This window comes from Mesorhizobium sp. B264B1B, assembly GCF_020165765.1.
In the GTDB taxonomy this organism is placed as follows: Bacteria; Pseudomonadota; Alphaproteobacteria; order Rhizobiales; family Rhizobiaceae; genus Mesorhizobium.
In genome coordinates, this window is sequence record NZ_JAIUIS010000001.1 from 169658 (window position 1) to 283223 (window position 113566).

Below are 113566 nucleotides of genomic sequence, written 5' to 3' on the forward strand. Positions count from 1 at the left end.
AATAGAACTTCGGCGAATTCCTCGAGCCGGAACATCCAGAACGGAAGGTCGAGCGTCTTGGAATCGACCTTGACGCAATATTCGGGCAGCGACGCGGCGAATTCATTGTGCGGATCGAGGATCAGGATGCGCAGATCCGGCCGCGCCGCGATCGATTTGCGCAGCAGCAGCGAGACGGCGGTGGACTTGCCGACGCCGGTGGTGCCGACAATGGCAAAGTGGCGCGCCAGCGTGTCGTCGATGGCGATGTTGGCGGCGATCGCCTCGTCCTGCGACAGCGAGCCGATGGTGATCGAATGACGCCCGGCCAGATCGTAGACGGCCTGCAGGTCACGGCTGCGGATGCGGTGCGCGATGGCGCCTATATGGGGATAGGTGGTGATGCCGCGGTCGAAGATCGGCTTGGAGCCGGGTTCGGCGCCGTCGCGCACTTCGCCGATCAGCTCGATGCTGACCTCGATGGCGTTCTGGCCTTCGCTGTTCCAGGCGCGATCCGACTTGCCGATCGCATAGACCAGGCCGACGGTGCGTGTCGTGCCGAGATTGACCGAGATCATCTTGCCGACCGTCCACAGGCCGGTCACCGCGCCGTCGACGTCGTCCGCAAAGGCGCTGATGGTGGCGCGGGCGCCGTCGCATTGCACGACATTGCCCAGGATGCGCCTGTCGTTCTGTTCGGCGTTGCGGCGCTCCTGCGATGTCGGTTCTCCGACCGAGGCTTCGCGTTCGACATACATGGACAGGCCAATCCCCATTTTCCCTCACGTCGAAGCCTACAGGAACGGGGTTAAGGTCGAGTGTGGCCGGATGGTGTAGGGAGGATTAAGAAGCCGGCGAAAATTGTCGCGACAAGGCTCTTTTCCAGTTATCAGTTTTCGCTATAATAGACGAATGGATGATATAGCGAACGACATCTCCTCGACAATCGGCAGGCGGATACACGCCGAGAGGACGATACGGGACTGGTCCCTGGCCGAACTCGCCGAGCGCTCCGGCGTCTCCAAAGCCATGCTGAGCACGATCGAGCGTGGCATGACCAGCCCGACGGCAGCGCTCCTGGTGCGGATCGCCGCCGCCTTCGGCATGACGCTGTCGACCCTTATCGCACGCGCGGAATTGCAGGGTGGCGGCTTGCTGCGGGCGAGCGACCAGCCCGTCTGGCGCGATCCCGATACCGGCTATGTCAGGCGGCATCTTTCGCCGGCCGGCGACATGCCGCTCGAACTGATCAGGGTTCATCTGCCGGCGGGCGCCAAGGTCAGTTTGCCCGCGGCGTCCTACGCCTTCATCAAACAGCAGATATGGCTGATCTCCGGACGGCTGGAATTCATCGAGGGCGATCTGGTGCACAGGCTCGAGCCCGGCGACTGTCTGGCGCTCGGCGCGCCGTCGGACTGCACCTTCCATGCGCTCGAGGCGGGCGCCGACTATCTCGTCGCGCTGGTCAGGGCCTGACATCATGCCGAGACGTCCAAAGCGCTCCCACAATGGGGGACCGCCGCTCGACGACTACAAGGGGCCGCCATGGGGCAAGGGCGATCCTTATATTTTCCTGGCCTGGCAGGCCGCGCATGCCAAGGCGTTGAAAGCACCGAGCCGCGACGTCATGCTGATGCGCGTGGACAAGGCGGAACGGCTGGGACTTACCTATGAGGAATACACGCTCGAACTCCTCGAACGCGGACGCCACCTTCAGGAAGAGGACACCGAACGCATCGCCGCGATCAAGGCGGCGCGCAAGGGAAAGCGATTCAGCGCTTTCGATTGACGCCAGTTCGACCGTATCGATCCTTCCATCTCAGCCAGGCAGAACGAGCATGCATTCCATCGAGATCAGAATGTTGACGCAGGACGCGCGGACACAGGCGTTGCTTGGCGATCTTCTGGTCGAAACGGTTGCCGCGGGCGGGTCGGTGAGCTTCATGCATCCGCTGGCGCCGGAAACCGCCCGCAGGTTCTGGGACACGTCGCTGACGGCGGCCGCAAGAGGTGAGCGGGTGGTGCTTGGCGCGTGGGAGGCAGACACGCTGGTCGGCACGGTCACGCTGCTGCTCGACTGTCCGCCCAACCAGCCGCACCGGGCCGAGATCGCCAAGCTGATGACGCGCCTCGATCGTCGAGGCAAAGGCGTGGCGACCCGCCTGATGCAAGCGGCCGAGGCCCTTGCGGTGGAGAGGGGCCGCACGCTTCTGGTTCTGGATACGGCGACCGAAGAGGGGGCGTCCGGGCTCTATGAGAGGCTGGGCTTCACGCTGACCGGGGAAATACCGGACTATGCATTGAAGCCCCATGGCGGGCTGACCGGCACGCTCATCTACTGGAAGCGCATCGGCCGGTGAACGTCATGTCGGAGATGGCTCGCCGAGGCGCGACAGCAGCCATTGGCGGAAATCCTGCTCGGCACCGGTCAGTCGCGCGATCGGTGCCTTGGTCAGAAAATGCCCCGATGTGCTCGGGAGCTCGAAATCGGAAAGCCTGGCCAGGGCCTTGCTTTCGAGTGCCGCGTCAATCAGCGGCCGCGAGCCCAGAAGCACGCCCGCGCCGGCTCGCGCAGCCTCCATCGCAGCCACGAAGCTGTCGAAGCGATGCGAGCGCCTGGGGTGACCGGCCAATCCCGCCGCGGCGAACCATTCCGCCCACATCTCGCGCGCACCAGCGACCAGGAGCAGCGGCAGGGATATCCAGTCGGCGGCACCGGCCAAGGCCGGGGCGGCCACCGGCACAAGCCGCTCGGCGGTCAGCCTGTCGGCTATGCGTCCGGGAAAGGATCCGTTGCCGAAACGGATGTCCAGCGCTGAACCCGGCAGGTCATAGTCGGTCGGGCGATGGATCGTCACCAGGTGGAGGTGGATGCGCGGCAGCGCCTTGGCAAGGTCGGGCAGCTTCGGAACGAGCACCAGCAAAGAGAAGGAGATCGGCGCCCGCAAGGTAACGGTCTCGACGGCGCGGGGCTCGAACAGTTCCGCCGTGCTGCTGCCGATGGTGGCGAAGGCTGATTGGATGTGGGGCAAGTAGGCGGCACCCTCCGGCAACAGTGCGACGCCCCGCGCCAGCCGTGAGAACAGACGCGTCTTCAGCCGCTCCTCAAGCAACCGGATATGCTGACTGACGGCCGCCTGGGTCAGGCCGAGCTCGGCGGCCGCCGCCGTAAAATTCGAAAGCCGCGCCGCTGCCTCGAAGCTGCGCAGCCAGTCGAGTGGGGGCAAGGTGGGGATGGTTCTCGCAGGCATTATGGTTTTGCAGCCATTGACCGAAAAATGATAATTTCAATTATACCTTTCGCTCGGTCAACATGCAATCGAGGCCCCGCTGAGCGGACTGCGGGGCGCAACGGACAGGAACATCTCCATGTTGACCGATGCGCTGATAGGCGACGCAGGAAGAATGATCGAGCTGGGCTGGAAGGACGGGACACGCTGCCGATTCCACGCCATGTGGCTTCGCGACAACGCACTCGACGACAAGACACGCAGCGCCGGCAACGGCCAGCGACTGATCACCATCCTCGATGTTCCAGCCGAGACGCGGATCGGTGCCGCTTCGATCAAGGGCAATGCCGTGGAGATCAGATTCGTGCCCGAGAAGAAGACGGTCAGCTTTCCCGAGGCGTGGCTTCGAGCCAATGCCTATGATCGCGCCGAGGCCCGTCAGTCCGGATGGACCGCCGACGCGGTGCAGCGCTGGACAAGGGCCACGATGCAGAATTCGGTGCCGCGCGCCGGTTATCCGAAGGCAAGCCGCAGCCGCAGTGTGCTGCGGGAATGGCTCTTGGCGGTGAGGGCCTACGGTTTTGCAGTGATGGACGGACTGCCGGCCGAATCCGGCGCTCTGTGCAAGGTCTCCGACCTGTTCGGCTACATTAGGGAGACCAATTACGGGCGCTGGTTCGAAGTGCGCGCCGAGGTCAATCCGAACAATCTGGCCTACACCAATCTCGGCCTCCAGGCGCACACCGACAATCCTTATCGCGACCCGGTGCCGACGCTGCAGATCCTGTCCTGTATCGAGAACACGGTGGAGGGTGGTGAGTCCAGCGTGGTCGACGGGTTCGCCGTGGCGGCCGCCTTGCAGGCCGAGAATCCCGAAGGCTTCCGACTCCTGAGTTCGCATCCTGCCCGTTTCGAATATGCCGGATCGTCCGGCGTGCGGCTGCAGGCGAAGCGGCCTATGATCGAACTCGGGCCGGACGGCGAACTGATCTGCATCCGCTTCAACAACCGCTCGCTGGCGCCGACCATCGACGTGCCTTTCGCCGAGATGGATGCCTACTACGCCGCCTATCGCCGCTTTGCGGAGTTGATCGAGGATCCGGCTTTCGAAGTAACGTTCAAGCTTGAGCCGGGGCAGGCCTTCATCGTCGACAACACCCGCGTCATGCATGCGCGCAAGGCGTTTTCGGGAACCGGCAAACGCTGGCTGCAGGGCTGTTATGCCGACAAGGACGGCCTGCTGTCGACGTTGGCGGCGATCGAGCACGGTTTCAAGGAGGCGGCGGAATGAACGCACATGATCTGAACGCCGGCAACATCGTCGAATTCATCGCCGATATCTTCGAGCGCCGGGGAGCCGAATCCTATCTCGGCGAGCCGGTGACGATGTCCGAGCATATGCTGCAGGGCGCCTGGCTCGCAGAGCAGGATGGTGCGCCGGAAGAACTGGTGGCAGCAGCCCTGCTGCACGATATCGGCCACTACACCAGCGAGTTCGGTACCTATTCGCCCGATGACGTCGAGGACAAGCACCATGACGAGGCCGGCGGCGAGGTGCTGGCGCCGTTCTTCCCGCCGGTCATCGTCGAATGCGTCAGGCTGCATGTCTCGGCCAAGCGCTATCTCTGCGCCACCGACCCGACCTATTTCGACAAGCTGTCGCCGGCTTCGGTTCATACGCTGTCGTTGCAGGGCGGGCCGATGAGCCCGGACGAGGTGGCCGGGTTCCGCAAGAACCCGTTTCACGAAGAGGCGGTGCGCGTCCGCATCTGGGACGAGGGCGGCAAGGTCGCCGACATGAGGACGCGCACGTTTCGCGACTATGTGCCGTTGCTAGAACGCGTGGTGGCGCGGTTCGCGGCCGACCAGGCGGCGTAGCCGATCGCACCGATCAGGAAAGGGAGGCGCGGTCCAAAACCGCGCCTCCCTCGGTTTTTCGCCACGATCTGGCTTATCCCTTGTGGTGAACCTGCTGCAGCCCATAGACGGGCGTCGCAATGCCTTCCTGCCTGGCCTTCAACTGCAGCGACAGGAACTGCGAATAATGGCGCGACTGGTGCAGGTTACCGCCATGGAACCAGAGCGCCTCCTGCTGCGTCGGCTTCCACATGTTGCGCTGCTCACCTTCCCATGGGCCGGGATCCTTGGTGGTGTTCGAGCCGAGTCCCCAGCATTTGCCGACCTTGTCGGCAACCTCCTTTGAGATCAGCTCCGCCGCCCAGCCATTCATCGAGCCGTATCCGGTGGCGTAGACGATGACGTCCGCCGGCAGTTCGGTGCCATCGCTGAGCAGGATGGAATGTTCTTTGATCTCGGCCACATCGACGCCGCTCTTGAGCTTGATGGCGCCATCGATGATCAGCTGCGAAGCGCCGATATCGATGTAGTAGCCGGAGCCACGCCTGAGATATTTCATGAACAGGCCGGAGCCGTCGTCGCCCCAGTCGAGCATGAACCCCGCCTTTTCCAGGCCCTTGTAGAACGCCGCGTCGCGCTCCTTCATCTTCTCATAAAGCGGAATCTGGAACTCGTGCAGGATCTTGTAGGGCAGGGAGGCGAAGATGAGGTCGGCCTTGGCGGTGGTCATACCGTTCTGCACCGCCTGCTCCGAGTAGAGCGCGCCAAGCCCGATATCCATCAGCGTGTCGGATCTGACGATGTGGGTGGTCGATCGCTGCACCATGGTGACGTCGACGCCGGCTTCCCACAGTGCTGCGCAAATATCGTGCGCGGAATTGTTGGAGCCGATGACGACAACCTTCTTGCCGGCATATTGGTCGGGGCCGAGGTGCTTGGAGGAGTGGTGCTGATCGCCCTTGAAATTCTCCATGCCCTTGAACTTCGGCAGATTGGGACGGCCGGACATGCCGGTGGCCAGCACCAGCTGCTTCGGCTTCAGCGTGATGTCCTTGCCGTCGCGGTGGACGACAACCGTCCATTCCTTCTTCTCCTCGTCGTAGGAAGCGCTCTTGGCCTCGGTTGAGGACCAGTAATTCAGCTCCATCACCTTGGTGTACATTTCCAGCCAGTCGCCGATCTTGTCCTTGGGCGAGAAAACCGGCCAGTTCCGGGGAAAATCGATGTAGGGCAAATGGTCATACCAGACCGGATCGTGCAGGCAGAGCGACTTGTAGCGCTTGCGCCAGCTGTCGCCGGCACGTTCATTCTTCTCGATGATGATCGTCGGCACGCCGAGCTGCCGGAGCCGTGCGCCAAGCGCGATGCCGCCCTGGCCGCCGCCGATGATGACCGTATAGGGCTGCGTCTTGAAGCCAAGCTCGGCCGCTTCCTTCTCGCGCTCTTCCTTCCAGGTCGGGCGGTTCTTGCCGGAGCCGTGCTTGGCGCCCATCGGCCGGGCGAAGCCGGCCGGCTCTTCATAGCCTTTCAGCTCGACCATTGTGGTCAGCAGCGTCCAGATCTTGCCGTCCTTCAACCTGATATGGCCGAAGCCGCGCGCCACATTCGTCTCGAAGCTGATCCAGCCGTCGATCACCCCGTTCGCCTCGGTCGCGTCCTCGCCCCTGGCGATGGCGAAATGTGATGGCTTCGTCTTCGACAGCTGGCTTTCCAGCATGTCACGCACCTGATCGCGGCCTTCCATGGTCTTGATATTCCAGGTGAAGGTGACGAGGTCGCGCCAATAACAATCTTCCTGGAAGCATTCGACCGCCTTGTCGACGTCGCCGGCGGCAAGGGCCGCGCCAAATCGTTCGAGAAGGTCGGAAAGCTTCCTGTTCGGGGCCTTGTCGAGCATCAGTTTCCTCCGCGTTTTTGTTGATCGGCCTCGTTGCGAGCTGCCTTTGCCGAGCTTGGGTCCGGCCTCGGGCAGTATCGCGGCAAACCATGGGCCGCGTCACGTCGCCAAATAGTTCGCTTTGTTTTCAAGGGTTTGACCAGCGACCCGACGTCGAGCCGGGCCTAAATGACGGCGTGCGCGTGCTTCGTGCCATGCACCGGGCAAGCCGGCATGAAAGCGGAATCGACCCCATTGACGAACGGCTGCTTTCACCCTTATGGTTCGCCACCATGAAAAAGGCACTCATTCTCGTAGGAAGGCGCGTGGGCAAGGCGGTGTAACCGCCGGGCGAAAACCTCCCATGCGCAACACACAGGCTCCCTCGGGGGCCTTTTTTATTGCCTGAAACACGACTAAACGACCAGCAAATCGCCAGATGGCGGACAGTACGGGACCAAACCGATGAGCAACGGACAGAGCGAGCGGCGCGAAATGACTGGCGCCGAAATGGTGGTGCAGGCGCTGAAGGATAATGGCGTCAAGCATGTCTTCGGTTATCCGGGCGGCGCGGTTCTCCCGATCTATGACGAGATCTTCCAGCAGGACGACGTCGAGCACATCCTGGTGAGGCACGAGCAGGGCGCCGGCCACGCGGCCGAGGGCTATGCGCGCTCGACCGGCAAGGCAGGCGTCATGCTGGTGACATCGGGTCCGGGCGCGACCAACGCGGTGACGCCTTTGCAGGACGCGCTGATGGATTCGATCCCGCTGGTGTGCCTGACCGGGCAGGTGCCGACCTCGCTGATCGGTTCGGACGCTTTCCAGGAGTGCGACACGGTCGGCATCACGCGCCCCTGCACCAAGCACAATTGGCTGGTGAAGGACGTCAACGAGCTTGCCGCAACCATTCATGAGGCCTTCCATGTCGCCACCACCGGCCGTCCCGGTCCTGTCGTGGTCGACATCCCGAAGGACGTGCAGTTCGCCAAGGGTTTTTATGTTTCTCCGCAAACCGCGCCGCGCACCAGCTATCAGCCGAAGGTGCAGGGCGACCTGGAGAAGGTCAAGGCGGCGGTCGAACTGCTGGCCGGTGCCAGGAAGCCGATCATCTACAGCGGCGGCGGCGTCATCAACTCCGGTCCGGAAGCGAGCCATCTGCTGCGCGAACTGGTCGACCTCACCGGTTTCCCGATCACCTCGACGTTGATGGGGCTCGGCGCCTATCCGGCATCGGGCAAGAACTGGCTCGGCATGCTCGGCATGCACGGCACCTACGAAGCCAACATGGCCATGCATGATTGCGACGTGATGATCTGCATCGGTGCGCGCTTCGACGACCGCATCACCGGCCGCCTCAACGCGTTCTCGCCGAACTCGAAGAAGATCCATATCGACATCGATCCGTCCTCGATCAACAAGAACGTCCACACCGACGTGCCCATTATCGGCGATGTCGGCCGGGTTCTGGAGGATCTCGTGCGGCTGTGGCGGGCAACCGCCAAGGCCGACAAGAAGGCGCTCTATCCCTGGTGGGAGCAGATCGCCAAATGGCGTGCGCGCGATTCGCTCGCCTACAAGATGAACAACGACGTGATCATGCCGCAATATGCCATCCAGCGGCTCTATGCCCTGACCAAGGACATGGACACCTACATCACGACGGAGGTCGGCCAGCACCAGATGTGGGCGGCGCAGCACTACCATTTCGAGAAGCCGAACCGCTGGATGACGTCCGGGGGGCTCGGCACGATGGGTTACGGCCTGCCGGCGGCACTCGGCGTGCAGATCGCGCATCCGAACGCGCTGGTCGTCGATATCGCCGGCGACGCTTCGGTGCAGATGACGATGCAAGAGATGAGTGCCGCGGTGCAGTTCGACGCGCCGATCAAAATCTTCATTCTCAACAACCAGTATATGGGCATGGTGCGGCAGTGGCAGCAGCTGTTGCACGGCAACCGGCTGTCGCATTCCTACACCGAAGCCATGCCTGATTTCGTCAAGCTGGCCGAAGCCTATGGCGGCCACGGTATTCGCTGCGACAAGCCGGACGAGCTGGACGATGCCATCAAGGAGATGATCTCGGTCAGGAAGCCGGTGCTGTTCGACTGCCGCGTGGCGACGCTCGCCAACTGCTTCCCGATGATCCCGTCGGGCAAGGCGCACAATGAGATGCTCTTGCCGGACGAGGCGACGGACGAAGCGGTGGCCAACGCCATCGACGCCAAGGGCAGGGAACTGGTTTAGCAGCGGACAGAGGCAGGGCTGTCGCGAGAAGCCGTGCGTAAACAGAGATTAGATCCAAGAGTTTGAAGTCGAGATTCACATCATGAACGCACAGCTACAACCGACCGGCTCCGCCTATTTCATCGCCAAGGAAACGGAAAAGCCCGAGAACCACACGCTTTCCGTGCTGGTCGACAACGAGCCGGGCGTGCTTGCCCGGGTCATCGGCCTGTTTTCCGGGCGCGGCTACAACATCGAGAGCCTGACAGTCTCGGAAACCGAGCATGAGAAACATCTGTCGCGCATCACCATCGTGACGCGCGGCACGCCGCATGTGCTGGAGCAGATCAAGCACCAGCTCGAGCGCATCGTGCCGGTCCACCGCGTCGTCGACCTCACCGTGCGCTCGCAGGAGTTCGGCCAGGAGCGGCCGCTGGAGCGGGAACTGGCGCTGGTCAAGGTCGCCGGCACCGGCGAAGCCCGCGTCGAGGCGCTGCGGCTGGCTGACGCCTTCCGCGCCAGCGTCATCGACGCCAACACCGAGCATTTCATCTTCGAGATCACCGGCAAGGGCTCCAAGCTCGACCAGTTCATCGCCATCATGAAGCCGCTCGGCCTGGTAGAGATCTGCCGCACCGGCGTGGCGGCGATGAACCGTGGCCCGCAGGGGATGTAGCACCGGTAAGTTTCTCCACAGCGTGACGACGGGATCGGCCACCGGCCGAGGGTGGCATTTGTGCGGTCGTTGGAAGAGACAATAATACTGGCTTATCTGGGAGGATATCATGTCGCTCGACGCATTCCTCGCCTTGCTTGTCTACGCCTTCGTGACCTCGATCACGCCCGGGCCTAACAATCTGATGCTGCTCGCCTCAGGTGTGAATTTCGGCCTGGTGAGGAGCGTGCCGCATATGTTCGGCATCAGCATCGGGTTTCTTGTCTTGCTGCTGGCGGTCGGCCTTGGTCTTGGCGCCGTGCTGACGGCGTTCCCGGCGCTGCACACCGCGCTCAAGATCGCCGGCGCCGCCTATCTGCTCTACCTTGCCTGGAAAATCGCCATGTCACGCTCGCTCAGCGGCAAAGGCGAGACGAAGGCGCGGCCGATGCGTTTCATCGAGGCGGCGGCGTTCCAGTGGGTCAATGCCAAGGCCTGGGTGATGGCGATCACCGCCATGGCCGTCTACTCCAATCCGGAGCATCCGTTCCTGTCGGTGGCGCTAATCTCGGTGGCCTTCACCATCGTCAACCTGCCGAGCGTTTCAGTGTGGGCGGGATTCGGCACGGCGCTGCGCGGTTTCCTGTCCGATCCAGTGCGGCTGAAATGGTTCAACATCGCCATGGGCGTGTTGCTGGCCGCGACGCTTTGGCCGATGCTGCGGTGAGTTGTCCAGGTTCGCGATCCGCCTTTTGCACGCGATCATGGTGGCCAGCCCATCCATTGTGCAGTGCACATTAAATCTTCGTAATGCCGTGTTTTGGCCCTTTTCCGCCAAAGCCCTGTCCTATCTATTCAGCGAAATCGCGGCAGGGCGTCGTGATTTGAGCTAGAATACGACCACCTGGCTATGGCGTGTCGGACGGAGAGGGTCTTTTGTCGATGCGTGGAAAAGTCATTCTTTCATTGCTTGCGGTCGCCTGCGCAGGCGCGGCCTGGCTCTATCTGTCTCCCGATGCGCTGAGCAGGGCCCGGCAGATCATCGGTGTAAATCAGGTCGCGTCGGACAAGCCGGCGTCGGATAGCCAGGATCCGCAGGCAGGGGGCAAGCAGGCGGCTGGCGGCACTGGCGCCCGTTCGGCCTCGATCATCTCGGCCACGGCAACGACGGCCGATTTCCCGGTCCGGCGCTACGCCATCGGCTTCGTCTCCTCTCCCGCCGTGGTCAGCATCAACGCGCGCGTGTCCAGCCAGATCGTGTCGATCGACGTCAAGGACGGGCAGATGGTGAAAACCGGCGATCTCCTGTTTTCGCTGGATGACCGTGCCTTGAAGGCGCAGCTCGCCAAGGATCAGGCGACGCTCGCCAAGGATCAGGCGCTGCTTGCCAGTTCGAATTCCGATCTTCAGCGCGCCAAGGATCTTGTCGCCAAGCAGGCCGGTACGCAGCAGACCTACGACCAGGCCGTTGCCGCGCAGAAGGCGGCGGCAGCGACTGTCGATGCCGACAAGGCGACAATCGATGCAGACAATGTCCAGCTTGGCTTTGCCAGGATCACCGCGCCGATTTCCGGCAGGCTTGGCGCGGTCAACGTTGCCGTGGGCGATCTCGTGACCACGAGCAATGGCAGCAGCAGCACCTCGACCCCGCTCGTCACCATCACCCAGATGGATCCGCTGCAGGTGAACTTCAATCTGCCCGAAAGCAACCTTGCGCTGCTGCACAAGGCACTGGCAAAGCCACAGCAAGGGGCAGTGACCCTGACCCAGGACGGGGACCCGACACCGATTGGCAAGGGCACGCTCGATTTCGTCGACTCCAGCGTCGATACCGCTTCCGGCACCATTGCAACGCGAGCCAGCATACCCAACGCCGATCTGTCGCTGTGGCCGGGCCAATATGTGAATGTCGTGCTCGACGCCGGCATCATGCCGCAGATGACGTCCGTCCCCACGGTCGCGGTGCAGCCCAGCCAGAAGGGGCCGTTCGTCTATGTGGTCAAGCCTGACAACACAGTCGAAATGCGGCCGGTGCAAGTGGCGCTGACCGTGGGTCAGAGCGCCGCCATCAGCGATGGCCTGAAAAGCGGCGAGAAGGTTGTTATCGAAGGCCAGACGCGACTGAAGAACGGGGCTGCCGTGCACGAAGGCAAGGCATCCGCCGGATCCGGCGACCAGGCAGCACCCAAGATCGCGCAAGCGGACAAGGCCGGCGAGGCGGCCCAATGATCTCCGAGTTCTGCATTCGCAGGCCTGTCGCCACCCTCCTGATGTCGTTCGCCCTCGTTCTGGGCGGGCTGTTCGCCTACAAGTTCCTCCCGGTGGCCGCGTTGCCCAGTGCCGAATTCCCTGTCGTCAACGTCTCGGCTCAGCTGCCCGGAGCCTCGCCGGAAACGATGGCAACGTCGGTGGCGACGCCGCTGATCAAGCAATTCGCCACCATTGCCGGAATCGATTCGATCTCGACCACCAACTCGCTCGGCCAGACCTCGATCGCCATCCAGTTCGTGCTCAACCGCGACATCGATGCCGCGGCCGCGGACGTGCAGGCAGCGATCGCGCGCACGCAAAGATCGCTGCCGCCGCAGATGACCTCGCCGCCGAGCTATCGCAAGGTCAATCCGGCCGACGCGCCGATCCTTTTGATGTCGCTGGTCAGCGATACGGTTCCGCTGACCGATCTCGATGCTTTCGCCGAAAACGTCATCTCGCCGTCGCTGTCGACCATCGACGGCGTGGCGCAGGTCTCCATCTTCGGCCAGCAGAAATATGCAGTCCGCATCCAGATCGACCCGACCGCGCTTGCCGCGCGCGGCATTTCGATCGACCAGCTGCAGGCGGCGATCGCATCCGCCAACTCCAACACCCCGCTGGGCGTTCTGAAGAACAACAAACAGCAGTTGACGATCACGGCCAATACGCAGCTGACCGACGCCGCCGGATTCTCCAACCTCATCATCGCCACCAAGAACGGTCATCCGGTGCGGCTGGGCGAGGTGACACGCGTCGTCGATTCGGTGCAGACCACGACGACTGCAAGCTGGTATGACGGCACGCGCGCGATCATCATGGCGGTGCAGCGCCAGCCCGACGCCAACACTGTCGACGTCGTCGACAAGGTCAAGGCGATGCTGCCGTCCTTCCAGGACCAGATGCCGGCCGCCGCCCAGATCAAGCTGCTCAACGACCGTTCGACCTCGATCCGCCAGGCCGTGGACGACGTGCAGTTCACGCTGCTGTTGACCATCGCGCTGGTGGTCATGGTGATCTTCGTGTTCCTGCGCCGCGTTACGGCGACCATCATCCCGGCCGTGGCGGTGCCGATCTCGTTGATCGCCACGCTCGGCGCGATGTTCCTGTTCGGCTTTTCCATCGACAACATTTCGCTGATGGGCCTGACGCTCGCGGTCGGCCTCGTCGTCGACGACGCTATCGTGATGCTGGAAAACATCTTCCGTCACATGGAGGAGGACGGATTGTCGGCTTTCGATGCGTCGCTGAAGGGCGCGCGCGAAATCGGCTTCACCATCATCTCGATTTCGATCTCGCTGGTGGCCGTGTTCATCCCGGTGCTTCTGATGGGCGGCGTCATCGGGCGCATCTTCAACGAGTTCGCCGTCGTGGTGACGGTCGCCATCCTGGCGTCGATGTTCGTGTCGCTGACGCTGACGCCGATGCTGTGCTCGCGGCTGCTGTCGGTGACCAAGGCCGACCGCGAGGCGCATGGCGATGGCCACAGGCGCGATTTCATCACCCGCGGCTACGACCGGATCCTGAGCTTCTGTCTGCGGCACACTTTCCTGGTGTTCCTGGTCTTCATAGGCACCGCGGCGGCGTCGGTGTGGCTGATCGAGGTCTCGCCGAAGGGCTTTTTCCCGCAGGAGGATATCGGCCAGATATCGGTGACGACCATTGCGCGCCAGGACATCTCGTTCGACGCCATGGCAAAGCTGCAGGGGCAGGTGGCCAGCGTGTTCTCGCATTCGCCCTATGTCGACCATGTTGCGTGGTCGGCGGGCAGCGGCAACAATGCGCTCAACCAGGGGCAGCTTTTCGTCCAGCTCAAGGGCAAGGACCAGCGGCCCAATATCGAGAAGGTGCTTGCGGATCTGCGCAAGCAATTGGCCGGCGTCGCGGGCATCGAGACCTACATGCAGCCTGTGCAGAATCTGAGGCTGGGTTCGCGCTCGTCTGCCAGCGCCTACCAGCTCGTGGTTCAAGGCCTCGACACCGGCCAGACCGACGTCTGGGCGCAGAAACTGAATGATGCGATGGCGGCCGATCATGCGACTTTCACCGACGTTACCAGCGATTTGCAGAACAATGCGCTGCAGGCGACGCTGGTGGTGGATCGCGACAAGGCGGCCCAGCTCGGCATCGACACCGACACACTGCGCTCGGCGCTTTATGGCGGGTTCGGCACCGACCAGGTTTCGACGATCTTCGGCTCCGCCGACAGCTACGAAGTCATCACCGAGCTCGATCCCAAGATCGAGTGGTCGCCGGAGCGGATGCTGGCCATCCAGATGAGGACGGCGAGCGGCTCCCTGGTTCCGCTTGGCGCCTTCGCCCGGGTCGATCGCACGGCGGGCGCCTTGACGGTCAACCAGCTCGGCCAGCTTCCGGCCGTGACGATCTCCTATAATCTGCCGCAAGGCGTGGCGCTCGGCGACAGCGTGAGCCGCATCGACGCGCTCAAGGAGCAGATCGGCATGCCGGAGACGATCTCGACCAGCTTTGCCGGCACAGCCAAGACCTTCCAGGATTCGCTCGCCAACCAGGGCCTGCTGATCGGCGGCGCGATCCTGACCATCTATATCGTGCTTGGCATTCTCTATGAGAGCTTCATCCATCCGCTCACGATCCTCACAGGCTTGCCATCGGCTGTGCTGGGAGCGGTTGTCGCCTTGCGCTTCGCCGGCATGGACCTGTCCGTCATCGCGGTGATCGGCATCCTGATGCTGATCGGCATCGTCAAGAAGAACGGCATCATGATGGTCGACGTCGCGCTCGAATTGCGACGAGAAGGAATGTCGGCCACCGAGTCCATCCACAAGGCCTGCCTGATGCGGTTCCGGCCGATCATGATGACGACGCTGGCCGCCTTGATGGGCACGTTCCCGATCGCGCTCGGCACGGGCGCCAGCGCGGAGCTGCGCCAGCCGCTGGGCGTCGCCGTTGTCGGCGGTCTGCTCGCCTCGCAGGCGCTGACGCTGTTCGTCACACCGGTAATCTATGTCTACATGGAAAATTTCTCGGGCTGGCTGGTCGGGCTGATGCCGAAGCGCAAGCCCGAATTGCATCTGGTCGAAGCGGGGGATCAGCCTTCGCTGTTCGACGATGATGACGAAATCCGAGGCGAGCCGCAAAAGACGGCCGCGGAGTAGTGTATCCGCGTCGCGCCCACTGGCCCAAGTCGTCATGCTTGCGGCCGGCGGATCGCAGCCGTAGTTTGTGGCCATGTCCCACGATCATGACCACGACAACGAACTCGATCCGTTTGCCGCCCGCGTGCGCGCGCTGGAAACCATTCTCACCCGCAAGGGATTGATCGATCCGGCCGCGATCGATGTCATCGTCGATACCTACGAGACCAAGATCGGTCCGCGCAACGGCGCGAGGGTGGTGGCCAAGGCCTGGAGCGATCCCGCTTTTGCCGACTGGCTGAAGCGCGATGCTACGGCGGCGATCGGATCGCTGGGTTACACCGGCCGCCAAGGCGAGCACATGCAGGCGGTGTTCAACACCGAAGAGACTCACAATCTCGTCGTCTGCACGCTGTGCTCCTGCTATCCGTGGTCGGTGCTCGGCCTGCCGCCGGTCTGGTACAAGGCGCCGCCCTATCGCTCGCGCGCGGTCATCGATCCGCGCGGCGTGCTTGAGGAATTCGGGCTGACGCTGCCGGCCTCAACAAAGATACGCGTCTGGGATTCGACCGCGGAGTTGCGCTATCTCGTCGTCCCGATGCGGCCTCAAGGAACCGAAGGCTGGAGTGAGGAGCGCTTGTCCGAATTGGTAAGCCGCGATGCCATGATCGGCACTGCGCTGGCCCAAAAACCGGAACAAACAGGGGACCCGGCATGAACGGCCCGCAGGATCTCGGCGGACAGATGGGATTCGGACCGGTGGCGCCGGAACGGGACGAGCCGTATTTCCATGCCGACTGGGAGCGGCGGGCGCTCGGCGTGACGCTCACCGCCGGCGCAATGGGCGCCTGGAATATCGATGAGAGCCGGCATGCGCGGGAATCGCTGCATCCGGCCGACTATTATGCCTCCAGCTACTACCAGATATGGATCAAGGCGCTGGAAACCCTGCTCAAGCGCCATGATTTCGTCAGCGAGCGTGATCTCAAGGCAGGCGAGGCGATCGATCCGGCGGCGACGCCCAAAAGAGTGCTGAAGGCCCATGACGTTCCGGCAGTGCTTGCCAAGGGCGCTCCGTGTAACCGGCCGGTCGAAACGGCGCCGCGGTTCAGGGCCGGCGACCGCGTGCGGACCAAGAATTTCAATCCGATCGGCCACACCAGACTGCCGCGCTACGCGCGCGGCAAGCATGGGAGGATCGAAGCGGTGCGCGACGGCTTTGTGTTCCCCGACACCAACGCGCATGGGCAGGGCGAGAACCCGCAATGGGTCTATACGGTGGTTTTCGACGGAGCCGAGATCTGGGGCGACGGGGCCGATCCGACGCTGACCGTGTCCATCGATGCCTGGGAGAGCTATCTTGAACCGGCCTGAGGCGAACGGGCCTGCCGGTCTGCCCGCCGGCCTCGATGCGCCCGTCTTCGCCGAGCCCTGGCAGGCCGAAGCCTTCGCGATGACGGTGGCGCTGCACGACAAGGGCCTGTTTTCGTGGAGCGAGTGGGCGCAGGCACTGTCGGCCGAAGTGAAGAAACCCGGCGCCGGGGCTGACGGCCATGACTATTACGAACATTGGTTGGCGGCGCTGGAAGCGCTGCTGGCGTCGAAAGGATTGGCCGCCAAGCCCGATGTCGATGCAATGGCACGGGCCTGGGAGCGCGCCGCGCATGCCACGCCGCACGGCAAGCCGATCCTGCTGGAGAACGATCCGCACGCCGTCGGGTGATCGTGCGGACACGCCGCCCGTTCCCTTTACGTTCCCGTCCTCGCCTGATAGGCTGAAGCGCAGGGAGTTCGCCACCAGGCCGCGTCGATGGCGGTGGCGCTATCTTGTCTTTCTCTCGCGAATCCGGTCACACGATCAGATGGAATTTTCACCCCAACAGGACGAGGCGCTGCAGGCGGTCGCGCGCTGGCTCAAGGCCGGCAAGCCGCAATTGTTCCGGCTGTTCGGCTATGCCGGCACCGGCAAGACGACGCTGGCGCGCTATTTCGCCGAACATGTCGACGGCCAGGTGCAGTTCGCCGCCTTCACCGGCAAGGCGGCGCAGGTGCTGCGCTCCAAGGGCGCGGTCAATGCCCGCACCATCCATTCGCTGATCTACAGGCCCAAGGGGGAGGAATCGGTCGAAGACGAGGTGACTGGCAAGACGTCGATGTCGCCGACTTTTTCGCTCAACCGGCAGAGCCCGATCTCGCGTGCGAAACTGGTCATCATCGACGAATGCTCGATGGTCGACGAGCAGCTTGGCCGTGACCTCTTGAGCTTTGGCACGCCGATCCTGGTGCTGGGCGATCCCGGCCAGTTGCCGCCGATCTCGGGCGGTGGCTTCTTCACCGACCACGAGCCGGATTTCCTGCTCACCGAAATCCACCGGCAGGCGCGCGACAATCCGATCCTGCGGCTGGCGCTCGACGTGCGCGAGGGGCGCGAATTCATGCGCGGCGACTACGGCACGGCGCAGGTGATCGGCAAGGAAGACGTCAACCAGGACCTAGTGCTGAGGGCGGACCAGGTGCTGGTCGGCACCAACCGCACGCGCCGCCGCTACAACCAGCGCCTGCGCGAGCTCAAGGGGTTCAATGCCGACTATCCGCAGGCCGGCGACAAGCTGGTGTGCCTGCGCAACGACCCGGCCAAGGGCCTGCTCAACGGTTCGCTGTGGAAGGTGATGACCTCGTCGCGCGAGACGGTGAAACCTGGCATCAACCTCCTGGTGTCGCCCGAAGAGGATGATCCGGACCGCGGTGTCGCCAAGATCAAGCTGCTCAAGGCGGCGTTCGAGGATCCCGACGCCGATATCCCGTGGCAGCAGAAGAAGCGGTTCGATGATTTCGACTATGGCTATGCGCTGACCGTGCACAAGGCGCAGGGGTCGCAGTGGAACGAGATCGTGCTGTTCGACGAAAGCTGGGCGTTCAAGGAAACGCGCCAGCGCTGGCTTTACACCGCGATCACCCGGGCGGCCGAACGGTTGACGATCGTCAGGTAGCGGAGCCCAGTTGCCTGGCGCCGAGCCATTGCCAGGCATCGGCCTCGTCTTTGAAATGCCTGAGTTCGACCGGCGGCGGGGTAGGGAGGAAGTCTCGCGCCTGCGCCGTCCAGTCCGGCTCGCCGATCGCGGCACAACGGCCGATATGCTCTGCGGCCTGGACCGCGCCCTGTCGCAGCGTCTCGTCCGATATGTCGCTCCAGTCGACGCCGTCATGATCGATCACGCGCACCAGCACATCGATTCGCGGGTGAAGCGCGTAAGCCGCTTCGAGCAGGCCGAACAGGTTTTCCGCGTCGGCCGCCGAGACATGGCCGACGATATCGATGGCGAAGAGATCCTCACGGTCCGTATCGATGCGCCGGATTGCCGGCACGGCTTCGAGGAAATTCAAGGGATCGTATCCTTTCACAAACGTCATCCGATCTTCTGGAACACCGGAAACCCCCTATCTGTTCCCGTCAAAGGCGGTATAGATGCGCCGAAATCGAGCAGGATCCGAAGCCATGCCCGCAAAGCTTTCCGTCAATCTCAACGCCATCGCCATGCTGCGCAACCGGCGCGACCTGCCGTGGCCCGATGTGATCAGGCTTGGCCGCATCGCGCTTGCGGCGGGAGCGCATGGGCTGACGGTGCATCCTCGCCCGGACGAGCGCCATACCCGTCGTTCAGACCTGCCTGAGATCAGGGCCTTGATCGACGATGAGTTCCCGCGGGCCGAATTCAACATCGAGGGCCATCCGACCGAGGATTTCCTGGCTCTCGTGGAAAAGCATCAACCGGAACAGGTGACCCTGGTGCCTGACGATCCCTCCCAGGCAACGTCGGACCATGGCTGGAACTTCATCGCCGATGCAGCGTTCCTGACACCGATCGTGAGACGCCTGAAGAAGGGCGGTTTCCGGGTCTCGTTGTTCTCCGATGCGGATCCTGCCGGCATAAACGCCGCGCGCGATACCGGCGCCGACCGTATCGAGCTTTACACGGGACCTTATGGCAGTTGCCATGCCGATTCCGCCAAGGCGGCCAAGGAGCTGGAAAGACTGGGAAAAACCGCCGATGCGGCCTTTGTCGCGGGCCTCGAGGTCAATGCCGGGCACGATCTGACGGTGAGCAACCTGCCGGCCTTGGCGCGACGCGTTCCGGCATTGGCCGAAGTGTCGATCGGACATGGGTTGACAGCCGACGCGTTGGAGTATGGCATGGCCGGCACGGTGGGCCGCTTTCTCAGGGCCTGCGGGTGGTAATGGTGGCAGCCTCGCGTGCAAAGCATGGCAGCCATAACGCGACGGTACTTGATATTGCATCGCAGCAAGCGTAGAGCACCGCCCGCTTATCGGAGTGTCGTTCATGGCCCTTGCCAACACTGGTAGTGAGGCAGAAACCGTCGAACAATCGAGCCATCCTGAAATCGAGCAGCACAGCACCAAGGTGTTGATGCTCGGCGCGCTCGGCGTTGTTTACGGCGATATCGGCACCAGCCCGATCTACGCGTTCCGCGAGGCGCTGGTGGCGTCGTCGGGCGGCGAAGTGGCCGACCGTGGCGACATTCTTGGCGTTCTCTCGCTGATCATCTGGTCACTGACGATCATCGTCACCATCAAATACATCATGTTCGTGCTGCGCGCCAACAACCGCGGCGAAGGCGGCGTGCTGTCGTTGATGGCATTGGCGCGCGGCAGTTTCCCGAAGCGCTCGGCGATCATCCTGGGCATCGGTATCGTCGGCGCCTCGCTGTTTTTCGGCGACGCCGTCATAACCCCGGCAATTTCGGTGCTCTCGGCGGTCGAGGGCATGAATGTCGTCACGCCGACCTTCCAGCCCTATGTCGTGCCGCTGACACTGGTCATCCTGGCGGTTCTGTTTTCGGTGCAGCGCTTCGGCACCGGCGGCGTGGCGCTGATCTTCGGCCCGATCACCGCGGTCTGGTTCCTGGCTATCGGCCTGTCCGGCCTCAACCATATCATCGCCGATCCGGAAATCCTGTGGGCGATCAGCCCGCACTATATCGTCGCCTTCCTGATCAATTCGCCCGATGTCGCCTTCGTCACCATCGGCGCCATCTTCCTTGCGGTCACTGGCGCCGAAGCGCTCTATGCCGATCTGGGCCATTTCGGCCGCAAGCCGATCGTGCTCGCCTGGCTGGCGATCGTGTTCCCTTGCCTGCTGCTCAACTATGCCGGCCAGGGCGCCTTCGTGCTGGCCAAGAACGGCGTGGTCGGACATCCCTTCTTCGAAATGAACGAAGGCTGGACGCTGATCCCGATGGTGGTGCTGGCGACCGCCGCGACGGTCATCGCCAGCCAGGCGGTGATTTCAGGCGCATTCTCGCTGACCAGGCAAGCGGTGCAGCTCAACATGCTGCCACGGCTGGAAATCCTGCACACGTCGGAAAAGCAGTCCGGCCAGATCTACATGCCGCGCGTCAACCTGTTGCTGGCGCTGGTGGTGATGATGCTGGTGGTGGGCTTCGGCGAATCCAGCAGGCTGGCTTCGGCATACGGCATCTCGGTGACCGGCAACATGCTGGTGACCACGGTGCTGCTGTTTGTCGTCATGACCCGCATCTGGAAATGGCGGCTGTGGGTGGCGGTCGCGATGACAGCCTTGTTCGGTTTCATCGATGTCGGTTTCTTTGCTTCCAACATCGTCAAGGTGTTCGAAGGCGGCTGGGCCTCGCTGGCGGTGGCCTTCACCATCGTGCTGGCCATGTGGACCTGGGTGCGCGGCAGCCGTTATCTCTTCGACAAGACCCGCCGCAACGAGATCCCGCTCGATTTCCTGGCCGGCAATCTGTTGAAGAAGAAGCCGCAGCTGGTATCCGGCACCGCGGTGTTCCTGACCAGCGATCCGCTCAGCGCGCCGACCGCGCTGATGCACAGCCTGAAGCACTACAAGGTCCTGCACGAGCAGAATGTGATCCTCTCGGTGGTGACCGCGCCGCAGCCGGTGGTGCCCGACAGCGACCGGGTCAAGATGGAGACGGTCAACGAGCTGTTCATGCGGGTGACGCTGACCTTCGGCTATATGGAGCAGCCCAACATCCCGCGCGCGCTGGCGATCTGCCGCAAGCAAGGCTGGAAATTCGACATCATGACAACGTCCTTCTTCCTGTCCCGGCGCTCGCTGAAAGCCTCGCCCAATTCCGGCATGCCGGTATGGCAAGACCGGCTGTTCATCGGGCTGGCGCGCACGGCGGCCGACGCCACCGAATATTTCCAGATACCGACCGGCCGTGTGGTAGAGATCGGCACGCAGGTGGCGATCTGACTGTCTCGATCGCCTTGGGCTGACGCTTCGGGGGACGGGCATGAGCGGTGAATTGGTGCTTGTCACCGGCGGATCTGGCTTTCTCGGCGCCCACTGTATCCTTGAACTGCTGAAGGCTGGCTACCGCGTGCGCACGACTGTGCGCTCGGCCAGGCGGCAAGCCGATGTCCTGGCCATGCTCAAGGCAGGTGGCGTCGAGTGGGATGACAGGCTCTCCTTTGCAATCGCCGATCTCATGAGCGATGCCGGCTGGCCGCTAGCCGCTGCGGGCTGCGACTATGTCCTGCATGTCGCCTCGCCGTTCCCGCCCGGCGTGCCCAAGCATGATGACGAGCTGATCATTCCGGCCCGTGAAGGCGCGTTGCGGGTGCTGCGGGCGGCACGAGATGCCGGCGTCAGACGCGTCGTGCTGACGTCCTCCTTCGCGGCTGTCGGCTACGGCAAGATGCCGCCCGACGGCCGTCCGTTCACCGAGGAGAGCTGGACCGATCCGATGGGAAGGGTCAGCGCCTATGTGAAGTCGAAGACGCTCGCCGAGCGCGCGGCCTGGGATTTTATCGCCGCCGAGGGTGGCGGGTTGGAGCTTGCTGCCGTCAACCCCGTCGGCATCTTCGGGCCTGTGCTTGGCCCGGACCATTCGACCTCCACCGAATTTGTCCAACGCATGATGAATGGCGCCATGCCGGGCCTGCCGCGCCTGTCCTTCGGCGCCGTCGATGCACGCGACGTGGCGGACCTGCATGTCCGCACCATGACCGATCCAGCTGCCAACGGCGAGCGCTTCCTGGCGGTCGCCGGCGATTTCATGACCGTGCGGGAAATCGCGCAAACCTTGAGAAAGCGGCTCGGCAATGCGGCGAAGCGCGTTTCGACCAGAGAGCTTCCCGATTGGCTGGTGCGCATGGTGGCACTGTTCAATCCGGAAGTCGCGCAGCTCGTGCCTGAGCTGGGCAAGGTCAAGAATGCCACCAATGCCAAGGCGGTGCGCATGCTCGGCTGGAAGCCACGTTCGCGCGAAGATGCGCTGGCGGCGACCGGAGAGAGCCTTATCCGGCATGGCCTGATCAAAACATCGAAGTAGGGGCGGCGGGAAGTCGAGAACAGACTTCCCGCCGCGTGGATTTCAACCGGCCAGGACAGCCTTGTTCGCCTCGAGGAATTGTCTCAACGTCCTTGGCGTCCTGCCGGAAAGCATCTCGACCGCATCCGTCACCATGGCGATGCGGCCGGCGCGCGTGTTGACGTCGAAGGAAACGATGACGCCGGCAAAATCCTCGGGAACGCCTGATGCCTTTACCCCTTCCGTCAGGACATCATCCGAAACCTGCATGACATCGAGCGGCTTGCCGGTGACTTCGCTGACGAGGGCGGCGATCTCGGCCGTCGTGTACGCTTGCGGGCCAGTCAGCGTGTAGGTTTTGCTGTCGGTCGAGCCGGAAGCGACACCGGCGGCGATCGCCGCTGCCATGTCGTCGCGTGCGCCATGGGCGATGCGGCCTTCGCCGGCGGACGTGTACCAGTGCCCCGAGGCGATCGCGTGCGGCAGCGCCATGAACAGGTTCTCCTGGTACCAGCCGTTGCGGAAGATCGTGTAGGGGATGCCGCTAGCCTTGATTGCCTGCTCGGTGCTGTAGTGGTCACCCGCAAACAGGACCGGCGACACCGGTTCCGGGTTGGGCATCGAGGTGTAGAGCAGATGCGAAACGCCGGCGTTTTTGGCCGCCGCGACTGCATTCTCGTGCTGCTTCAGGCGCTTGCCGTTTTTGAGATCGAGATCGCCGGTCGAAATGATCAACGCCTTGTCAGCACCCTTGAACGCGGTTTCCAGCGAAGCGGCGTCGTTGAAGTCTGCGGCCCTGACAACGACGCCGCGCACCGCCAAATCTGCCAGGCTTTCGGGATTGCGCGTGGTGGCGATGATCTTTGCAGGCGGAGTTTCATGCGCGTCTAGGAGATAGCGGATGACGCCGCGGCCAAGCTGGCCGGAGGCGCCGGTGACGAGAAGGGTTTTGGTCATCGGAGATCCTGATTTGTGCCGAAGCGGCGGGTGCTCTAGTGGTCTCAGAAAGAGACCAGCACTAAAATAGGAATTGACCTGTCGCCGTAAAGAAGGCAGTTTTTCGGGAGGTAGGCACATCCAGGGAACCAGCGATGGACGGCAAGGTCATCAATCTGAAATCGAAGCTGGAGATCTACAAAGCGATGAGCGGGGGCGGCAATTTTGCCGATTGTCCGGTTCGCAATGTCATCCACGGCGTCAGCGGCAAATGGAGTTCGCTGCTGATGATGGCGCTGGCCGAGAGGCCCTATCGGTTTGGCGAATTGCGCAGGCTGGTGCCTGACATCTCGCAGCGCATGCTGACCCAGACGCTCCACGATCTGCAGCGCGACGGCTATGTGCATCGCGAAGTGTTCCCAACCAAGCCGCCGAGCGTCGAGTACAGCCTGACCGATCTCGGACATTCGATGTTCGGCGCCTTGCACCAATTCATCCTATGGGCCGAACTCAACCATGATGCGGTGCGTGAAGCGCGCGCCGATTTCGATGCCGCCCAGGCATAAGCCGCGGGGCGGCGCCGCGACTTGATTTCACCCGGCCGCCGAAGGATTGTCCCGGCCTATTCGGCTTGGGGGCATTGGCGCTGCCCTTCATCCGGAACAGGCTGGTGGCGACGGTGGCGAAAATCCCCCGGCGCCGCAGTTCCTCGCCTCAATGGTGGCCGGCACGGTGGTCCATCCGTTCAGGCGAACTGGGCTGGCGGAAGCGCGCTGGCCGGATCGTTCTTGCGAATGACCGTCGAAAGATACGATCCCTTCGCCCGCAGGAAGGCATGCAGGCGCAGTGGATAGTCCTGCGCCACGGCATGCTTGACGGACGGGCGTCCACTCAATGCCTGGCGCCAGGCCTGGACGAGCGGTTTGCCGTCCAGAATGCCGAAATCGCCGATCCGGTCGAAGGTATCGATGTAGCGGAAGACAGGGCCGTAGACTGCGTCGACGAGCGAAAAGCGCCCGCCTTCGAACCATGGTCCAGTCCGGCCGGCTTCGCCCGCCAATTCGGTCTCCACACGATCGAACATTTCCGACAGCGTCCGAGACTCGGCAAGGAATCCTGCCTCGGTCGACGCCGAATAGAACCGGCCGACGGCGTTGAGGATGGCTGAGCCATACTCGATCCAGGCACGATGCCGGGCACGGGCATAGGGGTCGGCCGGGTGGAGGGGATTGGCCTCGGTTTCTTCGAGGAATTCGAGGATGACGGCGGATTCGAAGATCACCGTCTCATCGTTCCCCCGCTGCACGCGCAGCAGCGGCACCTTGCCGAGCGGCGAGACCGCCTTGAACCAGTCAGGCTTGTTGGCGAGGTCGATGTCGACGCGCTCGAACGGCACGCCTTTCTCGTTCAGCGAGATCGCCGCACGCTGGACATAGGGGCAAAGGGGATGGCTGACGAGAATGAGGGTGTTGGCATGCTTCATCGGATTTGCCTCTCAATATCGATGCATTGGCATCTATCTAGATGCAAATGCATTGGTCGGCAAGCTTGATGCAATTGCATCTACCTCTTATGATGCCGTCATGATCGAGACAGCCATGCCATCGCCGGAGGCCATCAAGACCTGGGCACGCCTGATGCGGGTATCACGCCAGCTGGTGGAACGTGCCGAAGACGCGCTGAAGGAAGGCGGCCTGCCGCCGCTTGCCTGGTATGACGTGCTGCACGAACTCGCTGAGGCGGGCGAGGGCGGCTTGCGGCCGTTCCAGCTGATCGAACGAACCCTGTTCGCGCAGTACAATATTTCGCGGCTGCTGGCCCGACTTGAAGCCGATGGGTTTGTCGAGAAGCTGCCGGTGGCTGATGACGGCCGCGGCCAAACCGTCCGCATCACGGCCAAGGGACGAGAGACGCGCCGCCGTATGTGGGCCGTCTATGGCAGGTCGATCGCGGAGCTGGTTGGCGACAAGCTCTCGCCGCAAGAACTGAACACGGTATCGGCCTTGCTCGGGCGGTTGCGCGATCCGCCAGCCGGCGACTGAACATACGCGTTGCGCGGCTGCGGGGACACGGGAAAGACATTTCGTCATTTTGGCCTTGCGCCGATCTTCGGATTGCGCAATATGCCGAACCGTAACGTACGGTACTGAGCTCGGGCGATCTACGGCTCTACCATCAAACGGGAACAGAGCGTGTTGCAGGCAAATGCCGATATCGACAACGGCGAAGCGCTGACGGAGCGTCAGAAGGCGGTCCTGGATGCAGCGCTCCGCCTGCTGGTCGAAGAGGGCGACAATCTGACCATGACCGCAGTGGCGCGGCGGGCGAGCTGCTCCAAGGAAACGCTCTACAAATGGTTCGGCGACCGCGACGGACTGCTGACGGCGACGGTGCAATGGCAGGCCTCGAAGGTGCGGGTGACGGCGGTCGACGGCAGGGGGCTCGACCTTGCGTCGTTGGCCGCGAGCCTGGAGCGATTTGCTTCCGACTGGTTGAAGGTCATTTCCAGCGACACTTCGATCGCACTCAACCGGGTGGCGGTCGGCCATGCCGGTTCGGGCAAGGATGATCTTGGCGCGGTGGTGCTGGAGAACGGGCGCTTTGCCCTCGCCAAGCGCCTGAAGCCGGTGCTGGAGGCCGGCCGCCAGGCCGGGCTGCTCGATTTCTCGGACGCCGAGACGGCGTTCCGTACGTTTTTCGGGCTGGTCGCCCGCGACGTGCAGATCCGTCTCTTGCTTGGCGACCGGCTGGAATTGACTGAGGCGGCGATCGGCGGTGATGCCGTCCGCGCGACGCAGCAGTTTCTCGCTCTTTTCGGAGCAAAAACCGGGCCGCAAGGCCTCTGATCTTCAAACGGGAAGGAAGACAAAAATGCGCGTCTATTACGATCGTGATGCCGATCTCAACCTGATCAAGGGCAAGAAGGTCGCCATCATCGGCTATGGCAGCCAGGGCCGGGCGCATGCGCTCAACCTCAAGGATTCCGGCGCCAAGGAGATCGCCATCGGCCTCAAGGCCGGATCGGCGACCGCCAAGAAGGTCGAGGCCGACGGGCTCAAGGTGATGAGCGTGGCCGACGCCGCCAAATGGGCCGACCTGATGATGATGGCGACGCCCGACGAATTGCAGGCCGACATCTACAAAAACGAGATCGCGCCGAACATCCGCGACGGCGCGGCAATCGCCTTCGCGCATGGCCTCAACGTGCATTTCGGCCTGATCGAGCCGAAGTCGACGGTCGACGTCGTCATGATCGCGCCGAAGGGGCCCGGCCATACGGTGCGCGGCGAATACCAGAAGGGCGGCGGCGTGCCGTGCCTGGTCGCCGTCAACCAGGATGCTTCGGGCAACGCACTCGACCTCGCGCTCTCCTACGCCTGCGGCGTCGGCGGCGGCCGTTCGGGTATCATCGAGACCAATTTCCGCGAGGAATGCGAGACCGATCTGTTCGGCGAGCAGGTCGTGCTGTGCGGCGGCCTGGTGGAGTTGATCCGCGCCGGGTTCGAGACGCTGGTGGAAGCCGGCTATGCGCCCGAAATGGCCTATTTCGAGTGCCTGCACGAGGTCAAGCTGATCGTCGACCTGATCTATGAAGGCGGCATCGCCAACATGAATTACTCGATCTCGAACACCGCCGAATGGGGCGAATATGTCTCGGGGCCGCGCATCATCACCGCAGAGACAAAGGCCGAGATGAAGCGGGTGCTGAAGGATATCCAGACCGGCAAGTTCACCTCGGAGTGGATGCAGGAATACCGTGCCGGCCTGTCGCGTTTCAAGGGCATCCGCCGCAACAACGACAGCCATCAGATCGAGGAAGTCGGCGCCAAGCTGCGCGCGATGATGCCGTGGATCTCCAAGAACAAGCTGGTCGACAAGGCGAAGAACTGAGCGATCCACGCTCCAAAAGAAACGGCGCCGCGCGGCGCCGTTTTTTATTGCAGGATTGTGCGGCCTGGCTCAGCGATAGGGCGAGTAGCACTGCTGGCGTGGGCCGTTGTAGGGCTGGAAGGTGTTGTCGTAAGCGCGATACGAGCGGTATCTATTGTAGCACCACCGGACATGGGCGCTCGACAGCCGGCCGGCGCGATAGTAGCGGCGCGGCGGTGCATCGTAGTAATTGTAGTTGTTGTACATGCTGCCGAGGCCGAGCCCCAAGCCAAGCCCCAGGATCGCGGCGCCGGCGCTGTCATCATAGTAGCGGCCGCGATAATGGTGGCGGCGCCAACGCCAATCATCGCCGCCGTTCCAGTGACGGCCGCTCCAGTGACGGCCGCCCCAGCCGCCGCGGTTCCAGTTGCCGTGGTTCCACCCGCCCGACCGGCGCCATCTCCAGTCGTTGTTGAAGCTCCGGTTGTTGCCGCCGGCCCAGCTGTCACGCACAGGCGTGACCGTCGGCGCCGCGGTGCTGGCTGGGATCGACAGCTCCGGCTGAAGGATTGGTCCGGCAGCGGATGGTGCCGTGATGCCGGAGAAGATACCGAGCGCTATCAGCCCGGATTTGACTGTGGAAGAAAAGAGCGCGTTCATTGCACTTCTCCAAGAGAACAGGCCCCACGCCGACCCTGGGATGGGCCCACTGTGGGTCTTTGCGTCTGAACGGCGGATGAACGGAAAGGTTCCCTCAACCATGGCGCGAGGCGCGCCAGGATCAATCGATTCCAGCTGGTGGTTGCCCGGCCTTGTTTTCTGCCGCGCTTGCGGGCAAAGGTCATGATATGTCGCTGCGTCTTGCAACCTTCAATGTCGAGAACCTGATGAACAGGTTCGATTTCTCCGGATACCGCAACCAGCTCAACGAGGACCGGACGCTGGCTCTCTTCGATATCCAGAGCGAGGCCGAGTACAAGATGCTGGAGCAGGCCCGCGCCATCGCGCAGTCGGACGACATGCGGCAGCTGACGGCGCTGGCCATAGCGGCCACGCGCGCGGATATCATCTGCATGCAGGAGGTCGACAATATCGAAGCCCTCAAGGCGTTCGAATATGGCTATCTTTTCAAGATGGTGGGGCAGGGCTACCGCCAGAAGTACACCGCTGCCGGCAATGATTCGCGCGGCATCGACGTCGCCGTGATGATGCGCAGCGAGACCGCGCAGGGCCAGCCCATCGAATTCGTGCGCATGACCAGCCACGCCTATGTGACCTATGAACAGTTCGGGCTGCACACGCCGGAGCTGGCGGCGCTCGGCAACCAGCCCAATGAACGTATCTTCCGGCGCGACTGCCTGGAAGTGGACATTACCGTGGGCGGCTCGCCGCTGACGCTCTATCTCGTGCACTTCAAGTCGATGGGCTCGCCCCGCAACGGGCTCGACGGGCGTGAAGCGACGATGCCGATCCGCATCGCGGAGGCGCAGGCGGTGCGCCGGATCATCGAGGAGCGCTTCGGGGCGGATCATGCAGCCGACAAGCGCTGGGCGATCTGCGGCGACATGAACGATTACCGCCAGCGCGTGAAGATCGCCGGCGACGAATTCGACGGCTATCGTTTCGAGGTGGTCGACGAGAACCTGTCCTGCATCAACGTGCTGACGGCCGGCGGTTTTTGCGAAAACGTGGTCGAGAGGCGGCCGGAAATGAACCGCTGGACCTTCTACCACACGCGTGGGCCGCAAGAGCGGCATTTGTGCCAGCTCGATTATATCCTGCTGTCCAAGGGATTGGCGGCTAAGAACGCCACCGCCGTCCCGGACATCATCCGCAACGGCCAGCCCTGGCGCACGATCTTTCCTGCCGGCCAGGAAGTGGAGCGCTTTCCGCGCGCCGGCTGGGACCGGCCGAAGGCATCGGACCATTGTCCGGTGGCGATCACGCTGGACATGGCCTGAACCGTGAGCTTCGACCTGCCGCGCAATGTCATTTTGCCGGTCGACGCCGTCGATGTCAGGCTCGACCCCGGCCCGCATCCTTTCGCGCTGGACAATGCCGAGGCGATCGCCGCGAACTGGCAGCACGAGATCGCGGCCAATCCCGCGTTGTTCGACGGTCCCGTGGTGCTGCTTTCGCGACTTGCCTGGCGCGACAATCGCCTCGTCGGCCGGTGCCACGCGGTCAACTACTCCACGTTCATGCTCTGGCGGAAGCGGCGGGAGAATTCCGGCGCCGAGCACGCCTATGCCCATGCCATGCTCGTGGCCGGCGACAATGCGCTGGTAGCGATTCGCATGGCCTCCCACACCGTTACTGCCGGCCGCGTCTATTTCGCCGCCGGTTCCTTCGAACCGGCCGATTTTCGCGATGGCCTCGTCGATGTCGATTTCAATATGATCCGCGAGGTGCGGGAAGAAACCGGCCTCGACATTTCAGGCGCCGCACGCGGCCTGCATTACCATGCCCTGTCGACGGAAAGCGGCACGGTGATCTTCCGCCGATACCGGGTTCCCGAGCCCGCCGAGGAGATCGCGCGGCGCATCTCGGCCTTCGTCGCAACCGAGGCCGAACCGGAGATCGTCGGTCCGGTCATCATCCGCCACGCCGCCGACCTGCCGCACGGGCTGATGCCGCACATGAAGCCGCTGATCGAGTGGCATTTTGCGAACGCGGACTAAACCTTACCTTCCGTGCTGATCGCCAATGCCGACATACGAAGGTCTGAGTGGCTGCCTGCAACCCCAAACATCGGGTGCGTGCGCGGACAATCGTCTCGATCAGGATGTGTTGCCACTGTTTGCAGGCCGCATTCTGCCTTTCGACCTCGACGCGTCGCGCGCCTATGCCGACCTCATGGTAAAGGCGAGAGCCTCAGGCAAGGCGATCGGCAATGCGGATGCCTACATCGCGGCCACGGCCGCAGCAAACGGTCTTACGGTCGCCACCCGCGACACCGGCCCATTCGCGGCCGCCGGATTGAATACGATCAATCCCTGGGAAACAGCGTCGTAGCCGCGCCTTTGCTTTCCAATCGCCTTATTCATGCCGCAGCGCGTCGATCGGGTCGAGCCTGGCGCCGCGCAGCGCCGGGAAGAAGCCGAAGACCATGCCGATCAGCGCGGAAAAGCCGACGGCGAGCAGGATGACTGCCGGGCTCGGCGCAAAGGGAATGGCCAGCGTCGCCGAGGCGAGACCGGCCAGCGAGAGCCCGATCAGGATGCCGATGATGCCGCCGAGCAGCGACAGCACCGTCGCCTCGACCAGGAACTGGATGAGGATGTGCTTTTCATGCGCGCCGATGGCTAGCCTGATGCCGATCTCGCGGGTGCGCTCGGTGACCGACACCAGCATGATGTTCATGATGCCGATGCCGCCGACCAGCAGGCTGACGCCGGCGACCGCGCCCAGCATGCCGGTCATCGTGGTGGTGGCGCTGGCCATGGCATCGGCGATCTGGGTCATGTCGCGGATCGCGAAATCGCTTTCGCGGTCGGGCGTGAGGCGTCTGGCGTCGCGCAGAATATCCTCGACGCGCGGCTGCAGCTCGCTGGTCGGGGTGCGGTCGTCGGCGGCGACGTAGATGTTGTCGATGTTGCGGTTGCCGGCAATGCGCCGCTGATAGGCATGCAGCGGCATCAACACGACATTGTCCTGGTCCTGGCCGAAGCCGGTATAGCCCTTCGGCTCGAGCAGGCCGATGATCTTGCAGGAGGTGCGGTTGACGCGGATGATTTCGCCCTCCGGGTCGCCGGCACCGAAGAACTGCTGGCGCACCGTCTCGCCGATCAGGCATACGCCGGTGCCCGAGCGGGTCTCGGACTCGCTGAACGAACGGCCTGAGACCAGTTTCCAGTCGCGGGCATCGAGATAGGCGCTGTCGGTGCCGGTGACGCCGGAGGTCAGGCTCTCGGTACCGAAGATGACGCGGACCTGCTTCTGCGAGGCCGGCGAAATGGCGCGTGCGCCTGTCAGATGGGCAATGAGCGCGGCAAGATCCTTTTCGGTGAGCGGACGGACGACCTGGTCGAGCCCGCCCGGGCCGCCGGGGCCGGCCGGGCGGCCGGAGCGCACAACCAGAAGATTGCTGCCGAGCTTGGCGATGTCGTCCTTGACCTTGGCGGTGGTGCCGGCGCCGATGGTGAGCATGGCGATGACCGCGGCGACGCCGATGACGATGCCGAGCAAGGTCAGGAACGAGCGCAGCATGTTGCGGCGGATCGAGCGCAAGGAGAGGCGGAGGGTTTCCCAGAGCATGTCAGGCCACCTCGACGGTCATGGTGTCGGAGGCGACATGGCCGTCGAGGAAGCGCACCGTGCGCTCGGCATATTCGGCGACGTCGGCCTCGTGGGTGACCATGGTGATGGTCAGGCCAAGCTCCTTGTTCAGTTGCGTCAGCAACTCCATGATCTCGTGCGTGCGGGCAGTGTCGAGATTGCCGGTCGGTTCGTCGGCGACGAGCAGCGTCGGCCTCGTGACGATGGCGCGCGCGATCGCCACGCGCTGTTGCTGGCCGCCGGAAAGCTCGGCCGGCGTGTGATGCTCGCGACCGACAAGGCCGACTTGCGCCAGCGCCTGCATGGCAAGATCGCGGCGCTCGCGGCCGGCCACGCCGCGATAGATCAGCGGCAGTTCGACATTTTCCGCCGCCGTGGTGCGCGCCAGCAGATTATAGCCCTGGAAGACGAAGCCGACATAGAGGTTGCGCAGCATGGCGCGGCGGTTGCGGTCGAGCCGGCCAGCATCGACGCCCATGAAGGAATAGGTGCCGGCGGTCGGCGTGTCGAGGCAGCCGATGATGTTCATCGCCGTCGATTTGCCGGAGCCGGACGGGCCCATGATGGCGACGAATTCGCCGCGCCGGATCGCCAGGTCGACGCCGGCCAGCGCGTGCACCTTGGCTTCGCCATGGCCGTAGCTCTTCCAGACCTTGTCGAAGGTGATGAGGGGGGCGCCCATCGCCACGGCGTCAGCTCCGCTGCTGCGAGGCCGTGATGACCTGCGCCCCCTCCGACAGGCCCGAGGTGATCTCGGTCAGCTCGCCGTCGGTCGAGCCGATCCTGACGTTGACCGGATGCGGACGGCCTTTCTCCAGCACGTAGAGCATGCGTGAGCCGTCGGTCGGCGGCGCTGCCGCCTGGCGCTGGCGATTGCCGCCGGGACGTCCCATGCGGCCGGTGAACAGGTCGCTCAGGCTCCAGCCGCGGGCGGCCTGCTGCGCAGGACGATAGCGGAAAGCGGAGGAGGGGACGGTCAGCACGTCCTTAGCCTGCCGGGTGACGACCGAAACAGTGGCGGTCATGCCGGGGCGCAGCAACAGCTCGTTGTTGTCGACCTCGAGCCGCGCATTGTAGGTGACGACGCCGTCGGTGGTGACCGAGGCGTAGGAGATGTCGCGGATCTCGGCGTCGAACGGCCGCTCCGGGAAGGCATCCACGGTGAAGCGGGCATGCTGGCCCGGCTTCACCGCGCCGATATCGGCTTCGTCGACCGCCGCCACCAGTTCCATGTTCCTGAGATCGGCGGCGATGATGAACAGCACCGGCGCCTGCAAGGAGGAGGCGACCGTCTGGCCGGGGTCGACAGAGCGCGTCAGCACGATGCCGTCGATCGGCGCATAGATGGTGCTGTTGGCAAGGTCGGTCTGCTGCGATTTCAGGTCGGCGTTGGCGATGGCGAGATTGGCCTCGGCGCTATCGAGCGCTGCCTTCGAACGGTCGCGGGTCGCGGTCGCCGCTTCGAGCGACTGGTCGGTGGCCATGCCGCGCTTGGTGAGGGCGGCGGCGCGCACGAGCGCGCTTTCATTCTCGGCCAGCGTCACGGTGGCGTCCGCGACATTGGCGGCGGCCGCCTTGGCGGATGCCTCGGCGCGTTCGATCTGCACCTGCAGCTTGGCGGTGTCGAGCGCGGCCAGCACATCGCCCTTCTTGACCTGCTGGTTCTCGTTGACCGAGACTGAACGAATGATGCCCGAGAGCTGGCTGGAAATGTCGACCTGGGTGAGGGGCTGCAAGGTGCCGGTCGCCGAAACCTCGACAGTGAGGTCGGCCTTGGCGGCGGGCGCCGTCGTATAGTCGATCTTGACCGGCGAGCCGGCATACCACTGGTAGCCGGCAAAAGCCGCGACAAGGACGATCAGCGCCAGCAGCGCATAGAGCCAGCCGCGGCGGCGATTCTTGCGCCGCCCCGTCTGGTCGAGCCCGAGCGCGGTCTCGATGGCGGAATCCGATTCCGTCTTTGGCAGATTGACAATCTGGTCCACGCCGGACCCCCTGAAGCGCAATAAGTCCCTATGAGTGCACAGATCAGTGCTAATGGTTCGAATATCAAATTAAATTTCGCTCATGTTGGGATTGAGGCAGAAATTCGGATCAAAGCGGAAGGTTTCCTCCATGAGACGTGATTACTTGCTTTACGATGTGTTTACGACCGATCGGCTGGCCGGCAACCCGCTGGCGGTGGTGTTGGACAGCGGCGGACTGGACACGGCTGCGATGCAGGCCATCGCGCGAGAGTTCAACCTGTCGGAATCGGTGTTCGTGCTGCCGCCGGACAACCCCAAGCACCGCGCCCGCATCCGCATCTTCACGCCCGACTATGAAATGCCTTTCGCCGGCCACCCGACCGTGGGTTCGGCGATCGCGCTGGCCGAACTGGCCGATATCGCGCTCGCTGAAATGGCCGACAATGACGGCGCTGCGAGCATTTTCGTGCTGGAGGAAAACATCGGCCCGGTGCGCTGTGCCGTCAGCAAGCACGATGGCGCCACCTTCGCCGAATTCGACCTGGCGAAGCTGCCGGAGCCGCTGAAGCTCGAAGCCGACCCGGTGGCGATCGGCGCCGCCCTTGGCCTGGCGCCGCACGAGATCGGTTTCGAGAATCACCGCGTCGCGTTCTGGTCGGCCGGCGTGCCCTACGTGACCATTCCGGTGGCCAATCTGGAGGCGGCGGGCCGGATCCGGCTCGACAACCAGGCCTGGTCGGAACTGGCGCCGCGCAAGAGCGAATGGGCCTTTGCCAGCCCCTATGTGTATTGCCGAGAGACGGTGAACCACGAGAGCGCCTTCCATGTGCGCATGATCGTGCCTGGCACTCCGTCCTACGAGGACCCGGCGACCGGTTCGGCGGCGGCGGCCTTCGCCGGCGCCGTCATGCATTTCGACGCTCCGACGGATGGCGTTTCGCAGCTCTGGATCGAACAGGGACTGGAGATGGGGCGGCCCTCGCGCATCCGCCTGGAACTAAGTGTACAGGGCGGAAAACTGGTCTCGGCGCGCATCGGTGGCAACGCGGTCAAGGTGGCGGAAGGCAAGCTGTTCGTCTGACCATCTGCGTCACTTCGGCGATTTGTCGGGAAATGATTCCGGCAGGGCTGGACAGGACCGGCATCGGCGGCTATATGCCCGCCAACGCCGGTTTTTGCCGGCCGAGTGGGTGCGTAGCTCAGTTGGTAGAGCAGCTGACTCTTAATCAGCGGGTCCACAGTTCAATCCTGTGCGCACCCACCAAATTCTTCAAAGACTTGGTGGAAAGACCTGAATGGGCCGGTTCAATTGCCGCGCTCGTTCATCGGCTGCTTTTGCCGCCGGGCCGCCTTTGGCCAGGAGAGATGTAGGATTTTGTAGCTTGGTCAAAGACTACGATTGGCCGCGCCGAAAAACGCGGCTCAGAAACCTGCCGAACCAGAAAAACAACGAGAATTGCGGTGTCGATCGGGCCGTAAGTTGAATATCCACTGTGCCGAAGCACACCAGCAAGCAGCACGGCGATAGTCATAGCAGCGGCAGCCGGGTGAAGCTTTTTCATCCACCAGATCTATTCGAGAATCGCTACAACCGGAAGATGTTACTTCTCCGACACGCCGGCCTCGGCAAAGCTTGCCATCCTCGCATGGCACTCCAGCGCCGAGCGGACGATGTTGACGGCGAGGCAAGCGCCGGAGCCTTCGCCGAGCCGCATGCCGAGGTCGAGCAGCGGCGGCAGGTCGAGCGCTTCGAGCAGGCCGCGGTGACCCGATTCAGCCGAGACGTGGGCGGCGATCGTATGAGCAAGGCCTGTGGAGTGCAGCTTTGCCAAAGGTGCTGCGGCTGCGGTGCAGACGAAGCCGTCAAGCAGCACCGGTATGCCCATGTGACGGGCGGCAAGCGTGGCGCCGAAGATGGCGGCGAGTTCGCGGCCGCCGAGCGCCGCGGCAACCCCCAGGGGGTCGGCAAGAATGGCGGCGTGGCGCTTCAAGCCCGATTCGATGGCAACCACCTTGCGCTCGAGGCCGGCATCGTCGACGCCGGTGCCGCGTCCGGTCCATTTTTCGGCATCGCCGCCGAACAGCGCCGCCGAGATCGCGGCGGCCGGCGTGGTGTTGCCGATACCCATCTCGCCGAAGCAGACGAGATCGAGATCATCAGTCACCGCATCGTAGCCGGCCGAGACGGCGGCAAGAAATGCCTTGTCGTCCATCGCCGGCGTTTGCGTGAAATCGCCGGTCGGATGGTCGAGATCGAGCGGAATGACGTCGAGTTCGGCGCCCGCGATGCGGGCGAGCTGGTTGATGGCCGCACCGCCGCCGGCGAAATTCGCCACCATCTGCACCGTGACTTCCGAAGGATAAGCCGACACGCCTTGCGCGGTAACGCCGTGGTTGCCGGCGAAGACGAAAACTTTCACCCGCTCGAGCCTAGGCATGTCGCGGCCCTGCCAGCGCGCCAGCCACGCGGCGATGGACTCAAGCCGGCCGAGGCTGCCCTGCGGCTTGGTCAACGTGTCCTGGCGGCGAGCGACCGCGCTCGCGGCGGCGTCATCGCCATCAGGCAGGTCGAGGCAAGCAGCGCGCAATTCATCTAGGGATTTGAAAGGCATGGAAGGAAATTCTCCGAAACAGAGTCAGGAAAGGGCTACGGAAGCGACGAGCAGCACCGCGATTTCGCTCACCTGTTGCATAGCGCCGATCGTGTCGCCGGTCTGGCCACCGATCTGGTTGAGGCAAAGCGCGTGGAAGGCGGCAAACAGCAGTCCGAGCAGGATAAGCGCCGCGATGGCGCCGCCAAGCCCGAGCAGGAGGAGCGGGATGGCGCCGAGCACGGCGCCGGCGAGGGCAATTTCCCGCGAGACGGTGCCGGCGCCGGCCGAGAGGCCATCGTCGCGCGCCGGGGGCAAGAGATGCATGAAGGCGCCGAATACGCCGCGCGAGGCCGCATGGGCGGCCAGGAGCGCGAAGAGAGCTTGTGTGGGATCGACGAATTCCGACAGCGCGCTCCAGCGGATGAGCAGCGACAGCGCCAGCGCCATGGCGCCGTAGGCGCCGATTCGGCTGTCGCGCATGATCTCCAGCTTTCGACCGCGCGTGTTGCCGCCGCCAAAACCGTCGGCGACATCGGACAGCCCGTCCTCGTGCAGGCAGCCGGTGGTAACCGCGGTTGCAACCAGGGCAAGGGCTGCCGCCGACCCGATGGCAAGGCCAAACCGTTCCGCCGTGGCAAAGACGATGGCGCCGATCAGGCCGACGACGAGGCCGGCGACCGGGGCGGCCCAGATCGCGGCGGCAAGGCTGCGGCCGCGAAAGTCGATGACGGGCAAGGGCAGCCTGGTGAAGAAGACCAGGCAGAGGGCAACATCGCTGGGGATTTGCCGGAGCGAAAGGGTGACCTTCGGGAACTTCATGCCTCAGCCCCTTGCGATGGCATGGAAGAAGGTGCCGCTGACTTGGCCGCGCCGGTAGCCCGAGGCGCCGATCGGATTGCCTTGCCCGTCGGCGAGGTCGGCCAGGGGCTCGTCATCGCCGGCCGCCGTCATCTGCGCATAATGGAATTCGTGCCCGCGGATCAGCGCGCCCCGCGGGCCGAGCGGACAGTCGGCGCGCAGCCGCGCTTCGCGATAGCCGAGGTTCATCTTGCGCTTGGCGAAGCTGGTTGAATGGCCGAGCAGGCCGAGCATTTTGTGCGTTTCGCCAGATGCATCTTCCAGGGCTTCGCCAAGCACCATGAAGCCACCGCACTCACCATGGATGGGCTTCGTCCCGGCGAACCTTGCCGTTCCTTTCCGAAAATTCGCAGCGGCGGCGAGACGGCCGGCGTGAAGCTCGGGATAGCCGCCGGGCAGCCAGCAGACGTCGCAGCTGTCGTCAGGCGCCTCGTCCGCGAGCGGCGAGAACGGAACGATCTCCGCGCCGGCCTTGCGCCAGTAGGCCGCGACGTGCGGATAGAGAAAGGTGAAGGCGGCATCCTCGGCAAGTGCGATGCGCTGGCCGGGCGGCTGCAGCGCATCGTCGAAGCTGCCGGGCTCCGGGGCGAGAGGTGTTGCCAGCGCCATGACGGCGTCGAGGTCGAGCGACTTTTCCGCCATGTCGGCCAACCGGTCGAGATGCGCCATCAGGTCATCATATTCACCGGCCTGGACGAGGCCGAGATGGCGCTCGGGCAAGTTGAGCGTGGGATCGCGCAGGATGGCGCCGACGACCGGCAGGCCGATCGCCTCGATGGCGTCGCCGGACAGCCGGCGATGGCGCTCGCTGCCCAGCCGGTTGAGTACGATGCCCGCCATGCGAACCTCCGGATCGTAGATGGCGAACCCCTTGGCGACGGCCGCTGCCGTGGTCGACTGGCCGGAAACGTCCAGCACCAGCAGCACCGGCAGGCCGTAGAGCCGCGCGAGATCGGCCGCCGAACCGCTGCGGCCCGGCGCGGCCGGAATGCCGTCGAACAGGCCCATGGCGCTTTCGAGGATGACAAAATCGGCGTCGTCGGCGGCATTTACGGCCAATGCGTTGAGCAGCGACGGCGACATCGCCCAGCTGTCAAGATTGACGCCGGACAGGCCGGTGGCGGCGGTGTGGAAGCCGGGATCGATGTAATCGGGGCCGGACTTGGCGCCGCGTACTTTCAGGCCGCGCCGAGTGAGTGCGCGTAAAATGCCGATGGTGACGCTGGTCTTGCCCGAGCCGGAGCGCGGCGCGCCGACGATGATCGCGCGGGCGCTCACGATGCACCCGCCAGCGCCGCGCGCATGGCGACGATGCCGCCGACGACGATCAGCGCCGGTGCGGACAGGCCGGCGGCGGCGGCTTCCTCGGCGATGGTGGCCAGCGTGGCGACGACGATGCGCTCCTGCGGCGTCGTCGCGGCGACGATCACCGCCGCCGGCGTCGATGGCGCCAGCCCGCCGTCGAGCAATGCGGCCGATATCACAGGCAGATTGGCCATGCCCATGTAGACCACAACAGGCTGGCCGGTGCGCGCGATCGCGGCCCAGTCGAGATCGTCATCGGTGCCGGCGGCATGGCCGGTCGCCAGGATTACCGCCTTGTTGATGCCGCGCATGGTCGCGGGGATGCCGGTGGCGGCCAGCGCGCTGAGGCCCGAGGTGAGGCCGGGCAGGACGCGGAACGGGATGTTTTCCCGCGCCAGCGCCAGCGCCTCTTCGCCGCCACGGCCGAAAATATAGGGGTCGCCGCCCTTCAGCCTGACGACGCGGCGGCCCTGGCGCGCCAGCCGGACCAGCAGGGCGGTTATGTCGTCCTGTTTCATCGAGGGTTTTCCGCCGCGCTTGCCGGCAAAGAAAAGCTCGGCGTTTTCGGCAACCGCGACGACGTCCGGGGAGACCAGCGCATCGTAGACCAGCGCATCCGCCTCACTCAGCGCCGCCAGCACTTCCAGCGTCAGGCAGCCGGGATCGCCGGGGCCGGCGCCGGCGAGCCAGACATGGCCGGGCTCAAGCGTCCGCGGCTTGAAGTTCAGCCGGGCAAGCGCCTGTTGGAGCGCGGCGTTCTCGCCCTTATTTTTGGTGCTGTCGCTCACAATCCGTCCCGTCCGCGAAAACGCCGCTGGTAATGCGCGTCGTACAATGAACTCTCGCCAAAGCCTTCCGCCGCCAGCGAGCGGCCGACGAAGATGATGGCCGTACGCTCCATCGGGTCGGCGGCCAGTTGTGCCTCGATGGTTTCCAGCGTGCCGGTCAGCACGCGCTCGTCCGGCCAGGAGGCACGGAAGACGACCGCCACCGGGCAATCGCGGCCATAGAGCGGCGTCAGCTCGGCGACGATGCGATCGATGGCGTGGATGGCAAGATGAATGGCAAGCGTGGCGCCGGTGCGGCCGAAGCCGGCCAGCGTTTCGCCAGGCGGCATTTTTGAAGCGCGGCCGGAGACGCGGGTCAGCACCAGGCTCTGGGCGACTTCGGGAATGGTCAGCTCGCGCCGCAGAACAGCCGCCGCGGCAGCGAAAGAGGGAACGCCCGGCGTCAGCGTGTAGGGAATGCCGTGCCTTTCCAGCCGGCGGATCTGTTCGGCAACCGCGCTCCATACCGACAGGTCACCGGAATGCAGCCGCGCGACATCATGGCCGGCCTTGTGGGCGGCCAGATATTCGGCCTCGATCTCGTCGAGCGACATCGGCGCGGTGTCGATCAGCTTCGTTCCCGGGGTGCAATGCTGCAGCAATTCGGGCGCCACGATCGAGCCGGCATGGAGGCAGACCGGGCAGCTTGCCAGCAGCCGCGCGCCGCGCAGGGTAATGAGGTCGGCGGCGCCCGGACCGGCGCCGATGAAATGGACGGTCATGCCGCGTCTCCGCTGATGGCGATGGCGCAGGTGACCGGGCCGAGCACGATGCGTGGTCCCAGCAGCCTGGCGCCTTCGCCGGCGACGGCCAGCGCCGATGCTTCGGACACCGATGCTGTGCCGGCCAGATCCTGCGAGAGGCTGGAGTTGCTGAGCGCCTTCGTCGACGCTGCTTTAAGCGCTGCCTCATCGACGACAATGACGGGAAGGTTGAGTGTGCGACCTGCGGCAGCGATCGCCTGTTCATCTTTCTTGAGCGTGGCGGTGGCGAGCGACGAGAGCGCCGTCATCGCCAGCCCGTGCGCTTCGAGCGCGGTTTCTATCGCGGCAAGCACGTCCTCGACGCTCACGCCCTTTCGGCTGCCGATGCCCGCGACCATCATGGCTTGATCCAACTCCATTGGGTAACCGGCATCGCCGGCCGCCAGGCCTGCATCGAACCGACAGGCGCGGCGCGGGATATGGCGATGCGGGTGAGATCGCCCCCGAGCTCGGTATGACGGGCAAGAAGCAGCGTCTCCATTTCCAGCGTCACCGCATTGGCGACAAGGCGGCCGCCGGTGCGCAGCGCCTTGATGGCGGCGGTCAGCACGCCGGCATCGCTGCCGCCGCCGCCGATGAAAATCGCATCTGGCGTCTCGAGCCTTGCAAGCGCCTTGGGAGCGCTGCCTTCGACCACGATGAGGCCGGGAACGCCACACGCGGCAGCATTGTGGGCGATGCGGGCGGCGCGGATCGGGTCGGCTTCGATGGCAACAGCGCGCATCGAGGAATGGGCGAGCATCCATTCGATGCCGATGGAACCGGAGCCGGCGCCAACATCCCACAGCAGTTCGCCGCGCCTCGGCGCCAGCGCCGACAGCGTGATGGCGCGGATGTCATGTTTGGTGATCTGGCCGTCATGGTCGAACAGATGATCGGCGAGGCCTGATGTCAAAGGCAGGATACGCGCATCCGGACCAGATTGAATTTCGAGCGCCAGTACATTGAGCGGATTGATGTTTTCGAGGTTGAACGCATGGGCGCGGGCCGAGCGCAGGTTCTCCTTTGGCCCGCCAAGCGCCTCCAGAACCGTCAGCCGCGAGGCGCCGAAATCAAGCTCGGTGAGCAGGCGGGCGATCGCCGCCGGTGCATCGGCATCGGATGTCAGGGCCAGGATGCGTGCGTTGGGTTGCAGCAATGGCCGGATCAGGTCGATGGGGCGGCCATGCAGCGAGACGGTTTCGATGTCCTGCAGCGCCCAGCCAAGGCGAGCGGCCGCCAGCGAAATGGCCGACGGCGCGGGAATGACATGCATCTCCCGCGGCATGACCTTGCGGGCGAGGGTGACGCCGACGCCGTGGAAAAAGGGATCGCCGGAGGCAAGAACGCAAACGCGCTTGCCGGCGAGCGACAGCACGTCGTGCATCTTGGCATCGAAGGGAACCGGCCATGGGCGCGGATCGCCCTTGGCGAATGATGAGACGAGCGCCAGATGCCGCTTGCCGCCAAAGATGATTTCAGCGTCGGCGATCCGCTGCTTGGCCTCGTCGCCGAGACCGGCTACACCGTCCTCGCCTATGCCAACGATGGTGAGCCATTTTTGGTTGGCGCCGCGTAGACTCTTAGCAGGCATGATGACCCACCGCATTCTGATCCTCGGCGGAACCACCGAAGCCCGGCAACTGGCTGGAAAACTGGCAGCCGGTTACTCGGTGATGCTGTCGCTGGCGGGCCGCACCGAAAGCCCGGTGACGCAGGGCGTGCCGGTACGCAGTGGAGGGTTTGGCGGCGCCGATGGTCTGGCCGCCTATCTCAAGGAGACAAGCATCGAGCTGCTGATCGACGCCACGCATCCCTACGCGGCGCGAATTTCCGCCAATGCGGCGCAGGCCGCGCGCATGGCTGGGGTGCCGATCGTCGCTCTGCGCCGTCCCGGCTGGGAGCCTGTCGAGGGCGATCGCTGGACGCAGGTCTATACGACAGGCGATGCCGTGCAGGCGCTTGGACCGGCGCCGCGCCGTGTATTCCTGGCTCTCGGCCGGCAGGAGGTCGCGGCTTTCGAAGCCGCGCCCCAGCACCACTATCTCATCCGCAGCGTCGATCCGGTCGAGCCGAAGCTGGCAGTGCCCGATGCCACCTATCTCCTGGCGCGCGGGCCGTTTCGCGAGGCGGAGGAACGCACGCTGCTCCAGCGGCACGGTATCGACATCGTTGTATCCAAGGACAGCGGCGGCGCGGCGACTTATGGCAAGATCGCCGCGGCGCGGGCGCTTGGCCTCGACGTCGTCATGGTGCGCAGGCCTGTGCTGCCGGAGATCCCTTCGGCTGCGACCGTCGATCAGCTTGCCGACATGGTCGATCATCTTGTCGAGCCTGCCGCAGAGCGCGGCGTGTAGACCAGCGCCGGCCTGTTACCGCGCCTGATGATCCGGGTTTCCGGCGAACCGATGATGATGCAGGTTGCCATGTCCGCCTTGTCGGCATCGGCATCCGCCAGCAGGAACACCTCGATGCGCTCATCGGGCCGGCCTGCGGCACGGCCGAATATAACGGGCGTGGTGCCCGGCAGAATGGCCTTCAGACATTCGAAGGCGCGGCCAAGCTGCCAGGGGCGCGCCTTGCTGATGGGATTGTAAAGCGCGATGACGAAGCCGGCGCCGGCGGCCGCCAGCAGGCGCAGTTCGACCAAGTCCCATGGCTTCAGATTGTCGGACAGCGAGATGGCGCAGAAATCATGGCCGAGCGGTGCCCCGATGCGGGCAGCGACAGCGAGCATGGCGGTGACGCCAGGCACGATTGCGAGGTCGATGGCGCGCCATTCGGAGGGGCCGGCTTCGATCGCCTCGCAGACGGCCGCCGCCATGGCGAAGACGCCTGGATCGCCCCCGGAGACGACGGCGACATTGTGACCTTCGGCCGCCTTCGCCAGCGCCTCGTTGGAGCGGGCAAGCTCTTCGCGATTGTCGGAGGCGATGCGGGTCTGGTCCGGGCGCAATTCCAGCCGGTCGAGATAGGGCTTGTAGCCGTAGAAGAAGCTTGCCTCGGCGACGGCGTGGCTCGCCTGCGGCGTCACCTGATCGGCGTTGCCAGGTCCGAGCCCGATGACAGTGAGGCGGCCGCTCATGCGCCACCCGCCGACGCGACAGGGCGTCCGGACCAGCCGGCGACGAGCACAATGGCGAAATAGGGCGCCTTGTCGTCCGGCTTGTCGGTGAGCCGCATCGAGACGCTGCCCGGCATGGTGCCGCGCTCGACATAGACGGCGCGTGTCAGCTTGCCGGTGGCCTCCAGCGCCCGCCGGATTTTGGGCAGGTTGCGGCCGACCTTCATGATGACGGCGGCATCGGTGTCGGCGAGGCGCCGGGTCAGTTCGAACTCGCTCATCGTGCCCGGCAGCACGGTCAGCACGTCGTCGCCCTGAACGATCGGCAGGCCGGTCGCCGACCAGCAGCCCGACATGGCGGTAACGCCGGGAATGACCTCGGTCGGAAAACGATGGGCGAGGCGCACATGCAGATGCATGTAGGAGCCATAGAAGAGCGGATCGCCTTCCGACAGCACGGCGACCATCCTACCGGCATCCAGATGACCGGCAACGGTCTCGGCGGACTCCTCGTAGAAGGCCGATATCTGCGCGCGGTAATCGTCGTGATCCTTGTCGATCTCCGTGGTCACGGGATAGAGCAACGGCAGCTCCAGCATGTCGGGCCGGAAGCGCGTCTCGACGATGGCGCGCGCATTGCTGTTGTTGCCGCGCTTGGCGAAATACGCCACCACATCGGCCTCGGCCAGCGCACGCGCGGCCTTCAGCGTCAACAGTTCCGGGTCGCCGGGACCGGTACCGACGCCGACCAGGCGGCCCCTCGAGCCGGTTTTGGGGAGCGCGTTCACAGGCCGGGCCTCGCGAGAGAATTGAGGGCTGCCGCGGTCATGGCGCTGCCGCCAAGCCTGCCGCGCACGATTGCATAGGGTACGCCGTAGGAATTCTGCGCCAGCGCGTCCTTCGATTCGGCGGCACCAACGAAGCCCACCGGCATGCCGATGATGGCGGCCGGTTTCGGCGCACCGTCGCGCAGCTTCTCCAGAAGATAGAAGAGTGCGGTCGGCGCATTGCCGATGGCCACCACCGAACCGGCGATGCGCTCGCCCCACAGGTCGATCGCGGCGGCAGAACGTGTGTTGCCGATCGTCCTGGCGATTTCATGCGTGCGCGGGTCGCGCAAGGTGCAGATCACCTCGTTGCCGGCAGGCAGACGGGCGCGGGTGACGCCGTGCGACACCATTTCGGCGTCGCAGAAGATCGGCGCGCCGGCGGCAAGCGCGGCCCGTGCGGCGGAAACGAAATCGCTGGAGAAGACAAAATTCTTGGCGGCTTCCACTTGGCCGCAGGCATGGATCATGCGGACCGCGACATCGGCCTCTGCTTCGGAAAAGCGCGCGAGATCAGCCTCGGCGCGGATGATGGCAAAGGAGCGTTCGTAGATCGCCGTGCCGTCGTGGATGTAGTCGTAGGCGACCATTGTCATTCCTGTCGATAAGCCTCTGCGATGCCGGCCGGCCCCAGCCTCGTCAGGCAGGCGGCGGCGGTCTCGCCCTGATAGCGTGCGCTGCGGATTGCCGCCGCGACGCGGCCGATGCCGCGCGCGGCGTCATAGCCCGGCCTGTAACCGGCAGGAAGGGCCTTTGCCGTCGCGTTCACGACAAGTCCGGCTCCATTTTCGCCGCCGACCACGGTCAGCGCCGCTGGGCCGGGATGCGCGCAACCCTTGGCGCAGCCAGAAACATGCAAGGTGAAGTCAAGACTATCGGCGTTTTCGGTGGCGATCGCCTCGGCAATGTCGCGCGTGGCGATGCGACCCGAGGCGCAAGCCGGCGCGCCGGGACAAGCAGCGATGCGCGTGCGCGGGTCGGTGGGGGCGGTGACGAAGCCGAGGGTGGCGGCTGTTTGCTGGAGGGAAGGATTGGCGGCTGGTGGCTGGCCGAGGAAGAGCAGGGCGCGGCCCGGGGCGAGGCGGATTTCTGACGTGCCGAGAGTGACGGCGCTTTGAGCGAGGGCGATGAGCCTTTCGGTGGGCATGCTGCCGTAGGGGAGACCGATGCCGAGAGTGGGGACGTCGCCGGCTAAGGGGAAAAGGCCGATAGGTTTGCGCGAGGCGCCCCCCTCTGTCCTGCCGGACATCTCCCCCTCGAGGGGGGAGATCGGCGGCTTCGACGTCGGCTTTTCTTTAGCAGCACCGGAAATTGGCGAAACCGTCGGTGACCACGTAATCTCCCCCCTTGAGTGGGAGATGTCCGGCAGGACAGAGGGGGGCGCCTCGCGCAAACTTGTCAGGCATAGCCAACCCGCCAGAGACACCAACTGCCGCTCCGACAAATCCCTTGCGTGAGCATCGCGGCCTTTCTCGGCGATCATCCTTAGAGCCGCGACGGCTATATCACGAGCCACACCTTCATCAGCAACCGCGAGCAGCCTTGCATTCCGCCCGTCACCGGCAACCGACACCCGCCAGCGGATTCCCGCCTCGGTGCTCACCGCCTTCAGCCGCACGTCGGCCGTCACAGCATCCATCGTCAGTTGCCCGCCACCGTCGACAACGACCGAAACCTTCGGCCCGAGCCGCTGCGACAGCCCGGCGTCCTCGACCGCTTCCCTGATCCGATCAGCCAGCGGCCTGGGGTCGACGATCTCCTGCGGATCGATGCCGGCCAGTGGTCCGGTCTCCACTGGTACGCCAGTGCGGACCACAATGCCCAGCGCATCGACTTCCTTCGCCAGCAGGGTTGCACTTTGCGTGGTCAATCCGCGTATTTGCAAGCTGCCGCGCGCTGTCACTTCCATGATGCCGTTGCCGTGCCGCAGGGCGGATTCTGCCAGTCCGATCAGAAGCTTCGGCGACAATCCTCCGGCGACCGGGTTGAGCCGCACCAGCAGGCCGTCGCCGGTCTGCATCGGCGCCGAAAGGGCCGGGCAGGCGCCGCGGCGGGAGTAGGCGTTCATGCCGCCAACTCCCGTGCCTCGGCAATCAGTGCCGCGAGGTCGTCGTCGATCGAATTGCGCAAGGGATGCCAGAGGCCCCGCCGTCGCGCCGACAGGAGGCGTTCGGCAATGGCTTTTGCGGCGGCCGGGTTTTCGCGCAGGATGAAGGCGCGGACGTCCGCATCGCCGAGATAGGCATCGTGCACGGCGTCTATCAGCGCGCCCGGTATGGCCTGCGTGGTTTCGGCGAAGCCAACCAGCCGGTCGACGGTTTCGGCGAATTCCGAGGCGCCGCGAGGGCCGTGGCGCATCTGGCCCGCTATGAAGCGGGCGTTGACAGCGCGGGCGCGCACGACGCGCGTCACAGCCTCACTAAGTGAACGCGGCTTCGGCCTCTGCGGGTCCGTCGTGTCCAGCACGATAACGTCGGCATTCCTGCCAAGCGCTGCAAGGGCGGCCGAAAAGCCGCCGATAAAGGCGACATCGGCGGAGCCTTCGAGGATGTCGCGGCCGGGATCGTCGCCGGTGTGGACGAGAAGATCGGCCTCGGCGATGCGGTTCTCGAAAGCGCCGGGCGCGGCGATCCCTTCACCGCCGGCGCCGCCATAGGCATGCGATGTGGCATCGAGATAGGCGCGGCCGATTTCCTCGCGCGCCGCCCAGTCGCCGCTCGACAGGATTTCCTCGACGCCAGCGCCGTAAGTGCCAGGCGAGGTGCCAAAGATGCGCGGGCTGATCTTGCCCTCGGCGCGGGTCCTTGCGGCGAGCGGATTTTCCGAATCGTCCTCGTCGCGCGCGGCAACGGCGTTGGCAGCGGCATCGATCAGCGCGATCTGGGTCGGGAACATGTCGCGGAACAGGCCCGATATGCGCCAGGTGACGTCGACGCGCGGGCGGCCAAGCGCTGCCGGTGCCAACACCTCGATGCCGGTGACGCGACCTGTGGCGGCATCCCATTGCGGGCGGCAGCCCATCAGCGAAAGCCCCTGCGCGATCTCCTCGCCGCCGGTGCGCAAAGACGCCGAACCCCAAAGGTCGATGATCAGCGAGCGCGGCCAGTCGCCATGCGATTGCATATAGGTGCGCACCACTTCCTCGGCGGCAGCCTTGCCGATGTCGTAAGCCGTCGGCGTCGGCATGGCGCGCGGGTCCGACGTGAACAGGTTGCGGCCGGTGGGCAGAACGTCGGAACGCCCGCGCGCGGGCGCGCCGGCCGGGCCCGCGGTGACATGGCGACCGTCGAGCGCGGCAAGAAGGGCGGCCTTTTCGGCCTTGGCGCTTTGCCGGCGCATAAGGTCGGGCTCTTCGTCGGGCGCGCGGCCGTAGACATGCAGCCCATCCTTGATAGCGAAATCCTTCAGGTCGCAGAGCCAGGCATCGATGCGGCGCAGGGCCTCGTCCGGCGCGTCGGTGCGGGCAACGCCGGCCTCCGCGGCGAGGCCCGTCGTCTGCGCGGTTTCGACGATCAGACTGGCCAGACGGTCGCGGCGGCGGCGGTCGAGACCGTCAGCCTGGGCGTATTCGTCGACCAGCCGTTCGAGCCTGTGCTGGTTCTTGTCCAATCCGGCGCCGGTGAGCGGCGGCGGCAGATGGCCGAGCGTGACGGCGGCGATCCGCCGCTTCGCCTGCGCCGCCTCGCCGGGATTGGAGACGATAAAGGGATAGATGACGGGCAGGGGACCGGTGACGATCTCGGGGAAGCAGCTTTGCGAAAGCGCAACCGTCTTGCCCGGCAGCCATTCCAGCGTGCCATGCGCGCCAACATGGATGAGCGCATGGACGCCGAGCAATTTGCGCAGCCACAGGCCGAAGGCGAGCAATGCATGGCGCGGCGGCAGCGTCGGGTCGTGATAGTCGGCGCGGCGGTCGGCCGAGCGGCCGCGGTCTGGAGCCAGCGCCACGGTGATGTTGCCGAAGGTCGCGGCGCGGAAGGGGAATTTGGCGGCGGGCAGCGCTTGAACACCCCCCTCTGTCCTGCCGGAGATCTCCCCCGCAAGGGGGGAGATTGGCAGTTTCGACGCTGGAGCTACTCTTGCAACGTTGGAGATTGGCGAAGACAGAGATGACGGCGTAATCTTCCCCCTTGCGGGGGAGATGTCCGGCAGGACAGAGGGGGGTGCCTCGCGCAAACCTGTCTCGCCTTCGGCTTTGCCCCAAGCTGCTTCTACGGCAGCAATTGCTGCGCCCGGCAATTCCGTTAAGAAGGCAAGGTACTCATCCAACTCCAACCCAGCCTTGCCGCGCTCCAGCGCATCCACCAACGCACGCGACGTTTGGGGAATTCCCTCAACCGCATAGCCCTGTTCCTTGAGGTCGTGCAGCATCGCCAGCACGCTGGACGGCACGTCCAACCCGACCGCATAGCCGGTGCGGCCGGGAGCGCTTGGGTAATCGGGGATCAGAATGGCGAGCTTGCGCTCGGCGCGCGGCGTTTCCCGAAGCCTGATGAAGGCCGCGACCCGGTCCGCCACCTGTTCGACGCGATCGGGCTCCGGCCGGTTGGCAAAGGCGCGGTGGCCGAGCGCCGGGTCGGTCTCGCTTTCGCCCTTGAACGAAACGGCGCCGGCGAGGATGCGGCCGTCCAGTTCGGGCAGAACGACATGCATGGCGAGGTCGGCGGGCGCCAGCCCGCGCTGGTTCTTCTCCCATACGTCGCGGCGGGTGGTGGCGACGATGACCTGGAAGACGGGAACGCCGGCGCGGTCGAACAGGGTTTCGACGCCGGGTTCGGCGCCGGACGCGAAAGCGGTCGCGGTGATGATGGCGGCGGGCTTGAGCTGGGCAATCGCGGTTTCAACAAAAGCCAGAGATTCCGGGTCTTTCAGGCTGGAGACGAAGATGGGGACGGGGAGCATGTCGCGCTGCCGTAGCGCCTCGAAAAGCGCGTCGATCGGCGCGACATCGGCGGCGAGCAGCATCGAGCGGTAGAAGAGGACGGGAATGGTGCGAGCATTGATGTTGTCAACGTCGAGTCCCGTCACACCCCCCTCTGTCCTGCCGGACATCTCCCCCGCAAGGGGGGAGATTGCCCCGTCATCGACGTTCTTGCCCCTTTCAGATGGTGCAAACACATCCTTTTCTGACGCAACAAAAGAGGAGCCGGCTTTGATGACAGCTGATCTCCCCCCTCGCAGGCGAGATGTCCGGTATGACAGAGGGGGGTGTGACGGAATGCCGACATTCGATAAGTCCGGCTTCTCCACGACTCCGCGCCCCGGCTCATAAAACCCGGCTTTCGGCACGCTTACCGGCTCGGCAATCTCGCCATCAGACCCCGCCAACCGCGCCAGCCTGCGCACCAGCGCGCTCATATTGGCCGGGCCGCCCTGGCGGAAATAATTGAGCAGCCCGTCCAGTTCCTCGCGCGGCAGCGTCGAGGCTTCGATCAGCCTGATATCCTCGTCGTGGCTTTCACCGGGAAGCAGTGCCAGCTTTATGCCGCGCTCACGGGCAACCACGGCCAACTGGTCGCAGCCGTAGCGCCACCACTCGTAACCGCCGAGAATACGCACCAGAATGACTTTGGCGTGACGGGCGACGCTGTCGATCCAGAGGTCGACGGACATGGGGTGGCGCAGGTCGCGCAGCGCGGCCAGCCGCATCGTGGGCAGCCGATCGGCGTCGCCTTTCCAGGCCGCTGCCAGTCCGGCCAGGTCGCTGTCCGTGAAGGACAGCGCCACCATTTCCGCCGGCGTCTGCCGCAGATCGACCGGCTCGGCGAGATCGTCGAGCGAGGCGGATGTGGTGGTGAGGATGTGCATCGCGGTCGGTGTTGCCTCAGCCGGCGAGGATATGCTCGATCGCCGGGCGGTTCAGCCCCTTGAGGCCGATGACGACCAGGCGCGAGCGGCGGTCGTCGTCAGCCGTCCAGGCGCGGTCATAATAATGATTGACGCGCGGACCGACCGCCTGCAGCAACAGCCGCATCGGCTTGCCGCCGACCTCGACGAAGCCTTTCACCCGCAGCACGTTCTCCTGTTCGGCGGCGGTGGCGACGCGCTTTGCCAGGTCGTCCGGGTTGGCGATCGAGGGGATGTCGACGATGAACGTATCGAAGTCGTCGTGCTCGTGGTCGAAGGCGCCGTCATGATGGGACTTGCGGTTCTCGATGTCGTCCTCGACGGCGAGGCCTAGCCCGAGCAGCACAGACGGATCGACCTTGCCATGAGCCGTCGGCACGACCTTCACGGCGCGGGCGGAGTGTTCGCCAATGATGGCGTTGGCGCGAGCCGAACCTGCGGCATCCATCAGGTCGCTCTTCGACAGGATGATGAGGTCGGCGCAGGCGATCTGGTCCTCGAACACCTCCTCGACGGGGTCGTCATGGTCCAGTGTCTGGTCCTGCGCGCGTTGCGCCTGCAGGGCGTCCATGTCGTTGGCGACGCGCCCCTCGGCGAGTGCCGGACCGTCGACCACGGCGATCACGCCGTCGACTGTCACCCGGCTCTTCACCGTCGGCCACTGGAAGGCCTGGACCAGCGGCTTGGGCAGAGCCAAACCTGAGGTCTCGATCAGGATGTGGTCGACTTTCGGCGTCAGCGACAGGATCTGGTCGAGCGCCGGGACGAAATCGTCGGCGACGGTGCAGCAGATGCAGCCATTGGCCAGTTCGACGATGTTTTCCTCCGGGCAGGTGTCGATGCCGCAGCCCTTGAGGATCTCGCCGTCGATTCCGATGTCGCCGAATTCGTTGACGATGATGGCGATCCGCTTGCCGCCCGCGTTCTCCAGGAGATGGCGGACCAGCGTGGTCTTGCCGGCACCCAGGAAGCCGGTGACCACGGTACAGGGGACGCGGGAGAGAGTGGCGGCGGAAACTGCGGCGGTCATGATCAGTCCTTCAGCATGTCGAGGGGAGGAATGCGGGCGACGAGGCCGCGCTTGAGGGAATCCGGGCGACCACGCCACGGAATGAGGCCGTTGGTCGAAGCGGCGAAGAGTTTCGCGCCGGTGACGAGATCGGCGCCGCTGGCGATGTTCAGGTCGCCGAAGACATAACTCCAGCAGCCGTCGCGAAGAATCGCGGCACTGAGACGGCGCTTGCAGTTGCCGAGGCATTCGACGGTGCGGACACGGACATTGTCGGCCGTTGCGGCTTGGCGCGTATCTTGAGCCAAAACTTCGCCGGCGCGGGGATGGGCATCGGAACCGGTCTCGTCGCGGCAGGAAGCGCAGATGATGACAGTGACGCCGGCCAAGGCGTCGCTATCGCCAGACAAGTCGCTATCGCCAGACAAAATGTCCGCTGTTTCAGCCGGGAAACTGCTGTCGCGTTCCAAATCGGGCTCCTTGCCCGGAAAACCCGCCGGGCGATCGGATTCTTATGTCTCAGACGGCAGGTCTCCTGGCTCGCGGGTCATCGCCTTCGTGCCGCCTTCCCGGGACCGTCCCAGTGGTTTTCGGCCTTGGCTCGTCGCTTACAGTTGCGGGGACAGCCGCGGATTTGAAATCGAGATTTCGCACCGCATTCCCTCTTGGCTCCTCCCTTTGCCGAGAGGAGACCGTCTGGAATGGATTTAGGCTCTTGCAGGCGGCGGTGTCAACGCGCGTCTACGACACGGCAATGTCGGCGAGCGGCTGCCCAAGGTCGCCGGCGGGCGTAACCTCGATCCGTTCGAGGCCGAGCCAGCCCTGCATCTGCGTCAATTCCTGGAAGAGTTGCGCGGCGGTTTCAGGCGGCGCGCCGGGCTCGGCATAGGCCGCGTGGACGCGTAGCACGCTGGCCGGCCGGTCGGCCTTGAGGTCGACGCGCGCCACGATCCTGTCGCCGAGCAGGAACGGCAGGACGTAATAGCCGTATTGCCGTTTTTCGGCAGGGGTGTAGATTTCTATGCGGTAGTGGAAATCGAACAGCCGCTCCGTGCGCGAGCGCTCGAAAACGACCGGATCGAACGGCGCCAGCAAGGCGCGGGCCTCGATTTTTCGTGGAATACGGGCCTCCTTATGGAGGTAAGCCGGTTTGTTCCAGCCCTCGACACGCACCGGCACCAGCTCGCCTGTTTCAACCAGCTCCTCCAGCCGGCCCTTCATGTCGGCCGGCGACAGGCGGAAATAGTCGCGCAGGTCGCTTGCTGTCGCGACGCCATGAGCGCGGGCGGATATCCGCAGCAATTCCCGATGCGCGTCCTCGGCAGACGGCACCGGCAGATCGAGGATCGCCCGCGGCAGTACGCGCTCGGGCAAATCATAGAAGCGTTCGAAGCCACGGCGGTGCGCGGTGGTGATGCGTCCTGCCCAGAACAGCCATTCGAAGGCATGCTTGGCGTGGCTCCAGCCCCACCAGCCGCCGGACCCTTTCTGGCCTTCGAGCGCGGAGGCGGCGATCGGGCCGCGCTCCGCGACCTCGCGGTAGATCTCTTCGATATAGGCGGCGTGCTCGCGGCCCCATTTGGCGAGACCCAGATACATTTCATCGCCACGCTCCGCGCGCTGCATGCGCCAACGCATCAGGGGATAGGTCTCGACCGGCAGGAAGGAAGCCTCGTGCGCCCAGTATTCGAAAACCGTGCGCTTGCGCGTGACGGCGGCGTTGTCGAGCAAGGCGAACGGGTAGGGGCCAAGGCGCGAGTAGAGCGGCATGTAGTGAGCGCGCACCACCGCGCTGACGGAATCGATCTGCAGCAGGCCGGTGCGCGAGAGCACGCGGGCGAAGTGGCGTCGGTCGGGCGTGCCGGCGGGGCGGGGATCAGTGAACCCTTGGGCGGCGAGCGCGATGCGCCGGGCCGTGGCAAGCGAGATCTTTTCCTTCATTCGGATGCGACTCTGATGGCTTGTTGAGCGTCGTTCGGACGGTTGATTCCGGCCATGCTAGCAGGGTTTTGGCGGCAACTCTGTCAGGAGAGAAAAGTGGAGTAAAAAGCGAAGGAAATCAAACAGGAGCGGATCGGACCAGTTTCTTCCCTTCTGCCGTCCAGGCCAGTGTTTTGAACAAGGTTTGACTTGCTTCGCCGGAAGCGCTGCGCTAACCCTCGCCGCGTTGCAGCAAAGGCCCCTTAAAACGGTTCAGCGGTTAAACTGTCACGCTTCCGCAATAGGGTCTGGTGCTGTAATCAAAATGGATTGGCGCCAACGGAAAGCCGCAGCATGAACGCACTTCTCAGTTCGTACCTGCCCATCGTCCTGTTTATCGCAGTGGCGGCGGCTGTCGGCGTCGCGCTTATCGTGGCGCCGTTCCTGGTGGCCTATCGCAATCCCGACCCGGAAAAGCTTTCCGCCTACGAATGCGGGTTCAACTCGTTCGATGACGCCCGTATGAAGTTCGACATCCGCTTCTACCTGGTGTCGATCCTGTTCATCATCTTCGACCTGGAAGTGGCCTTCCTGTTTCCGTGGGCGGTGTCGTTCTCGAAAATCGGCATGCTCGGTTTCTGGTCGATGATGGTGTTTTTGGCGGTGCTGACCATCGGCTTTGCCTATGAATGGAAAAAAGGAGCGCTCGAATGGGATTGAGCGACAGTTCCGGCACGCTCGTCGCGCCGAAGCCCAAGGGTCTGATCGATCCCAATACCGGCAGGCCGGTTGGGTCCGATGATCCGTTCTTCCTCGAAATCAACAACGAACTCGCCGACAAGGGCTTTCTCGTCACCTCGACCGAGGCGCTGATCACCTGGGCGCGCAGCGGCTCGCTGATGTTCATGACCTTCGGCCTCGCCTGCTGCGCCGTCGAGATGATCCACACCTCGATGCCGCGCTACGATTCGGAGCGGTTCGGTGTTGCTCCTCGCGCGTCTCCGCGCCAGTCCGACATCATGATCGTTGCCGGCACGCTGACCAACAAGATGGCCCCGGCGCTGCGCAAGGTCTACGACCAGATGCCGGAGCCGCGCTACGTCATCTCGATGGGCTCCTGCGCCAATGGCGGCGGCTATTACCACTATTCTTATTCGGTGGTGCGCGGCTGCGACCGCATCGTGCCGGTCGACATCTATGTGCCCGGCTGTCCGCCGAGCGCCGAAGCGCTGCTCTATGGCATTCTTCTGCTGCAGAAGAAGATCCGCCGCACCGGCACGATCGAACGGTAAATCCATGGCCGCATCCCTGAGCGAACTGTCGACCTATCTCGGCGAAAAATTGATTGGCCGCGTCAATGAAGCAGTGTTCGCCTATGGCGAACTCACCATCCATGTCGAACCGCGCGATCTGATCGAAGTGGTGACTTTCCTGCGCGACGATCCGCGCTGCCAATTCATCTCGGTCATCGATGTCTGCGGCGCCGATTATCCGTCGCGGGCCAAGCGCTTCGACGTCGTCTATCACCTGTTGTCGCCGAAGCAGAATGTGCGTATCCGCATCAAGGTGCAGGCCGACGAGGAGACGATGGTGCCGTCGATCACCGGCGTCTATCCCGGCGCCGACTGGTTCGAGCGCGAGACCTACGATCTCTATGGCGTGCTGTTTTCGGGCCACCCCGATCTGCGGCGCATCCTCACCGACTACGGTTTCGACGGTCACCCGCTGCGCAAGGATTTCCCGCTGACCGGCTTCGTCGAGGTGCGCTACGACGACGAAGCCAAGCGCGTCATCTACGAGCCGGTGGAACTGAAGCAGGAATTCCGCAATTTCGATTTTCTGTCCCCGTGGGAAGGCACCGATTACGTGCTGCCAGGGGATGAGAAGGCAAAGCAGTAATGGCTGAAACCTCCGTCCGCAATTTTAACATCAACTTCGGACCGCAACACCCTGCCGCGCATGGTGTTTTGAGATTGGTTCTGGAGTTGGACGGCGAAGTGGTCGATCGTGTCGATCCGCATATCGGGCTCTTGCATCGCGGCACCGAAAAGCTGATCGAGCACAAAACCTACCTGCAGGCAGTGCCTTATCTCGACCGGCTCGACTATTGCGCGCCGATGAACCAGGAGCATGCCTTCGCACTGGCCGCCGAGCGCCTGCTCGGCATCGAGGTGCCGAAGCGCGGTCAGCTGATCCGCGTGCTCTACTGCGAGATCGGCCGCATCATGTCGCACATCCTCAATGTGACGACGCAGGCGCTGGACGTCGGCGCGCTGACGCCGCCTCTGTGGGGCTTCGTCGAGCGCGAAAAGCTGATGGTGTTCTATGAGCGCGCCTCGGGTTCGCGCATGCATGCCGCCTATTTCCGTCCGGGCGGCGTTCACCAGGACCTGCCGCAGAAGCTGCTCGAGGACATCGGCAAGTGGATCGATCCGTTCCTGAAGTCGATCGACGACCTCGATCAGTTGCTGACCGGCAATCGCATTTTCAAGCAGCGCAATGTCGATATCGGCACGGTTTCGCTGGCCGACGCCTGGGCCTGGGGCTTTTCCGGCGTCATGGTGCGCGGCTCGGGCGCTGCCTGGGACCTGCGCAGATCGCAGCCCTATGAATGCTATTCGGAGCTCGATTTCGATATTCCGATCGGCAAGAACGGCGACTGTTTCGACCGCTACCTCGTGCGCATGGAAGAGATGCGCCAGTCGGCGAAGATCATGCGCCAGTGCATCGATCTCCTGCTCGGCAAGGAAAGCGCCGGGCCGGTGTCGAACCTCGACGGCAAGGTCGTGCCGCCAAAGCGCCAGGCGATGAAGCGCTCGATGGAAGCGCTGATCCACCACTTCAAGCTCTACACCGAGGGCTACCGCGTGCCGGCCGGCGAGGTCTATGCGGCGGTCGAGGCGCCCAAGGGCGAGTTCGGCGTCTATCTGGTCTCCGACGGCACCAACAAGCCTTATCGCTGCAAGCTGCGCGCGCCCGGTTTCGCGCATCTCCAGGCCATGGATTTCCTGTGCCGCGGTCACATGCTGGCCGACGTCACCGCCGTCCTCGGCTCCCTCGACATCGTGTTTGGTGAGGTCGATCGCTAAATGTCAGTCCGTCGTCTCGCAGAAGCCAGCGTCCAGCCAGCATCCTTCGCCTTCAACCGGGCGAACGCGGCCGCGGCCAAGCAATGGATCAAGAAGTACCCGAAGGGCCGGGAACAGTCTGCGATCATTCCACTGCTGATGCTGGCGCAGGAGCAGGAAGGCTGGGTCACCAAGGCGGCGATCGAGACGATTTCGGACATGCTCGGCATGCCGCGCATCCGCGGGCTCGAGGTCGCGACCTTCTACACGCAGTACCAGCTGAATCCTGTCGGCACGCGGGCGCACATCCAGGTTTGCGGCACCACGCCCTGCATGCTGCGCGGCTCGGAAGCGCTGATGGACGTGTGCCGCTCCAAGATCCACCATGACCAGTTCCACACCAACGACAAGGGAACGCTGTCGTGGGAAGAGGTCGAATGCCTCGGCGCCTGCGTCAACGCGCCGATGGTCATGATCTTCAAGGACACGTTCGAAGACCTGACGCCGGAACGGCTGGCCGAAATCATTGATCTCTACGATGCGGGCAAGGGGGCCTCGGTGACGCCGGGGCCGCAGAACGGCCGCACCGGCTCGGAGCCGGCCGCCGGCCTCACGACGCTGAAAAGCGAGAAGGCGATCCTCAAGTCGACCCGTGACAGGGAGGCCAGGGAAGCCGCCAAGGCCGCCAAGGCGGCACCCGACGCGATCATCGCGGCGCCGGTGCCAACGCCGGCCGCCACCCCTGTCGCGCCGTCCAATGCCAGCAAGCCGAAAACCGATGCGGCTGAAACCAGCCCGGCGCTGAAAACGCCGTCGCCGGCCAAGGTCGCGTCGGCAACGGAAAAAGCGGCGAGCGTCGCGGCTCCCCGCCACTCGGCGACAAACGCCAACAAGGCGGCGCCCGAGGTCGAGAAAGTTTTGAAGCCGCGCAGCGGCCCCCTGAACAAGGCTGAGCCGGCTTCCGCGTTCAAGTCGCCGGAAACCAAGCTTCCCGCCAAAGCGGCCAAGCCTTCGTTGGAAGACAAGAACCGGCCGGCCGGCATCGCCAGGCCGGCGCTGGTCGACGATCTCAAGCTGATCTCCGGCGTCGGCCCGAGGACCGAGAGCATCCTGCATTCGCTCGGCATCTTCACCTTCGCCCAGGTTGCGTCTTGGAAGAAGGCCGAACGGGAGTGGGTGGACAGCTATCTCTCCTTCCGCGGCCGCATCGAGCGAGACGACTGGGTCAAGCAGGCCAAGGCGCTCGCCAAGGGCGGCGTCGCCGAATATATCCGCGTCTTCGGCAAGAAGCCGGTCTGAGGGACGAACAATGCTTCAGGACAAAGACCGCATCTTCACCAACATCTACGGCCTCTTCGACAAGTCGCTGGCCGGCGCAATGGCGCGAGGCGCCTGGGACAACACGCCCAGCATCGTCGCCAAGGGGCGCGAGTGGATTGTCAACGAGATGAAGGCGTCGGGCCTGCGCGGCCGCGGCGGCGCCGGTTTCCCGACCGGCTTGAAATGGTCGTTCATGCCCAAGCAGAGTGACGGCCGGCCGAGCTATCTCGTCATCAATGCCGACGAATCCGAGCCCGGTACCTGCAAGGACCGCGACATTCTGCGCAACGATCCGCACACGCTGGTCGAAGGCGCCTTGCTCGCCGGCTTCGCCATGGGCGCGGTCGCGGCCTACATCTATGTGCGCGGCGAGTTCATCCGCGAGCGCGAGGCGCTGCAGCGTGCCATCGACGAGGCCTATGAGGCCAAGCTGATCGGCAAGGGCAACACTTCAGGCTACGATTTCGACGTCTATATGCACCATGGCGCCGGGGCTTATATCTGCGGCGAGGAGACGGCGCTGCTCGAAAGCCTCGAGGGAAAGAAGGGCCAGCCCAGGCTGAAGCCACCATTTCCGGCCAATGTCGGCCTTTATGGCTGCCCGACGACGGTCAACAACGTCGAATCGATCGCTGTGGCGCCGACGATCCTGCGTCGGGGCGCGGCCTGGTTCTCATCCTTCGGCCGGCCCAACAATGTCGGCACCAAGCTGTTCTGCGTCTCCGGCCACGTCAACAATCCGTGCACCGTCGAAGAGGCGATGTCGATCCCGTTCCGCGAGCTGATCGAGACGCATTGCGGCGGCATCCGTGGCGGCTGGGACAATCTTCTGGCGGTCATTCCTGGCGGCGCCTCGGTGCCGCTGGTGCCGGCCGAGCAGATCATCGATACGCCGATGGATTTCGACGCGCTGCGCGACCTCAAATCCGGCCTCGGCACGGCGGCCGTCATCGTCATGGACAAGTCGACCGATGTCGTCAAAGCCATCGCGCGGCTGTCCTACTTCTACAAGCATGAGAGCTGCGGCCAATGCACGCCGTGCCGTGAAGGCACCGGCTGGATGTGGCGGGTGATGGAACGGCTGGTGCGCGGCGAGGCGCAGAAGCGCGAGATCGACATGCTGCTCGACGTGACCAAGCAGGTCGAAGGCCACACGATCTGCGCGCTGGGCGACGCGGCCGCTTGGCCGATCCAGGGCCTGATGCGGCACTTCCGCGGCGAGGTGGAGCGGCGCATCGACGAGTTTTCGCGCAACGCGCACCGGGCCGAGCCGGTGTTGGTGGCGGCGGAATAGAGAAGCATTGAATGGCGATAGCCCGGAGCGAGAAGAACGGGGCGGGGCGAACGAAGAAACGACCAGGAGAATTCTATGGCGCCGTATTCGACACCCCACCCGTTGATGCCCAATTTGGACCAGATCGAGAAGATGAACCAGGACCTGACCAGGATGATGCCGAAGGAGATGGCCGGCGCCGTCAACCTTCTGGCGCACCCTGTCGCGGGCGCGGCGGCGATGTCGGCTCTGGGACTTGGGCTCGCCAACCACGCTTTCGGCGTCTGGTTGGGCGCGCTGTCGGGCGCAGCCGAGGCGTCGCAACGCCTCATGCAGCCGCTCATCGAGGATTTCGAGGCGCGCGTGGAACAATTCGAGGATGCGAGCCTTTCATCCACCAGAGCGCGGGCGACGGCCAAGACCCTGATTGCGGAGGCGCAGTCCTTCGCGCAGGAAGTCACCGACATTGCCGCCAGGGAGGCCGCCACCACGGTGCCGGCGGCACAGGCGGGGCGGTCAGCGGACGAGCTTTCGGATGTGCTGCTGCCCGAGGATTTCCGGCAGCCCAAGGCTATCGAGAGGCCGGCGAAGCCTTCGGATCTCAAGAAGATATCGGGCATCGGCCCGAAGCTGGAGACGGTGCTCAACGGGCTCGGCATATGGACGTTCCGCCAGATCGCCGACTGGTCGCCCGAAGAGATCGCCTGGGTCGACGACTACCTGTCGTTCAACGGCCGTATCGTGCGCGACGACTGGATTGCCCAGGCGGCTGTGCTGGCCGCGAAGAAGTGAGTGAAATGCCGGGCGCCGCGTCTGTCGCGCCCGGGAAATGAGATTGCGGGAAATCCGCAGAGGTTTGAGGCGAATGGCAAAGCTCAAGGTCGACGGGAAAGAAATCACTGTACCCGACCATTACACGCTGCTGCAGGCGGCAGAGGACGCGGGCGCGGAAGTGCCGCGCTTCTGCTTCCACGAGCGGTTGTCGATCGCCGGCAATTGCCGCATGTGCCTGATCGAGGTGAAGGGCGGGCCGCCCAAGCCGCAAGCGTCCTGCGCCATGGGCGTGCGCGACCTGCGTCCCGGTCCGAACGGAGAAGCGCCGGAAATCTTCACCAACACGCCGATGGTCAAGAAGGCCAGGGAAGGCGTGATGGAATTCCTGCTGATCAACCATCCGCTGGATTGCCCGATCTGCGACCAGGGCGGCGAATGCGACCTGCAGGACCAGGCGATGGCCTTCGGCGTTGATTCCTCGCGCTATCACGAGAACAAGCGCGCGGTCGAAGACAAGTATATCGGCCCGCTGGTCAAGACGGTGATGAACCGCTGCATCCACTGCACGCGCTGCGTTCGCTTCACCACCGAGGTTGCCGGCATTTCCGAACTCGGCCTGATCGGCCGCGGCGAGGATGCCGAGATCACCACCTATCTCGAGCAGGCGATGACCTCGGAGCTGCAGGGCAATGTCATCGACCTGTGCCCCGTCGGCGCGCTGACCTCCAAGCCTTTCGCCTTCCAGGCACGGCCGTGGGAACTGACCAAGACCGAATCCATCGACGTCATGGATGCCGTCGGCTCGGCGATCCGCGTCGACAGCCGCGGCCGCGAGGTGATGCGCATCCTGCCGCGCGTCAACGAGGCGGTGAACGAGGAGTGGATCTCCGACAAGACCCGCTTCATCTGGGACGGCCTGCGCACGCAGCGTCTCGACCGGCCCTATGTACGCAAGGACGGTAAGCTGGTCCCGGCGAGCTGGGCCGAGGCCTTCACGGCGATCAAGGACGCCGTGTCGAAGACTACGCCCGAGGAGATCGGCGCCATAGCGGGCGATCTTGCCGCGGTCGAGGAAATCTACGCGCTGAAGCTCCTGATGGCCGCACTCGGTTCGAAGAACATGGATTGCCGCCAGGACGGCGCCGCGCTCGACCCGTCGCTTGGCCGGGCAAGCTACATTTTCAACCCCACCATCGAAGGCATCGAACAGGCGGACGCGGTGCTGATCATCGGCGCCAATCCGCGCTTCGAAGCCTCGGTGCTCAACGCCCGCATCCGCAAGCGCTGGCGGGTCGGCAATATGCCGGTCGGCGTCATCGGCGATGTCGGGGATACACGCTATGACTACGAACTGCTGGGCGCAGGGCCGGAATCGCTCAAGGATCTGGCCGACGGCGATGGCAAGTTCTTCCAGGTGCTGAAGAAGGCCACGCATCCGCTCATCATCGTCGGCCAGGGCGCGCTGGCACGCCCCGATGGCGCGGCGGTGCTCGGCCAGGCAGCGAAGCTCGCCATGGCCGTGAACGCCGCGCGCGCGGACTGGAACGGCTTTGCCGTGCTGCACAATGCGGCTGGACGCGTCGGCGGCCTCGACCTTGGCTTCGTGCCGAGCGAGGGCGGCAGGAACGTCGCCGGCATGCTGGGCGAGACGGACGTGCTGTTCTTGCTGGGCGCCGACGAGATCGACATGGCAAAGACCGGCGGCGCTTTCGTGGTCTATGTGGGCACCCATGGCGATGCCGGCGCGCACCGCGCCAACGTCATCCTGCCGGGCGCTGCCTACACCGAGAAGTCGGGCACCTATGTCAACACGGAAGGGCGCGTGCAGCAGACCAACCGCGCCGGCTTCGCGCCGGGCGACGCGCGCGAGGATTGGGCCATCATCAGGGCATTGTCGGATGTACTGGGCAAGAAGTTGCCGTTTGATTCGCTGCCGCAGCTGCGCGCTAAACTCTACGGCGAATACCCGCATCTTGCCCGCATCGACCAGGTTGCTGCGGGCAATGCCGAGGATATCGCCAATGTGGCGAAGCTTGGTGGACGGCTGAACAAGGGCACGTTCACGTCGCCGGTCCAGGATTTCTACCTGACCAACCCGATCGCGCGGGCCTCTGCCGTGATGGCGGAGTGCTCTGCGCTGGCCAAGAGCGGCTTCAAGCAGGCGGCGGAATAAGCATGGACACCTTCTTCTCCTTCTACGTGCTGCCGGCGCTGATCATCGTGTTGAAGTCGGTCGTGCTGATCGTCGTGCTTCTCATCGCCGTCGCCTACCTGCTCTATGCCGACCGCAAGATCTGGGCGGCGGTGCAACTTCGCCGCGGCCCGAACGTCGTCGGCCCCTGGGGCACGCTGCAGGCCTTTGCCGACCTGTTGAAGTTCGTCTTCAAGGAGCCGGTGATCCCGTCCGGCGCCAACAAGGGCGTGTTCCTTTTGGCGCCGTTGGTATCGGCGGTTCTGGCGATCTCGGCCTGGGCGGTCATTCCGGTCAGCCAGGGCTGGGCCGTCGCCAACGTCAATGTGGGTATCCTCTATGTCTTCGCCATCTCCTCGCTCGAGGTCTATGGCGTGATCATGGGCGGCTGGGCGTCCAATTCGAAATATCCGTTCCTCGGGGCGCTGCGTTCGGCCGCACAAATGGTGTCCTACGAGGTCTCGATCGGCTTCGTCATCGTCACCGTGCTGCTTTGCGTCGGCTCGCTCAACCTGTCCGACATCGTGCTGTCGCAGCAGGATGGGCTCGGCACCAGGCTCGGCCTGCCCAACACCTTCCTCGACTGGCACTGGCTGTCGCTGTTGCCGATGTTCGTCATCTTCTTCATCTCGGCGCTAGCCGAGACGAATCGCCCGCCTTTCGACCTCGTCGAAGCCGAATCGGAACTGGTCGCCGGCCACATGGTCGAATATTCGTCGACGCCGTTCCTGCTGTTCTTCCTCGGCGAATATGTCGCCGTCGTGCTGATGTGCGCGCTGGCCACCATCCTGTTCCTCGGCGGCTGGCTGCCGCCGTTCGACTTCGCGCCCTTCACCTGGGTGCCGGGGGTGATCTGGTTCGTGCTCAAGATCTGCCTGATGTTCTTCATGTTCTCCATGGTGAAAGCGTTCGTGCCGCGTTACCGCTACGACCAGCTGATGCGGCTTGGCTGGAAGGTGTTCCTGCCGATCTCGCTGTTCATGGTGGTGCTGACCGCCGCCTTCCTCAAGATCACGGGGTTTGCGTGATGTCCGCTCTGTCCCAGGCCGCCAAATCGCTGCTGCTGAAGGATTTCGTCAGCGCCTTCTTCTTGTCGATGCGCCAGTTCTTCGCGCCGAAGGAGACGATCAATTATCCGCACGAGAAAGGGCCGGTGAGCCCACGCTTCCGGGGCGAGCATGCCTTGCGCCGTTATCCCAATGGCGAGGAACGCTGCATCGCCTGCAAATTGTGCGAGGCGATCTGTCCGGCGCAGGCCATCACCATCGAGGCCGGCCCGCGCCGCAACGACGGCACGCGCCGTACCGTGCGCTACGACATCGATATGGTGAAGTGCATCTATTGCGGCTTCTGCCAGGAAGCCTGCCCGGTCGACGCCATCGTCGAGGGGCCGAATTTCGAATTCGCGACCGAGACGCGCGAGGAACTCTACTACGACAAGGACAGGCTGCTGGCGAATGGCGACCGGTGGGAGCGCGAACTGGCGCGCAACATCTCGCTGGACGCACCGTACCGCTGATATCGCATGGACAGGGGCGAGGGCCCTTGTCCGGGGATGACCCGAAGCATTTCAGGCAAGGTCATCCCTCAGGACTTCAGAGTTGCCCATGTTTCTTTGCGCCGGGTCTTTCAACCCGGTTGGAACATGGGCTAGGACAACGCGGCTTCGCACCGGAGGCGGAACGAAGCCACAGACACAAACAGGACGAACGTCCTGTTTGGACAGGAACCCGGGGGAACCCCAATGCTGAGTGGACTAGAGGCGGCCTTTTTCTACCTCTTCGCCTTTGTCGCCGTGGCGTCGGCGTTCATGGTCATTTCGTCGCGCAACCCCGTGCATTCGGTGCTGTTCCTGATCCTGACCTTCTTCAACGCCGCCGGCCTGTTCATGCTGACGGGCGCCGAGTTCCTGGCGATGATCCTGCTCGTCGTCTATGTCGGCGCTGTCATGGTGCTGTTCCTGTTCGTCGTCATGATGCTCGACGTCGACTTCGCCGAGATGAAGGAGGGCGCTCTGCAATATGCGCCGATCGGCGCGCTGGTCGGACTGATCCTGGCGGCGGAACTGATCGTGGTGCTCGGCGGCTATACCTTCGCGCCGCAGCTCGCCTCGACGGTATCGAAGCCGATTCCCGATCTCGCGGCGCGCTCGAATACGGCAGCGCTCGGCGACATCCTCTATACGGACTACCTCTACTACTTCCAGATCTCGGGCCTCGTGCTGCTGGTGGCCATGATCGGTGCCATCGTTTTGACGCTGCGCCACAAGGAAGGGGTCAAGCGGCAGTCGATCGCAGCCCAGGTCGCCCGCACGGCGGCGACGGGCATGGAAATCCGCAAGGTCAAGTCGGGCGAAGGAGTCTGAGATGGTCGTCGGCATCGCACATTATCTGACCGTATCGGCGATCCTTTTCACGCTCGGCGTGTTCGGCATCTTCCTGAACCGTAAGAACGTGATCGTCATCCTGATGTCGGTCGAGTTGATCCTGCTTGCGGTCAATATCAATTTCGTCGCCTTTTCGGCGGCTCTCGGCGACCTCGTCGGCCAGGTGTTCGCGCTGTTCGTGCTGACGGTCGCGGCGGCGGAGGCCGCCATCGGACTTGCCATTCTCGTCGTCTTCTTCCGCAACCGCGGCTCGATCGCGGTCGAAGACGTGAACATGATGAAGGGTTGACGGAACCACCATGTACCAGGCCATCGTCTTCCTTCCGCTGCTCGGCTTCCTGATCGTCGGCCTGTTCGGCACGTCGCTCGGCGCCAAGGCGTCCGAATACATCACCTCCGGCTTCCTGGTGATCGCGGCGGTGCTGTCGTGGGTTGCTTTCTTCACCGTCGGCTTCGGCCATGGCGAGGTGTTCACCGTGCCGGTGCTGCGCTGGATCCAGTCCGGCGGACTGGAGGCGTCCTGGGCGCTCAGGATCGACACTCTGACGGTGGTCATGCTGGTGGTGGTCAACACCGTGTCGGCGCTGGTCCATATCTACTCGATCGGCTACATGCACCACGATCCGAACCGGCCGCGTTTCTTTGCCTATCTGTCGCTGTTCACCTTCGCCATGCTGATGCTGGTGACGGCCGACAACCTCGTGCAGATGTTCTTCGGTTGGGAAGGGGTGGGCCTGGCGTCCTACCTGCTGATCGGCTTCTGGTACAAGAAGCCCTCGGCCAACGCCGCGGCCATCAAGGCCTTCGTCGTCAACCGCGTCGGCGATTTCGGCTTCGCGCTCGGCATCTTCGGCGTGTTCGTGCTGTTCGGCTCGGTCAATCTCGGCACCATCTTCGCCAATGCGGCGACGTTCATCCCGGCTGAAGGCGCCCCGCAAGGTGCTGCGGTGCTGACCTTCCTCGGTTATGCGCTGGATAAGCAGGCAGCGATGACGATCGTCTGCCTGCTGCTGTTCATGGGTGCCATGGGCAAGTCGGCGCAGGTGCCGCTGCACACCTGGCTGCCGGACGCCATGGAAGGCCCGACGCCGGTCTCGGCGCTCATCCATGCCGCCACCATGGTGACGGCCGGCGTGTTCATGCTGGCGCGGCTGTCGCCGCTGTTCGAGCTGTCGCATTCGGCGCTGACGGTGGTGACCTTCATCGGCGCCTTCACCGCCTTCTTCGCGGCGACCGTCGGCCTCGTCCAGAACGACATCAAGCGCGTCATCGCCTATTCGACCTGCTCGCAACTTGGCTACATGTTCGTGGCGCTCGGCGTCGGCGCCTATGGTGCGGCGATCTTCCACCTGTTCACGCATGCCTTCTTCAAGGCGCTGCTGTTCCTCGGCTCGGGCTCGGTCATCCATGCGGTTTCCGACGAGCAGGACATGCGCAAGATGGGCGGCCTGAGGACGCTGATCCCGACGACCTACTGGATGATGGTAATCGGCACCCTGGCGCTGACCGGCGTCGGCATTCCGGTCACCGTTATCGGCACCGCCGGGTTCTTCTCCAAGGATGCCATCATCGAGACGGCCTTTGCCGGGCATAATTCCGTGGCGGGCCTCGCCTTCGTGCTGCTGGTGATCGCCGCCGGCTTCACCTCCTTCTATTCCTGGCGGCTGATCTTCATGACCTTCCACGGCAGGCCGCGGGCGAGCCATGAGGTGATGCACCATGTCCATGAATCGCCGCCGGTGATGCTGGTGCCGCTGTTCGTGCTGGCGGCGGGCGCGCTGTTTGCCGGCATCATCTTCCACGGTGCCTTCATTGGCGAAGGCTATGCCGAATTCTGGAAGGCGTCGCTGTTCACACTGCCGGACAATCACATCCTGCACGACATTCACGAACTGCCGCTATGGGTCGAGCTGTCGCCGTTCATCGCCATGCTGATCGGCCTGGCGCTGGCGTGGAAGTTCTACATCCGCTCGCCGGAAATGCCGGTCAATCTGGCCGCCCAGCATCGCGGGCTCTATGCCTTCCTGCTCAACAAATGGTATTTCGACGAGCTCTATGACTTCCTCTTTGTGCGGCCGGCCAAACGCCTCGGTTCCTTCCTGTGGAAGACCGGCGACGGCACCGTCATCGATGGTCTCGGGCCTGACGGCATTTCGGCACGCGTCGTCGATGTCACCAACCGCGTCGTCAAGTTGCAGACCGGCTATCTCTATCACTATGCCTTCGCCATGCTGATCGGCGTTGCCGCATTCGTCACCTGGATGATGCTCTGATGACCGCTTGGCCAATTCTCTCGCTGGTCACCTTCCTGCCGTTGGTTGGTGTGCTGCTCATCCTGTTCATCAACGACGACAGCGAAAACGCACGCCGCAACATCCGCGCCATCGCGCTGCTGACGACGACGTTCACCTTCATCGTCTCGCTGTTCATCTGGACCGGCTTCGACAATTCGCAAGCCGGCTTCCAGTTCGTCGAGAAGGTCGCCTGGCTCGATTCCGGCATCTCCTACCATATGGGCGTCGACGGCATTTCGATGCTGTTCGTCATTCTGACCACATTCCTGATGCCGCTCTGTATCCTGGCGTCGTGGGAAGCGATCGAGAAGCGCGTCAAGGCCTACATGATCGCCTTCCTGCTGCTCGAAACGCTGATGATCGGCGTGTTCTGCGCGCTCGACATCGTGCTGTTCTACGTCTTCTTCGAAGCCGGCCTGATCCCGATGTTCATCATCATCGGCGTCTGGGGCGGCAAGCGCCGCGTCTATGCCTCCTTCAAGTTCTTCCTCTACACGCTCGCCGGCTCGGTGCTGATGCTGCTCGCCATCATGGCGATGTTCTACCAGTCCGGCACGACCGATATCCCGACGCTGTTGACGCACAATTTCCCCGCCAACATGCAGACATGGCTGTGGCTCGCCTTCTTCGCCTCCTTCGCGGTGAAGATGCCGATGTGGCCGGTGCATACCTGGCTGCCGGATGCGCATGTCGAGGCGCCGACAGCCGGTTCGGTGATCCTGGCCGCCATTCTGTTGAAGATGGGCGGATACGGCTTCCTGCGGTTCTCCTTGCCGATGTTCCCGCTGGCCTCCGAGATGTTCGCGCCGCTGGTCTTCGCACTTTCGGTCGTCGCCATCATCTACACCTCGCTGGTGGCGCTGATGCAGGAGGACATGAAGAAGCTGATCGCCTATTCGTCGGTCGCCCATATGGGCTTCGTGACCATGGGCATCTTCGCCATGAACCAGGAAGGCGTGCAGGGCGCGATCTTCCAGATGCTCAGCCACGGCCTGGTCTCGGGCGCGCTGTTCCTGTGCGTCGGCGTCATCTATGACCGCATGCACACGCGTGAGATCGCCGCCTATGGCGGCCTGGTCAACAACATGCCGAAATACGCCACCGTGTTCCTGATCTTCACCATGGCCAATGTCGGCCTGCCGGGCACGTCAGGCTTCGTCGGCGAGTTCCTGACCATGCTCGGCGTGTTCCGGGTCAATACCTGGGTGGCGTTCTTCGCTGCCACCGGCGTCATCCTGTCGGCCGCCTACGCGCTTTGGCTCTACCGCCGGGTGATCTTCGGCGCGCTGACCAAGGACAGCCTCAAGGGCCTGCTCGACCTGTCGACACGCGAGAAGGCGATCATCTATCCGCTGGTTGTGCTGGTCATCTTCTTCGGCGTCTATCCCGCTCCCGTCTTCGACGCGACGGCCCAGTCGGTCAAGTCGCTCGTCACCAATGTCACCGCATCCATCGGCGCCGCGCAGACCGCGGCGGCGAACTGACCCAGGGGTTTTGCGAACCATGACGCCGGACCTTCTCTCCAGCCTGTCGCTCTCGACGCCCGAGCTGATCCTTGCCATCGGCGCGCTCGCGCTGCTGATGGTCGGGGCCTATTCGCGCGCCAACACCGCCAACACCGTGACCGGCCTTGCCGTTGCCGTGCTGGTGATATCGGGCGCCTGGCTGATCTTCTCCACCGGGCAGGGCAGCGCCTACGGCAATGCCTTCATCCAGGATTCCTTTGCCCGCTTCATGAAGCTGCTGGCGCTGGTGGGCTCGGCGGTGACGCTGATCATGTCGATGCGCTTCGCCAGGGCGGAGCGGTTCGACAAGTTCGAATATCCGGTGCTGATCCTTCTGTGCACGCTCGGCATGATGCTGATGATCTCCGCCAACGGCATGATCGGGCTCTATCTCGGCCTCGAGCTTCAGTCGCTGGCGATCTATGTCTTGTGCGCGATCAACCGCGAGAACCTGCGCTCGACCGAGGCGGGCCTGAAGTACTTCGTCCTCGGCGCGCTGTCGTCGGGCATGCTGCTCTATGGCATCAGCCTGGTCTATGGTTATACCGGCAACACCGGGTTCCAGGAGATCGCGACGGCGCTGGGCGGCGGAGAGCGCCAGCTTGGCCTCGTCTTCGGCCTGGTCTTCGTGCTGGCCGGCCTCGCCTTCAAGATCTCGGCGGTGCCGTTCCACATGTGGACGCCCGACGTCTATGAGGGTGCGCCGACACCGGTGACGGCTTTCCTGGCGGCGGCACCCAAAATGGCGGCTATGGCGCTGATCGTGCGCGTCACCATGGGCGCGTTCAAGCCGATCGCTTCCGACTGGCAGCAGATCATCGTCTTCATCTCCATCGCCTCGATGGCGCTCGGCTCTTTCGCGGCGATCGGCCAGACCAACATCAAGCGCCTGATGGCCTACTCCTCGATCGGCCACATGGGCTACGCGCTGGTTGGCCTTGCCGCCAACAGCCAGGCCGGCGTGCGCGGCGTCGCGATCTACATGCTGATCTATCTGGTGATGACGCTCGGCACCTTCGCCTTCATTCTCGCCATGCGGCGCAAGGAAGGCAATGTCGAGCAGATCAGCGACCTGGCAGGCCTGTCCTCGACCAACCCGATCATGGCGACGATCCTGACCATCCTGATGTTCTCGCTGGCCGGCATCCCGCCGCTCGCCGGCTTCTGGGGGAAGTGGTACGTCTTTCTCGCCGCCATCAATGCCAACCTCTACGCGCTGGCGATCATCGGCGTGCTGGCCTCGGTAGTGGGCGCCTATTATTACCTGCGCATCATCAAGATCATGTGGTTCGACGAACCGGTCGGCGGCTTCGTGCCGATGGCCAGTGAATTGCGCCTCGTACTCGGTGTCTCCGGCGCTTTCGTGCTGTTCTATGTGCTGATCGGCGGTCCGATCGGCACCTATGCCGAAGCCGCCGCCAAGACATTCTTCTGACGGGATGGCATTTCGGCTGGCTCCAACCTCGGCGTCGGAAGGATTCCGGCTGGAGGCGCATGACAGCGTCGGCTCCACCAATGCGCTGGCGCTGGATCACGCCCGGGCCGGCGACCCCGGCAGATTGTGGGTCGTTTCCAAGAAACAGGAAAGCGGGCGCGGGCGGCGCGGCCGCGTCTGGGCGACACCCGAGGGCAATCTGGCAGCGACGCTGCTCGTCCTCACCGGGGGCGAGCTTCGCCTCGCCGCGACGCTCGGTTTCGTCGCCGGCCTAGCGCTGGCCGATGCGCTCGACGCCGTGGTGCCGGCGGGCCGGATCGCCATCGGCCTCGACGGCGGCAATGAAGGCAAGAACCGTTTCGAGCTGAAATGGCCGAACGACGTGCTCGCCTCCGGCGCCAAGCTCGCCGGCATCCTGCTGGAATCGGCCATGCTGGACGGCGGCCGTTTCGCGGTGGCGGTCGGCATCGGCGTCAATGTTGTGGCGTACCCTGAGGATTTGCCGTATCCCGCGACGTCGCTTCACGCACTGGGTGCGGCATGCGATGCCGAAACGCTGTTCCTGGCGCTGTCGGATGCCTGGAGCGAGAATGCCCGCCTGTGGGACGACGGGCGGGGACTTGCCGCCGTCAGGCGGCGCTGGCTGGCACGCGCGGCAGGGCTTGGCGGCGAGGTTGCTGTCAGAATTGACGGTAATGTGGTGCGCGGGGTGTTCGAGACCATTGACGAGGACTGCCGTTTCGTGATCCGCGACGATGAGGGCTCGGTTTTGACGATCGCCGCCGGCGATGTGCATTTCGGCGCGGTCGCATCCGCCCGGGTATAATTTTGTTTTTGCGCAATTCCAGACGGAAAACCGTTACAGACTTTTCCCGGAATTGCTTCAATGGCTTGGCCTGAGGGCCAGGAAGGAAAAAATCATGGCGAAAGCGGAAAACGCCGAACTCGTCTTCGTGCCGCTGGGCGGCGTCGGCGAGATCGGTATGAACTTCGCTCTCTACGGCTATGGTCCGCCGAGCGCGCGCGAATGGATCGTCATCGACGTCGGCGTCACCTTTCCCGACGCGGCGCATCCGGGCGTCGACCTGATCCTGCCCGACACGCGCTTCATCGAAGAGAACATCGCCAATTTGCGCGGTATCGTGATCACCCACGCGCATGAGGACCACTATGGCGCGCTGCTGGATATCTGGCCGAGGCTCAAGGCGCCGGTGTGGATGACGCCGTTCAGCGCCGGGCTGCTGGAAGCCAAGCGCCAGGGCGAGCAGGGCGCGCCGAAGATCCCGCTGACCATCTACCGCGCGGGCGAAAAATTCACTGTCGGTCCGTTCGAAATCGAGGCGATCCCGGTCGCGCATTCGATTCCCGAACCGATGTCGCTGGCCATCACCTCGCCGGCAGGCACCGTCATCCACACCGGCGACTGGAAGATCGACCCGGCGCCGACGATCGGACCCAAGACCGACGAAGCACGGTTCCGCGCCTATGGCGACAAGGGCGTGCTGGCGCTGGTCTGCGATTCGACCAATGCTATGCGCGAAGGCGAATCGCCATCGGAAGTCGCGGTCGGCGAGGGGCTGAAAGGGGTTATCCAGGCCGCCAAGGGCCGCGTCGCCGTCACCACCTTCTCGTCCAATGTCGGCCGTATCGTTTCCATCGCCAAGGCGGCGCGCGATGCCGGCCGTCAGTGCCTGGTGCTCGGCCGGTCGCTGAAGCGCGTCATCGATGTCGCCGGCGAACTCGGCTACATGGACGGTCTGCCTGAGTTCATCGCCGAGGAGGATTTCGGCTTCATTCCGCGCGAAAACCTGGTCGTCATCTGCACCGGCAGCCAGGGCGAGCCGCTGGCGGCGCTTGCCAAGCTCTCGCGCGACGAGATGAAGTCGGTGTCGCTGACGGCCGGCGACACGGTGGTGTTTTCCTCGCGCACCATTCCCGGCAACGAGAAGGCGATCCTCGAAATTAAGAACCGCCTCGTCGATCTCGGCATCAAGATCATCGAGGACGGCGATGCGCTGGTTCATGTCTCCGGCCATCCGCGGCGCAGCGAATTGCGCAAGATGTATGAATGGGTACGGCCGCAGATCGGCGTTCCAGTGCATGGCGAAGCCGCGCATCTGGTGGCGCAGGGCTCGCTGATGTCGACGTCGGGCATCGGCCAGGTGGCGCAGGTGCGCGACGGCGACATGCTGCGGCTCGCTCCCGGCCCTGCCACGATCATCGACCAGGTGCCGTTCGGCCGCATCTACAAGGACGGCAGGTTGATCGGCACCGACCAGGCGATGGGCATTCGCGACCGTCGCAAACTGTCCTTTGCCGGCCATGTCGCGGTCAATGTGGTGCTGGACGAGAAGTATGAGCTCGCCGGCGATCCCGATCTCGTCGCAATCGGCGTCGCCGAGGCCGACGCCAGGGGCGAGACGCTGGAGGACCTGATGATCGATGCGGCAATCGGCGCGGTGGACTCCATCCCCCGTCAGCGCCGAAAAGATCTCGATCTGGTGCAGGAGGCGGTACGCCGTGCCGTACGTGGCGCCGCCAACGAAGCCTGGGGCAAGAAACCGCTGGTGACTGTATTCGTCACGCGGTGACGAATAGGGGAATAAGGCAGTAGGGGAGTAGGGGAGAATGAGCCGTTGCTTTTCTTCTGTCTTGTTTCCCTACTCCCTTACTCCCCTAAAGCGGAGCGCTCTATGCTTGGACGCCTGAACCATGTCGCGCTTGCGGTGCCGGATCTGGCTGCGGCTGTCGCTTGCTATCGCGACACGCTAGGCGCCGAAGTGAGCGAACCACAGGCGCTGCCCGGGCATGGCGTCACCGTGGTGTTCGTCAATGTCGGCAACACCAAGATCGAGTTGCTGGAGCCGCTCGGCGAGGGTTCGCCGATCGCGGCTTTCCTCGAGAAGAACCCGTCGGGCGGCATGCACCATCTCTGCTATGAGGTCGACGATATCCTTACCGCGCGGGACCGGCTCCAGGCGGCCGGCGCCCGGGTTCTGGGCGACGGCAAGCCGAAGACCGGCGCGCATGGCAAACCTGTGCTGTTCCTGCATCCGAAGGATTTCTTCGGCACGCTGATCGAACTGGAGCAATCATGAGCTGGGTTTCGTTCACCGCACTGTTTTTCGCGACCTGGTGGGTGGTGCTGTTTGCCGTTCTGCCGTTCAGCGTCAGGACGCAGGATGACGATCGTGACGTGACGCTGGGCACGGTGCCGAGCGCGCCGCGCGGACCCCATATGCTGCGTGCGGTGATCCGCACCACCGTCGCCACGGCGGTGCTCATGGGCATTTTCTACGGCCTTACGCACGGGCTGGGATATAGCCTCAACGACATCCCGCACATCGTGCCGGAATTCGGCCAGGCCACGGCAAAATAGCAGCATTCAAACCGGCTCTTGCGCTTCGGGCGAGGTCACGCCGCCATTCGGCGCCGGCTCATCTGTTCAGGCTTCAAAAATCGTGACGCGGGGTAAGGTGGTTTGGCAACGCATTGCGCTAAGCAGGTGATTGCACAAAAAAAATGCAAGGCACAAGGCCTTGCAATTTAAACGCGTCCGATCTGTTTCCGGTTTCCGGCGGCAGCGAGTAACCGCGCCTAGATCGCATCCTCCCAAGACTTTGACCGCGTAGGAGAACAGATTTTTCTCTGCTCTCTCGGTTATCGGGGCACATTAGCCCAACGGAAATGAAAATGTCACGAAGAATTTTGCCTTGAAACGGGCATTCTCGTGCTGCACTGCACAATAGTACGGCAGGCTTTGCTTGGGAAACCACCAGCAGGGCGTTTTATGCAACCGTGGCTCCTTCGATCGTCCAGCATTCGCGGCGCGCGCGAGGGGTGCTCAAAACCCTTTTCATTCCGCGCACCACGCCGTTCGTAAGCTGAATTTCCGATTTCGGGGTCGATGCGTCCGGGTTCCCATTGCGCCATGAAATGGCTATGAAGCCGGGGCAAGCAAGCCTGCGTCGCACCGATTCTGGCGCGGCCTCCTCATTCACGGACCAGTCCATGCGTTTGTCGCGCTATTTCCTGCCCATCCTCAAAGAGAATCCGCGCGAGGCGGAGATCGTCTCGCATCGGCTGATGCTGCGCGCCGGCATGATCCGCCAGCAGGGGCAGGGCAGTTTTTCCTGGCTGCCGCTGGGCAAACGGGTCCTGGACAAGGTCTGCCAGATCATCCGCGAGGAACAGAACCGCGCCGGCGCGCTGGAAATCCTGATGCCGACCATCCAGTCGGCCGACCTTTGGCGCGAAAGCGGCCGCTATAACGACTACGGCAAGGAGATGTTGCGCATCAAGGACCGCCAGGACCGCGACATGCTTTACGGCCCGACCAACGAGGAAATGGTCACCGAGATTTTCCGCGCCTATGTAAAGTCCTACAAGGACTTGCCGCTCAACCTCTACCACATCCAGTGGAAGTTCCGCGACGAGGTGCGGCCGCGCTTCGGCGTCATGCGCAGCCGGGAATTCCTGATGAAGGATGCCTACTCCTTCGATCTCGACTTCGAAGGCGCGAGAGCCGCCTACAACAGGATGTTCGTGTCCTATCTCCGGACCTTCACCCGCATGGGCCTACAGGCGATCCCGATGCGGGCCGACACCGGTCCGATCGGCGGCGATCTCAGCCATGAATTCATCATCCTGGCCGACACCGGCGAGAGCCAGGTGTTCTGCCATCGCGATTATCTGTCGCTCGGCGTGCCCGGAGCCAACACCGATTTCTCCAACGACGCCGAGATATCAGGCATCGTCAAGACCTGGACGACGCCTTACGCCGCGACCGACGAAATGCATGACGAAGCGGCCTGGGCTGAGGTTCCCGACAGCGACAAGGTTTCGGCGCGCGGCATCGAAGTCGGCCATATCTTCCATTTCGGCGAGAAATACTCCAAGCCGATGGGCGCCAAGGTGACCGGGCCCGACGGCAAGGATCATTTCGCTTCCGGCGGTTCCTACGGCATCGGCCCGTCGCGGCTGGTTGCGGCGATCATCGAAGCCAGCCATGACGAGAACGGCATCATCTGGCCGGAAGCGGTGGCGCCGTTCGACATCGGCCTGATCAACATGAAAGCCGGCGATGCCGATTGCGACCGCGTCTGCGATGAACTCAACGCAGCTTTCACCGCCGCCGGCAAGGATGTGCTCTATGACGACACCGACCAGCGGCCGGGCGGCAAGTTCGCCACCGCCGACCTGATCGGCCTGCCCTGGCAGGTGATCGTCGGACCGCGCGGCGTGGCCGCCGGCGAGGTCGAGATCAAGCACCGCAAGACCGGCGAGCGCGTGACGCTGCCGATCGCCGATGCGAAAAAACGCTTCGGTGCCGCCGCATGAGCGAGGCGGCGGCAGCGAGACCGGCAGGCGCCGGACCGTTTTCCATCTTCGAACGCACGGTGGCGTGGCGCTATCTGCGCTCGCGACGCAAGGAGACGGTGATCTCGGTCATCGCCTCGATCTCCTTCCTCGGCATCATGCTGGGGGTGGCGACGCTGATCGTGGTGATGGCCGTCATGAACGGGTTCAGGGCCGAGCTGCTCACCCGCATTCTCGGCGTCAACGGCCATCTGATCGTGCAGCCGCTGGATTCGCCGCTTGAGGATTATGCGCAGGTCGCCGGCCGCATCAACGGCGTGGCCGGCGTGAAATACGCCATTCCGCTGATCGATGGCCAGGTGCTGGCGCAAGGCAATGTCGGCGGCGGCTCCGGCGCGCTGGTACGCGGCATCAGGGGCGAGGACCTTGGTAAGATCGCCATCGTCGCCAGCAATATCAAGCAAGGCTCGATCGCCGATTTCGACACGGGCGAGGGTGTCGCCATCGGCAAGCGGATGGCGGAGAATCTCGGCCTGGCGCTCGGCGACACGATCACGCTGATCTCGCCGGACGGCGACGTGACGCCGCTCGGCACGATGCCGCGCATGAAGGGCTACAAGATCGCGGCGATCTTCGAAGTCGGCATGTCGGAATATGACGCCTCCATCGTCTACATGCCTTTTTCGGAAGCGCAGCTCTATTTCAACATGGACGGACGGGCGCAGACGATCGAGATCTATGTCGACAATCCCGATGATGTCGACGCGCTGAAGCCGAAGGTGGAAGAGGCGGCGCAGCGACCCATCGACCTCGTCGACTGGCGGCAACGCAACGAGACCTTCTTTTCCGCCCTGCAGGTGGAGCGCAACGTCATGTTCATGATCCTGACGCTGATCGTGCTGGTGGCGGCGCTCAACATCATCTCCGGGTTGGTCATGCTGGTGAAGGACAAGGGGCACGACATCGCCATCCTGCGCACCATGGGCGCCTCGCGCGGCGCCATCCTGCGCATCTTCCTGATGACGGGCGCCGCGATCGGCGTCACCGGCACTATCGCCGGCGTGCTGCTCGGCGTGATCATCTGCCTCAACATCGAATCGATCCGCGAGTTCTTCTCCTGGATGACCGGCAAGGTGCTGTTCAATCCGGAGCTCTATTTCCTCAGCCAGTTGCCGGCGAAGATGGATCCGCGCGAGACGACCTATGTCGTCATCATGGCGCTCGGCCTGTCCTTCCTGGCGACGTTGTTTCCGGCATGGCGGGCGGCCCGCCTCGATCCGGTCGAAGCGCTGAGGTACGAATGATGGCGCAGGCCATTATCGAGTTGAAGAGCGTCGAGCGGCACTATGTCCAGGGGCCGCGCAAGCTCACCATTCTGAACGGTGCGGACTTCTCGCTGAAGCGCGGCGAGATGGTGGCGCTGGTGGCGCCGTCCGGCACCGGCAAATCGACGCTGCTGCATACGGCAGGGCTCCTGGAGCGGCCCGACGCCGGCGACGTGATTCTCTCCGGCCGGGCCTGCGGCCGGCTATCCGATGACGAGCGCACCTCGATCCGCCGCAACGATGTCGGCTTCGTCTACCAGTTCCACCATCTGCTGCCGGAGTTTTCGGCGCTGGAAAACATCATGATGCCGCAGCTCATCAAAGGTCTGCCGCGCAAGGAGGCGGCCGAGCGCGCGGCGCAGCTGCTCGACTACATGCAGATCGGCAAGCGTGCATCGCACCGGCCGTCCGAACTGTCGGGCGGCGAGCAGCAGCGCGTGGCAATCGCGCGTGCGGTCGCCAATGCGCCGCTGGTGCTGCTGGCGGACGAGCCGACCGGCAATCTCGACCCGGTCACTGCTTCCTATGTGTTCGAGGCGCTGGAGGCATTGGTGCGGCAATCGGGCCTCGCGGCGCTGATCGCCACCCACAATCACCAGCTGGCAGCGCGCATGGACCGGCGCGTCACCCTGGCCGAGGGCAAGGTGGTGCCGCTGTAGAACTCTGATGTCCGCTGCGAGATTGGGTCCAACCTTAACAACGTCCAGCGAGATTTCCGCGGGTTTAGTTTCCCGTCGGGGATACTGATCCCTCCGGGATCAGAACCGCCAATGAGCCTTCAGTGCGATCAGGGTGGAAGAGATCGCGATTATCACCAGGATGAGCAGCCAGGTTACAAAGCTGCGCGAGAGGCGCCACCGGCGGCCTTGCCTCATGCGCTTTCGCCAGCGATCAGCTTGATTGGCGCCTTGGTGTTGCCTCACGTCCATCACTCGGCAGTCTTAGCTTACCCACTATTGTCTCGACTGACATTGAGTGCAAGCAGGCGCTCATCCCATACGCTAACTGACGATAGCGTTGCCGACATCTTCCTCACCTGTTGATAGGACGCGCCGTCAACCTTTTCTTAACCCTGCCGGTTTGATCGCTCGAAAATTCCGGCAGCGGACGGATTCCGCTCGTTGACTTTGAAACAAAATTAGAACAAATTGCGAACATATCAACAACAGGAGAGAGTTATGACCGATCTGGTTCAGGATGTCATCTCGCTGGTTTGCATGAGCACCTTTCTCATTTCCATGGCGATCTGGATCGGAGCCATGTGAGATGGCGGTGTCTGCCGTCGCTGTTCCGGCGGACGAAAGTCCGCCTTGCCGTTAAGCCTTTCTTGCCGCCATGGCGCTAGGGTATCGCTCCTGAAAGCAGGAGCGCCGCGTGTCGCCCATCGTCACCGCCTTCCTCGTGGCCAGCAATCTCGGGCTGATCTTTCTCCTGATGAGCGTGCCGCTTGGTTTGCGCACCATCAGGCTCAGCCGCACGGTCGCGGCCGACCGGCAGCGCCTGTGGCAGGCGCTGTGGCCGCTCGGGAGCAATGCCGGCTGGTCCGGCGAAATCCTCTCGGCGGAGATGCTGGGCGAGGGAGTGGTCCGTACCAGAATGTCCTGGGAGGGCCGGGACGGCCGGCCGATCGAACGCAAGGCCCTGTTCGAGAATGTCGTGCACGGCAGGTGCTTTTCGATGCGCGTCATCGAAGACACGGCGCTCGATCCGTCTTTCTGGGCGCATTATCGGGAAACCGCGCAGTTGGTCTCGATTGGCGAGGCCACCCGGGTGACGCTCACCCAGACCGACCGTTACCGCGGCGTGGCCTTCCTGGCGTTCCGCTATTTCGCCATGCGCCGCGAACTCGCCAAGCTGGATGGCTGGGCCAGGACAGGGCGGTATCGCAAGGGCGGCTGGTTCGAACATCCGCTGAGTCAGCTCGGCTTCGCCGCTCTCTCGGCATTCATCCTGTGGCCGTTCTTCGGGCTTCACCGCGGCGGGCTTGCTCTGGCCGCGATCCTGACTTCCGTTGTCGCCCTGCACGAGCTCGGCCACATGGCGGCATTCCGCCTGATGGGCCACCGCAGGGCGCGCATGATCTTCATCCCGCTGCTCGGCGGCCTCGCCATTGGCGGCCGGCCCTATGACAGCCGTTTCGAAGTTGCGTTCGTGGCGCTGATGGGCGCCGGGTTCTCTGCTTTCCTGGTGCCGTTGGCGATGATGGGCAGCACGTTTGCAAGCGCGGAAGGGCACTGGCTTGCCGCGACATTGCTGGCGACACTGGCGGGCTGTGCTGCCCTGTTCAACATCGCCAATCTGGTGCCGGTGTGGAAATTCGATGGCGGCCAGGTGCTGCGCCAGATCTGCCCGGGGCCGGTCGCGCTGGCGCTGGCCTCCTTCTTCCTGCTCTCGGCGTTCCTGGCGCTTGGCTGGCGGGCCGGCTTTTCCATCGGCTTTCTGCTCGCGGCCGGCGCGGTCTTTGCAATCCTCAGCCTTCTGACAGCGGGCAGCGGGGTGAGGCCGCGCCACGAACTGAAGCCGATCCGCACGGCCGACCGTTTCGTCATCGCCGGCGCGCTGCTGGCGGTGTTCGTCATCCACGGTTATGGAGTGCTCTGGGCGTCGGCACGGCTGATCTGAGCTGTCCGGGAAGCGTTCAGCCGGCCTCGCGGGCTGTTTCCAAGGGCAAGGCCGTAGCCGGGCCGAAGACATCCTCGAACGCTGATTTCAGCGCCAGATCGAGATCGGCCATCGTCACCGGCAGCCCGAGATCGACGAGGCTGGTGACGCCGTGGTCCTGCACGCCGCACGGCACGATACCACTGAAATGGCCGAGGTCCGGCTCGACATTGATGGCGATGCCGTGAAAACTCACCCAGCGCCTGAGCCGAATACCTATTGCCGCGATCTTGTCCTCGGCGGCAGAGCCGTCCGGCAGGGCAGGGCGATCGGGCCGCACCACCCAGACGCCGACGCGATCCTCACGGCGCTCGCCATTGACGTTGAAGGCGGCGAGCGTGCCGATGATCCACTGTTCGAGGGCGGCGACGAAGGCGCGCACATCCTCGCGGCGGCGTTTCAGGTCGAGCATGACGTAGGCGACGCGCTGGCCCGGCCCATGATAGGTGTATTCGCCGCCGCGGCCGGCCGAAAACACCGGGAACCGGTTGGCGTCGATCAGGTCCTCGCTGCGCGCACTGGTGCCGGCGGTATAGAGCGGCGGATGCTCGACCAGCCAGACCATCTCGCCGGCGGCCCCGCTGCGGATCGCTTCGGCGCGCGCCTCCATGAAGGCAAGCGCCTCGGGATAGGCGGTGAGGCCGGGCTCGATCGCCCATTCGACGGGCGCCGAACCGGGCAAAGGCAGGAACGACGTGGCGATCTGGCTGCGTTCTGGCATGGGGTGTCCCTTGTTGTACTCCATATGGCGATATCGGGCCGAAACGTCCAGTTCGCGGCGCATTTTGGCGCTTTGATCCGTTATGGCAATTCCCAGCGATTAAATGCTCGGGGCGCACTTGTTTCGCCGGAAACGATTTGCTACACGCCGCGAGCCGGTCGGTTCCGGCTCCTACCACGTGCGGTCGTGGCGGAATTGGTAGACGCGCAGCGTTGAGGTCGCTGTGGGGCAACCCGTGGAAGTTCGAGTCTTCTCGACCGCACCATTCTCTCTCCCCAGAATCTGATTTGTAGCGGCACCTCCAGCCCTACGGGCACCGCGCATTTCGTTTGATATTCCCGCGCGTTACGCCAGTTTCTTTTTGGGCGTCGGATTTTCCCGAAACCGGTTTCCACTTTCGGGTCCGATGTTCTAGACCTGAGACGCACCTTTTCCAGGATTGCAATGGCGGGAGGCGCTGGTGGAAGGCCAGGACGAACGGACGACCGGCGCTGGGGGCGCTGACGAACACCGCGCCGACATCTACGGTGAGGACGGCGCTGTCCTTTCGTCCTTTCTCGCCCAGATCGGCGCGGCGATCGCCGACCGCGATACGCTCACGCTCAAGCGTGAGGTCGACGACCTGCACCAGTCTGAAATGGGCGACCTGATCGAGGCGCTGCATCCCGACCAGCGGCGCGCCCTTGTCGAGCTTTTGGGGGCCGACTTCGATTTTTCCGCGCTGACCGAGGTCGACGAGGCGATCCGCATGGACATCGTCGACAATCTGCCCAACGCGCAGATTGCCCAGGCGGTGCAGGAACTCGATTCCGACGACGCTGTCTACATCCTCGAGGACCTCGAACCGGAGGACCAGGACGAGATCCTGTCGCAGCTGCCGTTTACCGAGCGCATCAGGCTACGTCGCTCGCTCGACTACCCCGAGGAGACCGCCGGGCGGCGCATGCAGACGGAGTTCGTCGCGGTGCCGCCGTTCTGGACGGTCGGCCAGACCATCGACTACATGCGCGAGGACAAGAACCTTCCCGACCGCTTCAGCCAGATCTTCGTCATCGACCCGAGCTTCAAGCTGCTTGGCGCCATAGACCTCGACCAGATCCTGCGCACCAAGCGCTCGGTCAAGGTCGAGGAGGTCATGCATGAGACGCGGCACGCCATTCCGGCCACGATGGACCAGGAAGAGGCCGCGCGGGAGTTCGAGCAATATGACCTTCTGTCCGCCGCCGTCGTCGACGAGAACGAGCGGCTGGTCGGCGTGCTGACCATCGACGACGTCGTCGACGTCATCCAGCAGGAAGCCGAGGAAGATCTCCTGCGCATGGGCGGCGTCGGCGACGAAGAGCTTTCCGACAGCATCTTTTCGACCTCGCGTTCGCGTGTGCCATGGCTGCTTGTCAATCTCCTGACCGCCTTCCTTGCGGCATCGGTGATCGGCCTGTTCGACCACACGATCGAGCGCATCGTGGCGCTCGCCGTGCTGATGCCGATCGTGGCCGGGATGGGCGGCAATGCCGGTTCGCAGACCATGACCGTCACCGTGCGGGCGCTGGCGACAAGGGATCTCGACATCTACAATGCCGGCCGCATCATTCGCCGCGAGATAGGCGTGGGCTTCATCAACGGCATGGTTTTCGCCATATTGATCGGCATCGTAGCCGCCGTCTGGTTCCGCGATGCCAATCTGGGCGGCATCATCGCCGCGGCCATGATCATCAACATGTTCGTTGCGGCCCTTGCCGGCATCCTGATCCCGCTGCTGCTCGACCGCTTCAAGGTCGATCCCGCGGTCGCTTCGGCGGTCTTTGTCACCACGGTCACCGACGTCGTTGGTTTCTTCGCTTTTCTGGGCCTTGCCACGTGGTGGTTCGGCGTCCATTGATCCGGCTCAATTGACTTTTACGTAAATGCCGTGCGAGGCTCGGCGACAGGCAGACTGCGGCCGATTCCGGCAGGTCTGCCGCGGACGGAGAGCAGCAGTCGCCAATCTCCGGCTATGGGGCGAGAATGCGGGAATATTATTCGATCACCGAGCTGACGCGCGAATTCGACGTGTCGACGCGGACGCTGCGGTTCTACGAGGACGAGGGACTGGTGCAGCCGGTGCGGCGGGGCCGCCCGCGGCTGTTTCGTCCATCCGACCGACACTTGATCCGGCAGATCATGCGCGGAAAACGGCTCGGCTTCTCGATCAACGAGATCCGCGAAATCATCCAGATGTACAAGGAACCGCCCGGCGAGGTCGGCCAGCTCAAGCTGATGATCAAGCGCATCGAGGAAAAGCGCGAGGATCTGAGGCAAAAGCGCCGCGACCTCGAGGAGACATTGGCCGAACTCGACCAAGCCGAGGAATCCTGCGTTGAGCGGCTGGTCGAGCTCGGGGTTAATACGTAGCGGCCTTCCAGGCAGGACAATCGCTTTAGAGTCGGCGCCGCCCCTCATCGCCCTGCCGGGCACTTCTCCCCGTATAGTGACGGGGAGAAGGGGGCTGACCGTGATCTCGGTCTCTTTCCTGCAACGCTGGTGGCTGGCGAAACCGCTGATGACAGCGCCCCTCTCCCCGTCACTATACGGGGAGAGGATGCCGGCAGGCAGGTGAGGGGCGGCGCCGACATCGACAAATTGTTGGTCTCCGCCACAAATCGGAAACCGTTATCTTCCCGATATGGCTCTGGCAGCCGGCGTTCAGATGCTCAAATCCAGCGCCGCACTCTTTTTGCGTAGTCGCGGTATTTCTTGCCGAACTTTGCCGCCAGCATCTTTTCTTCCTTTTCCACCGCGACCTTCTGCGTGACGAAGGCAGCGATGAACGCCAGCGGCAGGAACCAGACGATCCCGGAGATGAAGGCGACGCCAATCAACAGCAGCGTGTTGGCGAGGTACATCGGATTGCGGGTGACGCCGAAAGGACCCGTGGTGACGAGATGGTCCGGCACGGCGTTGGGGTTGAGCGTGGTCTTGGCCCGCGTCATGGTGCGGATGGCGGTGAACCAGAGTGCGGCGACGCCGAACAGCGCCACCCAGCCGGCCGCGTAGAGGAGGTCGCCCAGGAGGTCGCCGATCCAGGGCAGGGGAAAGAGCAAGCCGAGCGCGATACTGATGGCGATGGCGGCGATGTAGATCAGCGGCGGCCACGGTATCAGCCCAGGTTTGGGCGGGGTCTCGGTCATTCGACACCTTCCTCCGTCATCTTGCTGTCGGTCTGGGCCGTGCAGGTGCCGGCGAGATCCGCCAGATGCGCTCTCCATTCGGCGGTCTGGTCGTTCTTGTAGAGCCGATCAAGCGTTGCCTCGCCCTCCAGCGTGTCCAGCATGCACCCACAATAGCTCGAACAGAACTTGCTGTCGCGCTGCTGCTCGCACGAGATCTGGCAGGTCTTGAGAAAGTTCACCTGCGGGGTTTCGACCTTGGCCGGCATTACTTGCGAGAACAACCAGACACTGCCGATCAGCAGCGGCTGATGGATCAGGTAGAAGGCCAGGCTGTGCCGGCCGATGAAGACCAGCGGGTTGGACCAGCGCCCGGGCGCCACATCCGCCAGGCGCGCCAAGACGCCGAAGCGGGAGGCAAGCTTGGTCGCTCCGAGGCCCACAAGCACCGCACCGAACCACGGGAACAGCGGGACATAGTCGTTGGAGTGTGGGTTGACCGCGGAAAGACCGACCCACCACAGCCAGGGGTGATCGAATGATTCCAGCCGAAAATAGAAGGGAATGGCGATGACCGCCGCGGCGATCGGCAGTGTAAGCAGCGCCGGCAGGCGCAGGAATGCCAGCCCGAGCAGGCTCGCCAGCGCGATCTGGTGCAGGATGCCGAAGAAGATCCACCCGTCCGGCGTGGCGATACGGGTGGCGACCGAAATGGCGATCGCCGCTCCGGCGACCATGGCGAAGCGTCTCCAGAAGCCGTTCCAGCGGATCTCTTTGCCATGGGCGAGATACAGGCTGACGCCGACCAGGAACAGGAAGGTCGAGGCGATGCAGCGAGCATAGAACTTCCACCAGCCGAAGGCGGTCAGGCCGGGATCGGTGTAGCCGAAGAATTCCAGGTCCCAGGTGAAATGGTAGCTCGCCATGGCGATCAGCGCGATGCCGCGCAGCATGTCGATGGCGACGATGCGCTTGGTCCTCGGCAACTCCGCGGCGGGCATGGTCGGCGTCTGGATGCTCATGGTCTCGCGATCTGATTCAGCCCCGCACGAGGACTATCACGGTTACGCCGGACAAAAGAAGGCCGTGAGCTTCGATACAGACAGTCAGCCGGCGCTGCATGAGGCACCCCTTTAGGCCAGCACCGGAAAGCCTTTGACCGGCTTCGTTTTTATCCGGGGCACGTCGGTTTCCTGTTACCGGTCGCGAACTGATGGCCGCAGATTGGCTGCTGATTCTGCTTTGGGGAAGCAATGTCCACGCATGTGCGCCATCCGATCTGGCTACCGGCCCTCAAGGCCGCGGATGCCCGCACCTTCGCCTCGCTCTACGCGGTCGAATCCTTCGCTCGCGCCACGGTGTCGAGCGTCATCCCGATCCAGGCCTACGAAATCCTCCACAACGAGCAGATCGTCTCGATCCTCTACACCATCGTGGCGATGCTCGGCCTGTCGGTGACCCTGTTCATGCCGATGCTGATCCAGCGCTTCGCACGGCGCTGGGTCTACACGGCGGGCGCCTGCCTGCTGGCGATCGGCTCGTTGTTCTTCGTCACGCATACGCTCGCCGGGCAATTGGCCGGTATGCTGTGCCGTGTCATGGGCGCCAGCGCGCTGTCGATCACGCTCAACCTCTACATCATGGACCACATCCGCAAGACCGATTTCATGCAGGCCGAATCGCTGCGCATGGCGTGGTCGATGTTTGCCTGGACGGGTGGGCCGACGCTCGGCATCTTTCTCTACACGCGCTTCGGCATCTATGCCGCGCATGGCGCGGTCGCCGTATTCGCCTTGGCCCTGCTGGCGTTGTTCTGGACCTACCGGCTCGGCGACAATGCCTCGATCCGGCCGGGCAAGACGCGCCCGGTCAACCCGCTGGCCAATATCGGCCGCTTCGTCGCGCAGCCGAGGCTGAGGCTGGCCTGGCTGATCGCCTTCGGCCGCTCCTGCTTCTGGACGACATTTTTCGTCTATGGCCCGCTGTTCATGGTCATCACCGGTGAGGGCGAACTTGCCGGCGGCATTCTGGTTTCGGCAGGCAACGCGCTTTTGTTCATGGCGATTTTCTGGGGCAAGGCCGGCAAGCGCTTCGGCGGCCGCAGGACCATGACTTTTGCCTATTTCGCCATGTCGGTGGTGCTGCTGGCGGCGGGTGCCGTCGGCGAAAGCGCGCCGCTCGTCACCGGCGCCTTCCTGCTGTGCGGCGCCTTCTTCACCATCGCGCTCGACGCGCTGGGCTCGACCGCCTTCATGCGCTCGGTCCGCTCTTATGAGCGGGCGCAGATGGCTGCGGTCTACCGCACTTATCTCGACTTTTCCGAACTGACGCCGCCGCTGGTCTACTCGGTGGTGCTGGCCTTTTTCGGACTGGGCTCGGTTTTCGTCACGCTCGGCCTGCTTGCGGCGGTCTGCGGTTATGTCACCTGGCGGTATCTGCCGAAGTCGCTGTGAAGCTTACGGCACAAGCGCAGCATGTCGTTCGCGTACCCAATCGTGGAAGCGGTGGAGGTCGTACTCCTCCGGCATCAGCACGCCGGCCTTATGGCGCATGGAGCGCAGCCCTTTCTGGTTGACCTCGCAGATCGCGGCATCCTCCTCCAGCACCTGGGTGCCGAATCCGACGATGTTGTCGATGTCGGTGGCGGCGAGCGCGTCGGGCGCGAACAGCCATTCGGCGGTCAATTCGGTCTGCTCGGGGCCAAGCGGCACCAGCCGTACGGACCTGACATAGTCGACGTGGCCGACGATGAACATCGAGGGCAGGCTGGTGGCGTAGGTCTGGCCGGCGGCGTGCTCGGCCGGCGTCAGGCCCGAAAAGACCGGCCCATGCGCCTGGCCGTCACGTGACCATGTTTCGGCACCCGCCCGCAGCCCGCCGGAAAATTCCGGCGCGTCATTGTCGGCATGGCGGGTCCATTCGGGGTCGTCATGCCGGCCCATCAGGCCGCGGCCGTAGATCGGCACCAGCCGCGACAGGTCCTTGTGGACGCCGGGGCAATGCAGGCATTCGTTGAAGTTTTCCCAGAAGATCTTCCAGTTGCAGTTCATCACCTTGCGCAGCACATGGCCCGATACCAGCGATTCCAGCGGCCAGTTGCCGAGATCGCCGGAGGCCGGGTCGAAGGATGAGTGCGCCGAGCCGGCGGCATCTTCCGCGAGATTGACGAAGACGAAGCCGCGCCAGACCGACAGCGCGACGCGATAGAGCGGATGGTCCGCCTTGTCGAAACCTTCGGGCAGCGTTTTCGATGGCACGCGCACGAGCTCGCCGCGCAGCGAATAGGACCATGCGTGGTAGGGGCAGGTGATCAGCCGCGCCTTCAGCCGCCCCTCGCGTTCCTGGCAAAGCTGCGAGCCGCGATGCCGGCAGGTGTTGTGGAAGGCGCGCAGTTCGCCGGTATCGTCACGCAGCACGACGATCTCCTGGCTGCCGACACGGAAGGTGCGGAAAGCCAGCGGTTGGGCGAGATCAGCTTCACGGCAGACGAGCAGCCAGTTCCTGTACCAGATGGCGTCGAGGTCGCGCTGGTAGGCCGCCGCATCCCAATAGGCCGAGGACGGCAATGTCGGCTCGGCCCGGGTGAGGCCGTTATAGGGGGCGTGCTGGCTCTGGACGGGCTGCATGGCTGGCCTCCTGTGAGGATGGCAGCCGACACCCGGCCACGGAAATTGTCAATTGCAGCGGAGCAAGCGGCCGGACGGCGCTAAAGCGCTTGTCGCCGTCGGAATTTGGTTTGCCGGATGCGGCGATTTTCCCTATAGTCACCTTCGTCGTCGGTTCCGATTGGAGCCAAGAGGGAATGCGGTGCGGGCAGATTTGTTGCCCAATGCCGTGGCTGCCCCCGCAACTGTGTGCGGTAGTCCTCTCCATATGCCACTGAAGATTTTCTTCGGGAAGGTGGGGAAGGGCGCTGATCCGCGAGCCAGGAGACCTGCCGGCGACAGGAAACTGACTTCGATGCCCTCGGGTGGAGGGTGAAAGGACAAGACATGAATACCGCTTCCGTCTCCCTCGGCGCCTCCATCTCCTCGCAGTCGCGCCTCCTGCAGCTCGCGCTCGCGGCGCTGCTCGGCGTTTTCGTCGTAGGCTTTGTCGGTTTCTCGCATATCGACGCGGTCCACAATGCCGCGCACGACTATCGCCACTCGATGGCGTTTCCCTGCCACTGATAGGGATTTGACATCATGAACCTGTTTCGCAACGTCGTGTTCATCGCGGCGATCGCAGGGCTCGTGGCCGGTGTCGTTCTCGCCTGCATGCAGGCCTATGCCACCGTGCCGTTGATCCTGAAGGCGGAAGTCTACGAACAGGTCGGCGGCGGCCACCACCACGACCATACCGCACCGGCCCCGACCGACAACAACGCCATGAACTCTGCCGCCCCGGCGGGCAATGCCATGAGCTCCGCCGCGCCGGCAGCCGCTGAAGCTGTTCCGGCTGAAGAGGAAGGCTGGGCGCCGGCCGACGGCTTCGAGCGTTTCGCTTTCAGCGTGCTTGCCAACATCGTCACCGGCATCGGCTTCGCGCTGGTCCTGGTCGCGGTTTCGGAATTCGCCGGCGGCATCGGCAACTGGCGCCAGGGCGTGTTCTGGGGACTGGCCGGCTTTGCCGTGTTCACGCTGGCGCCGGGCCTCGGCCTGCCGCCGGAACTGCCGGCCATGCCTGCCGCCGAGCTTCTGCCACGCCAGATCTGGTGGACGGCGACGGTGGCGGCGACGGCGATCGGCCTTGCCCTGATCGCCTTCCGCAAATCACTGCCGCTGGCGATTCTGGGTGTGGTGTTGATCGTCGCGCCGCATATCGTCGGCGCGCCGCAGCCCGACAGTTTCGAGACGCCGATCCCGGAAGGCCTGCACCATCAGTTCGTGGTGGCGGTGACAGTGACGAACCTGGTGTTCTGGCTCGTGCTGGGCGCTGTCGTCGGCGTGGTGCGTGGACGCTTCACCGGCAGCGCGACGAGCCTGCGCGACAGCTTTGCCTGATCGCGGAAGACTGACCTTCATCATCGGCGGTGGGCGCTCCGGCAAGAGCGCCCCCCCGCCCCCCCCCCCCCCCCCCCACGCCGAAACGCTGATGACCGCCTTGCCTTCGCCATGGGCCTACATCGCCACGGCGCAACCTTATGACGACGAGATGCGGCAGCGCATCGCGTTGCACCGGTCGCGGCGCGGCGAGGGCTGGACGACCATCGATGCACCGCTAGACCTTGTCGGTGCACTCGAGGCCCTACCGGAGGACCAGCCGGTGCTTGTCGACTGCCTGACGCTCTGGCTGACCAATCACATGCTGGCCGATCATGATGTAGAGGCCGAATGTCGGCGGCTGGCTGACATGCTGTCGCGGCCGCGCGGACCCTGGTTCGTGGTATCCAACGAGGTCGGGCAAGGCATCGTGCCCGACAATGCGCTGGGGCGCCGGTTCCGCGACGCCGCCGGCCGGCTCAACCAGCAGGTCGCGGCGATTGCCGAGACCGTGCTTTTGATGGTGGCGGGGCTGCCGCTCAAGGTGAAGTGACATGACCGACATCGACGAAAAGGACGAAGAGCGCCACCGCGCCAAGATGGCCAAGCGCAAGGCGGTCCAAGACGCCGAGGTGGCGAGCAAGACGGTCGAAAAGGGGCTGCTGATCGTCAACACCGGCCCGGGCAAAGGCAAGACCACGGCTGCCTTTGGCCTGGCGCTGCGGATGCTCGGCTACGGCAAGCGCGTCGGCGTCGTCCAGTTCATCAAGGGCAAATGGCATACGGGTGAGAAGGAGGCCTTCGCCGCCTTCGGCGACCGCGTCGTCTGGCACGCGATGGGCGAGGGGTTCACCTGGGAGACACAGGATCTGAAGCGCGACATCGCGGCGGCCGAGGCCGCCTGGGCCAAGGCGCTGGAGCTGATGGCCGATCCGTCGATCAGTCTCGTCGTGCTCGACGAACTCAACATCGCGCTGCGCTACGAGTATCTCGATCTGGACAAGGTGGTTGTCGCGCTGAAAGCGCGCCGCGAGGGCCTGCATGTCGTCGTCACCGGTCGCAACGCCAAGCCGGCGCTGGTCGAGGCGGCCGACCTGGTGACCGAGATGGGGCTGACCAAGCACCATTTCGCGGCGGGCGTGAAGGCGCAGCAGGGGGTGGAGTTTTGAGAGCTGTTGTCCCCTTTTGTGGATGAGCATTCAAGTCTGGTCGCCAAACGCTTCCAGCAGGGCTCACTTCCTTTCCCTCCGGAGGGGGGAAAGGTGGCGCTGCGAAGCAGCGACGGATTGGGGGAAGGCGGTTATCGAACGCGCGGTCCGCAGACAGGCAGGCGCAACCCGGCGGGTGCGAGAAACGCGACTGCCGAGCTCGTCGACCCCCACTCCGTCTCGGCTTCGCCGAGCCACCTCTCCCCCGATCGACGGGGGAGAGGAAAGGCGCGAACCTGTTGCAGCCCGGCTCCCTTCCTCCCCTTCGAGAGAGAACTCACGGGGGGGTGAGATCATGCCAGAATGACGATCGCCGAAACCACGCCGAACAGCGCAATCAGCAAATAATCGGCGACGCGGTAGAGTTTCAGCGCCCGCCTTATGTCGATGCTGTCGGCTTCGCGCCGGCCGCCTTCGCCCATGAACGCGTCGTCGACCGTTACGCCGCCATAGCTGCGCGGCCCGGCGAGCGCCAGGCCAAGTGCGCCGGCCATCGCCGCCTCCGGCCAGCCGGCATTGGGCGAGCGGTGCTTTTTCGCGTCGCGCCGCACCGCCTGCCATGCGGCTTTCGCGTCGGCGCCTTTCACCAGGAAAGCCGCCAACGTGATGAGCAACGCCGTCAGCCTCGACGCCGGCAGGTTGATCCAATCGTCGAAGCGTGCGGCTGCCCTGCCGAACGCTTCGTGGCGCGGCGTGCGATGGCCGATCATCGAATCGGCGGTGTTGGCGGCCTTGTAGGCGGCGCCGCCGGCGAGGCCGCCAACACCCGTCCAGAAGGCGGGGGCAACGATGCCGTCGGAAAAATTCTCGGCCAGGCTCTCGATCGCCGCGCGGCAGACGCCGGCCCTGTCGAGGGTTTCGGGATCGCGGCCGACGATGCGCGAGACGGCGGCGCGGCCCATGTCGAGGCCGCCCGAGTCGAGCGCATCGGCGACGGCCTCGACATGCTCATAAAGGCTCCGCTGCGACAGGAACGATGTTGCCAGAAGCGCGGTGATGAACAGTCCCAGGGGAATGAACCAGAGCAGGATCTGCACGGAGAGGCCAATTAGCGCCGGCACCAGCACGATGACCAGAAGCGCCTGGACACCACGTTGGCGACGCAGTGCGTCGGGATCAGTGGCGCGGTTGAGCCTGCGATCGAGAAAGGATATCAGCCTGCCAAACCAGGTCACGGGATGGCCGATGGCGCGAAACAGCCAGTCGGGGTAGCCCAGCGCGGATTCGATGGCCAATGACAGGAAAGCGATCAGGACTGACATGAAGCTTCTTGAAGGAGCGGTGGACCATGGTGGAAGTCTCGGCCGGGCAAGGGCGCTTTTCCCCAACGCCCCGCAGCCTTTCGTCGACCTCTCGACCGGAATCAATCCGCACTCCTACCCGCTTTTCGAGCTGCCCGCCACCTCGCTGTCGCGATTGCCGGAAGCGGGGCGGACGCGTGAGCTGACGGCGATCGCGGCCAGTAGCTATGGTGCGCCCTCGCCAGCCAATGTCGTCGCTGCGCCCGGTACGCAGATCCTGCTGCCGCGCGTGGCATCGCTGGTCGCGCCGGGCAAGGCGCTCGTACTGGGGCCGACCTATGCCGAACATGCCCGCGCGGCGGCGATCGCGGGGCACGAGGTGATCGAAGTCAGCGGTTTCGCTGATCTGGCGGATGCCGACCTTGCCGTCGTGGTCAACCCGAACAACCCGGATGGGCGCATCGTCGAGCGCGACCGGCTGCTGGCGCTGGCCGCCGGTTTGCGCGCCAAGGGCGGGCTGCTGGTCGTCGACGAGGCGTTCATGGATGTCGGCCCGCGCGAACACAGCCTTGCCGGCGATGTCGGCCAGGGCGGCATCGTCGTGCTGCGTTCTTTCGGCAAGTTTTTTGGGCTGGCCGGCCTGCGGCTTGGATTCGCGCTTGCCGATGCGCCGACGGCCCAACGGCTGGAAACGCAATTCGGACCTTGGGCCGTCGCCGGCCCGGCGCTGGAATATGGCATTCGCGCACTTGCCGATATCGGCTGGCAGGACGCGATGCGCGCATCGCTTGCGGAGGCATCGGTTCGGATCGACGGACTGTTCAGCCGCTTCGGCGTGCCTGCCGCGGGCGGCACCACATTGTTCCGCTATTTCAGCCTGCCGGATGCCGCCGGCTTGTTTGCAGCGCTTGGCGAGCGCGGCATCCTGCTTCGCCATTTCACCGACCGCCCGCACGTCCTGCGGGCAGGCCTGCCGGGGAACGAGGAGGAGTGGCTGCGGCTCGAATCCGCCCTTGCCGAATGGGCGGCGCGGCGCGAGGATCGAGCGAAAGGTATCGAACCATGATTCATGTCTGCTCGCTGGCAAAGGTCGAGGAAACAGTGGCGAGGACCGGCGCCGAGCGGCTGCTGTCGCTGTTGGCCGCCGGCACCGATGTGCTCCGCCCGGCCTCGATCATGAGGGAAAACCATCTGCACCTGGTCATGCACGACATCGCGGCGGCGCAGGATGGCATGACCATGCCGGGCGAGGAGCATGTGCGCAATCTGCTCGATTTCGCGCGCCGCTGGGACCGCGCAAGGCCGATGGTCGTTCACTGCTATGCCGGCATCAGCCGCTCGACAGCCTCCGCCTATATCATCGCTGCCGCGCTGGCGCCGAAACGCGACGAGGCCGAGCTGGCCCGGACGTTGCGGAGGTTGTCGCCTTCGGCGACGCCCAATCCGCGGCTGATCGCGGTGGCCGACGCGCTGCTTGGTCGAGGCGGCCGCATGATCGCGGCAATCGAAGCGATCGGGCGCGGCGCCGATGCCTTTGAAGGCAACCCGTTCGAACTGAGGATCGACGGCTAGAGGCTACTTCAGCCAATCGGCGAGCTTCGCCTTGCGTACGTCCCTAAGCAGGCTGACGAAACCATCAGCCTGATGTTCCGCTGTCAGCCGACCTTTTTCAGCCGTGGCAATGCTGGCGTCGCCGACCACGCCGTTCGGGTTGAGATCGCTGGCGATCCAGGCGAAGGCGTGGGTGCCGGTGTGCCGCAGCAGCGCGAATTCCTTCTCGGCCTTGGCGACATTGGACACGAAATTGTCGGCCCTGGCCATGTCGACGAGATCCGGCCGGAAATGCAGCATCAGCGAGGTCTCGACGTCGCCGCCATGGATGCCGTGGCGGTCCTCGAGTTCGGTGTACATGCCGGCCGGGCGGCCGAAGCGTTGCCAACTGGTCTTCACCGCCAGCATCTTTTCGCGCACCCGCAATTCGCGCGTGACGATGCCCATGATCTCTTCGTTGCCGCCATGCGAGTTGACGACGACCAGCTTGCGCACGCCTGCCCGCGCAATCGACACGCCAAGCTCGGTCCAGGCGTCCGCCAGCGTCGTTGCCGGCAAAGTAAGCGTGCCCGGCGCGTGAAGATGCTCGTTCGATTTGCCCACCGCCTGGACAGGAAGGATGCGGATGTCGAGATCGTCGGGCAGGCGGGCGATCACCGTGTCGAGCATGCCGTTCATGATCGAGGTGTCGGTCGAGACAGGCAGATGCGGTCCATGCTGCTCGATCGCCGCCACCGGCAGTACGGCGATCGTCGCTTCGGGATCGATCGAGGCATATTCGGTGGTCCGATAGTCACCCCACCACACACGTCTTTTTGCTACGGCCATGTCATGCCTCTTCGATGAACGGTGAGACCTAGCGCGAGATACACGGCGTGTCGATCACCCGGCCGCGATGGCCTCGACCTCGACCTTGAATTCAGGCCGGGCAAATCCGCTGACGATCATCAGGGTCGAGGCCGGCGCGGGGTTCGAAAAAAGCCGGTCGCGAACATCCATATAGGGTCTCAGATGCGCGCGGTCGGTGACATAGGCGTTGATGCGAACGATATTGCCGAGCCCCAGCCCCGCCTCGCCGAGGATCGCGGCGATGTTCTTGAAGCAAAGCTCGGCCTGGGCGCCGGCGTCTTCGGGGATCTGGTCGTCCGCCGTGATCGCGACCTGGCCTGAACACAACACCAGCCGCTTGCCCGGGGGCACTTCGACGCCGTGACTGTAGCGGGCAAAAGGCGGCTTGATCGACTTCGGGGTGAGGAACTTGAACATGGCAATCTCCTGGATACCGCCAGCCTAAGACTGGATTCATCACAGCTTCAAGATGGCGGTGCATGTCGCCGGTGCGATTGTGGACAGGCGTTTAAAAAATAGGCACGATGCCTCCGGTGCAGCACGACCTTTCCGGCGTTCGCAGATGGCTGTGGTGCAGGCGGGCGGGTCCCGGCGCGAGACGCCGGTGGCATGTGTCTTGCTTCTTGAATCTCTGGTGTCGAGCCTGGCGCGTGGCGCGCCGGAGCAAACAAAGGGTGGTGGTGTCGATGTACGGAAAACTGAAGATGTCGGTAGCGGCGGTGGCCGTGCTTGCAGCGAGCACGCTTGGTGCCGCGGCAAATGAAAAAGTCACCTTCGGCACCAACTGGCTGGCCGAGCCGGAACATGGCGGCTACTACCAGGCCGTGGCCGACGGCACCTATGCCGCCTGCGGCCTCGACGTCACCATCATGCAGGGTGGCCCGCAGGTCAGCGGCCGGCCGATGCTCCTGGCCGGCAAGATCGATTTCTACATGGGCGGCAACCTGCTGTCGGCCTTCGACGCCGTCCAGCAAGGCATTCCGATGCGCGTGGTGGCGGCGGACTTCCAGAAGGATCCGCAGGTCATCATGTCCCATCCCGGCGAGGGGCTGGACAAATGGGAGGACCTGAAGAACGCCGAGCAGTACATTCTGGGCGACGAGGGCGCGCAGACCTTCTTCCAGTGGATGATCATCGAACTCGGCTTCGACGCGGCCAAGCGCGTGCCCTACACCTACAACACTGCTCCCTTCCTCGCCAACAAGAAGTCGATCCAGCAAGGCTATGTCACCTCCGAGCCGTTCGCGGTCAAAAAGGAAGGCGGCTTCGTGCCCAACCAGTTCCTGCTCGCCGACTATGGCTGGGACACCTATTCGACGACGATCGAGGTGATGCAGGACACGATCGACAAGAAGCCGGAGGTGGTCCAGTGCTTCGTCGATGGCTCGGCCAAGGGCTGGTACAACTATCTCTACGGCGACAACAAGGCCGCCAACGACATGATCAAGAAAGACAATCCTGACATGACGGATGAGCAGATCGCTTTCTCGATCGAGCAGATGAAGAAGTTCGGCCTAGCCGATTCCGGCGACACCGAGAAGCTCGGCATCGGCGCCATGAACGAGGCGCGGATCAAGAGTTTTTACGACAAGATGGTCAAGGCCAAGGTCACGCCCGCCGGCATCGACATCACGAAAGCCTACACGCTGGCCTTCGTCAACAAGGGCGTCGGGCTCGAGCTGAAGAAATAGGCCGTCCCGGCATGATGCAGGAAAAGGTGGCGCAAGCGCCAGTGAAGACTTCGGTCTCCTTGTTGGCGCTGCGGGGCGTCGGCAAAGTCTTTTCCAATGGCGTGACGGCGCTCGCCGACGTCGACCTGGCGATCCGGGAAGGGGATTTCCTCAGCCTGCTCGGGCCGTCCGGCTGCGGCAAGTCGACGGCGCTCCGGCTGATCGCCGGCCTGTCGACGCCGACCTCCGGCATGCTCGACTGGCGTGCGGGCGGTTCGCTCGACCGCTCGAACATCGGCTTCGTGTTCCAGGAGCCGACATTGCTGCCCTGGGCCAGCGTCTTCGACAATGTCTGGCTGCCGCTCAGGCTGAAGGGCGTCAGCCGCGCCAAGGCGGCACCGGTGGTGACCGAGATGCTGGCAAGGGTTCATCTCACCGGCTTCGAGCACGCGGTGCCGCGCGAACTGTCGGGAGGCATGAAGATGCGCGTCTCGATCGCACGGGCCCTGGTGACCAAACCGCGCGTGCTTTTGATGGATGAGCCGTTCGCGGCCCTCGACGAAATCACTCGCTTCAAGCTCAACAACGATCTGCTGGAGTTGTGGCAGGACGAGCGCTTCACCGTCGTCTTCGTCACGCATAGCGTCTTCGAAAGCGTGTTTTTGTCCAACAGGGTTGTCGTGATGGCGGCGCGGCCAGGCAGGATCTTCGACGAGCTTGCCATCGATGCGGCCTATCCGCGCGACGAGACCTTTCGCACCTCCCCCGATTATGCGGCGCTGTGCCGGCAGACGTCCGACGTGCTGGCCAAGGCCATCAATTCAATTGCAGGCTCGCATCATGACGACCCTTGACGGTGCATTGAAACTCGACCCCGAGGAAGCACGCCGCGCGCGCCAGGAGCGGCTCGAGCGGATCGGCCGCTGGGTTCTGCCGCTGGCGATCATGATCCTGGCGATCTGGCTGTGGGACCGTATCTGCGTGTGGAATGAAATTCCGCAATACATCCTGCCGCGTCCCGGTGTGGTGCTGGCAACGCTCTACAACGACGCCGGCCTGCTGTTCTCCGCACTGCTGGTCACCTTGCGCATCACCTTCCTCAGTCTGCTCCTTGCCGTCATCGGCGGCGTCGGGCTGGCGGTGCTGTTCGCGCAGTCAAAATGGGTGGAGATGTCGTTCTTTCCCTTCGCCATCGTGCTGCAGGTGACGCCGATCGTGGCCATCTTCCCGCTGATCAACATCTATGTCGACAACCAGACGACCAAGCTTCTGCTCTGCGCCTGGATCGTCGCCTTCTTTCCGATCCTCTCCAACACCACCCTCGGCCTGAACTCGGTCGACCGCAATCTGCGCGACCTGTTCAAGCTCAACGGCGCAACGCGCTGGCAGCAATTGCGCTATCTCAGGCTGCCGGCGGCGATGCCGTATTTTCTCGGCGGGCTGAAGATCGCCGGCGGCCTGTCGCTGATCGGCGCGGTGGTGGCCGAGTTCGTCGCCGGCGCCACCGGCCAGTCTTCGGGCCTCGCCTCGCGCATCATCGAGGCCGGCTACCGGCTGAACGCGCCCAGGCTGTTCGCGGCGCTGTTCCTGATCTCGCTGACCGGCATCCTGATCTTCCTCGTGCTGTCGCTGATTTCGCATCTCATCTTACGGCGCTGGCACGAGAGCGCGCTGAAGCAGGAGCGGTAGCGCCTTGATTCCGAACACAGGTTCATACCGGCTCGCCAACGCACGCGTTCATCGGTCCGTTACGCCTGGCCTTGCCGCGCCCTTCGACGGCGACGGTTTCGCACTTGCCGACATCGCGGTGGGCGACGGCAAGATTTCCAGCATTGCTGTTCCTGGCAGATCGAACGCACCTGCCGATGCGATCGACCTCGGCGGGCGGATTCTGCTGCCGTGCTTCATCGATTGTCACACCCATATCGACAAGGGCCATATCTGGCCGCGAAAACCCAATCCTGACGGCACTTTCATCGGGGCGCTGAATGCCACAGGTGCCGACCGCACTGACCGCTGGAGTGCCGAGGACGTGGCGCGGCGCATGGATTTCTCGCTGCGCTGCGCCTACGCGCATGGCACCAAAGCACTGCGCACGCATCTGGACAGTGTCCCGCCGCAGGAGGAAATCTCCTGGCCGGTGTTCGAGACGATGCGCGAGAGGTGGCGCGGCCGCATCGAGTTGCAGGGCGCCTGCCTGATTGGCGTCGAGGGCGTGCGCGACAAGAATTGGTTCGACAGGCTGGCCAAAAGGGTGGCCGCCGCCAAGGGCGTGCTTGGCGTCGTCACCTACATGGTGCCGGATCTGGAAGAACTGCTCGACCATGTCTTCTCCCAAGCCGTCAAGCATGGCCTCGATCTCGATTTCCATGCCGACGAGACCAACGACGTCGCGGCGATCTCGCTGAAGAAGATCGCCGAGGCGTCGCTGTGGAGCGGCTTCGAGGGCAAGATCCTCGTCGGCCACTGCTGTTCGCTGGCGCGCCAGCCGGACCTCGAGGTGCTGGACACGCTGGACAAGGTGGCGAAAGCCGGGCTGGCGATCGTCTCGCTGCCGATGTGCAATCTCTATCTGCAGGACCGGCGGCGCGATCAAACCACGCCGCGCTGGCGCGGGGTAACGCTGCTGCACGAGATGAAGGCGAGGGGCATTCCGATCGCGGTCGCCTCCGACAATACCCGCGATCCGTTCTATGCCTATGGCGATCTCGACATGCTGGAGGTCTACCGCATGGCGACGCGCATCCTGCATTTCGATCATCCGGTCGCCGATTGGCCGCAGGCCGTCACGGCAACGCCGGCTCACGTGATGCGGCTCGATGGTTTCGGCACGCTTGCCGCCGGCGCCGATGCCGATTTCATCGTCTTCAAGGGCCGCAGCTGGACGGAATTGCTGTCGCGGCCCGAATCGGATCGCATCGTGGTGCGCGCCGGGTGGGCGATCGACCGGCAACTGCCCGACTATGCCGAACTCGACGAGCTGATGGTGGACTGATGGATATCGCCGCGCTGAAACGCGATCTCGACGGGATAAAACTCGACGACAATCCGGCCATCGTCCAGCAGAAAAGCCGCGATTTCTACTGGTACAGCCCGGTGCTGAAGCAGCAGCTCGATCACGTCACCGGCGATCTTGTCGTGACGCCCAAGAACGAGGCCGAGCTGATCCGCGTGCTCGCCGCCTGCCACCGGCATGGCGTGCCAGTGACGCCGCGCGGCAGCGGCACAGGCAATTACGGCCAGGCGATGCCGCTCTCGGGCGGCGTCGTGCTCAATCTCGCCGAGATGAACGAGATCAAGTCGATCGCGCCGGGGCGTGTGGTGACCGGGCCGGGCGCTGTGCTGGCCGACATCGACAAGGCAACGCGGGCGCATTCCGGCCAGGAACTGCGGCTCTCACCCTCCACCTACAACACCGCCTCGATCGGCGGCTTCATCGCCGGCGGTTCGGGCGGCGTCGGTTCGATCAATTTCGGCGGCTTGCGTGATTTCGGCAATGTGCTGCGCCTGCGCGTGGTAACCATGGAGGCCGAGCCGAGGGAGCTCGAACTCACCGGCGAGGATCTGCACAAGGTGACCCACGCCTACGGCACCAACGGTATCATCATGGAAGTCGAGATGCCGCTGACCGCGGCCTATGAGTGGATCGACATCATTGTCGGCTTCGACGCCTTCATGAATGCGGCGCGCTACGGCAACGCGCTGGCCTGCCAGGACGGCATCCTGACCAAGCTGATCACGCCGATCGCGGCACCGGTGCCGCAGCTCTATTTCAAACGGCACCAGAAATTCCTGAAGGATGGGCAGAGCATCTGCGTCGTCATGGTGGCGCGGCATGGGCTGGACGCCTTTCTCGCTTTCACGCGGCGGGCTGGAGGCGAGGTGGTCTTCAATGCCGCGACGGCGACGCCAGAGGAGAAAAAGGGCCTGCCGCCGGCCTATGAGCTGGCCTGGAATCACACGACGCTCAGGGCGCTGCGAATCGACCCCGACATCACCTATCTGCAGTCGCTCTATCCCTTTCCCAACCAGCTGGCGCTGGTCGAGAAAATGGACGCGATGTTTCCAGGCGAAGTATTCTCGCATCTGGAGTTCGTGCGGCTGGATGGCAACATCACCTGCTTCGGCCTGCCGCTGGTCAAGTTCACCACCGAGGCGCGGCTCGACGAGATCATCCGCTTGCATGAGGAGAATGGCTGCCCGATCTTCAACCCGCATCGTTACACGCTGGAAGAGGGCGGCATGAAGCAGACCGATGCGGTGCAACTCGCCTTCAAGCGCGAGACCGATCCGCAAGGACTGCTCAATCCCGGCAAGATGATCGCCTGGGAAAACCCGGATTATGACTACCGTTCGGGACGAACTTTTCTGTTCAAGGGGCTGCAGAGGACGGGATGAGGAGAGGTTCGCGCTTGAACACCCCCCTCTGGCCTGCCGGCCCGGGCCCTTCGCTGTCGCTTCGGGCGTTCGTCGCTCGGAAAGCCAAGAAATTGGCTTCCCGTCCGCTGCGCGGACCACTCCTCACCCCCCGCATGGGGGGAGATCGGCAGCTTAAGCGCTGCCGCCAACCTGCCGCGCTGACAATTGGCGAAAGCAAGGAGATAGTCCGATCTCCCCCCTTGCGGGGGAGATGCCCGGCAAGGCAGAGGGGGGTGCCTCGCGCTGACCCAGGCAATGCCTCGCCATGAACATCCTCGTCGTCCACGCCCATCCGGTCGAAACCAGCTTCAATGCCGGCCTGCACCGGACGATCGTCGAGCGACTGACGGCTGCCGGTCATGCGATTGACGACTGCGACCTCTATGCCGAGGATTTCGACCCGCGGCTCTCTCGCCAGGAACGGCTAGACTATCACAATCCGCGCGGCTCCGCCGACCCTGCGGCGCCGTATGTCGAACGCCTGTTGCGTGCCGATGCGCTGGTGCTTTCCTATCCGGTCTGGAATTACGGCTTTCCGGCAATTCTGAAAGGGTTCTTCGACCGCGTCTTCCTGCCCGGCGTGTCGTTCAAGCTGGTCGACGGCAAGGCGCAGCCGTCGCTGCACAAAATCAGGAAGATCGCGGCGGTCACCACCTATGGCGGCAGCCGGTTCCGCGCCATGCTGATGGGTGACCCGCCGCGCAAACTGGTCCAGCGCATGCTGCGCGCCACAGTCAAGCCGGGCGCTTCGGTTTCCTACCTGGCGCATTATTCGATGAACATTTCGAGCGACGAGACGCGCAAGGCGTTCTTGGCCAAGGTCACGGCCAGCATGGACAGATTCTGATGCGCGCGCTGGTGGTTTATTGCCATCCGGTGCCGGAGAGTTTTTGCGCCGCTATCCGCGACACCGCCGTGGAGGTGCTGACGCGAAAGGGCTGGGACGTGCGGCTGCTCGACCTCTATGCCGAGAAGTTCGATCCGGTGATGAGCTGCGAGGAACGGCGTTTCTACAACAACCAGGCGCCGCAGGACCTTGCCCTGAAGCCGCATTTCGAGCTGCTCAACTGGGCCGAGGCGATCCTCTTCGTCTATCCGACCTGGTGGTACGGGCTGCCGGCGATGCTGAAGGGTTGGCTCGACCGGGTGTGGGCGACGGACGTCGCCTTCAAGCTGCCGGCCGGCAAGGGGCGGATCAAGTCGCTGATGCGGCATGTGACCAAGGTCGGCGTCATCACCACCTGCGGCGCGCCGACATGGTGGAGCGTCGTCGTCGGCCAGCCCGGGCGCAAGACCTTGCTGCGCGGCATGCGCGCGCTGTGCGCCACGCGCTGCCGGACTTTCTTCATGGCGCACTATCTGATGGACGCCTCGACGCCGAAGACGAGAGCCGCGTTTCTGGCGAAGGTGCGGGCAAAGCTGGAGCGGTTTTGAGGGGGCGAACTGCCCTTCTCCCCTTGTGGGAGAAGGGAAAACCGCGCTACATCTTCACCCGTTCCGATTTCGGATCATACATCGGCTTCAGCGATGCCTCTGCCGCAAACCGCTCGCCGGCGATCTCGACCTCATAGGACGAGGCCAGCACATCCGCCTCGGTCTCGTCCTGGCAGGGCACATAGCCCAGCCCGATCGCGCCGCCGAGATGGTGGCCGTAATTGCCTGAGGTGATCGGACCGACGATCTTGCCGTCGCGCAGGATCGCCTCGTTGTGGAAGAGCAGCGGTTGCGGGTCCTTCAGCCGGAACTGGACCAGCCGGCGGCTCAATCCGGCTTCCTTCTTCTTCAACACCGCGTCGCGGCCGATGAAATCGCCCTTGGCCGTCTTCACCGCGAAGCCGAGGCCGGCTTCCAGCACATTGTCCTCGTCGTTGATGTCGTGACCGAAATGGCGGAAAGCCTTTTCGATGCGGCAGGAATCGAGCGTATGCAGCCCGCACAGCTTGAGGCCGACATCGGCGCCGGCCGCTTCGATGGCTTCAAAGACGTGGGCCGCCTGGTCGGTCGAGACATAGAGCTCCCAGCCGAGTTCACCGACATAGGTGACGCGATGGGCGCGGGCGAGTCCCATGCCGATTTCGATCTCCTGGAAGGTGCCGAACGGGTTGTTCTCGTTGGAGAAGTCATTCGGGCTGACCTTCTGGATCAGTTTTCGCGCATCCGGGCCCATCAGGCAGAGCACGCTTTCGGCAGCGGTTACATCGGTGATGACGACAAACGCCTCATCGACGTGCCGGCGTAGCCAGGCGAGGTCGCGCTGCAGCGCGGCGCCGGGCACGACGAGGAAATAGGCGGTGTCCGACAGGCGCGACACCGTGAGATCGCTCTCGATGCCGCCGCGCCGGTTGAGCATCTGCGTGTAGACGATCTTGCCCGGCGCCACGTCTATGTTGTTGGCGCAGAGTTTTTGCAGGAACGCGCAGGCGTCGCGGCCCTCGACGCGGATCTTGCCGAACGAGGTCATGTCGAACAGGCCGACCTTGTTGCGGACGGCGAGGTGCTCCTCGCGCTGGTTGTCGAACCAGTTCTGCCGCTTCCAGGAATAGCGGTACTCGCGCTCCTGTCCCTCGCGCGCGAACCAGTTGGCGCGCTCCCAGCCGGCGACCTCGCCGAACACGGCGCCGCGCGCCTTCAGATGCTCATGCAGGGGTGAACGGCGCACGCCGCGCGATGTCGCCATCTGGCGATAGGGGAAATGGTCGGCATAGAGCAGGCCGAGCGTTTCGGAGACGCGCTCCTTGAGGTAACGGCGGTTCTTCTGGAAAGGCTGGGCGCGGCGGATGTCGACTTCCCACAGGTCGAACGGTGCCTCGCCGTCGTTGATCCACTGTGCCAGCGCCATGCCGGCGCCGCCTGACGAGACGATGCCGATCGAATTGTAGCCGGTCGCCATCCAGTAGCCACGCAGTTCCGGCGCCTCGCCGAGATAGTAGCGGTCGTCGGGCGTAAAACTCTCGGGGCCGTTGAAGAAGGTGTGGATGCCGGCGGTCGCCAGCATCGGCATGCGGTTTACGCCCATTTCCAGGATCGGCTCGAAATGGTCCATGTCCTCGGGCAGTTGATCGAAGCAGAAGTCCTCGCGGATGCCGTCCATGCCCCAGGGCTTGGCCACCGGCTCGAAGGCGCCGAGCATCATCTTGCCGGCGTCTTCCTTGTAATAGGCGCACTCGTCGGGCACGCGCAGCACCGGCAGGCGGCTCAGCCCCGGGATCGGCTCGGTGACGAGGTAAAAATGCTCGCAGGCGTGCAGCGGGATGGTGACGCCGTTCTGGGCGCCCAGTTCGCGCGCCCACATGCCGGCGCAGTTGACGACGATGTCGGCCTCGATCGTGCCTTGCTCTTCGCCCTGCGCCCAGGACACGCCGGTGACGCGGCCCGCCTTGGTGTGGACCTTGGTGACCTTCACATTCTCCACGATGGTGGCGCCGCGTTGGCGCGCGCCCTTCGCCAGCGCCATGGCGATGTTGGCGGGGTCGCACTGGCCATCAAGCGGCAGATGCACGGCGCCGACGACGTCGGACACATTGAGATGCGGGTACATCTCCTTGACTTCCCTGGGCGAAATCTCGCGCACGTCGACATCGAAGGCGCGGGCGAGTGACGCCTGACGATAGATCTCGTGCTTGCGCTCCTCGGTCAGCGCGACGGTGATCGAGCCGACTTGGCGCATGCCGGTGCCGACCTCGGTCTCGGCTTCCAGCTTGACGTAGAGGTCGGCCGAATATTTCGCCAGCCGCGTCATGTTCTGCGAGCCGCGCAACTGGCCGATCAGGCCGGCGGCATGCCATGTCGTGCCCGAGGTCAGCTGCTTGCGCTCCAGAAGGACGATGTCGGTCCAGCCGAGCTTGGCCAGGTGATAGGCGACCGAGCAGCCCGAAACGCCGCCGCCGATGATGACGGCCCTTGCCTTGGCGGGAATGGTTCTGGGGGAAGGGATGTTCATGCGGCCTCGCGGCGGTAGCTGGAGACAAAGCGGCGCAGCCGGAGTGCTGCTTCCCGCAAGACGGGTTCCGGCTGGCACAGGCTGACGCGGATATGGCCTGCCGCGGCCTCGCCGAAGCTGGAGCCGGGCATGACGCCGACCTTCTCCTTGTCGAGGAAGGCGAAAGCGAATTTCTCGTCGTCGGATTCGACGGCCGATATGTCGAGCATGACATACATGCCGCCTTCGGAGCCGCGCACGCCGACATCGTTCATGCCTCGCACGGCGTCGAGCAGGACGGCGCGTCGCGCCGCATAGCGTTCGGCGATTTCCTTCACGCCATAACCCTTCTCCAGCGCCTCGGTGCAAGCGATCGAGATGAAGGCCGGGAGGCCGTAGGTCGTCACCAGATTGAGGTTGGTCAGCAGCGAGATCATCTCGCTGGGGCCGGTCAGCCAGCCCATGCGCCAACCGGTCATGCCATGGCTCTTGGACATGGAATTGATGACCAGCGTGCGCTCGGCCATGCCGGGCAGGGAACGCGGCGAGATGTGCTCGCCACCGCCGAGCGTCCAGTAGACTTCGTCGGACAGCAGCCACAAATCGTGCTCGCGGCAGACCTCGGCCAGCTGTTCCAACCGTTCGCGCGAATAGACGGCTCCGGTCGGGTTGTTCGGCGTGTTGATCAGGATGGCGCGCGTATTCGGCCGAAGTGCCGCCCGGATCATGTCGGCGCGGGGCTGGAAACCGTCCTCGGCCGGCGTCTCGACAACCGTGAAGGTCGCGCCCGCGGCGCTGAAGGTGTTGGGGTAGGTCGCGTAGTATGGCGCGACCACGATGGCGTGGTCGCCCGGATCGAGCACGGCCTGCACGGCGGCGTAGAGCGCCGCCTGGCCGCCCGGCGTGGCGATGACCTGGTCCGGCGTCGTCCCGACGCCCGTGCAGGCGACCGAGGCCGCCGCCATCGCCTTGCGCAGGCGCGGCAGGCCGGGCAAAGGGGTATAGTGGTGATTGCTGCCGCGAACCGCGGTCACGCAGGCCTCGATCGTTTCGGAAGGTGTGTCGAAATCGTGATCGCCGACCGACAGCATGATGATGTCCTCGCCGGCTTCCTTGCGGGCCCACGCGGCGAAATGGACTTCCCAGCCATCCTTGCCCGACGGCACGATGCCTGAAATGCGCGATGATGGTTTTGGCATCAGGCTCTCAACCTTTCGTTTTTCGGATCCCACAAAGGCTCATCGTTCTGCACGACCGCCTTGAAACGGTCGCCGAAGATCTCGATCTCCACGGCGGTGCCGGGCTCCGCCAGATCGGCACGCAGCATGCCGAGCGCGATCGACTTGCCGACGCGATGACCCCAGCCGCCCGACGTCGTCTCGCCGACGATCTGGCCTTCACGCCACAGCGTCGACATGTAGGGCGCGTCGCAATCGCCGGGGTTTTCCACCACCAGCGTGACGAAGCGCTTCCTGACGCCCTGCTGTTTCTCGTTCTGCAGCGCTGCCTTGCCGCGGAACTCGGGCTTGTCCCATTTGACGAACCGCTCGAGCCCGCCTTGCAGGATCGAATAGTCGGTCGAAAGGTCGCCCTTCCAGGTGCGGTAGCCCTTTTCGAGCCGCAGCGAATCCAGCGCGTACATGCCGAATGGTTTCAGGCCGTGCGGCTGTCCCGCCGCGCAGATGGTGTCGAAAACGGCGGCGGTGTCGTCGACCCTGGTGTGGATTTCCCAGCCGAGTTCGCCGGCGAAGGAGACGCGGACCAGCTTCGCCCAGCGCCCGGCGATCTTGGTTTCCTGATGCGTGAGCCACGGCAAGGTCAGGTCGGCCTCACAGACGGCGGCGAGGATTTCCCGCGACTTGGGTCCGGCCAGGATTTGGGTGGAGAATTCCTCGGTCCGGTCGATCAGCTTGAAAGTCGCATCCACGGGCATGTGCGATTTCAGCCATTCGAAATCATGCCATTGCGCCACCGCCGCGGTGATCAGCGTCATGGATTCCTCGCCGTGGCGCACCACCGACATTTCGGTGACGATGCGGCCCTTGTCGTCGGAGAAATAGACGAGACCGATGCGGCCGGGCTTCGGCACGAGGCCGGTCACTTGCCGGCTAAGCCATTCGGCGGCGCCCGGACCTTCGAGGTTGAAGCGCGAAAAACCCGGCAGGTCGAGGATGCCGGCGGCGTCGCGGACGGCCAGGCATTCCTCGCGCACGCGGTGCTGCCACGGCCCGTCGCGACGGAAGGTGAGCGTTGCTTCCTCCGAGACGTCGTCGCCATCCTGCGCATACCAGGTGGCGCGCTCCCAGCCATTATAGGCGTCGAAGCGCGCGCCGAACGCCTTCATGCGATCATGGATCGGCGACAATTTCCTGTCGCGTCCCGCCGGCCAGGCATGGCGCGGAAACTGGATGGCGTATTCGTTGCCGTAGATCTCCATGCCTTTGGCAACGCAGTAATCCGGAGCCGAAGCGAAGGACGTGAAGCGGCGCGGGTCGCAAGACCACATGTCCCATTCGGTCTGGCCTTGCGTGACCCATTCGGCCAACACCTTGCCTGCACCGCCGCCTTGCGCGATGCCGAAGGTGAAGACGCAGGCCTCGAACGCATTGGGGACGCCCGGCATCGGCCCGATCAGCGGATTGCCGTCCGGCGCATAGGGGATCGGGCCGTTGATGACCTTGGACAGGCCGGCGGTGCCCAGGATCGGCACGCGGGCGACGGCGTCGGCCAGATAATGTTCCAGCCGGTCGAGATCGTCGGGGAAAAGCTGGAAGGAAAAATCCTCCGGCATCGGATCGTTGTGACCCGCCCAATGCGCGCGGCAATTGCGCTCATAGGGGCCGAGATTCATGCCGTTCTTTTCCTGGCGCAGATAGTAGGAAGTGTCGACGTCACGCAGCAGCGGCAGCTTCCTGCCCTGTTCCTTCGACCATGCGGCGAGTTCGGGGATCTCCTCGAACAATATGTACTGATGGCTCATCACCATCATCGGCACCTCGCGGCCGAACATTTTTCCAACTTCGGCGGCACGGTAGCCGGCGGCGTTGACGACGATCTCGCAGCGGATCTCGCCTTGCGGCGTCACGACCACCCATTCGTCCCTTTCGCGGCGCACGCCTGTCACCGGGCAGAAGCGTATGATCCGGGCACCCATGTCGCGCGCGCCCTTGGCCAGCGCCTGGGTCAGCTGCGCCGGATCTATGTCGCCGTCGCTCGGGTCGTAGAGGGCGCCTTCCAGCTCATGCGTCTCGATGAAGGGATAGCGGCGCTTGATCTCGTCCGTGCCGACGATATCGATGTCCATGCCCTGGTAGCGGCCCATGCCCTTGGCGCGCTGGAACTCCTGCATGCGCTCTTGCGTGTGGGCAAGCCGCAGGGAGCCGGTGACATGGTAGTTCATGGGATAGTCGACGGCCTCGGCCAGCCCGCGATAGAGCTCGGTCGAATAGCGCTGCATGTTCATCAGCGACCAGGACGAGGAGAAGGTCGGCACGTTACCGGCGGCATGCCAGGTCGAGCCGGAGGTGAGTTCATTCTTTTCCAGGAGAACGCAGTCGGTCCAGCCCGCCTTGGCGAGATGGTAGAGCGAGGAGGCGCCGACGACACCGCCTCCGATGATCACCACGCGTGCCGTGCTCGGCAAACCGGCCATGTTCTTCTCCAACCCTTGGTCCAATTTCATTCAATAAACTGGCGGCGAAACCACCCAGATGACGACCGCCGGCTCCATTCCCGGATTGCGCCAGCGGAATGGCTTGCCCTCGAAGCGAAAGGAATCGCCTTCGCCGAGCCGATGCCATGTCCCCGATATTTCGATGTCGAACGTCCCCGACACGACATATCCAGCCTCTTCGGTCGGCCGACGCGCCTCGCTCTTGAGCTCGGCGCCCGGCGCGAAGACGGAACGCAGCATCTCGAAGCTACCGCCGAGATCGGGCGACAGAAGCTCCTCCATGAGGCCGGATTCGCTTGTGCCAAGGGTGCGGCGGCTGCCGGCCCGCACGACCGCGCCGCGCTCGCTTTCGACAGGCACGTCGTGGCCGAAGAACAGGCTGACCGGCACGCCGAACAGTTCGCCGAAAGCCCGGAGATCACTGAGCGACGGTGTCGACAGGCCGCGTTCGACCTGGCTGACCCAGCCGACCGACCGGCCGAGTTTCAGGGCGATCTCGGCGAGCGTCAACCCTCGCGCCTTGCGCAGCGCCCTGATGTCGCTGGCCAGCAATCGCTCGTAATTTCCCTGCAATGCTTTCGCTGTAGTTGGAGGCAAATCGCGCTCTCGTGAAAAAATCCCATCAAATTTCATGAGATGCCGGAGCGGTGAAAAAATCAAGCGGATTTTCACGGGTGCACAAGATTTGCTTGCGCGATTTTGGCGGTTCATGCAAAGGCTCGGCCGCGAGCGGCGAGTGGGAACGTCCGATCGGGACACAGGGTAAGGACGGCCCATGCTTGGAAAGAAGGCTCGAATCACGGTTGATGCCGAGATCGTCGACGACGCGATCGTATCGCGCCGGTCGGTGCGCGCTTTTCTGCCCGACATGGTCGACGACAACACGATCCGCGACATACTGGCGGTCGCGGCACGCGCCCCTTCCGGCACCAATATGCAGCCATGGCGGGTCTATGTCACCAAGGGTGACACCAAGCAGCGGATATCGGATGCCATCCTGAATTCCGGCATCCGTGCTGAAAAGGCCGATTGGGACGAATATCGCTATTATCCCACGCAGTTCTTCGAACCCTACCTGACCCGCCGCCGCGCCAACGGTTTCGGGCTCTACGGCGCGCTCGGCATCGGTCGCCGCGAGGTCGACAAGATGCGTGCCCAGCACGACCGCAACTTCGTCTTCTTCGACGCGCCGGTCGGCATGATCTTCACCATCGACCGCCGGCTTAACCAGGGTTCCTGGATCGACTACGGCATGTTCCTGCAGAACATCATGGTTGCCGCGCGGGGCAGGGGCTTGCACACCTGTCCGCAGGCGGCGTTCGCGCCCTATCACCGGCAGATCAGGCCGGTGCTCGGCATTCCCGACGAGGAGATCGTCGTCTGCGGCATGGCGCTCGGTTATGAAGATACGTCGAAGCCCGAAAACGCCTTCCGAACCGACCGCGTGCCGCTGGAGGAATGGGTGACGTTCAGCGAGTAGGCCGCTGCTGCGCTGCGACATCCGCTATTCCGTGTTCATCTGGGCGCCATGGCCGCTGACATGGGCGCCATCCTGCGGCGTCAGCTTGAGATAGGCTGATAGCGCGCACAGCGTGATGACACCCTCGATCACGAACAGTATCCGGAAGTCATTGGCGACGGCCGGGCCGCCGCCGGCCAGAAACGATAGTGCCGCGGCGGCCAGGCCGACGCTGATCGCCACCGCCAGTTGCCACAATATGTAATAGAGCGCGCTGAAGCGGGCGAGCTGATCGGGCGCGATGTCGGAATAGGCAAGGTTGCCGGTCGACGCCCATTGCGCGGAACGGAAGACGCCGAAGATGAAGATGTAGGCAAGCACGATCCACACCGGTGTGGTCGCCTGCATCAGGGCAAAGCCCGCAACCATGGCCGCGACGACGGGCGTGTTGAAAACCAGCACGCGGCGGAAACCGAAGCGGTTGAGCAGGCGAGGCATGAAGACACGCATGACCACCGACCCGACCGCGGCGACGAAGGTCAGCGATCCCGCCTGTACCGCGCTCATGCCGAAGCCGAGCTGGAACATCAGCGGCAGCAGGAAGACGACGGAGCTGAGGCCGATCGTGTCCAGACCGCCGCCGGTGAGGAAGGAGATGCGGAAGGTGCGGATGCGCAGGAGCTTGAGGTCGAGCAAGGGATTGCGCACGCGCAGGCAATAGAACGAGGCGACCGTCAGGATGACCAGCGCCAGGGCAAGCTCGGCCGCGATCACGCCGGCGGCCGCATCTTTCGCCGCCAGCGAATCCATGCCGAAGACAAGCAGGACCATGCCGCTGCCGACCAGCAGGAAGCCCGGGAAATCGAACGGTGTGCGCACGGGTTTGGTCACCGTCGGAAACAGCGAGGCGGCAAGGACAGCCGCGGCCAGCGCGAAGGGCACGTTGATGAAGAAGATCCAGCGCCAGGAAATGTAAGTGGTCAGCGCGCCGCCGACGAGCGGACCGACCAGCGGGCCGGACTGGCCGGCCAGCGAGATATACATGTTGATCTTCAGCGTCCGGCTTCGAGGGAAGGTCGACAGGATGACGACCTGACCGAGCGTGCCCATCAGCGCGCCGCCGAAGCCCTGCAGCGCGCGGGCGCCGACCAGCGTCCAGATGTTGTCGGACAGGCCGCACAGCGCCGACGAGGCGGCGAATACCAGCAGCGCAAAGCAATAGACGTTGCGCAGGCCGAAGCGGTCGGCGGCCCAGCCGCCGAGCGGCATCGAGATGATCAGGCTGGCGACGTAGACCGTGATCAGCAGGCCAAGCTGGCTCGGTGGACGGCCAAGGCTTTCGCTGATGCCGGGCAGCGCCGTCACCACGACATTCTGGTCGAGACTGGTCATGAACACGCCGCAGGCGACCGTCAGCGGCAGCAGGAGCAGGGCTCTGGCTGGCACATCGGCGCGATCGGTGGCGCCGGCGGATATTTCTGCGGTCATGGAGATATTCGAACCAAACGGATGCGCGGATTCTGGAGACGGGTTTTGTTACCCTTCGGACCGGCTTGACGGCCATATCACGCCATTATGACGGCCGCCGGTGCATTGCTGTAGCGTCAGAGCCGGCCGGCCTTGATGCCAGAATCCGTCGAGGCGCGCCTACTGGACCTCGTAGCCGACTTCCTCGCTGGCGTGACACAGCGCCTTCCAGAAGGAGCGTGCGAAAGAACGGAAGACGTAGATGTCGAACTGGTCGCCGCCGGTGCGCTGGACCTGGGCGAAGACATCGTGATGGGTGGTCGAGCGGCCGGCGCCGAGCGGGAAGGCCGGCAGCGCGAAATCGATGGCGAAGAACTTTGCCAGCACCCATTCGGCCTTCGGACCGGCGATGCGGATCGCGGTGCGGCCATGCGAAAGATCGGTCACTGTGCCGATGGCGGGGGTCACCACGCCCGCGAAAGCCGCGGCCAGCCCCTCGGCTTCGTCGGCTACGGTGAACTTTCCCGGTGCGAAACCGAATGCCGATTTGGCGCCATTGGTGGCGCCACCGCCGGCACCGTCGGGCAACGTAAGCCCGGTGACGGCGCGGATGCCTGATATCAGTTTCTTCTCTTCGCCCGGCCAGGCGGCGAGCTGCACGATCGAGCCCGGTCTCGTCTCGGTCAGGATGACTTCGACACCATGTTCGAAATTGCCGTGCGAGCCGATATGGAATTCCGGTTCCAGCGGTGAAAGGCGCTCAACCATGCATGCGGCTCCCATCCGGATCGTAGAAGTGGTTGGAAACGATCTCGACCGGCCCGAACCGGTTGCGCAGCGGATCGGAGACATGGGCGCGCGAGCCGTGCCTGGCCTTGCCGCCTTTGACCAGCGCCAGCGCGATGTGCTTGCCGAGCGCCGGCGAATAGCAGCAGGCCGTGATGTGGCCGATCGAGCCGTGCGGGTTGGACTCGTCAAGCTCCTCGACGATATGCGCGCCGCCGTTGAGCGGCCTGTTGTCGAGCGAGACTAGGCCGACAAGTTCCAGCCGGTCGGGCGAGATGAGGCCCTCGCGGTCCATCATCGCCGAGCCGATAAACGGCTTCTTCTTCGACAGCATCCAGTCGAGATGCAGGTCGCGCGCCGTGGTGCGGCCGTCGATCTCGGCGCCCGTCACATGGCCTTTCTCGATGCGCATCGTGCCCAGCGCTTCCAGTCCGTAGGTTACAAGTCCGAACGGCTTGCCGGCCTCGACAAGCGCTTCCCAGACATGGGTGCCGTGGTCGGCGCCGCAATAGACCTCGAACGCCATTTCGCCGGAAAAGGACAGCCGGCAGATCATCACCGGCACACCAGCGATCTGGCCATGCACGATGCCCATGAACGGCAGCGCCGCATTGTCGACAGCGGTGCCGACGACGCAGCCGGCCAGGATCTGCCTGGCTTTCGGCCCGCCGATCGCGGCACCCGCCCACTGGTCGGTCACGGAGGTGACATGAACCTTGAGCTCCGGCCAGACCACATCGAGGAAATATTCCAGATGCTGCATAACCTTGCCGGCATTGGCCGTGGTGGTGGTCATCAGGAAATCCTGTTCGCCGAGCCGCCATGTGGTACCGTCGTCGAAGGCCAGCCCGTCCTCGCGCAGCATCAGCCCGTAGCGCGCCTTGCCGACGGCCAGCGTGGAAAACATGTTGGTGTAGACACGGTCGAGGAATTCGGCCGCGTCCGGACCTTGCACCGCGATCTTGCCCAGCGTCGAGACATCGACGATGCCGGCGCTTTCGCGCGTCGCCCTGGCCTCGCGCACATAGGCCTGCTCGACCGTTTCGCCGGCAAGGCCGTAGATCATCGGCCGGTACCACAGGCCGGCGGAATACATGGTTGCGCCATTGGCGACATGCCAGTCATGCATCGGCGTCAGCCGTTCGGGCTTGAGGTCGCCGAAGCGCTCCGCCGCCAGTGATCCGATCGAAACCGGTGCAAAAGGCGCCCGGAAGCGTGTCGTGCCGACTTCCGGGATCGGCTTGCCCAGCGCCTCGGCCATGATGGCCAGGCCGGGGACGTTGGAATTCTTGCCCTGGTCGGTCGCCATGCCGAGCGTGGTGTAGCGTTTCAGATGCTCGACCGAGACGAAGCCTTCGCGGTGCGCCAGCCGCACGTCCTCCGACGTCACGTCGTGCTGGAAGTCGACGAAGCTCTTGCCGCTGGCCCTGATCTCGAACACCGGCGCCGGATCGGGATCGCAAGCTACGGCTTCGACCGGGGGCAGTGCGGCCGGCGTGGCTTGCGCGCCTGCCGCGGCAAGGCCCGCGGCGCGGCCCTCGATCATCGCTTCGGCCGTGGAAAAGCTGCCGGTGAAGGCGCCGGCGCCAATCCAGTTCTGCGTCGGCTTCGGCGGCAGGAAGGCTTGTCGGGCGGCATTCCACTGCGCCTTGCCGCCGGCCTGGCTGGCCAGATGGATGGTTGGCGACCAGCCGCCCGACATCAAGAGGCAGTCGGCATGGATGCTGCGAGAATCGCCGGTGAGCGTGCCGTTGGTCATGTCGAAGCGCTGCAGCTTGACGCCGGAGAGCGCCTTGCCGCCCTCAGTGGCGATCACGGCATGGCCGGGAAAGATCTCGGCTTCGGTCTCCTCGGCCAGCTTGCGCATTTGGCCAGAAAGCTCGGGGCGGACATCGACAATCGCGGCAATCCTTGCGCCGGCCTTCTTCAGCGCCAGGGCGCAGCGATAGGCGCTGTCATTGTTGGTGAACAGCGCGACCGTCTGCCCCGCCAGCACGCCGAATTCGTTGGCGTAGCGCTCCGCGGCATGGGCCAGCATCACGCCCGGGCGGTCATTGCCCGGGAATACAAGCGGCCGTTCGAAAGCGCCGGTGGCCAGCACAACCGACCGTGCGCGGATCGCCCAGTAGCGATGGCGCGGTTCGCCCTTGCCGTGTGTCTCCTTGTGATCGGTGACCCGTTCAAGGGCGGCAAGCGTATTGCTGTCGTAGTAGCCCCAGACCGTGGTGCGCGGCAGAAGCCGGACATTGTCGTAACCCTCGAGCTGGGCCACGGTTCGCCTGGCCCAGTCGGCCGCCGGCAGGTCATCGATCGTCTCGTTCGACCAGTTGGCAGAGCCGCCGAAACGCGGATCGAGTTCGGCAAGCATGACGCGCGCGCCCTGATCAGCAGCGGCCTTGGCGGCCGTCAGCCCGGCAGGGCCGGAGCCGACCACCAGCACGTCGCAAAAGGCGTTCATGCGCTCATAGCGCGCCGGGTCGGCGGCGGAACCGGCACGGCCGAGGCCGGCCGCGCGGCGGATGAAATGCTCGCAGAACATCCAGAAGCGCGTGCCCTTCAGCGGCCCGATCACCGGACCCATGAAGGTCTTGTAGTAGAAGCCGGCCGACAGGAGCTTGCCGCCGAGCTGGTTGACGGCGCTGACGTCCCAAGCCAGCGAGGGAAAACGGTTCTGGCTGACGGCGACCAACCCGTCATGAATCTCGACCATGGTCGCCGCGATGTTGGGCTCGCGAACCTCGCCCTTCAGCACCGTCACCAGCGCGTTCGGCTCTTCCACGCCTGCTGTCAGGAGGCCGCGCGGGCGGTGGTATTTGAACGAGCGCCCGTAAAGCGTGACGCCGTTGGCCAGCAGTGCCGAAGCCAGCGTATCGCCGGCATGGCCGGTGTAGGACGCGCCATCAAAGGTGAAGCGGATGGTCTTCAGCCGGTCGATGCGGCCGCCGGTCTCGGTCCGGCGCGGGCTCACGATCTGCCCTCCGCCTTGCGACGCGCGACCGGGCCGTGATCGCCGCGTGCGAAGGCGACGCTGGAAATCTCATGCGTCAGCGTGTTGCGCACGACCCTGAGATGCGCGCGGCAGCCGCCGGAATGCTGCCAGATCTCGTTGTGGTCTCCGGCCGGGTTCAGCCGGTCATAGACATAGGCGTTCCAGGCTTCGAAGTTCTGCGAGGCGGGGTCGGGACGCTCGCGGTTGCCGTCACCCTGGTAGGTGAACTCGATGACGTCGCGCGGGCCGCAATAGGGACAAGTGATCAACATCGGATATTCCTGGTGCAGCCTTGCTCGGTGAAGCCTTGCTTGGAGAGATATTGTTCAGTGCAGTCTGGGATTGGCGCCCTGGCCTTTGTCGTCGATCACCAGGCCGCGATGGAAGCGGTCGAGCGTGAAGGGGGCGTTGAGGTCATGCGGCTCGTCCTTGGCGATGGTCCAGGCAAAGCACCAGCCGGAGGCGGGCGTCGCCTTGAAGCCGCCATAGCACCAGCCGCAGTTGAGATACATGCCGGGCAGGGGCCCGGTGGTGATGATGGGCGAGCCGTCCATCGACATGTCGCAGACGCCGCCCCAGGAGCGCAGCATGCGCACGCGGGCAAGCCCCGGGAACAGCGCCAGCATCTCCCTCATCACCTCGTCGACGATGGGCAGGTTGCCGCGCTGGGCGTAGCTGTTGTAGCCGTCGATGTCGCCGCCGTAGACGAGGCCGCCCTTGTCCGATTGCGACATGTAGAAATGGCCCATGCCGAACGTGACGACCGTATCGATGAAGGGCTTCAGCGATTCGGTGACGAAGGCCTGCAGCACATGGCTCTCGATCGGCATCGTCTCGATGCCGGCAAGCTGCATCACCCGGCCGGTGCTGCCGGCCACCGCGACCGCCACCTTCTTGGCGCGGATGTCGCCGCGTGATGTGGTGACGCCGGTGATGCGGTCGCCGTCGCGCAGGAAGCCGGTGACCTCGCAATTCTCGATGATGTCGACGCCGCGCCGGTCGGCGCCGCGCGCATAGCCCCAGGCCACGGCGTCGTGGCGGGCGGTGCCGGCGCGCCGCTGCATCAGGCCGCCGACCACGGGGAAGCGTGCATCACTGGAAATATCGAGCGCGGGGATCAGGCGCTTGATTTGCGCCGGCGTCATCAGTTCGGCGTCGACGCCCAGATGGCGCATGGCGTTGCCGCGCCGTGCATAGTCGTCGAACTGGGCCGGCGTGTGCGCTAGGTTCAGGCAGCCGCGCTGCGAGAACATGACGTTGTAGTTGAGATCGTGCGACAGGTTCTCCCACAGCTTCATCGAATGCTCGTAGAAGCGGGTGTTGGCGGGCAGCAGATAGTTGGAGCGCACGGCGGTGGTGTTGCGGCCGACATTGCCGGAGCCGAGCCAGCCTTTTTCCA

108 protein-coding genes, 2 tRNA genes, 1 pseudogene and 2 riboswitches (2 of these 113 cut by a window edge) are annotated in these 113566 nt (G+C 64.2%); of the genes and pseudogenes, 69 read left to right on the forward strand and 42 right to left on the reverse strand.

The features are described from left to right. On the reverse strand, positions 1-737 hold the 5' end (the start) of the coding sequence (locus LB547_RS00760) for an ATP-binding protein (protein ID WP_140495864.1). Its footprint begins 1096 nt before the window's first position; the window shows 737 of its 1833 coding nt (coding positions 1-737); the start codon lies at positions 735-737; its stop codon lies beyond the left edge, outside the window. 154 nt (positions 738-891) lie between these two features. On the opposite strand from LB547_RS00760, the gene LB547_RS00765 reads away from it, so the two are divergent. The 3 genes from LB547_RS00765 to LB547_RS00775 are packed head-to-tail and all read left to right on the forward strand — an operon-like array spanning position 892 to position 2339. Next, entirely contained in the window at positions 892-1455 is a 564-nt protein-coding gene (locus tag LB547_RS00765; RefSeq protein WP_140495353.1) for a helix-turn-helix domain-containing protein, read from the forward strand. Positions 1456-1459: 4 nt separating this feature from the next. After that, positions 1460-1768, forward strand: a complete 309-nt coding sequence (locus LB547_RS00770) for a hypothetical protein (RefSeq protein WP_140495355.1) — start codon at positions 1460-1462, stop codon at positions 1766-1768. A 49-nt stretch (positions 1769-1817) separates the two neighbouring features. After that, a complete protein-coding gene (locus LB547_RS00775) occupies positions 1818-2339 on the forward strand; it encodes a GNAT family N-acetyltransferase (RefSeq protein ID WP_140495357.1) in 522 nt (173 codons plus the stop codon). 3 nt (positions 2340-2342) lie between these two features. On the opposite strand, the gene LB547_RS00780 is transcribed toward LB547_RS00775, so the two are convergent. Further along, positions 2343-3230 carry a LysR family transcriptional regulator gene (locus LB547_RS00780; RefSeq protein ID WP_140495358.1) on the reverse strand — a complete coding sequence of 296 codons (888 nt, stop codon included), beginning with the start codon at positions 3228-3230 and terminating at the stop codon, positions 2343-2345. Between the two features lie 118 nt (positions 3231-3348). Between LB547_RS00780 and LB547_RS00785 the strand changes: the two genes are divergently transcribed. Beyond that, complete coding sequence (locus LB547_RS00785; RefSeq protein ID WP_140761139.1) at positions 3349-4500, forward strand: gamma-butyrobetaine dioxygenase; 1152 nt, start codon at positions 3349-3351, stop codon at positions 4498-4500. Then, a complete protein-coding gene (locus LB547_RS00790) occupies positions 4497-5087 on the forward strand; it encodes an HD domain-containing protein (protein ID WP_140495362.1) in 591 nt (196 codons plus the stop codon). Before LB547_RS00785 ends, LB547_RS00790 begins: the two co-directional genes overlap by 4 nt. 73 nt (positions 5088-5160) lie before the next feature. Here LB547_RS00790 and LB547_RS00795 read toward each other — a convergent pair whose 3' ends face one another. Continuing rightward, positions 5161-6963: an NAD(P)/FAD-dependent oxidoreductase gene (locus tag LB547_RS00795; RefSeq protein ID WP_140761137.1), complete on the reverse strand. Its 1803-nt coding sequence runs from the start codon at positions 6961-6963 to the stop codon at positions 5161-5163. A gap of 444 nt (positions 6964-7407) precedes the next feature. On the opposite strand from LB547_RS00795, the gene LB547_RS00800 reads away from it, so the two are divergent. From LB547_RS00800 to LB547_RS00840, 9 genes are all read left to right on the forward strand, one after another. Further along, positions 7408-9189 carry an acetolactate synthase 3 large subunit gene (locus LB547_RS00800; RefSeq protein WP_140664654.1) on the forward strand — a complete coding sequence of 594 codons (1782 nt, stop codon included), beginning with the start codon at positions 7408-7410 and terminating at the stop codon, positions 9187-9189. A gap of 82 nt (positions 9190-9271) precedes the next feature. Beyond that, positions 9272-9844: an acetolactate synthase small subunit gene (gene ilvN / locus LB547_RS00805; RefSeq protein ID WP_023676680.1), complete on the forward strand. Its 573-nt coding sequence runs from the start codon at positions 9272-9274 to the stop codon at positions 9842-9844. A 109-nt stretch (positions 9845-9953) separates the two neighbouring features. Further along, the gene (locus LB547_RS00810; RefSeq protein WP_140516483.1) at positions 9954-10550 is read left to right on the forward strand and encodes a LysE family translocator; all 597 of its coding nucleotides are present in this window, start codon (positions 9954-9956) and stop codon (positions 10548-10550) included. Between the two features lie 215 nt (positions 10551-10765). After that, a complete protein-coding gene (locus LB547_RS00815; RefSeq protein ID WP_140554979.1) occupies positions 10766-12052 on the forward strand; it encodes an efflux RND transporter periplasmic adaptor subunit in 1287 nt (428 codons plus the stop codon). Then, positions 12049-15210: an efflux RND transporter permease subunit gene (locus tag LB547_RS00820; protein WP_140761135.1), complete on the forward strand. Its 3162-nt coding sequence runs from the start codon at positions 12049-12051 to the stop codon at positions 15208-15210. The genes LB547_RS00815 and LB547_RS00820 overlap by 4 nt, the downstream gene beginning before the upstream one ends. A gap of 73 nt (positions 15211-15283) precedes the next feature. Continuing rightward, positions 15284-15907: a nitrile hydratase subunit alpha gene (nthA, locus tag LB547_RS00825; protein WP_140648750.1), complete on the forward strand. Its 624-nt coding sequence runs from the start codon at positions 15284-15286 to the stop codon at positions 15905-15907. After that, a complete protein-coding gene (nthB, locus tag LB547_RS00830; RefSeq protein ID WP_140648752.1) occupies positions 15904-16563 on the forward strand; it encodes a nitrile hydratase subunit beta in 660 nt (219 codons plus the stop codon). The genes nthA and nthB overlap by 4 nt, the downstream gene beginning before the upstream one ends. Next, a complete protein-coding gene (locus LB547_RS00835; RefSeq protein WP_181167329.1) occupies positions 16550-16912 on the forward strand; it encodes a nitrile hydratase accessory protein in 363 nt (120 codons plus the stop codon). Before nthB ends, LB547_RS00835 begins: the two co-directional genes overlap by 14 nt. A 139-nt stretch (positions 16913-17051) precedes the next feature. Then, on the forward strand, positions 17052-18179 hold the full coding sequence (locus LB547_RS00840) for an ATP-dependent DNA helicase (protein ID WP_140516474.1): 1128 nt from the start codon (positions 17052-17054) through the stop codon (positions 18177-18179). Here LB547_RS00840 and LB547_RS00845 read toward each other — a convergent pair. Next, positions 18172-18573: an STAS/SEC14 domain-containing protein gene (locus LB547_RS00845; RefSeq protein WP_140521265.1), complete on the reverse strand. Its 402-nt coding sequence runs from the start codon at positions 18571-18573 to the stop codon at positions 18172-18174. The two genes, LB547_RS00840 and LB547_RS00845, sit on opposite strands and share 8 nt — an antisense overlap. Before the next feature lie 112 nt (positions 18574-18685). Here LB547_RS00845 and LB547_RS00850 point away from each other — a divergent pair, with 112 nt between their 5' ends. The 3 genes from LB547_RS00850 to LB547_RS00860 all read left to right on the forward strand — a co-directional run bounded on the left by LB547_RS00850 (position 18686) and on the right by LB547_RS00860 (position 22530). After that, positions 18686-19426, forward strand: a complete 741-nt coding sequence (locus LB547_RS00850) for a pyridoxine 5'-phosphate synthase (protein ID WP_140516468.1) — start codon at positions 18686-18688, stop codon at positions 19424-19426. 103 nt (positions 19427-19529) lie between these two features. After that, a complete protein-coding gene (locus LB547_RS00855) occupies positions 19530-21449 on the forward strand; it encodes a potassium transporter Kup (RefSeq protein WP_140495382.1) in 1920 nt (639 codons plus the stop codon). Positions 21450-21489: 40 nt separating this feature from the next. Next, positions 21490-22530, forward strand: a complete 1041-nt coding sequence (locus LB547_RS00860) for an SDR family oxidoreductase (RefSeq protein WP_140761130.1) — start codon at positions 21490-21492, stop codon at positions 22528-22530. Positions 22531-22572: 42 nt separating this feature from the next. Here LB547_RS00860 and LB547_RS00865 read toward each other — a convergent pair whose 3' ends face one another. Then, positions 22573-23466, reverse strand: coding sequence for an SDR family oxidoreductase (locus LB547_RS00865; RefSeq protein WP_140648758.1), 894 nt, complete (start codon positions 23464-23466; stop codon positions 22573-22575). A gap of 134 nt (positions 23467-23600) precedes the next feature. Between LB547_RS00865 and LB547_RS00870 the strand changes: the two genes are divergently transcribed. Together LB547_RS00870 and LB547_RS00875 are read left to right on the forward strand one after the other, a co-directional pair. Continuing rightward, positions 23601-24011: a winged helix-turn-helix transcriptional regulator gene (locus LB547_RS00870; protein WP_140648760.1), complete on the forward strand. Its 411-nt coding sequence runs from the start codon at positions 23601-23603 to the stop codon at positions 24009-24011. Positions 24012-24082: 71 nt separating this feature from the next. After that, positions 24083-24243: pseudogene (locus LB547_RS00875) on the forward strand (FAD-dependent monooxygenase); the annotation flags it as partial. Here the strand turns inward: LB547_RS00875 and LB547_RS00880 are convergent. Beyond that, the gene (locus LB547_RS00880) at positions 24191-24928 is read right to left on the reverse strand and encodes a glutathione S-transferase family protein (RefSeq protein WP_140648762.1); all 738 of its coding nucleotides are present in this window, start codon (positions 24926-24928) and stop codon (positions 24191-24193) included. The pseudogene LB547_RS00875 and the gene LB547_RS00880 overlap by 53 nt on opposite strands. A 100-nt stretch (positions 24929-25028) precedes the next feature. On the opposite strand from LB547_RS00880, the gene LB547_RS00885 reads away from it, so the two are divergent. From LB547_RS00885 to ilvC, 3 genes are all read left to right on the forward strand, one after another. Further along, a complete protein-coding gene (locus LB547_RS00885) occupies positions 25029-25487 on the forward strand; it encodes a MarR family winged helix-turn-helix transcriptional regulator (RefSeq protein ID WP_140516702.1) in 459 nt (152 codons plus the stop codon). Positions 25488-25640: 153 nt separating this feature from the next. Further along, entirely contained in the window at positions 25641-26291 is a 651-nt protein-coding gene (locus LB547_RS00890; protein ID WP_263482980.1) for a TetR/AcrR family transcriptional regulator, read from the forward strand. A 25-nt stretch (positions 26292-26316) separates the two neighbouring features. Next, positions 26317-27336 carry a ketol-acid reductoisomerase gene (ilvC, locus tag LB547_RS00895; RefSeq protein WP_140495398.1) on the forward strand — a complete coding sequence of 340 codons (1020 nt, stop codon included), beginning with the start codon at positions 26317-26319 and terminating at the stop codon, positions 27334-27336. Between the two features lie 69 nt (positions 27337-27405). Here the strand turns inward: ilvC and LB547_RS00900 are convergent, their stop codons facing one another. Next, entirely contained in the window at positions 27406-27975 is a 570-nt protein-coding gene (locus tag LB547_RS00900; protein ID WP_140761126.1) for a BA14K family protein, read from the reverse strand. Between the two features lie 188 nt (positions 27976-28163). Here LB547_RS00900 and LB547_RS00905 point away from each other — a divergent pair, with 188 nt between their 5' ends. Genes LB547_RS00905 through LB547_RS00915 form a run of 3 tightly spaced genes read left to right on the forward strand, consistent with a single transcriptional unit; the run spans position 28164 to position 30330 of the window. Beyond that, the gene (locus LB547_RS00905) at positions 28164-29276 is read left to right on the forward strand and encodes an endonuclease/exonuclease/phosphatase family protein (protein WP_140564195.1); all 1113 of its coding nucleotides are present in this window, start codon (positions 28164-28166) and stop codon (positions 29274-29276) included. A 3-nt stretch (positions 29277-29279) separates the two neighbouring features. Then, complete coding sequence (locus LB547_RS00910; protein ID WP_140761121.1) at positions 29280-29996, forward strand: hypothetical protein; 717 nt, start codon at positions 29280-29282, stop codon at positions 29994-29996. Between the two features lie 25 nt (positions 29997-30021). Continuing rightward, positions 30022-30330, forward strand: coding sequence for a PIN domain-containing protein (locus LB547_RS00915; RefSeq protein WP_140761089.1), 309 nt, complete (start codon positions 30022-30024; stop codon positions 30328-30330). 24 nt (positions 30331-30354) lie between these two features. Here the strand turns inward: LB547_RS00915 and LB547_RS00920 are convergent, their stop codons facing one another. From LB547_RS00920 to LB547_RS00930, 3 genes are read right to left on the reverse strand one after another with little or no spacing between them, the layout of a single operon-like run. Beyond that, the gene (locus tag LB547_RS00920) at positions 30355-31572 is read right to left on the reverse strand and encodes an ABC transporter permease (protein ID WP_140670215.1); all 1218 of its coding nucleotides are present in this window, start codon (positions 31570-31572) and stop codon (positions 30355-30357) included. Position 31573: 1 nt separating this feature from the next. Further along, positions 31574-32281, reverse strand: coding sequence for an ABC transporter ATP-binding protein (locus tag LB547_RS00925; protein ID WP_140564194.1), 708 nt, complete (start codon positions 32279-32281; stop codon positions 31574-31576). Positions 32282-32285: 4 nt separating this feature from the next. Beyond that, entirely contained in the window at positions 32286-33578 is a 1293-nt protein-coding gene (locus tag LB547_RS00930) for an efflux RND transporter periplasmic adaptor subunit (protein WP_140495412.1), read from the reverse strand. A 130-nt stretch (positions 33579-33708) separates the two neighbouring features. On the opposite strand from LB547_RS00930, the gene LB547_RS00935 reads away from it, so the two are divergent. Together LB547_RS00935 and LB547_RS00940 are read left to right on the forward strand one after the other, a co-directional pair. After that, a complete protein-coding gene (locus tag LB547_RS00935) occupies positions 33709-34641 on the forward strand; it encodes a PhzF family phenazine biosynthesis protein (protein ID WP_140495414.1) in 933 nt (310 codons plus the stop codon). A 107-nt stretch (positions 34642-34748) separates the two neighbouring features. After that, positions 34749-34824: transfer RNA gene (locus LB547_RS00940), tRNA-Lys, on the forward strand. A 58-nt stretch (positions 34825-34882) separates the two neighbouring features. Here LB547_RS00940 and LB547_RS00945 read toward each other — a convergent pair. From LB547_RS00945 to cbiE, 8 genes are read right to left on the reverse strand one after another with little or no spacing between them, the layout of a single operon-like run. Next, a complete protein-coding gene (locus LB547_RS00945; protein WP_140761075.1) occupies positions 34883-35122 on the reverse strand; it encodes a hypothetical protein in 240 nt (79 codons plus the stop codon). A gap of 39 nt (positions 35123-35161) precedes the next feature. Beyond that, on the reverse strand, positions 35162-36172 hold the full coding sequence (gene cobT, locus LB547_RS00950; RefSeq protein ID WP_140495559.1) for a nicotinate-nucleotide--dimethylbenzimidazole phosphoribosyltransferase: 1011 nt from the start codon (positions 36170-36172) through the stop codon (positions 35162-35164). A 24-nt stretch (positions 36173-36196) separates the two neighbouring features. Next, positions 36197-36973, reverse strand: a complete 777-nt coding sequence (cobS, locus tag LB547_RS00955) for an adenosylcobinamide-GDP ribazoletransferase (RefSeq protein WP_140664644.1) — start codon at positions 36971-36973, stop codon at positions 36197-36199. A gap of 3 nt (positions 36974-36976) precedes the next feature. Next, the gene (locus LB547_RS00960; RefSeq protein ID WP_140495561.1) at positions 36977-38290 is read right to left on the reverse strand and encodes a cobyrinate a,c-diamide synthase; all 1314 of its coding nucleotides are present in this window, start codon (positions 38288-38290) and stop codon (positions 36977-36979) included. Further along, complete coding sequence (cobA, locus tag LB547_RS00965) at positions 38287-39105, reverse strand: uroporphyrinogen-III C-methyltransferase (protein ID WP_140495562.1); 819 nt, start codon at positions 39103-39105, stop codon at positions 38287-38289. The genes LB547_RS00960 and cobA overlap by 4 nt, the downstream gene beginning before the upstream one ends. Continuing rightward, positions 39102-39866, reverse strand: a complete 765-nt coding sequence (gene cobM / locus LB547_RS00970; RefSeq protein WP_140559572.1) for a precorrin-4 C(11)-methyltransferase — start codon at positions 39864-39866, stop codon at positions 39102-39104. The genes cobA and cobM overlap by 4 nt, the downstream gene beginning before the upstream one ends. Continuing rightward, complete coding sequence (locus tag LB547_RS00975) at positions 39863-40249, reverse strand: cobalamin biosynthesis protein (RefSeq protein WP_140521152.1); 387 nt, start codon at positions 40247-40249, stop codon at positions 39863-39865. Before LB547_RS00975 ends, cobM begins: the two co-directional genes overlap by 4 nt. After that, the gene (cbiE, locus tag LB547_RS00980) at positions 40246-41481 is read right to left on the reverse strand and encodes a precorrin-6y C5,15-methyltransferase (decarboxylating) subunit CbiE (protein ID WP_140761062.1); all 1236 of its coding nucleotides are present in this window, start codon (positions 41479-41481) and stop codon (positions 40246-40248) included. The genes LB547_RS00975 and cbiE overlap by 4 nt, the downstream gene beginning before the upstream one ends. Before the next feature lies 1 nt (position 41482). Here cbiE and LB547_RS00985 point away from each other — a divergent pair, with 1 nt between their 5' ends. Beyond that, positions 41483-42244, forward strand: a complete 762-nt coding sequence (locus LB547_RS00985) for a cobalt-precorrin-6A reductase (RefSeq protein ID WP_140761047.1) — start codon at positions 41483-41485, stop codon at positions 42242-42244. Here the strand turns inward: LB547_RS00985 and LB547_RS00990 are convergent. The 8 genes from LB547_RS00990 to LB547_RS01025 form a co-directional block, all read right to left on the reverse strand. Beyond that, a complete protein-coding gene (locus LB547_RS00990) occupies positions 42208-42972 on the reverse strand; it encodes a precorrin-3B C(17)-methyltransferase (RefSeq protein WP_140495567.1) in 765 nt (254 codons plus the stop codon). The genes LB547_RS00985 and LB547_RS00990 overlap by 37 nt on opposite strands. After that, the gene (locus LB547_RS00995; RefSeq protein WP_140521148.1) at positions 42969-43739 is read right to left on the reverse strand and encodes a precorrin-2 C(20)-methyltransferase; all 771 of its coding nucleotides are present in this window, start codon (positions 43737-43739) and stop codon (positions 42969-42971) included. The genes LB547_RS00990 and LB547_RS00995 overlap by 4 nt, the downstream gene beginning before the upstream one ends. Next, positions 43736-44368 (reverse strand): precorrin-8X methylmutase, encoded by a 633-nt coding sequence (locus tag LB547_RS01000; protein ID WP_140495569.1) that lies wholly within the window; start codon positions 44366-44368, stop codon positions 43736-43738. The genes LB547_RS00995 and LB547_RS01000 overlap by 4 nt, the downstream gene beginning before the upstream one ends. Before the next feature lie 2 nt (positions 44369-44370). Next, complete coding sequence (cobG, locus tag LB547_RS01005; protein ID WP_224655896.1) at positions 44371-45846, reverse strand: precorrin-3B synthase; 1476 nt, start codon at positions 45844-45846, stop codon at positions 44371-44373. Beyond that, positions 45843-49586: a cobaltochelatase subunit CobN gene (locus tag LB547_RS01010; RefSeq protein WP_140761003.1), complete on the reverse strand. Its 3744-nt coding sequence runs from the start codon at positions 49584-49586 to the stop codon at positions 45843-45845. The genes cobG and LB547_RS01010 overlap by 4 nt, the downstream gene beginning before the upstream one ends. A 16-nt stretch (positions 49587-49602) precedes the next feature. Further along, the gene (gene cobW / locus LB547_RS01015; protein ID WP_140495572.1) at positions 49603-50655 is read right to left on the reverse strand and encodes a cobalamin biosynthesis protein CobW; all 1053 of its coding nucleotides are present in this window, start codon (positions 50653-50655) and stop codon (positions 49603-49605) included. 2 nt (positions 50656-50657) lie between these two features. After that, the gene (locus LB547_RS01020) at positions 50658-51104 is read right to left on the reverse strand and encodes a DUF1636 family protein (RefSeq protein WP_140495573.1); all 447 of its coding nucleotides are present in this window, start codon (positions 51102-51104) and stop codon (positions 50658-50660) included. A gap of 37 nt (positions 51105-51141) precedes the next feature. Next, positions 51142-51346: riboswitch (cobalamin riboswitch) on the reverse strand. A 29-nt stretch (positions 51347-51375) separates the two neighbouring features. Continuing rightward, entirely contained in the window at positions 51376-52575 is a 1200-nt protein-coding gene (locus LB547_RS01025) for a winged helix-turn-helix domain-containing protein (protein WP_140631022.1), read from the reverse strand. Positions 52576-52908: 333 nt separating this feature from the next. Between LB547_RS01025 and LB547_RS01030 the strand changes: the two genes are divergently transcribed. The 23 genes from LB547_RS01030 to LB547_RS01140 all read left to right on the forward strand — a co-directional run bounded on the left by LB547_RS01030 (position 52909) and on the right by LB547_RS01140 (position 78066). Beyond that, entirely contained in the window at positions 52909-53274 is a 366-nt protein-coding gene (locus LB547_RS01030) for an NADH-quinone oxidoreductase subunit A (protein WP_140495575.1), read from the forward strand. After that, positions 53265-53846, forward strand: a complete 582-nt coding sequence (locus LB547_RS01035) for a NuoB/complex I 20 kDa subunit family protein (protein WP_140495576.1) — start codon at positions 53265-53267, stop codon at positions 53844-53846. Before LB547_RS01030 ends, LB547_RS01035 begins: the two co-directional genes overlap by 10 nt. Positions 53847-53850: 4 nt before the next feature. After that, positions 53851-54453, forward strand: a complete 603-nt coding sequence (locus LB547_RS01040; protein ID WP_140495577.1) for an NADH-quinone oxidoreductase subunit C — start codon at positions 53851-53853, stop codon at positions 54451-54453. After that, positions 54453-55643: an NADH-quinone oxidoreductase subunit D gene (locus LB547_RS01045; protein WP_140495578.1), complete on the forward strand. Its 1191-nt coding sequence runs from the start codon at positions 54453-54455 to the stop codon at positions 55641-55643. Before LB547_RS01040 ends, LB547_RS01045 begins: the two co-directional genes overlap by 1 nt. Continuing rightward, positions 55644-56921, forward strand: a complete 1278-nt coding sequence (locus LB547_RS01050; protein WP_140495579.1) for an NADH-quinone oxidoreductase subunit E — start codon at positions 55644-55646, stop codon at positions 56919-56921. 10 nt (positions 56922-56931) lie between these two features. Beyond that, positions 56932-58236 carry an NADH-quinone oxidoreductase subunit NuoF gene (nuoF, locus tag LB547_RS01055; RefSeq protein WP_140495580.1) on the forward strand — a complete coding sequence of 435 codons (1305 nt, stop codon included), beginning with the start codon at positions 56932-56934 and terminating at the stop codon, positions 58234-58236. Between the two features lie 75 nt (positions 58237-58311). Next, a complete protein-coding gene (locus LB547_RS01060; RefSeq protein WP_140495581.1) occupies positions 58312-59007 on the forward strand; it encodes an NADH-ubiquinone dehydrogenase in 696 nt (231 codons plus the stop codon). 73 nt (positions 59008-59080) lie between these two features. Then, a complete protein-coding gene (nuoG, locus tag LB547_RS01065; RefSeq protein WP_140760990.1) occupies positions 59081-61162 on the forward strand; it encodes an NADH-quinone oxidoreductase subunit NuoG in 2082 nt (693 codons plus the stop codon). Between the two features lie 2 nt (positions 61163-61164). Continuing rightward, positions 61165-62208, forward strand: coding sequence for an NADH-quinone oxidoreductase subunit NuoH (nuoH, locus tag LB547_RS01070; RefSeq protein ID WP_140495583.1), 1044 nt, complete (start codon positions 61165-61167; stop codon positions 62206-62208). Continuing rightward, positions 62208-62699: an NADH-quinone oxidoreductase subunit NuoI gene (gene nuoI / locus LB547_RS01075; RefSeq protein ID WP_140495584.1), complete on the forward strand. Its 492-nt coding sequence runs from the start codon at positions 62208-62210 to the stop codon at positions 62697-62699. The genes nuoH and nuoI overlap by 1 nt, the downstream gene beginning before the upstream one ends. 225 nt (positions 62700-62924) lie before the next feature. Next, positions 62925-63545, forward strand: a complete 621-nt coding sequence (locus LB547_RS01080) for an NADH-quinone oxidoreductase subunit J (protein ID WP_140495585.1) — start codon at positions 62925-62927, stop codon at positions 63543-63545. 1 nt (position 63546) lies between these two features. Next, complete coding sequence (gene nuoK / locus LB547_RS01085) at positions 63547-63855, forward strand: NADH-quinone oxidoreductase subunit NuoK (protein ID WP_019858930.1); 309 nt, start codon at positions 63547-63549, stop codon at positions 63853-63855. 10 nt (positions 63856-63865) lie between these two features. Continuing rightward, positions 63866-65839, forward strand: coding sequence for an NADH-quinone oxidoreductase subunit L (nuoL, locus tag LB547_RS01090; protein WP_140516407.1), 1974 nt, complete (start codon positions 63866-63868; stop codon positions 65837-65839). Beyond that, positions 65839-67344: an NADH-quinone oxidoreductase subunit M gene (locus tag LB547_RS01095; RefSeq protein WP_140495587.1), complete on the forward strand. Its 1506-nt coding sequence runs from the start codon at positions 65839-65841 to the stop codon at positions 67342-67344. Before nuoL ends, LB547_RS01095 begins: the two co-directional genes overlap by 1 nt. A gap of 19 nt (positions 67345-67363) precedes the next feature. Beyond that, positions 67364-68800 (forward strand): NADH-quinone oxidoreductase subunit NuoN, encoded by a 1437-nt coding sequence (gene nuoN / locus LB547_RS01100; protein WP_140495588.1) that lies wholly within the window; start codon positions 67364-67366, stop codon positions 68798-68800. A 4-nt stretch (positions 68801-68804) separates the two neighbouring features. After that, positions 68805-69626: a biotin--[acetyl-CoA-carboxylase] ligase gene (locus LB547_RS01105; RefSeq protein ID WP_140516406.1), complete on the forward strand. Its 822-nt coding sequence runs from the start codon at positions 68805-68807 to the stop codon at positions 69624-69626. Positions 69627-69720: 94 nt separating this feature from the next. Further along, positions 69721-71391, forward strand: coding sequence for a ribonuclease J (locus LB547_RS01110; RefSeq protein ID WP_140495590.1), 1671 nt, complete (start codon positions 69721-69723; stop codon positions 71389-71391). Positions 71392-71493: 102 nt separating this feature from the next. Beyond that, on the forward strand, positions 71494-71898 hold the full coding sequence (mce, locus tag LB547_RS01115; protein WP_140555002.1) for a methylmalonyl-CoA epimerase: 405 nt from the start codon (positions 71494-71496) through the stop codon (positions 71896-71898). Then, positions 71895-72179: a DUF1467 family protein gene (locus LB547_RS01120; RefSeq protein ID WP_140495592.1), complete on the forward strand. Its 285-nt coding sequence runs from the start codon at positions 71895-71897 to the stop codon at positions 72177-72179. The genes mce and LB547_RS01120 overlap by 4 nt, the downstream gene beginning before the upstream one ends. Positions 72180-72811: 632 nt before the next feature. Further along, positions 72812-74140, forward strand: coding sequence for a proline--tRNA ligase (gene proS / locus LB547_RS01125; protein WP_140664608.1), 1329 nt, complete (start codon positions 72812-72814; stop codon positions 74138-74140). Next, positions 74137-75423 (forward strand): lipoprotein-releasing ABC transporter permease subunit, encoded by a 1287-nt coding sequence (locus LB547_RS01130; protein ID WP_140760973.1) that lies wholly within the window; start codon positions 74137-74139, stop codon positions 75421-75423. The genes proS and LB547_RS01130 overlap by 4 nt, the downstream gene beginning before the upstream one ends. Continuing rightward, positions 75423-76103: an ABC transporter ATP-binding protein gene (locus tag LB547_RS01135; RefSeq protein WP_140495870.1), complete on the forward strand. Its 681-nt coding sequence runs from the start codon at positions 75423-75425 to the stop codon at positions 76101-76103. The genes LB547_RS01130 and LB547_RS01135 overlap by 1 nt, the downstream gene beginning before the upstream one ends. A 715-nt stretch (positions 76104-76818) precedes the next feature. After that, positions 76819-78066 (forward strand): site-2 protease family protein, encoded by a 1248-nt coding sequence (locus tag LB547_RS01140; RefSeq protein WP_140760958.1) that lies wholly within the window; start codon positions 76819-76821, stop codon positions 78064-78066. A 16-nt stretch (positions 78067-78082) separates the two neighbouring features. Here the strand turns inward: LB547_RS01140 and lipB are convergent, their stop codons facing one another. After that, positions 78083-78826, reverse strand: coding sequence for a lipoyl(octanoyl) transferase LipB (gene lipB, locus LB547_RS01145; protein ID WP_140516401.1), 744 nt, complete (start codon positions 78824-78826; stop codon positions 78083-78085). Between the two features lie 180 nt (positions 78827-79006). Here lipB and LB547_RS01150 point away from each other — a divergent pair. The 3 genes from LB547_RS01150 to LB547_RS01160 all read left to right on the forward strand — a co-directional run bounded on the left by LB547_RS01150 (position 79007) and on the right by LB547_RS01160 (position 81217). Next, positions 79007-79091, forward strand: a tRNA-Leu gene (locus LB547_RS01150). Positions 79092-79286: 195 nt separating this feature from the next. Further along, positions 79287-80705: a magnesium transporter gene (mgtE, locus tag LB547_RS01155; RefSeq protein ID WP_140516400.1), complete on the forward strand. Its 1419-nt coding sequence runs from the start codon at positions 79287-79289 to the stop codon at positions 80703-80705. 125 nt (positions 80706-80830) lie between these two features. After that, positions 80831-81217, forward strand: coding sequence for a MerR family transcriptional regulator (locus LB547_RS01160; RefSeq protein WP_224656255.1), 387 nt, complete (start codon positions 80831-80833; stop codon positions 81215-81217). A 299-nt stretch (positions 81218-81516) separates the two neighbouring features. On the opposite strand, the gene LB547_RS01165 is transcribed toward LB547_RS01160, so the two are convergent. Next, a complete protein-coding gene (locus tag LB547_RS01165; RefSeq protein ID WP_140559585.1) occupies positions 81517-81993 on the reverse strand; it encodes a methyltransferase family protein in 477 nt (158 codons plus the stop codon). Further along, positions 81990-82994 (reverse strand): DUF1624 domain-containing protein, encoded by a 1005-nt coding sequence (locus LB547_RS01170; RefSeq protein ID WP_140760943.1) that lies wholly within the window; start codon positions 82992-82994, stop codon positions 81990-81992. Before LB547_RS01170 ends, LB547_RS01165 begins: the two co-directional genes overlap by 4 nt. Before the next feature lie 231 nt (positions 82995-83225). Between LB547_RS01170 and LB547_RS01175 the strand changes: the two genes are divergently transcribed. Then, positions 83226-84425: an MFS transporter gene (locus LB547_RS01175; RefSeq protein WP_140648775.1), complete on the forward strand. Its 1200-nt coding sequence runs from the start codon at positions 83226-83228 to the stop codon at positions 84423-84425. Between the two features lie 3 nt (positions 84426-84428). Here the strand turns inward: LB547_RS01175 and LB547_RS01180 are convergent, their stop codons facing one another. Next, complete coding sequence (locus LB547_RS01180; RefSeq protein ID WP_140555009.1) at positions 84429-85598, reverse strand: aromatic ring-hydroxylating oxygenase subunit alpha; 1170 nt, start codon at positions 85596-85598, stop codon at positions 84429-84431. A gap of 134 nt (positions 85599-85732) precedes the next feature. Then, a riboswitch (cobalamin riboswitch) is annotated at positions 85733-85929 on the forward strand. A gap of 35 nt (positions 85930-85964) precedes the next feature. On the opposite strand from LB547_RS01180, the gene LB547_RS01185 reads away from it, so the two are divergent. From LB547_RS01185 to cobO, 4 genes are read left to right on the forward strand one after another with little or no spacing between them, the layout of a single operon-like run. Further along, positions 85965-86144 (forward strand): CbtB domain-containing protein, encoded by a 180-nt coding sequence (locus tag LB547_RS01185; protein WP_140495602.1) that lies wholly within the window; start codon positions 85965-85967, stop codon positions 86142-86144. A gap of 15 nt (positions 86145-86159) precedes the next feature. Next, the gene (locus LB547_RS01190; protein WP_140760924.1) at positions 86160-86957 is read left to right on the forward strand and encodes a CbtA family protein; all 798 of its coding nucleotides are present in this window, start codon (positions 86160-86162) and stop codon (positions 86955-86957) included. Then, a complete protein-coding gene (gene cobU, locus LB547_RS01195; RefSeq protein ID WP_224702854.1) occupies positions 86950-87489 on the forward strand; it encodes a bifunctional adenosylcobinamide kinase/adenosylcobinamide-phosphate guanylyltransferase in 540 nt (179 codons plus the stop codon). Before LB547_RS01190 ends, cobU begins: the two co-directional genes overlap by 8 nt. 1 nt (position 87490) lies before the next feature. Then, positions 87491-88105 carry a cob(I)yrinic acid a,c-diamide adenosyltransferase gene (gene cobO, locus LB547_RS01200; RefSeq protein WP_140555012.1) on the forward strand — a complete coding sequence of 205 codons (615 nt, stop codon included), beginning with the start codon at positions 87491-87493 and terminating at the stop codon, positions 88103-88105. Between the two features lie 332 nt (positions 88106-88437). Here cobO and cbiB read toward each other — a convergent pair whose 3' ends face one another. After that, a complete protein-coding gene (cbiB, locus tag LB547_RS01205) occupies positions 88438-89406 on the reverse strand; it encodes an adenosylcobinamide-phosphate synthase CbiB (RefSeq protein WP_140738808.1) in 969 nt (322 codons plus the stop codon). Here cbiB and cobD point away from each other — a divergent pair. Together cobD and LB547_RS01215 are read left to right on the forward strand one after the other, a co-directional pair. Next, on the forward strand, positions 89405-90451 hold the full coding sequence (gene cobD / locus LB547_RS01210) for a threonine-phosphate decarboxylase CobD (protein ID WP_140760906.1): 1047 nt from the start codon (positions 89405-89407) through the stop codon (positions 90449-90451). The two genes, cbiB and cobD, sit on opposite strands and share 2 nt — an antisense overlap. After that, the gene (locus LB547_RS01215; RefSeq protein WP_140495608.1) at positions 90448-90957 is read left to right on the forward strand and encodes a tyrosine phosphatase family protein; all 510 of its coding nucleotides are present in this window, start codon (positions 90448-90450) and stop codon (positions 90955-90957) included. Before cobD ends, LB547_RS01215 begins: the two co-directional genes overlap by 4 nt. Positions 90958-90960: 3 nt before the next feature. On the opposite strand, the gene LB547_RS01220 is transcribed toward LB547_RS01215, so the two are convergent. Together LB547_RS01220 and LB547_RS01225 are read right to left on the reverse strand one after the other, a co-directional pair. After that, positions 90961-91764, reverse strand: coding sequence for a creatininase family protein (locus tag LB547_RS01220; protein ID WP_140760892.1), 804 nt, complete (start codon positions 91762-91764; stop codon positions 90961-90963). Positions 91765-91818: 54 nt separating this feature from the next. Further along, the gene (locus LB547_RS01225; protein WP_140555017.1) at positions 91819-92202 is read right to left on the reverse strand and encodes a RidA family protein; all 384 of its coding nucleotides are present in this window, start codon (positions 92200-92202) and stop codon (positions 91819-91821) included. Positions 92203-92471: 269 nt separating this feature from the next. Here LB547_RS01225 and LB547_RS01230 point away from each other — a divergent pair, with 269 nt between their 5' ends. The 7 genes from LB547_RS01230 (at position 92472) to LB547_RS01260 (ending at position 99308) form a co-directional block, all read left to right on the forward strand. Further along, positions 92472-93476, forward strand: coding sequence for an ABC transporter substrate-binding protein (locus LB547_RS01230; protein ID WP_140760880.1), 1005 nt, complete (start codon positions 92472-92474; stop codon positions 93474-93476). Positions 93477-93487: 11 nt separating this feature from the next. Continuing rightward, positions 93488-94309 carry an ABC transporter ATP-binding protein gene (locus LB547_RS01235; protein WP_140760866.1) on the forward strand — a complete coding sequence of 274 codons (822 nt, stop codon included), beginning with the start codon at positions 93488-93490 and terminating at the stop codon, positions 94307-94309. Beyond that, positions 94296-95144 (forward strand): ABC transporter permease, encoded by an 849-nt coding sequence (locus tag LB547_RS01240; RefSeq protein WP_140516383.1) that lies wholly within the window; start codon positions 94296-94298, stop codon positions 95142-95144. Before LB547_RS01235 ends, LB547_RS01240 begins: the two co-directional genes overlap by 14 nt. 4 nt (positions 95145-95148) lie before the next feature. After that, a complete protein-coding gene (locus tag LB547_RS01245; protein WP_140760853.1) occupies positions 95149-96450 on the forward strand; it encodes a cytosine deaminase in 1302 nt (433 codons plus the stop codon). After that, a complete protein-coding gene (locus tag LB547_RS01250) occupies positions 96450-97853 on the forward strand; it encodes an FAD-binding oxidoreductase (RefSeq protein ID WP_140579837.1) in 1404 nt (467 codons plus the stop codon). Before LB547_RS01245 ends, LB547_RS01250 begins: the two co-directional genes overlap by 1 nt. A gap of 286 nt (positions 97854-98139) precedes the next feature. Beyond that, the gene (locus tag LB547_RS01255; protein WP_140623234.1) at positions 98140-98721 is read left to right on the forward strand and encodes an NAD(P)H-dependent oxidoreductase; all 582 of its coding nucleotides are present in this window, start codon (positions 98140-98142) and stop codon (positions 98719-98721) included. Next, positions 98721-99308 carry an NAD(P)H-dependent oxidoreductase gene (locus LB547_RS01260; protein WP_140623236.1) on the forward strand — a complete coding sequence of 196 codons (588 nt, stop codon included), beginning with the start codon at positions 98721-98723 and terminating at the stop codon, positions 99306-99308. The genes LB547_RS01255 and LB547_RS01260 overlap by 1 nt, the downstream gene beginning before the upstream one ends. Before the next feature lie 46 nt (positions 99309-99354). Here the strand turns inward: LB547_RS01260 and LB547_RS01265 are convergent, their stop codons facing one another. From LB547_RS01265 to LB547_RS01280, 4 genes are read right to left on the reverse strand one after another with little or no spacing between them, the layout of a single operon-like run. Further along, positions 99355-101814 (reverse strand): GcvT family protein, encoded by a 2460-nt coding sequence (locus LB547_RS01265; RefSeq protein WP_140623238.1) that lies wholly within the window; start codon positions 101812-101814, stop codon positions 99355-99357. Further along, on the reverse strand, positions 101811-102992 hold the full coding sequence (locus LB547_RS01270; protein WP_140495619.1) for a pyridoxal phosphate-dependent aminotransferase: 1182 nt from the start codon (positions 102990-102992) through the stop codon (positions 101811-101813). The genes LB547_RS01265 and LB547_RS01270 overlap by 4 nt, the downstream gene beginning before the upstream one ends. Further along, a complete protein-coding gene (locus tag LB547_RS01275) occupies positions 102992-105445 on the reverse strand; it encodes a GcvT family protein (RefSeq protein WP_140495620.1) in 2454 nt (817 codons plus the stop codon). Before LB547_RS01275 ends, LB547_RS01270 begins: the two co-directional genes overlap by 1 nt. A 30-nt stretch (positions 105446-105475) precedes the next feature. Then, positions 105476-106018, reverse strand: a complete 543-nt coding sequence (locus tag LB547_RS01280; protein ID WP_181167629.1) for a helix-turn-helix domain-containing protein — start codon at positions 106016-106018, stop codon at positions 105476-105478. 223 nt (positions 106019-106241) lie between these two features. Between LB547_RS01280 and LB547_RS01285 the strand changes: the two genes are divergently transcribed. Next, on the forward strand, positions 106242-106946 hold the full coding sequence (locus LB547_RS01285) for a nitroreductase (RefSeq protein WP_140516370.1): 705 nt from the start codon (positions 106242-106244) through the stop codon (positions 106944-106946). 24 nt (positions 106947-106970) lie between these two features. On the opposite strand, the gene LB547_RS01290 is transcribed toward LB547_RS01285, so the two are convergent. The 5 genes from LB547_RS01290 to LB547_RS01310 all read right to left on the reverse strand — a co-directional run. After that, on the reverse strand, positions 106971-108413 hold the full coding sequence (locus tag LB547_RS01290) for an MFS transporter (RefSeq protein WP_140760838.1): 1443 nt from the start codon (positions 108411-108413) through the stop codon (positions 106971-106973). Positions 108414-108572: 159 nt separating this feature from the next. After that, entirely contained in the window at positions 108573-109160 is a 588-nt protein-coding gene (gene soxG, locus LB547_RS01295) for a sarcosine oxidase subunit gamma family protein (protein ID WP_140760824.1), read from the reverse strand. Next, positions 109153-112146, reverse strand: coding sequence for a sarcosine oxidase subunit alpha (locus tag LB547_RS01300; RefSeq protein WP_140760807.1), 2994 nt, complete (start codon positions 112144-112146; stop codon positions 109153-109155). The genes soxG and LB547_RS01300 overlap by 8 nt, the downstream gene beginning before the upstream one ends. Beyond that, complete coding sequence (locus tag LB547_RS01305) at positions 112143-112439, reverse strand: sarcosine oxidase subunit delta (RefSeq protein ID WP_140516363.1); 297 nt, start codon at positions 112437-112439, stop codon at positions 112143-112145. Before LB547_RS01305 ends, LB547_RS01300 begins: the two co-directional genes overlap by 4 nt. 54 nt (positions 112440-112493) lie before the next feature. Then, on the reverse strand, positions 112494-113566 hold the 3' portion of the coding sequence (locus LB547_RS01310) for a sarcosine oxidase subunit beta (protein WP_140760790.1). 187 nt of this gene lie beyond the right edge of the window; only the last 1073 of its 1260 coding nucleotides appear in the window; its start codon lies off the right edge, out of view; it ends in the stop codon at positions 112494-112496.

Coding starts and splice junctions, on each gene's coding strand:
- LB547_RS01290 (WP_140760838.1), bottom strand. CDS start 108,413: ATGACCGCAGAAATATCCGCCGGCGCCACCGATCGCGCCGATGTGCCA.
- nuoK (WP_019858930.1), top strand. CDS start 63,547: ATGGTCGTCGGCATCGCACATTATCTGACCGTATCGGCGATCCTTTTC.
- LB547_RS00865 (WP_140648758.1), bottom strand. CDS start 23,466: ATGACCAAAACCCTTCTCGTCACCGGCGCCTCCGGCCAGCTTGGCCGC.
- LB547_RS01215 (WP_140495608.1), top strand. CDS start 90,448: ATGATTCATGTCTGCTCGCTGGCAAAGGTCGAGGAAACAGTGGCGAGG.
- LB547_RS01220 (WP_140760892.1), bottom strand. CDS start 91,764: ATGGCCGTAGCAAAAAGACGTGTGTGGTGGGGTGACTATCGGACCACC.
- cobD (WP_140760906.1), top strand. CDS start 89,405: ATGAAGCTTCTTGAAGGAGCGGTGGACCATGGTGGAAGTCTCGGCCGG.
- LB547_RS00905 (WP_140564195.1), top strand. CDS start 28,164: ATGTCGCTGCGTCTTGCAACCTTCAATGTCGAGAACCTGATGAACAGG.
- LB547_RS00915 (WP_140761089.1), top strand. CDS start 30,022: ATGCCGACATACGAAGGTCTGAGTGGCTGCCTGCAACCCCAAACATCG.
- LB547_RS01010 (WP_140761003.1), bottom strand. CDS start 49,586: ATGCACATCCTCACCACCACATCCGCCTCGCTCGACGATCTCGCCGAG.
- LB547_RS01180 (WP_140555009.1), bottom strand. CDS start 85,598: ATGCAGCCCGTCCAGAGCCAGCACGCCCCCTATAACGGCCTCACCCGG.
- LB547_RS01190 (WP_140760924.1), top strand. CDS start 86,160: ATGAACCTGTTTCGCAACGTCGTGTTCATCGCGGCGATCGCAGGGCTC.
- LB547_RS00815 (WP_140554979.1), top strand. CDS start 10,766: ATGCGTGGAAAAGTCATTCTTTCATTGCTTGCGGTCGCCTGCGCAGGC.
- cobO (WP_140555012.1), top strand. CDS start 87,491: ATGACCGACATCGACGAAAAGGACGAAGAGCGCCACCGCGCCAAGATG.
- LB547_RS00880 (WP_140648762.1), bottom strand. CDS start 24,928: ATGAAGCATGCCAACACCCTCATTCTCGTCAGCCATCCCCTTTGCCCC.
- LB547_RS01045 (WP_140495578.1), top strand. CDS start 54,453: ATGGCTGAAACCTCCGTCCGCAATTTTAACATCAACTTCGGACCGCAA.
- LB547_RS00790 (WP_140495362.1), top strand. CDS start 4,497: ATGAACGCACATGATCTGAACGCCGGCAACATCGTCGAATTCATCGCC.
- LB547_RS01235 (WP_140760866.1), top strand. CDS start 93,488: ATGATGCAGGAAAAGGTGGCGCAAGCGCCAGTGAAGACTTCGGTCTCC.
- nuoL (WP_140516407.1), top strand. CDS start 63,866: ATGTACCAGGCCATCGTCTTCCTTCCGCTGCTCGGCTTCCTGATCGTC.
- proS (WP_140664608.1), top strand. CDS start 72,812: ATGCGTTTGTCGCGCTATTTCCTGCCCATCCTCAAAGAGAATCCGCGC.
- LB547_RS00945 (WP_140761075.1), bottom strand. CDS start 35,122: ATGAAAAAGCTTCACCCGGCTGCCGCTGCTATGACTATCGCCGTGCTG.
- cbiB (WP_140738808.1), bottom strand. CDS start 89,406: ATGTCAGTCCTGATCGCTTTCCTGTCATTGGCCATCGAATCCGCGCTG.
- nuoI (WP_140495584.1), top strand. CDS start 62,208: ATGTCCGCTCTGTCCCAGGCCGCCAAATCGCTGCTGCTGAAGGATTTC.
- cobW (WP_140495572.1), bottom strand. CDS start 50,655: ATGACCGCCGCAGTTTCCGCCGCCACTCTCTCCCGCGTCCCCTGTACC.
- LB547_RS01230 (WP_140760880.1), top strand. CDS start 92,472: ATGTACGGAAAACTGAAGATGTCGGTAGCGGCGGTGGCCGTGCTTGCA.
- LB547_RS01130 (WP_140760973.1), top strand. CDS start 74,137: ATGAGCGAGGCGGCGGCAGCGAGACCGGCAGGCGCCGGACCGTTTTCC.
- mce (WP_140555002.1), top strand. CDS start 71,494: ATGCTTGGACGCCTGAACCATGTCGCGCTTGCGGTGCCGGATCTGGCT.
- nuoH (WP_140495583.1), top strand. CDS start 61,165: ATGGACACCTTCTTCTCCTTCTACGTGCTGCCGGCGCTGATCATCGTG.
- cobS (WP_140664644.1), bottom strand. CDS start 36,973: ATGAAGTTCCCGAAGGTCACCCTTTCGCTCCGGCAAATCCCCAGCGAT.
- LB547_RS01240 (WP_140516383.1), top strand. CDS start 94,296: ATGACGACCCTTGACGGTGCATTGAAACTCGACCCCGAGGAAGCACGC.
- LB547_RS01000 (WP_140495569.1), bottom strand. CDS start 44,368: ATGGTCGCCTACGACTACATCCACGACGGCACGGCGATCTACGAACGC.
- LB547_RS01305 (WP_140516363.1), bottom strand. CDS start 112,439: ATGTTGATCACTTGTCCCTATTGCGGCCCGCGCGACGTCATCGAGTTC.
- LB547_RS01060 (WP_140495581.1), top strand. CDS start 58,312: ATGGCGCCGTATTCGACACCCCACCCGTTGATGCCCAATTTGGACCAG.
- LB547_RS00920 (WP_140670215.1), bottom strand. CDS start 31,572: ATGCTCTGGGAAACCCTCCGCCTCTCCTTGCGCTCGATCCGCCGCAAC.
- ilvC (WP_140495398.1), top strand. CDS start 26,317: ATGCGCGTCTATTACGATCGTGATGCCGATCTCAACCTGATCAAGGGC.
- LB547_RS01120 (WP_140495592.1), top strand. CDS start 71,895: ATGAGCTGGGTTTCGTTCACCGCACTGTTTTTCGCGACCTGGTGGGTG.
- LB547_RS01025 (WP_140631022.1), bottom strand. CDS start 52,575: ATGAAGGAAAAGATCTCGCTTGCCACGGCCCGGCGCATCGCGCTCGCC.
- LB547_RS00885 (WP_140516702.1), top strand. CDS start 25,029: ATGATCGAGACAGCCATGCCATCGCCGGAGGCCATCAAGACCTGGGCA.
- LB547_RS01105 (WP_140516406.1), top strand. CDS start 68,805: ATGGCATTTCGGCTGGCTCCAACCTCGGCGTCGGAAGGATTCCGGCTG.
- LB547_RS00780 (WP_140495358.1), bottom strand. CDS start 3,230: ATGCCTGCGAGAACCATCCCCACCTTGCCCCCACTCGACTGGCTGCGC.
- LB547_RS01040 (WP_140495577.1), top strand. CDS start 53,851: ATGGCCGCATCCCTGAGCGAACTGTCGACCTATCTCGGCGAAAAATTG.
- LB547_RS01265 (WP_140623238.1), bottom strand. CDS start 101,814: ATGAACATCCCTTCCCCCAGAACCATTCCCGCCAAGGCAAGGGCCGTC.
- LB547_RS01260 (WP_140623236.1), top strand. CDS start 98,721: ATGCGCGCGCTGGTGGTTTATTGCCATCCGGTGCCGGAGAGTTTTTGC.
- nuoG (WP_140760990.1), top strand. CDS start 59,081: ATGGCAAAGCTCAAGGTCGACGGGAAAGAAATCACTGTACCCGACCAT.
- LB547_RS01185 (WP_140495602.1), top strand. CDS start 85,965: ATGAATACCGCTTCCGTCTCCCTCGGCGCCTCCATCTCCTCGCAGTCG.
- LB547_RS01270 (WP_140495619.1), bottom strand. CDS start 102,992: ATGCCAAAACCATCATCGCGCATTTCAGGCATCGTGCCGTCGGGCAAG.
- LB547_RS00900 (WP_140761126.1), bottom strand. CDS start 27,975: ATGAACGCGCTCTTTTCTTCCACAGTCAAATCCGGGCTGATAGCGCTC.
- LB547_RS00765 (WP_140495353.1), top strand. CDS start 892: ATGGATGATATAGCGAACGACATCTCCTCGACAATCGGCAGGCGGATA.
- LB547_RS01050 (WP_140495579.1), top strand. CDS start 55,644: ATGTCAGTCCGTCGTCTCGCAGAAGCCAGCGTCCAGCCAGCATCCTTC.
- soxG (WP_140760824.1), bottom strand. CDS start 109,160: ATGGTTGAGCGCCTTTCACCGCTGGAACCGGAATTCCATATCGGCTCG.
- cobG (WP_224655896.1), bottom strand. CDS start 45,846: ATGAACGCCTACTCCCGCCGCGGCGCCTGCCCGGCCCTTTCGGCGCCG.
- ilvN (WP_023676680.1), top strand. CDS start 9,272: ATGAACGCACAGCTACAACCGACCGGCTCCGCCTATTTCATCGCCAAG.
- LB547_RS00985 (WP_140761047.1), top strand. CDS start 41,483: ATGACCCACCGCATTCTGATCCTCGGCGGAACCACCGAAGCCCGGCAA.
- LB547_RS01095 (WP_140495587.1), top strand. CDS start 65,839: ATGACCGCTTGGCCAATTCTCTCGCTGGTCACCTTCCTGCCGTTGGTT.
- nuoF (WP_140495580.1), top strand. CDS start 56,932: ATGCTTCAGGACAAAGACCGCATCTTCACCAACATCTACGGCCTCTTC.
- LB547_RS01160 (WP_224656255.1), top strand. CDS start 80,831: ATGCGGGAATATTATTCGATCACCGAGCTGACGCGCGAATTCGACGTG.
- LB547_RS01165 (WP_140559585.1), bottom strand. CDS start 81,993: ATGACCGAGACCCCGCCCAAACCTGGGCTGATACCGTGGCCGCCGCTG.
- LB547_RS01030 (WP_140495575.1), top strand. CDS start 52,909: ATGAACGCACTTCTCAGTTCGTACCTGCCCATCGTCCTGTTTATCGCA.
- LB547_RS00840 (WP_140516474.1), top strand. CDS start 17,052: ATGGAATTTTCACCCCAACAGGACGAGGCGCTGCAGGCGGTCGCGCGC.
- LB547_RS00820 (WP_140761135.1), top strand. CDS start 12,049: ATGATCTCCGAGTTCTGCATTCGCAGGCCTGTCGCCACCCTCCTGATG.
- LB547_RS00770 (WP_140495355.1), top strand. CDS start 1,460: ATGCCGAGACGTCCAAAGCGCTCCCACAATGGGGGACCGCCGCTCGAC.
- LB547_RS00850 (WP_140516468.1), top strand. CDS start 18,686: ATGCCCGCAAAGCTTTCCGTCAATCTCAACGCCATCGCCATGCTGCGC.
- cobT (WP_140495559.1), bottom strand. CDS start 36,172: ATGCCTTTCAAATCCCTAGATGAATTGCGCGCTGCTTGCCTCGACCTG.
- LB547_RS00785 (WP_140761139.1), top strand. CDS start 3,349: ATGTTGACCGATGCGCTGATAGGCGACGCAGGAAGAATGATCGAGCTG.
- LB547_RS01255 (WP_140623234.1), top strand. CDS start 98,140: ATGAACATCCTCGTCGTCCACGCCCATCCGGTCGAAACCAGCTTCAAT.
- LB547_RS01035 (WP_140495576.1), top strand. CDS start 53,265: ATGGGATTGAGCGACAGTTCCGGCACGCTCGTCGCGCCGAAGCCCAAG.
- LB547_RS01080 (WP_140495585.1), top strand. CDS start 62,925: ATGCTGAGTGGACTAGAGGCGGCCTTTTTCTACCTCTTCGCCTTTGTC.
- LB547_RS00855 (WP_140495382.1), top strand. CDS start 19,530: ATGGCCCTTGCCAACACTGGTAGTGAGGCAGAAACCGTCGAACAATCG.
- lipB (WP_140516401.1), bottom strand. CDS start 78,826: ATGCCAGAACGCAGCCAGATCGCCACGTCGTTCCTGCCTTTGCCCGGT.
- nthB (WP_140648752.1), top strand. CDS start 15,904: ATGAACGGCCCGCAGGATCTCGGCGGACAGATGGGATTCGGACCGGTG.
- LB547_RS01225 (WP_140555017.1), bottom strand. CDS start 92,202: ATGTTCAAGTTCCTCACCCCGAAGTCGATCAAGCCGCCTTTTGCCCGC.
- cbiE (WP_140761062.1), bottom strand. CDS start 41,481: ATGCCTGCTAAGAGTCTACGCGGCGCCAACCAAAAATGGCTCACCATC.
- LB547_RS01285 (WP_140516370.1), top strand. CDS start 106,242: ATGCTTGGAAAGAAGGCTCGAATCACGGTTGATGCCGAGATCGTCGAC.
- LB547_RS00935 (WP_140495414.1), top strand. CDS start 33,709: ATGAGACGTGATTACTTGCTTTACGATGTGTTTACGACCGATCGGCTG.
- nthA (WP_140648750.1), top strand. CDS start 15,284: ATGTCCCACGATCATGACCACGACAACGAACTCGATCCGTTTGCCGCC.
- LB547_RS00860 (WP_140761130.1), top strand. CDS start 21,490: ATGAGCGGTGAATTGGTGCTTGTCACCGGCGGATCTGGCTTTCTCGGC.
- nuoN (WP_140495588.1), top strand. CDS start 67,364: ATGACGCCGGACCTTCTCTCCAGCCTGTCGCTCTCGACGCCCGAGCTG.
- LB547_RS00810 (WP_140516483.1), top strand. CDS start 9,954: ATGTCGCTCGACGCATTCCTCGCCTTGCTTGTCTACGCCTTCGTGACC.
- LB547_RS01170 (WP_140760943.1), bottom strand. CDS start 82,994: ATGAGCATCCAGACGCCGACCATGCCCGCCGCGGAGTTGCCGAGGACC.
- LB547_RS01275 (WP_140495620.1), bottom strand. CDS start 105,445: ATGGCCGGTTTGCCGAGCACGGCACGCGTGGTGATCATCGGAGGCGGT.
- LB547_RS00870 (WP_140648760.1), top strand. CDS start 23,601: ATGGACGGCAAGGTCATCAATCTGAAATCGAAGCTGGAGATCTACAAA.
- LB547_RS00975 (WP_140521152.1), bottom strand. CDS start 40,249: ATGATGGTCGCGGGCATCGGCAGCCGAAAGGGCGTGAGCGTCGAGGAC.
- LB547_RS00800 (WP_140664654.1), top strand. CDS start 7,408: ATGAGCAACGGACAGAGCGAGCGGCGCGAAATGACTGGCGCCGAAATG.
- LB547_RS01135 (WP_140495870.1), top strand. CDS start 75,423: ATGGCGCAGGCCATTATCGAGTTGAAGAGCGTCGAGCGGCACTATGTC.
- LB547_RS01175 (WP_140648775.1), top strand. CDS start 83,226: ATGTCCACGCATGTGCGCCATCCGATCTGGCTACCGGCCCTCAAGGCC.
- LB547_RS01250 (WP_140579837.1), top strand. CDS start 96,450: ATGGATATCGCCGCGCTGAAACGCGATCTCGACGGGATAAAACTCGAC.
- cobM (WP_140559572.1), bottom strand. CDS start 39,866: ATGACCGTCCATTTCATCGGCGCCGGTCCGGGCGCCGCCGACCTCATT.
- LB547_RS00990 (WP_140495567.1), bottom strand. CDS start 42,972: ATGAGCGGCCGCCTCACTGTCATCGGGCTCGGACCTGGCAACGCCGAT.
- LB547_RS01110 (WP_140495590.1), top strand. CDS start 69,721: ATGGCGAAAGCGGAAAACGCCGAACTCGTCTTCGTGCCGCTGGGCGGC.
- LB547_RS00795 (WP_140761137.1), bottom strand. CDS start 6,963: ATGCTCGACAAGGCCCCGAACAGGAAGCTTTCCGACCTTCTCGAACGA.
- LB547_RS00775 (WP_140495357.1), top strand. CDS start 1,818: ATGCATTCCATCGAGATCAGAATGTTGACGCAGGACGCGCGGACACAG.